This window comes from Sinobaca sp. H24 (assembly GCF_023845525.1).
In genome coordinates, this window is sequence record NZ_JALBWT010000008.1 from 1 (window position 1) to 115,343 (window position 115,343).

A 115,343-nucleotide genomic window follows, 5' to 3' on the forward strand; every position below is an offset into this window, starting at 1 on the left:
GTGCCGGAAAAGCTTCCTATTGCGGAAACAAAGCGCGCTCTGCAGCTATTGGAGCAGGTGAATATGCCGGTGCCGGCGGTGCTGATTAATAAATGCATGCCGGAATCTGCGGGAAACAGTTCTTTTATACAAAAAAGAAGAGCGCAGGAAGCTGCCTACATCGAGCAGATTAAAGAAGCCTTTCCGAACCAGCAGAAGACGTTCCTGCCGCTTTTGGAAGAGGACATTCATTCAATTGAAGATATTAAAACGATGGCGGAGGCCATCGTTCCTGACTAATTAAAAGCGTGCCCGCGGGTGCGCTTTTTTCCCTGACATAATTGTTTAAAAGAAAGAAAAAACGGTAATGAGTGTAGGATAATTCATTTATTCAGGAGGTTCTATAAAAATGGAAACGACTAAAATTGCGAATACTGGCATAGAAGCTTCCCGCATTGGTCTCGGCACGTGGGCTATTGGCGGCAAAATGTGGGGAGGCACGAATGAAGAAGATTCCATTAAAACGATTCACGCTGCTTTAGATAAAGGAATTTCCCTTATTGATACAGCACCTGCCTATGGATTAGGCGAATCGGAAGAACTGGTCGGAAAAGCGGTCGAACAGTATGGCGGCAGAAATAATATTGTGCTTTCTACCAAAGCAGGGCTGAACTGGACGGACGAGGGCGGTATGTACAGAGACGGAACAGAAGCCCGTATTCAAAAAGAAGTAGAAGATTCCCTGCGTCGCCTCCGCAGCGACTACATTGATATTTACCATGTACACTGGCCCGATCCTGAGATAAATATGGAAGAGACAGCTGCTGTAATGAAAAGGCTGTTTGACGAAGGCAAGATAAGAGCAATCGGACTCAGTAACTTTACAACAGAGCAGATTGACGAGTTTCAGAAAACGGCGCCCGTACACGTGCTTCAGCCGCCGTATAATATTTTTGAAAGAGGCATTGAAGAAGATATTCTTCCCTACACCCGGAAACACGACATCACAAACCTTTCATACGGCAGCCTGTGCCGCGGCCTGCTGAGCGGAAAAATGTCGGCAGACCGCACGTTCAAAGGAGATGACCTGCGTAACAATGATCCAAAATTCCAGGAGGACACCCTGCCGAATTATATTGCCGCAGTAAACGAACTTGATCAGTACGTGCAGAATAAATACAATAAGCATGTAATTCACCTCGCAATCCGCTGGGTACTTGATCAGCCCGGATCTGATATTGCCCTGTGGGGTGCCAGAAGGCCGGATCAGCTGGACGCGATAGAAGAAGCGATGGACTGGAAGCTTGATGAAACCGATCATCAGGCAGTAAATGAAATCGTCGGCAAGCATATTAAAGAACCCATCGGTCCGGAGTTTATGGCTCCACCCGCTAAATCAGAATAAGCTGAAGTATAAGCCTGTCTCTTTTTGAGACAGGCTTATTAAATGTTGTCAACAATGCTCCTGTCGAATTAGTGTTTTCCTTTTGTTGTAGACGCAGTGGTAACGCTTTATTATAAAGATACAGCAATGATAATTACTTATCATCAGAAATAGTGCTGTTCATGCAGAAAGTATTTAAATCGTGACAGCATATCTTTTAATAAACAAGGAGGCGTTTACTATGAGTACAGCTCAAGGAGAAGTACAGAGCAAAGGCAGCATGCGTGCGAAGGTGCAGCGGTTCGGCAGTTATTTAAGCGGCATGATTATGCCGAATATCGGGGCATTTATTGCCTGGGGTCTTATTACAGCTCTTTTTATTGCAGACGGCCCGATTCCGGTTGCAAACATCGCAGATAACGTAGTCGGCCCGATGCTGACCTACCTGCTTCCGCTTTTGATTGGTTTTACCGGCGGACGGATGGTTCACGGCGATATGCGCGGCGGGGTCGTCGGCGCCATTGCTACAATGGGGGTTATCGCAGGAGCAGAGATTCCAATGTTCCTCGGTGCCATGATGATGGGGCCGTTAGGCGGCTATGCCATCAAAAAATTTGACCAGGCAGTGGATGGAAAAATCAAGCAGGGCTTTGAAATGCTTGTGAACAACTTTTCCTCCGGTATTATCGGTGCTATTCTTGCCATATTTGGACTATACGCGGTGGGTCCGCTTGTAACAGGCCTTACAGGTGTTCTTGGAAACGGAGTAGACTGGATTATCGGACTTGGCCTGCTTCCACTCGTCAGTATCTTCATTGAGCCGGCGAAAGTATTGTTTTTAAATAATGCAATTAACCACGGTATACTAAGTCCGCTTGCTTTAGAGCAGACGGCTCAGGCAGGACAGTCCGTACTGTTCCTTCTGGAAACCAACCCGGGACCGGGTATGGGAATTCTTTTAGCCTATATGGTCTTTGGTAAAGGCATGGCACGCGGTTCAGCGGCCGGTGCTTCGATTATTCACTTCTTCGGCGGGATTCACGAGATTTACTTCCCGTATGTATTAATGAAGCCGATTCTTATTCTTGCAGCGATCGGCGGCGGCATGGCCGGTATCTTCACCTTCCAGCTGTTTGGCGCAGGTCTTGGAGCTCCACCTTCTCCAGGAAGTGTTATTGCCTACTTTGCCCTTGCCAATCCAAGCAACTATCTTGGTCTGGCAGCCGGTATTCTTGCAGCAACGGCTGTATCTTTTGTGATCGCAGGATCGATTCTCCGCTTCTCCAAGCAGGAAGAAGAAGATCTAAGCGGTGCCGCAGCGAAAATGGAAAGCATGAAAGGCAAGAAGAGTCAGGCCGCTTCCCAGCTTGGCGGCAGCCAGCCGGTTGCATCTTCTGCTAAAAAAGCACAGGTGAACAGCATTATCTTCGCATGTGATGCCGGAATGGGATCAAGCGCAATGGGTGCATCTGTCATGAAGGATAAAGTGAAAAAAGCCGGACTGGATATTCATGTAACCAACTCAGCGATTAACCAGATTCCGGACAGTGCAGATATTATTATTACGCATAAAGATTTAACCGAGCGTGCGAAGGCAAAACGTCCGGATGCAGAGCATATTTCCGTAGACAATTTCCTCGGCAGCCCGAAATATGATGAGTTAGTTGAAGATTTAAAGGGAAGAGAAGATGGAGGAGAGCAGGCGCAGGAAAAGCCGCTTTCTGAATTTGATCCGCAGAACGTACAGAAGATTATCTTTGCCTGCGATGCCGGAATGGGATCAAGCGCAATGGGTGCATCTGTTATGAAAGACAAAGTGAAAAAAGCCGGACTGGATATTCATGTGACCAACTCAGCAATTAACCAGATTCCGGAAGATGCAGATATCATTATTACCCACAAAGATTTAACCGAGCGTGCGAAAGCTAAACGTCCGGATGCAGCACACATTTCCGTAGATAATTTTCTTGGCAGCCCGAAATACGATGAGCTTGTTGAGGGGCTGAAGGAAAATAAAATCAGCTAAGCTTCACGAAAAGGGTGAACGGTATGGACTATATTACAGCCCGTGAACGTGAACTCATGCAGTATCTGCTTTCTCAAAAAGGTATGGTGCCGATTTCGGAAGCGGCACGGGAGCTCAACGTCAGCGCCCGTACCATTCACCGCGATCTCGAAGGCCTTGAAAAAAGAATAGAGCCGTATCATTTAACTCTGCGAAGGCAGACAGGCAGAGGGATTGAAGTCATTGGCGAGGAGAGCAGCAGCAGGAACGAACTGCTGGCTCTCCTTCGCCATTCTGCGTTCTCCGACTATACGCCGGAAGAAAGAAAAACCCTGCTGCTGAGTGCACTTCTGGAAGCAAATGAGCCGGTCAAGCTTACATCTCTGGCGGTTGAGCTCAACGTGACGGCAGCTACAGTCAGCCACGATCTCGATAAAGCAGAGGAGTGGCTGTCTTTTTTCGATTTACAGCTGATTCGCAGAAGAGGATACGGCGTGGAAGTGGTCGGGACCGAGAAATCAAGAAGGCGTGCCATGAGCAGCCTGATGGTGGAAACGTTTGGAGAAAATGAATTCTTTCATTTAATGAGGGAAACGATGAAGCAGAAGCCCTCTCCGGCAGGAAGCGACATATCAAACCGGCTGCTGGGTATGGTGGAAAAAGAGCGCTGGGCGCTCGTTGAAGGCGTACTGCATGATTTTAAAAGTGAACTGCCCTACTCCTTTGCCGACAGTGCATATATCGGCCTGGCCGTGCATTTAACGCTTGCCATGGAGCGGATCATTAAAGGCGAAAATATTGAAATAAACGAATCCTACTTCCAATCACTGCAGGAAACGAAGGAATTTGCTGTGGCCGAACAGCTTATTTCCCGGCTGGAACAGGTTTTTCAGCGGACGATTCCTAAAGCAGAAATTGGATATATTACCATGCATCTCCGCGGGGCCAAGCTTCGAAATGATCAGGAATATACAATGGATCTGGACAGTCTTCCATCAGCGGTTCAGGCGAAATCCCTGATTCAGTTTGTGGAAGAGCGGGTAGGCAAAAACCTGACCGGCGATGAATCGCTTTTCCAGGGGCTTGTAGCTCACTTAGAACCCACGCTTTACCGGATTAAGGAACGCATGAAAATCCATAATCCGCTGCTAAAAGATATTAAAAGTGATTACCCGGAATTGTTTTCTTTAATTAAAGAAGCGGCTTCCGACACCTTTTCCCGTTTTGAGCTTCCGGATGCAGAAATCGGTTTTCTTGTTCTGCATTTCGGATCGGCCATTGAACGGGCAAACACGATGGAGCCCCTGCATGCGCTTGTCGTCTGTTCGAGTGGTATAGGCTCTTCCAAGATGCTCGTTACCCGGCTGCAAAAAGAAATTCCCGAACTGCAGAAGCTGAAAAATATCTCCCTGATGGATTTGGAGAACGAGTCGAAAAGGGAGGGCTATGATGTAATTATTTCTACATTAAGCCTGCCGGACAGCGAGCTGCCGCATATTGTGGTCAATCCGTTTTTAACAGATAAAGATATTAGGAGTGTTCAGGCCTTTATTCGGGAACAGCATAAGGACAGCCTGTTGAAAAAACGCCGGCCGATTTCATCAGGGACGTCTGCAGCAGAAGAGCCCATTGAGAAATTAGTGCAGATGCAGTCGTATACGAACACGATTCTTATGCTTTTAGGCGGACTGGAAGTAGAAGAGATCACAGAACGCGGGGAGCTTTCCCGTCAGTTGGAGGCTGTATGCCGACGCGCCGTTGAAGACGGAGTGATCCAGAACGCAGAAGCGGTGCGCGATAAGCTGCTGGAGCGCTATGCGATGGGAGGAGTTGCGATTCCAAATTCAGGGCTTGCCCTGTTTCATGCCAGAAGCGTCCATGTAACGAGACCTTCTTTTACGATATGGGATCTGCCGGAGCCTAAAGATATACAGGCAATGGACGGGTCTGTAGAATCGACATACCGAATTCTGCTTCTGCTGGCACCTGAATACGGAGAAACCGAAATATACGAAGTACTCAGTGCCGTCAGCGAACAGCTTATCGGAAGCCGGGAATCACTAATACGCTTCCGATCTGCCGATAAAAAGCGGCTGACCCGCCATATGGGTGCCGCGTTTCATGAATGGCTTAAAGAAAAACTACAATAAGACAGGAGACGATTATAATGAGCAGCCAAATACTAAAAGAAGAGAACGTTGTAATAGGAGCAGCATTGAGTTCAAAAGAGGAAGCAATCCGCGCGGTAGGAAACATTCTCGTAGATCAGGGGTACGTCGAAACCGATTATATTGCTTCCATGATGGAAAGAGAAGAATTAACCTCTACGTACATGGGGAACTATATAGCGATACCACACGGTACGGAAGATTCCAAAAGCCAAATTAAATCCTCCGGTTTGTCCATTGTACAGGCGCCGGACGGGGTCGATTACGGTGATGGAAACAAGGTAAAGCTATTGATTGGTATCGCCGGCAAGGGAGACGAGCATTTAGAAATCCTCTCAAAAATTGCGCTTGTCTGTTCGGATGCCGATAATGTGGAGAAGATGCTGCAGGCTACAACGAAACAAGAGCTGCTTGCTCAATTTGAAGAGGTGAAATAAATGCTGGCCCTTCAGATTGGTGCAGGAAATATTGGCAGGGGCTTTATCGGCCAGCTTTTGTCTGAAGCCGGCTTTGAATTATATTTCGCAGACGTAAACGAAGAATTAATCACAAAGCTTCAGGAACGCGGCGAATACACGGTGGAACTGGCGGATGAAACGCATCAAACGAGCCGGATAAGCGGTGTTCACGCCGTAAACAGCATGAAAGAAAAGGAAGAACTGCTTCAGCTGATTGAGCGGGCAGACCTGATTACCACAGCTGTTGGACCGCCGATTCTAAAGCGGATTGCACCTGATCTGGCTGAAGGCCTTAAACGCCGTGCCGCTAAAGGCACACCTTCCAACGTAAATATTATTGCCTGCGAAAATATGGCAGAAGGAACAAGCCATCTGCAGGCTGCGATTTATGAACATCTTTCCAGCGCAGAGCAGGCCGCAATAGAGAAGTTTACCGGTTTTGCAAATGCAGCAGTAGACCGTATTGTTCCCGAACAATCATCGGAAGATGGACTGCATGTTGTAGTAGAGCCCTTTTTTGAATGGGTAGTAGAGGAACCTTCCCTCAAACCGGGAACAGAGAAAATACCTGGTGTGACGTATGTCGAGTCCCTTCCGCCCTACATTGAAAGAAAATTGTTTACAGTTAACGCAGGCCATGCTGCGCTCGCCTATAACGGCGCTGCAGGAGGCTGCGAAACGATCAAGGAATCGTATGACAATGAAGCAGTAAGAAAAGCATACTTCGGCCTTCTTAATGAAACGTCCGAACTGCTAAGCCGTAAACACGGGTTCGATAAAGAAGATCTAAAGGCATACCGTGAAAAAATCAATACACGGTTCCAGAATCCATATTTATCGGATTCCGTGAAGCGTGTCGGACGCGGACCAGTCCGCAAGCTTGGCAGCCAGGAGCGCCTCGTGCATCCTGCTTTAGGGCTGCTTGATTACGGTGTAGAGCCTGTTTACATTGCCGAAACGCTGCGCGCGCTTCTTACTTTCGAGCATCCGGAAGATGAAGAAGCACAGGCACTGCAGGCACGAATTAAAGAGAATGGAAGAGAAGAAGCATTCTGCTATTACAGCGGTCTGGACTCCTCACATCCGCTGACGAGACTTGTATTTGATCAGGCATAAAAAGAAAGGCCTCCCGGACAAAACAGGGAGGCCTTTTGGTATACTAAAACAAAGTCAGCAAAAAGGAGGCAGGTTATCGTGACGGATCCGATCCACTATATCTCACGCTACCTTCCCGTAATTAAAAAAATCCCCAAAGCAGACGTCATGCAGATTGGAGCGCTGTCTGAAGAACAGACAGCCGCGGCAGCAGAAGCTGTCCGCCAGTCGAGGGGCGTCTTTACACTTGTAGAAGCGGACGGAGGAAAAGCAGCGGAAAAGCTGAAGTCCCATCAGCTTCATTGTATAACAAGTCTGGACATGGTGGAGTGGACGCCGTCTTCTCTGGATTGGGTGTTTCTGCTTATTGATACTGCATCGTATAAAAAAGGGGTGCTGCTGGAAACATTCCAGCAGATTGAAAAAGCCGTAAGATCGAAACGATCGATCAGTTTTGTTATGGAAACCGATTCACCGGAAGAATGGCATGAAGAACTGCGCCGGACATTTTTAAGCTGGCGGATCGTTGTGGACAAAAAGCAGGAAGGGCGTCTGTTGTTTACTGCCCAGAAATAGAAGAAAGCCGGCATCCTGAGATTCAGGGGGCCGGCTTTTCTTTATAAATCAAGAAGCTCGCGGATATCGTCTTCTGATAAAGAAGACAGGCTGCTTTCGCCGGTCTGTATGACCTGGTCGAATAGAGCTTTCTTTTTGTCCTGAAGCGAAAGGATTTTCTCTTCAATCGTGCCTTGTGAAATCAGCTTGACGACCTGTACGACCCGCTTTTGGCCGATGCGGTGGGCGCGGTCGGCGGCCTGGCTCTCTACAGCCGGGTTCCACCAGAGGTCAAACAGCACAACTGTGTCGGCTCCTGTCAGATTCAGCCCTGTGCCTCCTGCCTTCAGCGAAATTAAAAAGGAATCAGCAGAGCCTTCATTGAATTGTTCGGTCAGGGCCATCCGCTGGTCGGAAGGTGTTTTGCCATCCAGATAAAAATAGGAGAGTCCTGCTTCATCGAATGCTTTGGAAATAATAGAAAGCATGCTCGTAAACTGGGAAAAGACCAATACCCGGCGCCCGTTTTCCTTGCTTTCTTTCATAAACGACATCAGCTCATCCAATTTTCCGGAGCTTCCCGTGTAGTTTTCCAGAAACATCCCCGGATGGCAGCAGAGCTGACGCAGCCGGGTCAGATTGGCAAGAATATTCATCCGGTTGGAGGACAATCCTTCTTTAAGCTGCTGGCTCGTTTCTGCTTTAATACGCTCCAAATAAGCCATATAGGTCTCGCGCTGCTGCTTATTCAATTCGCAGTAGAGAGAGCTTTCAATTTTATCCGGAAGCTCTTTTAATACTTCTTTTTTCGTCCGTCTCATAATAAAAGCAATCCGCTGTTTGATCTGGTCGGGAGACAGCTGTTTAAACTTGGAGACGTCCGGAAACAAACCCGGCATAATAACAGCAAACATCGACCAGAGCTCTTCCAGCTTGTTTTCAATGGGCGTGCCGCTTAAGGCAAAAATACGGCCGGCGTCCATCCGCCTTACAGCGCGGAACGATTTCGACAGATGGTTTTTAATATTTTGAGCTTCATCGAGAATCAGTCCATAGAATACACGGCCCCGGTACAGCTCTTCATCACGGCGCAGAAGCGGATATGACGTAATCCAGACGTCGGCCTCTTCATAGGTGCTCCATTGTTTTTTGCGCTGCGGCTTCGTGCCGTGGATCACTGCGATCTTAAGATCAGGGGTGAACCGCTGGGCTTCTTTTTCCCAATTATATATTAATGAAGAAGGGGCAACGATTAAAAAAGGCGGTGCTTCAGGATTTTTCTGACGTTCAGAGAGAATATACGTCAGGGTCTGAAGCGTTTTTCCAAGCCCCATATCATCCGCTAAAATACCGCCGAATCCATAGGCCGTCAACGCCTTCATCCATTGAAAGCCCAGCTTCTGGTAGTCGCGTAGATCGGCATTCAGCCCCTCCGGCAGTTCCACTTCAAACGTCTGCGGATCACGGATGTGTCGGATAAGATCCTCCATGGTTGCAGAGGCGTTCCACCCGGCACTTTCCCGCGTTTTATCATCGAGCAGAAGCGTTTTGTAGGAGGGCATACGCATCTTTTTATTTTCCGTGTTTTCTTCCGTTACAGGCGTATCCTGAAGCAGATCCTGCAGGTTTTTCATCCAGCTGCTCGTTAAGGAAACATAGCCGCCCTCGATTGTTTTGTAGTAGCGCTTTTTTTCCTTCAGCGCCTTCATCAGGTGGAATACATCTTCCTCGTTTAAATCCGAGGTTTCAAAGGAAATATCGAGCCATCCCATAGAAGGGTCAAGAGCGGCCTCAACCTGAAGCGTCTCCGGTGGAATAAACGTACTTTCCGCTGCGCGGCTCATAAAAACGTCGGCCTGCTTTTTCAGCTCCGGCAGAATATCTAGAAAAAACAAAGCAATATCTTCTTCCTGGGAAAGAATCAGCCGTTCGCCGTTCCAGTGGAAGCCGGCTTCTTCAATAAACTGAAGGATGTCTTTTTCCTGCTTGGTGTCGCGTACAAGAATCGCTTTGTCTTCCGGAGTCTGCTGTTCTGTTACGGCATGAATAGAGTAAGGGCCGTAGGAGAAAAGCGGATCGGCCGTCAGTCCGTTTTCCTTTTTATCGAGGTAGATTTTGGCCTGAAGCGGCTGTTCTTCGATAGAAGCACGGATGGATTCCGTCATCTCCAGCTTTTCATTCTGCTCCAGTGGTGCCACAATCTGCTTATATACTTGTCCGACCTCTTCTGAAGAAAGCGGAAGCCTTCCCTGCGGCGTGTCCATCAGCATATGAAAAAGCAGAACGATATCGCGGTCCGCTTCCGGGTCAATTTTATACAGGCGGTCATTCCATATATAATAGGAGGTCAGGCTGATCCGCTTTGGCGGATAGGAAACCGCGGAATAGGAAATAAGATAGTCTTCATCGGCCTGCTGCATATCAAACGTGCCGGGAAATTCTTCTTTTACCATAAACGGCACAAGCTGATTGCGTGTTGCCGATTGAACAAACACCTGACGGCAGGGAGTAAGTCGTTCGAGCATCTGCTCTGCGGCTACAGGCGGCACCTGGATAGCCCGGGCAGACGTTTCGGAATAGCCGAAGGATGACGTGCGTCCGTCTTTCTGCCATTTTTGATTGCGTACAATATATTCAAGCATCTTTAATGCCTGCAGATCTTCTTCTTTAAAATAGTGATAGGTCGGATCGAAAGTGAAGTTCTTTGTAATAGGAAGCAGAGAGCGCTGACGGATGGATGCAAATAGGTCCTCCATGTTTTTAACGACATACAGTTTATCTACGCCGATCCGCAGCTGCACCGTGAAATATTTTTCCTGCACAAAGCTGTAGTCGGAGAAAAACTGCAGCACAAACTCGGCGCGCATCGGCTCTCCGATTGACTCTACGGTCGTCAGCCTCCCCGAAAAATGATCCATAAAAAAATGCCGCAGCGATGAAGTGGCTTCTTTTTCACTCACTTGTTTTTTTTGGACGGGCTCGGAAAAGAATGAAGAAACTTCCGGCTTCTGCAGGCTGGCAAGCTCTATCATCACAGCGGCCATATGCTTGCATACGTGCATGCCGTCGCTGTGGGCGGGACACGTGCAGGAGCCATCCTCCCATTCTCCGCTTTCGAGAAAAAAGAGCTCTACTTTATACATTTCCTCTCCCTGCACGCTTGCTTTTATCTTGCTGATTGTGCCATTCTGCTGCTGTTGAATTCCTTTTATATATCCTCGTTCATAATAATCAAGTCCTCTGGCGTATACGGTCGGACCGGCTAAACGCCGAATCTGTTTTTTAGGTATGTAAGGCAATGCCTCATCTCTCCTTTTATTACTGCTTAAACGTTTATTTTATCACATTTTGCTGAAAATCAAATGAAAGGAGAAGAGGAGTACGTTAATATCTGTAGAAATAAACAAAGACAGCGTATCTTATAGTAAGCTGTAAAAAGGGTATAATGAAAGAAAGCAGTGCGAAACTGTGGGAAACGGGGGAGTATACGTATGAATGAACAGCAGAAGACTATCATCAGCCAGGCAAAACAGGAAGCGGCCGCTTTTTTTAAGCATGCCGATCCAGCCCACGATTTCTGGCACACAGAGCGGGTCGCCAAGCAGGCAGTGGAGCTCGGCCGCGAAACAGAAGCCGATCTTTATGTGGTGGAACTGACGGCGTGGCTTCACGACATTGCCGATAAAAAGTTAAACAGCACGGAAGAAGAAGGGCTGGATAATGTGAGAAGCTGGCTCGACAGCCACGGAGTGGAAGAGGATATCTCCGTACACGTGATGGATATAATTGAAACCATGTCCTTTCGTAATGGTACAAATAAAGCAGAAATGAAAACAATCGAAGGGAAGGTCGTGCAGGATGCCGACCGCCTTGATGCGATGGGGGCCATCGGAATAGCCCGGGCTTTTGCCTATTCCGGGACGCACGGGAAGCCTCTTCATGAGCCGGCTTCCGCCGATAGAAGAGACAGAGATACAGCCATTCAGCATTTTTTCGATAAGCTGCTCCGGCTCAAAAGCCTGATGAATACAGATAAGGCCAAGCAGCTGGCTCATCACCGCCAGCGTTTTATGGTCTCTTATCTTGAACAGTTCTACAGTGAATGGGAACAAAAGCTGTAACGGAAAAAGCGAATAACCGGTTGAAAACGTATGTTACAGATGATGATTTTCTGTTTTATTAAGAAGATACACGAAATAACCTCGTATCCCTTTTTTAGGGAATACGAGGTTATTTTCGATGAGTAAAACGTTCATTTTTTTAATGATTGGAAATGCTGCTCGTTTTTTTTGTTGTCATGAATGTACTGCAGAATATCAGACGGCTCTTTAAAAGTGTGATCGGGCTGTGCATCTTCATGTGGTGTGGCGCTCCATGCAGCAAGTCCGAAATCGGTTCCGGCAGCGCGCGCACTTTTTTCATCCTGAAGGGTATCGCCGATATACACAGCTTCTGCGGCTTCTAGATTAGCTTTGTCGAGATAAGCCAGAATCGGATCGCCGGAAGGTTTATGGTTCGTTGTTTCTTCGGCGTATACAATGTCATCTACGTAGGTCTGCAGTTCAAAAGGCGCCGCTTTGTCTTCGAATTCCTGTTTTGTTTTGGAAGTGACAATCCCGACGTGGTAGCCCTGCTGCTTTAAGCCTTCCAGTACTTCTATTACTCCTGGGAAAACATGAATCAGGCCGCGGTTTTCCGAGGCGTAAGCACTCCATTTTTCCTGAATAGCTTCCTGATCCTGAATTCCCAGCTGGATCAGTGCTTTATCAGCCGGCGCATCAAGCGCATGGACGAGGTTACGGTCTTCTATCACTTCGCCGGTTTCTTCCTCAATGGCGCGGCGCAGGGATTTTAAAATCGTTTCTTCTGTATTTAATAACGTTCCATCAATATCAAACAAAAATGCTTTATACATACTATATCGCTCCTTATGAAAAGTAATCCATTGGCTCTATTCCCGTAAACAGTACTGTTTAATCATGAACGAAAACAAAAGAGGTTGCAAAAAGCAGGGATTATGGTAAAATTTCTATGTTCCCAACGGGGCTGCTGTAAAGAGACAGCGGCCAAGGCTTTATCATATAGTGATCGAATTATTCGGCAGATCACAGAAAAATAATACAAACGGAAAGAAGGTTTTTCGAGAAAGTGAATGTTCAAAAACTGAAAAAAGAATGGTTTGGAAATGTAAGAGGGGACGTGATGGCCGGAATGGTGGTGGCGCTTGCTCTTATACCGGAAGCGATTGCCTTTTCCATCATTGCCGGCGTAGATCCCCAGGTGGGACTGTACGCTTCCTTCTGCATCGCAGTTGTTATTGCTTTTGTGGGGGGCCGTCCGGGAATGATCTCGGCTGCCACCGGTGCGATGGCATTGTTAATGGTAACGCTTGTAGCAAACCACGGCCTGGAATACCTGCTTGCAGCTACCGTACTGACGGGAATTCTACAGGTGATTTTCGGATTCAGCGGATTGTCCCGTCTGATGAAGTTTATTCCGCGTTCCGTTATGGTCGGGTTTGTAAATTCCCTGGCTATTCTTATCTTTATAGCGCAGATCGAACATTTTGAAGGAGAATCGTGGATCATGTATGCGCTCGTAGCGCTTACGCTTCTGATCATTTATACGTTTCCGCTTATTTCAAAAGCGATTCCTTCTACGATGATCGCAATTATCGTAGTCAGCGCATTTGCTATTTTCATGGGCTTTAATGTCCGTGACGTAGGAGACATGGGTGCTCTTCCGAGTACGCTCCCGATCTTTTTAATTCCGGATATTCCGTTGAATTTTGAGACGCTCGCGATTATTTTTCCTTATGCCTTATCCCTGACAGTTGTAGGTCTGCTTGAATCTCTGCTGACGGCTAATATTGTCGATGATATGACCGATACGGAAAGTAATAAAAATCAAGAATCCAAAGGGCAGGGCTATGCCAACGTCGTGACCGGCTTTTTTGGAGGAATGGCAGGCTGTGCGATGATTGGTCAATCTGTTATTAACGTGAAGTCCGGCGGAAGCGGACGCCTGTCTGCCTTAGTCGCCGGTGTGTTCTTAATGTTTCTCATTATTATTCTCGGCGGGCTGGTTGTACAGATTCCAATGGCGGCGCTTGCCGGCGTCATGATTATGGTGTCGATCAGTACATTCGACTGGGCTCTATCCGGGCTATGCCGAAGATACCAAAATCAGACACGATCGTAATGGTGCTGACAGTAATTGTCGTTGTGTACACGCATAACCTTGCGATCGGCGTGTTTGCCGGCGTGCTTCTCAGCATGGTATTCTTCGCAGCGAAAATCTCCCGTGTGAAGCTGACGGAAGAAGAAGGCAGCGATAAGACGACGAAAGTCTACCGCGTTCAGGCGCAATTATTCTTTGCTTCGGTATCAGAGTTTACAAAAAGCTTTGACTACGATAAAGATGCCGAAGCAGGAATTAAGCATATAGACATCGATCTTTCCGAATCACATGTCTGGGATGATTCCGCTGTAGAAGCGCTGGATAAAGTAAAAAGCAAATACAAACAAAAAGATATCACGACAGGCTTTATCGGCGTAAATAAAGAAAGCTCCCGCTTAATAGAAAAGCTGGACGGCATGATCTCCGGTCATTAATGAGCTGATTTACTCCAAAGACAGGGAAAAGGAGCTCCTTTTGTTTTTTTATCCCGGGAACAGATGAAAAAGTGGAAGGAATTTCTTTCTTCCTCGTCGTATATATATAGTAAGGGAGAGATGGCGATGTATAAAAAAGTACTTCTTGCAGCTGATGGTTCAGAGAATTCAGTGCGTGCGGCCGAACACGCCATGGCTATGGTGGAACATGAACAGGATTCTCATATGGACATCATTTTCGCAGTAGATGGAGACAAATCAAAATCAGATGTGCTGAAATACGGTGATTCCAACGTTATTAACAGCAAAAGAAAAGCAAAGCTTGCTCCTATTGAAACCAAGCTGAAGGAAAAAAATATTTCCTATGATATTCATATTAAGCACGGCGATCCGGGCCCGGCCATTGTGAAGTTTGCCAACGAAGGCTCTTACCAGTGCGTCATTATTGGAAGCCGCGGTTTAAATCAGGTCCAGACGATGGTACTCGGAAGCGTCAGCCACAAAGTGGCGAAGCGGGTCCAGTGTCCGGTAATGATTGTAAAATAAAGTACAAAAAAAAGAGACAGAGTGGCAGGAAATCAAGCCACTCTGTCTCTTTTTTCGGCTCCAGCATCTTTCAAATAATGTTAAGCTGATCTTGTACCTCAGCCCGTATACATCCATCGTTTCTGCTATAGAGTTGATAACGTATTTTTTTGAAGGAAACAAATGAAAGAAATAGAAGGGGGCGTTTTACTTGTCTGATAAGAGAATGTTTATTAACGGAGAGTGGGTAGAAGCCAAATCAGGAAATACCCGCAGTATTTTAAATCCGTTCAACCAAGAGACCATTGCAACGGCTGCAGAAGGAGACAGGGAAGATTCCCGGGCTGCAATTCAGGCGGCACGCGAAGCCTTCGATAACGGTGAATGGGCCGGTACGCCGGCAGCTATTAGAGGAGATCTAGTACAAAAGATAGCTGACTTTATTAGACGTGATAATGAAGAGATGGCAGAGTTGGAAACACTTGATACCGGAAAAACAATGGTGGAAAGCCGCGCAGATATGGATGATATTGCGGGCGTATTCCAGTATTTTGCAGGGCTTGCCGACAAAAATGGGGGAGAAGTGATCGCCTCGCCTCTTCCGGATTCTGAAAGCCGTGTAGTTAGAGAGCCGGTCGGTGTATGTGGACAAATTACTCCTTGGAACTATCCACTGCTTCAGGCAGCCTGGAAAATTGCCCCGGCGCTGGCAGCAGGAAATACAATTGTAGTAAAGCCAAGTGAAATTACACCGCTTACGACCGTAAAGGTATTTGAGTTAATGGAAGAAGCCGGATTTCCAAAAGGAGTTGCCAATCTTGTATTAGGATCCGGGGCATCGGTTGGAGCTGAGCTTTCCGAAAATGTTGATGTAGACCTGATTTCTTTTACCGGAGGTATCGACACAGGAAAGAAAATCATGCAGGCAGCAAGCGTAAACGTAAAGAAAATTGCGCTTGAGCTTGGCGGAAAAAACCCGAATATTATTTTTGCTGACGCAGACTTTGATACAGCAGTTGATCAGGCGATGAACGCTGTATTTTTCCACGGCGGCCAGGTGTGTTCTGCCGGTTCACGTCTTATTATAGAAGAAAGCATTCACGACGAATTTGTAGAGGAGCTTGTGAAACGCTCTAAAAATATTAAGCTGGGCAATGGTTTTGACGAAAGCACCCAGTCCGGACCGCTTATATCCAATGAGCATCGCGCCAAGGTGGAGAAGTATGTAGAAATAGGGCAGGAAGAAGGAGCAAAGCTTGTTCTCGGTGGTTCCCGTCCTCAGGAGAAAGAACTGCAGAATGGTTCGTTCTATCTGCCGACTATCTTTACAGAGTGTAAGGCGGATATGAGAATTGTGCAGGAGGAAGTATTCGGTCCGGTTCTTACTATTGAGACGTTCCAAACAGAAGAGGAAGCCGTAACGCTCGCTAACGACACCATTTACGGTCTGGCGGGTGCTGTATTTACAAATGATATCGCCAAAGCGGAAAGTGTAGCAGCACAGCTTCGTATGGGTACGGTCTGGATTAACGACTTTCATCCATACTTTGCCCAGGCTCCCTGGGGCGGGTACAAGCAGTCCGGGTTTGGCCGGGAGCTCGGTCATATCGGCTTTGAGGAGTATACAGAAGTGAAACATATTTTCCGTAATAAAAAGCCGGCAGCCCTTAACTGGTTCGCGTAACAAAAATACTCTATGTTCGTGAACAAGAAAAACAGCAAAAGCCGGAATCTGTTTTAAACAGGTTCCGGCTTTTTATTATGCTGAAGCTGTCGTTGATTTGGACAGAATTATTTTCATGATATAGACGACTGCTACCAGAAGGATCACAGCGGTTAACAGCCCAAGCCACATGCTTCCGGATACTCCAAGAACAAGGTAGCCTATAGAAGAGGCTCCGGCTGCAATCAGGGCGTAAGGAAGCTGTGTCACTACGTGATCGATATGATGGCTTCCTGCTCCGGTAGACGAAAGAATTGTCGTATCGGAAATAGGTGAACAGTGATCTCCAAAAATAGAACCGGCCAGCACAGAGGCTAAGAAAGGCAGCATCATTGTAATATCAAGCGTAGCTGCAATTTCTCCGGCAATCGGAAGAAGAAGCGAAAATGTTCCCCAGGATGTCCCGGTCGAGAAAGCCATAAAGCCGGCTACAATAAACAGCAGCAGAGGCAGTAGGAACAGCGGAATGCTGCCGTCAATTAATGCAGCCAGGTATGCTCCGGTCTGCAGCTCATCGATAACAGCTACAATGATCCAGGCAAGAATTAAAATATAAATAGCCGGCATCATTGCTTTAATACCCGCTGCTCCTGCTTTGCCGACCATAGAAGACTTTGGCTTTTTAGTGAGGGTAAGAATAAGAGCCGCGGCTAATCCAATCAGACCGCCGTACACAAGAGATGCGGACACATCTGTTTCAGCAAACACGCTCAGTACGTAACCGTTTCTGCATTTTGAGCACCAGTGATGATCATAAAGACGATCGTTGCGGCTACAAGAATAACGATAGGAAGAACAAGGTCGCGGACGCGGCCGGTTAATTCATCAAGCTGTCCGCCTGTTTCGCCCGGTATGCCAAGCTTGGAGCTGTCAAACAGCACGCCTTCCTCAAGTGCGAGGCGCTCGTGTTTTTTCATTGGTCCGATATCAGTCTTCCAGACAATCATCAGAAGAACGAGCAGAAGGGCCGTAATCGCATAGAAGTTCATTGGAATCATGTACAAAAATGCCTGCAGACCGCTGTATTGATTTACCTGATAGGATTCAAGGATTCCGGCAATAATCGTAATAATATAAGCGCCCCAGCTGGAAAGCGGCACAATAACGCAGACAGGAGCGGCGACAGAATCAACAATATAGGCAAGTTTTGCCCGGGAGATCCCGTGACGGTCGGTTAAAGGACGGCTTACCTGACCTACAGTAAGGCTGTTAAAATAATCATCAATAAATATTAAGATACCGAATAAAAAGGTAACCAGCTGGGCACCGGTTCTTGTTTTGACACGGCGCAGGGCCCATTCTCCAAAAGCTCTGCTGCCCCCGGAAAGACTGATTAAGGCAGCCATGACACCGAGAATAAGCAGAAAGAAAATAATATAAAGCTCCCACGTATTAATGGCGCCATCCGTGTAGAAAAAACCGGCAAAAATAGACCATATGTATGAGAGGGAAGCAAGCAAAGACCAGTCGTTGATGAGCAGGGCACCGATTAAAATACCTAAACCCAGAGAAGGCAGAACCTTCTTTGTAACAATAATCATCGCAAGAGCCAGAAGAGGCGGCAGAAGCGACAGAGCAGATAATTCTTCCATTATTATTCCTCCAGTTCATCATGAAGCATACGTATGACAGCGCAATTCACCAAAGCCTGTATCCTGATTTATAAATGGCCGCAGGCAATAAAAAAACTGCATGGAGACAGACTGTCACCATGCAGCGGACACCTCGGATCCGGTGAAAACAGGTAGCTCTCCGCAGTTGATTCTGCGGCAGTCCTGTATTTATTTAATACAGGCCCAATGCCCGGAAGATGACCTGTCCGGGCATTTCGGCGGAGAACCCTTTTTGTACAGGTTATCGGTGTCACCCTATCTGTACATACTTCTTTTCGTCCGCGCCTCTACCTCATCGAGCGATGAGGCTTTTCTATAAAATTGGATGTTCAGTCATTCTGTGTGTTTTCCATACCGCTTCATTCACATAATTTATTCAAAAATAATTATAACAATGGCTTCATGAGGAAAGCAAACCTTTTATCAGGATAAGCTGCTGCCTGCTGGAGTGTTCAGTACAAACGTTTCAATAGCATGCGCTACGCCGCTTTCATTATGATGCGTTGTTTCAAACGTTGCTGCTTTTTTTACTTCCGGTTCGGCGTTTCCCATCGCAATGCTCGTAGCTGCTTTTTCAAACATAGGCAGGTCGTTAAAGTTATCTCCTATCGCATAGGTTTTATCCATAGAAAGCCCGGCATGCTCGGTTAAATGCATTAGGCCAATTCCTTTTTGGGTGTTTGGATGCATAATTTCCAGGTTATCACGACCGGAAGAGGTAATATGGATACTTTCCTGGTCTTCCCAGCTGTTTCGGCATCCCTGCAGCTTCTCTCCAAGCATAGACAAAATAAGAAATTTATAAACGGTAATCTGGTTTTCTTCAATAAATTCAGGGGCGGGAAGGTCTTTCATTTTGGATTTCCGGCGGTGGCCCTCTGCAACGTTCCAAATGCGTTCATTTACCTCATTGCCGTTATCGAGGGTGGCTGTGAAGGCATCAAGGTCACTGCGGAAATAGTCACTCGACTGCGGGGGAGTATAAATGCCTTTGTTCGTATAGGCATGATAGTAAATCTGCTGCTCATCGAGCCAGTGCATTAAAGCGACAGCATCCTCGCGGATCATGTGTACTTCCCGGATTATTTCCTCTCCCCAGGAAATGATGGCGCCATTTAAGGAAATGATACCATCAGGCTTTACGTTTACTTCTTGTAAAAGACGCTGAACATCAGGCATGCCTCTTCCTGTAGCAATTACGACTTTATCTCCGTTTTCCTGAAGCTTTTCCAGAGCCGTGGCATTTTCCTTTGTTATATAGCCTTCTTCGTGGAGAAGGGTGCCATCCATGTCAATTGCAATTGTTTTCATATAGCTTCTCTCCATTCTTTCTATTTTTCTGTATAAAAGGTCTCTGTTGTCGTGTATGCTTTTTTATTTTATCATATTTACCCGGGCATCGAATGAAAAATGAAACCGCATGGAAAGCGAAAAGAAAAAGCTGCCGGTTGCCGGCAGCTTTAAGATAATTATTGAACACGAGGCGGAGCTGGATCTTTAGGTTCTTCTTCCGGAGGAGCTAGTTTCTCATCCCCGGCTTTGTCGATATCATCGACCGTCAAATTAATTTCTACAATTTCCAAGCCGGTCATTCGTTCAATGTCATGAGCGACATGAGTCTGTACTTCTTCAAAAATAGCTGGAATGCTTTTATCGTATTCTACAATAATATTTACATCAAGAGCAGCCTGGGTTTTTCCTACCTCTGCGCTGACGCCCTTTGTCAGGTTTCCGCTGCCGAGACGATCTGTAATACCTTCCACAACACCGCCGCTCATTCCTACAATGCCGTCTACACGCATCAATGCGACAGCGGCAATTTTCTTCACTACTTCCTCATCAATTAAAATGGAAGTGGAAGAGGGCGGATTGTTCGGTGTGTTTGTTGAAAGGCTGCTCGTGGCTGTTGCTGGAACAGATGACGTAGAAGCCGGAGCGTTGTCTTTTGTGTCAGCAGGAAGATTATCCTTTTTTTCTGAGGGTGAATCACTGGACGTTTGAACCGGTGTGCGTCCTTCCATGTTTCTGGCCGGAGAGCCCGGGCCTCCCATACGCTCAGCTGACTCTTTCTGCTCTTCTGCCGGAGAGGCCTCCGGCTTATTGCTTCTTCTCTGTGATTCGCTTCTTTTTTTATTTTCTCCGTTTGGTCCATTCTGCATAATAAATGCCTCCTAAATAATAGTAGTAACATTCCCACGGCCGCCGGTATTATCTGCGGGCGGTCAAAAACTCCATCGTTTTCCGGGTTGCATCCTGAAAATCCCTGTGTCCGTCGAGCTGTCTTCCAATTAGGTAGCCTGCTGCTAGAAAGATGGCTACAACTAGTGCTTCACCGAATCCCGAAAGATAATTCCGAGAAGCAGTGCCAATACTGTACATACGATTCGTCCTCTGTAGTCGATCCATTGTTTGGAGGATGCTGTATCCGGCTGGTTCATATCTCTTTCTTCATTCATTATTTGTACACCACCTTATAGAATGTATAATTACTGAACTCTGGAAACTTTCGGTCCTTTAGGAACGGACTGGCTTGGTTCAAGATTATCTTTAATAATGACGTCAAACGTTTTAACATCCATTTCAGTGATGCGCTCCAAATCAGCTTTTGCTGCTTCCTGGATTTTTTCGGAAAGCGTCTGGATAGGAGCTTTTCCATTAATAGTAATATGGGCCCTGACGTTCAGGACATTATCGGATTCGATATGCTGAATCTGTACTTCAGAGCTGTCGAGGCCTTCAAAATTATTGATATTCCGGTAAATAATATTTTTAATCGTATCGTTTGATACGTCTATATGACCTTCATCGTTTTTCCAGCGGATATCAGGCATTCTGGATTTTTTCGTATAACGGAAAGCCCCGAGAAAAATAAGAATGCTGAGAATAACCCATAACACTGCTAAAAGCAGGACAATCCAGAAAGACTGAGAACCCGGAGATGCGCCGAGTATGGAATTTTCTATCCAGGGGGCTGTTCCCCAATTAAGCCAGGTTCCTGCAGCTGTATATAAAATAAACAGGCTGCCGGCAGCAAAAAGAAAGAGCGCGGCTCGGAATAATATGGACATGGTTCTACACCTCATTTCCTTAATTGATTAACGTACGGATGAAACAGCTGTGTGTTTACTGCACGCGAGGTGTCGTAGTGCTTGTTTCTTCTTTGTTTTCTTTGCGGTCTCCAAGCTTGCTGTCATCTGCGGTATCAATATCATCTACATACAGGTTTAATTCCACAACTTCCAGGCCGGTCATTTTTTCAATGGCTGTCGTTACGTTATTAGTGACATTCCGGTATACTTCAGGAATGCTTTTGTCGTATTCAATAATGATATTTAGATCAATAGCTGCCTGTTTTTCACCGACTTCTGTGCTGATTCCTTTACGGAGGCTCTTGCGTCCGAGCGCTTCTTTAAGACCTTCCATAGGGCCGCCGCTCATGGAAAGCACACCGTCTGTCTGAATAGCGGCAAGTCCTGTGATTTTTTGTACTACATTATCATCAATTTTAAGTTTACCGGGAATACGCTGGTTTGAATTGGGCTGGCGGGAAGGTGAATTGCTGTTCTGATTTTGCTGCATAATACATTTCTCCTCACATAGTGAAATTTATGTTACTGTACGCGCGCTTCGTCCATCGGCGTGGTGGATATTTGATCTGATATGCTGATATTAATATCACTCACGCGTACTTCTGTCATTTTTTCAATACTTTCTTTTACGGAACGCTGTACATTACGGGATAACGTTTGAAGAGGAGCCTGGCCGTCCACCATAATATCGAGCTTCATATAAACAGATTCATCGGTTGGGGAATGGTAGCCGGTCATTTTAACATCCTTGACGCCGGGTTCAGCCATGGCGTTATGGTAGGCTATTTTTTTGAATGTTTTCATGGATACGCTGATCTTGCCGGTAGGCATGGTCATATCAATACGTTCACCGGAACGTTTCTTTTTGAATTTAACCGCTGCGATCAGGGCAATAATACTGAAAATCAGCCAGACAACGGCTGTAATAATTGCAATAGTTCCTGCAGTGGAAGAGAAATCAGCATTCACTACAAAATCTGTAATCCACTGTCCGGAGCCGAGTCCGAAGATGGCACCGATCGTAAGAACAGCGACAGCTAAATTCGCAATGGCTAGAATAATGAGTAGTAATCGTAGGAAAAATGACAAGGTGTACCCTCCTTTCTCATAGAGCCCTGGTTATTGGACTCTTGCCTGCCGTCCTTGTTCTCCAGCGGCGCGCTTACTGAGCGATACATCTACGCTGGAAACGTCTACCTCTGCGATGCGCTCTACATCCTGTTTTACCGTTTCCTGTATATCCGAGGAAAGGGACTGAACCGGAGTTCTTTCATTTGGTGTTACTTTCAGGTGAAGTGCAACCTGGTTATCCTGTTTCTTTGTACAGGTCACACGGACATCGGTTACACCCTGACGCGTGATTGCGCTCCGGTACGCAATGTTTTCTATAGTATGAAAGGGAATGTCTACTCTCCCGCTGGATAAGGAAGAACTGACAAATTTCTCCTTGGGTTTCTTTTTCGGTTTAAAGGCAGGCAGAAGAAACAATAAGCTTATAAGAGCCCAGACTGCTGCTGCCGCTAATCCAATCCACCATTCCGGCGACATGTATGATGCCTGAGTCCAGTATGTTTCTATTATCTGGACGGCCGGCTGCCACTGAAAGAAGCCGGCGATAAGAACGCCTGCAAGCGCAAGGTTTAATACTACAAATATAAATAAGAAAAATCGTAATGCAACCGTCATGATTGCGCCTCCTTCTGCTGATTATCTTCTTTCAGTAAAATAACGCAGCGTTTTCTGCGTCCATACCTGAATATCCCGGTGTCCATCCAATTGTCTGCCTACAAGATAACCTACAGCAAAAATGATGGCTACAACGACAGCTTCTCCGAAGCCCCAGAACAAAAAGACAATAACAAGAAGCAATGCGATAATAATGCTTACAATTCTTCCTCTATAATCAAGAAGCTGTTTTTTATCTTCATTCATATTTCTTCACCGCCTTTCATTGGTGGAATAGTTACTGCATTCCCCTTTTACCCATTTGTAAAAACATGTATTTCATTTATAGAAATAAATTTTATTGAAATATCTTTTTGATAGATGACTTTTTTATCTTATTTAGATCGAAATTAAACAAAATTTAAAAAGAACACGAAAAAAAATACAAATATTTTCAAAATAAATGTTAAGGATTCCTATTAACCGGGTATATTATCGTAGACTTAACTATAAAGGAGACTGAGATCAATGGCTGAACAAACACAAGCAAATGTAACTGATCAAAACAAAAGGGACCTGACGTATAATGCAGGTGTCATTGAAAAGATTGCCGCATTATCTGTAGTAGAAATTCCAGGGATTTTATCCATGAGTACAGGAGCGGTGGAAGGCCTGACAGAAAGACTGGGCAGAAAAGACCTTACTAAAGGCGTAACGGCTGAAGTAGGAGAAAAGCAGGCTGCGATCGACCTGAATGTAGTTATCAAATACGGCTCCGATATTCCGAAAGTCTACGATGAAGCAAAGAGAAGAATTACTGAAAATATCCGTCACATGACCGGTCTTGAAGTAGTAGAAGTACAGATGCACGTAGATGACATCGACTCAGAAGGCGAAGGCAAGCTGGGCTATGAGAAGCAGGAAGTCCAGGACACTACGAACGAAAAACGTGTAGAATAGAAAAAAACGGACCGGCTGCTTTCAATACGAGAAGCACCGGTCTTTTTTTATGCCTGCTTTTACCTGCAGCCGCTTAGAGCAGAAAAAATCTGTTGCAATATCCCCGCGGATTATATATAATAACCCTCGTACAAAAACGGATGTAATACTCGTATAATCTGGACGATAAGGGTTCAGGGTTTCTACAGGAGAGCCATATTTCTCCGAGCTACGGGTCTTCTATTAAAATAGAAGATCTGTAGCTTTTTTTATGGAAAAAGCTGCAGTGCGTCCGCCTGTAACTTTTTTTGAGGAAATGGTGATATACATGAATCGATTGTTTCAATTTAAAGAAAACCAGACGACATTAAAGCAGGAACTGCTTGCCGGTTTAACATCCTACTTTACGATAGCCTATATTTTGATCATTAATCCGGCGATTCTTGCCGATGCCGGCATTCCGTATGCGTATGCTCTGGCAGCTACAATATTGGCTACAGCGGCAGGCTGTTTTATGATCGGGGGATGGGGAAATGCCCCGATGATTCTTACCCCGGGAATGGGTATTAACGCGTTTTTTACGTATACCATTGTCCAGGGATTCGGCCTTACCTGGCAGCAGGGGCTAGCGGCAGTTATAGCAGCGGGCTGTTGTTTTTCATAGCAACGATTACGCCGCTTGCCGGCATTATGGTGAGGGCTGTTCCTGATTCTTTGAAAATAGGTATTACCGTCGGTGTAGGTATATTTTTGACATTTATCGGCCTGCAGAAAGGCCAGTTGATCACCGCCGATACCGAAACGTTTGTAACGATGGGGACGATTTCCTCTCCTCAGGCGCTGCTGACGATTTTAGGCCTGTTGATTACAATGGGTTTATTCGTCCGGAAAGTAAAAGGAAGTTTTCTGATCGGTATCGTACTGACAACCGGTGTCGCGTTTCTGTTTGGATTGACCAATCCGCCGCAGGCAGATAGTATTCAGTTTACAGGCTACACTCAGATGCTTGGTGCCTCTGATTTCAGCGGAGTATACCAGCTGTCTTTCTGGACAGCCGTATTTTCTTTAATGATTATCCTGATGTTTGAAAGCATGGGGCTGTTAAATGGTATGCTGCCGGACAAAAAGAAATTTCCAAAATCGTATCAGGCTTCCGCAGCATCTGCTTTTACAAGCGGTCTGTTTGGCACTTCCCCGACCATTCCAACGGTGGAAAGTGCTTCCGGTATTGCTGAAGGAGGCAGGACAGGGTTGACGGCTATTACCGTTGGTGTTTTATTTCTGGCGTCTGCCTTTTTTGCACCTATGTTTACGGTCATTCCGGACGGAGCAGTAGCGCCGGTACTCATTATTGTCGGCGGGCTGATGGTTCAGGAAATTCGTCACATTCGCTTCCAGGAAATGTCGGAGTGGCTGCCGGCCTACCTTATTATCGGACTGATTCCATTAACGTATTCTATTGCAGATGGTATTGCATTTGGATTTATTGCCTATCCACTCTTAAAGCTGGCACTGGGGGAACCGCGTTCGGTTTCACCGATAATGTACGTAATATCTTTCATGTTTTTCCTGCATTATGTGCTCATGATGGTCATTTAACTAAAAGAAAAGGGGCTCTTCCATGTTTTTACTACAATTAATGCAGAAACGGGCAGAAGCCTACATGCAGGAACGCATGAAATACGGAGGGTATATGATGAGCGGGGGCCTTGTGGTTGCCGCTCTTGCTGTTATTCTGATTAGTTTTTATTATTACGGTGCCTGGCTGCAAAGGGCAGAGCACGGGCTTGTCTGGCAGCTGACAGCAGCTGCCGTTTGGTCGGTTCTGCTTCTACGCACGAGTCAGCGGCTTTTAGTAAAGCCGGCGGATATGGTGTTTCTGCTTCCGGCTGAAAGCCGGATCGATGAGCTGCTGGGGTGGGGGCGGCGTTTTACATTTCTGCGAAAAGTACCTCTGCTTCTTTTAGGCCTTGTTTATACAGGAACATATTATTATGCCGGACCGCTTGAGGAGGAGCCGTTTATTTTATTTTATGGAATTGCCGCGGGAATAGCGGCGCTCCATATAATAGGTACATACTTTCATTACTATGTCCATACAAGACCGGCCTTGTGCAGAGATAGAGCGGTTCCGGCCTGCTTGACGGCAGCTGCGCTTCTGGGACTATTCTTTCACTGGTTCTGGTTATATGGATTGATGATGGCTCTTTATGCCGTATTTGTTTATGATAGAAGGAAGGCGCTGAAGACGCTGCCATTTCAATGGCAGAAAGTCCAGGAAACAGAGCATAGTCTCAGTCTTCGCTTTTACAGGGCAGCTTCCCAGTTTGCAGAGGTTCCGTTTCTGCCTGAAAGAATAAGATTCTGGAAAAGGGCCGGAGCCGCTGCAAAGGTTGTTTCATGGAAAAAGCCAATGCTTTACATAAGCATTCTTTCTTTCATTAGAAGAGGCAGCTATCTGCAAAGCTGGTTCCTATTTACCGGCATTGGCTCCCTGCTGCTTTTTTATTCTGAAAGCACAGCGGCAAAAATTATAGCAGCGGCGGCTGTCGTATATTTATATGGCCGTCAGCTTTCTGCTTTTCCAAAGCTGTACGAGTATTCGCTTCCTCTCGGTGTATACCCTGTAAAGGAAAAGGTGAGAAAACGAGAGCCGGCAGGAGCTGCTGCGCTCATTATGGCAGCCCATGCAGCTGTTCTTCTCGTATCGGCCGGGACAGGAGGCACGCTGCTCCAGCTTTTCTATACAGCAGGAGCGGTCGCTTTTGTGCTCATCCTTAATAAAAACTGGTTTCTGCCGAAATTATAAATGAAGCGGTATCATTGATCCATTGGACTTATTTTCTGAAAAAAAGCATCCAATCAGGGGTTTCATGCGTATACTAGGCAAGTACAAAAAGCATACCCCCTGCCGGATAGATTTACTTTATGTTGAATGAAAAGGGGGACAGGAAATGTCGACATTAACAGATGCGGAGCTGTATGAGAAAATCCGGGCAGCAGGATAAAGAAGCGCTCGAAATCCTCTACACCCGCTATGAACGCCTATTGTACTCGTTTTCCTATAATATGATAAAAGATAAGCAGGCTGCCGAGGAAGTGATGCAGGATGTATTCTTTAAGCTGTGGAGAGGAAAAGGAGCCGGCACCTACACTGAATCCCGCGGCAAATTTTCGAGCTGGCTGCTGACGATCACCAGAAACGCGTCTATTGATCATCTTCGCAAGAAAAAAATGGAAGTATATGAATGGGAGGAAAGAGACTCTGTCCACGAACAGATGCCTTCTGTAGAAGAAGAAATAGAGAATAAGGAAGAGCGGACAGAGCTTCAGGCAGTTATTCATAAACTGCCGGATGAGCAGCAGCGGATGATCTGCTTGTTTTATTTTCAGGGCATGTCGCAGAGCCAGATTGCTGAAGCCTGCGGAATTCCGCTTGGAACAGTAAAAGGCAGGCTCCGGCTGGCGCTCAAAAAGCTGAAGGATATGGTCGCTGTGGAGAGGGGGATCGAAATTGAATAACAAACATGATGCAATTCTTGATTATTTGAACAATCAGCTCTCGGAAAGAGATAGAGAAGCGTTTGAATATGAGCTGAAACACGATAAAGAATTAAGAGAAGAGCTGCAGGAATGGGAAGAACTAATGGAAGAGCCCGCTTCGTTATTGCAAACGGTCGATCCTCCTGCAGGAATGAAAGAACGCGTGCTTGGCTCGGTGTTTGCAGAAGATAAACAGGAGTCCAGGGCACCGAAAGCCGTGTATACAGGAAGAAAGAAAAATAAGCGCTACGGCCTTATTGGCGGTCTGCTCGCAGCCGGCCTGCTGTTATCGGTAGGAGCCAACGTATTTGTTGCGACCCAGCTTCAGCAGGTGGCTTCGCAGAATGAGCAGCTCGAAGAAGAGCTGACTTCTGTAGAGACAGCCATGGAAGAGCAGCAGGAAAGCGGTACGGCGAGCCCGGTTGTGACAGCAAACCTGGAGCCGGCAGAGGATACTGCAGGGACCGGTATTGCAACGCTTGCGGAATCGGGAAACCAGGCGGAACTGCTCGTGCAGGCGCAGGAGCTTGATGGACTGGAAGGAAATGAAGTCTATCAGGTCTGGCTGATTGAGGGAGAGTCACCGATACCGGCAGGATCTTTCACGACAGATGCAGATGGACGAGGCGGTTCGGTATTTTCCTTAACCGAAAGCGCACAGAACTGGGATGCCATTGCTGTTACGAGAGAACCACAGCCTGACAATGAGCTGCCGGAGGGTGAAGTCGTCCTGCAGGCGGAAATTTAAATACTATTACAATGGCCGCCGGGAGATAATATGCTTCCGGCGGTTTTTTTTGCAGACGAACACGAAGCGCCAAAAGAGAAGGGGCTTTATCTGTGATAATTGGAAATGAAACGTGTAAACTAAAGAAAGCAGAGGGGGAAACAAAAATGAGAAAAACGGCAGTACTCAGCATTTTTCTGGCAGGAACCGGCCTTCTGGCAGCCTGCAGCAGTGGAGAAGAGGGAGAAGCGCAGGCATGGCTTGAAGAAGACTGGGAAGCTATCAACGCAGAATCAGACGGCTCGGACGTACGTATGTTCATGTGGGGAGGCGATGACGGCTTAAACCAATATATGGACGAATACGTGATTCCAACCGTAGAGCAGGAACACAATATTGATTTGGAGCGTGTACCGATTGACACAGAAGAAAGCCTGCAGCGTCTTCTTACCGAAAAAGAAGCAGGAGAACAGGAAGGGACGATGGATATTCTCTGGCTGAACGGTGAAAATTTCCGGGCTGCCAAGGAAAACGAGCTGCTTCTCGGGTCATTTACAGAAAAGCTTCCTCGTTTTAATGAATACATAGATGCAGACTCTCCGGAAACGACGCTTGACTTCGGAACGCCGACTGAGGGAATGGAATCACCGCTCGGGAAGGTGCAGTTTACATTTATTTATGACACAGAAAAGGTAGATCAGCCTCCTGCCACGTGGGAAGAACTCAGGCTGTGGGCAGAAGAAAATCCCGGTGAATTTACGTACCCGGAAGCGACGGATTTTACAGGAAATGCTTTTTTAAGGCAGCTGCTGTATGACCAATATGAAAACGACGCGGCGTTTGCCTCAGAAGCGTTTGATGAAGAGGCACTGGAAGAAAACACAGAGCCGATGTGGGACTATTTAAATGATCTGGAAGGCAGCCTGTGGAGAGAGGGCCAGACGTATCCAGCGAGCGTGGAAGAACTGGATCGTCTTTACAGCCGCGGCGAAGTCAGTATGACGATGGGATATAACGAAGCAAGGGCGGAGAGCCTGATCAGGGACGGCACGTTTCCGGAAACGACCGATACGTTTATGCTCGACAGCGGATCGATCGGGAATACGCATTTTTTAACGATGCCTTTCAATGCGGGTAATCCTGCCGGAGCGATGGTCGTCATGGATTTCCTGCTTTCTCCGGAAGCGCAGATTGAAAAAATGAATCCGGATGGATGGGGCGAAAGCTCTGTTCTTGATCCGGCGCTTCTGACAGAAGAAGACCGGCGTGCTATGGAAGCCGTGAACAGAGGGGCGAGCGTTCCTTCTCAGGAAGAACTTGATAATGCATACCTCCCGGAATTAGATGCCGATTATGTAGGCTGGCTGGAAGAGAAGTGGAACAATGAAGTTGTTCAGCCGTAAAAAAGCCGGGATTCTCTGGCTTTTTCCAGTGCTGCTTCTGCTGGTGGGCACGGTATGGTATGCCCTGCTTCAGGTACTGCTTGGCAGCCTGGAAGGGGAAAATGGACAGTTCAGCCTGTCTGTTTATGAAACGTTAGCTGGAAACAGCGGGTTCTGGTCTTCTGCTTTTTTCAGTTTTTATGTGGCTGGTATTTCCACCATGATCTCCCTCGTACTGGGTATTTTTATTGCGAGAGGACTCTATCATTATCTGGAAGACCGGTACAGCCGTTTTCTTATTTGGATTCCGATGGTTTTCCCTCATTTTGTCGGAGCCTATCTTGTTATTTTAATTTTTTCACAGAGCGGCTGGCTTTCAACCGCAGCAGCTTCGCTTGGCTGGATTGATGCGATTGCCGATTTTCCGATTCTGACAAATGATTCAAGGGGCATTGGGCTGATTTTGACCTATGTATGGAAAGAAATTCCGTTTGTAGTTCTGATGATGCTGCCGGTGTACCAGGAAATGAATAAAGAATTCGGCCATGCGGCGGCAGCCCTTGGAGCAGGTCCTTATCAGCGTTTCAAAGATATAGAATGGCCGTTTCTAAAGCCGGGTGCGCTCGAAACAGGACTGATTATTTTTTGTTTTGTGTTTGGTGCGTTTGAAGTGCCGTATCTCATTGGCGCCTCTTCTCCTGAAATGGGAGCTGTTCTTGCTTACGAATGGTTTTACAGCGGAGACTGGAGCCGGCGTCCGGAAGCGCTGGCTGCAATGACGCTGCTTACCGGGGCCGTTCTGACAGGAGCCGGCTTTATCCTGTGGTATGTGCGGAAGCTGCGCAGCCGTCTGGGGGGCGGGCAATAAGATGAAGCATAAAATAATAATAGGCGTATTTCTGCTTATATTCAGTGTTCTGCCCCTGCTGCTTCTGCTTTTACAGAGTATAGCTCCCGGATGGGGATGGGGGGAGTTATTTCCCTCCGCTGTATCGGCGCAGGCGTGGCGGACAGCTCTTGGTGATCCGGCGTTAAGAGAGGCTGTCGGCGTAACGATCATGGTAATTTTGTTTGTGGCAGCAGGAAATGTCATTCTCGGTGTCCCTGCTGCAAAAATGCTTGCCTATAAACACTTCAGAGGCAAGCTGTGGCTTGATAATCTTTTATTTCTTCCTATTCTTATTCCGATGACGGCCGTTGCTATGGGTATTCATTTCACATTTATCCGCGCAGGGCTGGCCGATACATGGCTGGGCACAGCGCTCGTGTTATTTATTCCCACCCTCCCTTATACGATCCGGGTTCTTCGTGCCGGCTTTGAAAGGCTGGGGCCGGAATCAGAAGAACAGGCAAAATCACTCGGAAGTACTACGCTGCAGGCGCTTATGTTTGTACAGCTTCCGCAGATCATGCCAAGCCTGCGTTCGGCCGTTTTTTTAACGGTAGTTATTACTGCCGGCCAGTATATTCTGCCGGTGATTATTGGCGGAGGCACCGTGCCGATGCTGTCTCTTTTATATTTCCCATATTCCAATTCAGCAAATGAAGCGGTTGTAAGCGCATTGTCTCTTTTATTTGCGCTGCTTCCCCTTGTGGTCATCATGCTGGCGGAAATGGTAATGCGTTTAGTGTTTGCAGCGGCCCATCGAAGATAAAGAAGGTGATAACTTGGCATATTTAGATATTCAATCTTTAACCAAACAATATAAAAACGAAATCGTCCTGAATAAAGTGGATATTAAGCTGGAACGGGGCGAAACGATGAGCATTCTGGGACGGTCCGGGACGGGGAAAACCACCCTGCTGCGGACCATTGCCGGAATTTTAAAAGAAGATGATGGCGACATTTTCATTAATGGGGAAAATGTTAAAGGAAACCCGTCAGAAGACCGGCCGGTCGTCATGATGTTTCAGAAACCGCTTCTTTTTCCGCACATGAATGCAGCTGACAATACGGCGTATGGATTAAAGGTGAAAAAGATTCCGTCTGGAAAGCGCAGACAGGAGGCGGAGAAGTTTCTGGAAAAAGTAGGTCTTGCCGGATTTGGAGACAAATTTCCGGCCGAATGCTCAGGAGGGGAGCAGCAGCGGATATCACTCGCCCGGGCTTTAATTGTAAAACCGAAGCTGTTGTTAATGGATGAACCATTTTCCCATCTTGATTCGGAGCTCCGCCGCTCGATGAGGCTGTGGGTAAGGGAAATGCTGAAAGAAGAAGGGGTAACGGCTCTGTTTGTGACGCATGATCGGGAAGAGGCTGAGCAGATGGGAGATAAAATAGCCGTACTTGGCGAAGGGGAAATTCTTCAGTCCGGACTATCGGAAGAACTATACCGCAGGCCGGCTCATCCGATTGTGGCTTCACTTGCGTCGGAAGGCTTTTTTACGAAAGAAGGAACATTCGTGCCGCTTGCTGCCATGTCCACAAAAGAGATGCTGCAGCCATCCCGGGCGTTTCGGGCTGTAATAAGGGAAGAGAGGCAGGTTTATGGACTGCGTTTCTATAATTACTATTTGAAAGAAGAAGAGGTGGTTATCGCTTTGCAGGACGAGAGCGGTACGGCCGTCCCGGGAAATGAGACTGTTCTTTATGCTCCGGCATCTTCGCTGTTATTTTCTGAACATATCGGGCTTCTGCGGATAGAGGGAGAAAAGAAATGACTTATAAAAAAACGCTTCTGCTTGCAGGTGCGGCCGCCGCTGCAGGCATTCTTATCTGGCTTAATGTACAGGTGTTTCAAATTCGTCCAGGCGACATTGAGCAGGTGATTGATTCCTACGGATGGCTGGCCCCGGTTATTTATATTGTGCTCTATACACTGCGCTCGCTTGTGTTTTTTCCGGCTTCTGTCTTTTCGCTGGCCGGCGGGCTTGCCTTTGGACCGGTGGAAGGCGTGATCTATATTATGATCGGCGCAATGGGAGGATCGATTCTTTCCTTTTATATTGCACGTTTGCTCGGCGGAAAAGTAATTGGCAGCAAATGGAAGGGCAAAGCCGCTGTTTTTCAGACCCAGCTGAACGAAAATGGATTTTTGTATGCGCTCATTATGAGACTGATTCCGGTTCTGAACTTTGATCTGGTCAGCTATATATGCGGCCTGTCGACCATCCGTTTCCGGGCTTATGCAGCGGCGACGCTGATTGGAATTTTCCCGGGAGCGCTTGGCTACAGTCTGCTTGGATCCGGGCTCGTAAGCGGCGATTTTACGCAGATAATTGTAGCATTCAGCGTGTTTCTTGCGATTGCTGCTTTTGTTTATTTATTAAAAAGGGTAAGAGTAGGAAGAGATATTATTAATAAAGCATCCGCAGATGAGGACGATAACTAATGCTTGATACGCACGCGAGAAAATATGTACAGCCGGCTATCGGACACGCAGCGGATTTCTTTCTCCGCAGAGGCTTGTCGGCCAATCAGGTGACGATAATCTCTTTTATTATTGGAGTGGCTGCGGGGCCCCTTGTTTATTTAGGTCTGGGTCCTGCTGCCGTGCTGCTTCTCTGGGTTTCCGGTTTTCTTGATGCCGTGGACGGTTCTATGGCAAGAAAAACGAGGCCCTCTGCCTTTGGTACCGTGATGGACGTAACGTTCGATCGTCTCGTTGAGATCAGCGTGCTGCTCGGTCTCGCTTTTTTATTTCCAGATTTAATGTGGCTGTTTCTGCTGCTGAGCGTGTCGATTATATTCTCCATGACGGTATTCTTAACCGTTGGCAGTGTCTCCGACCAGAAAGGTATTAAATCTTTTTACTATCAGGCCGGGCTCGCGGAACGGACGGAAGGTTTTATTTTATTTACGATTATGATTCTGTTTCCATCTATTCTTCTTTATTCCACGATGCTGTTTCTTTTTGTAGAAGTGTTTACAGGCATCCAGCGTTTAGTTGAAGCAAAAAAAATATTAAAGGAGCCTGCAGAATGAAAACATACGATCTTATTATTATCGGCGGCGGATCGGGCGGCTTAACGGCCGCATCCGGTGCTGCGCAGTTTGGTGCTTCGGTAGCGCTCGTTGAAAAAAAGAATAACCTCGGCGGAGACTGTCTTCATGCCGGATGTGTTCCGTCCAAAGCATTTATTACGGTGGGAAAAGAAATCCATCAGGCAAGAAAAGCCGCTGAACAGCATAATCTACAGCTGACAGGCGACATCTCTCTTGCTCAGGTGAATCGGCGGGTCCATGATGCCATAGACGATATTCAGGAGATGGATGATGTGTCCCGCTTTGAAGAAATGGGCGTGGATGTTTATTTAAAGGAAGCCGTGTTTACAGGTCCGCATACGGTTCAGCTTGGAGACGGTGAAGAGATAGAAGGCAAGCGGATTGTCATTGCTACTGGTTCGAAAGCGGTTATTCCACCGATCGATAACATAGAGGTTCTGCCTTACTTTACTAACGAAACCATTTTTGACGCGGAAGAACTTCCCGGCCATATCGTCTGTGTGGGCGGAGGTCCGGTGGGCGTAGAGCTCGCTCAGGTACTGGCCCGCCTTGGTGCGAAAGTGACTATCGTTGATAATGCGCCCCGTCTGTTTCCAAATGAAGAAGAAGAGATCGGCAGGCGCGTACAGAGAGCGCTGCTTGAAGAACTGAATTTTGTTCCGAATGCCCGGGTGGAAGCGATAGAAGAGGATAAAGCGTCAGGACTTGCTTACGCCGTACTGTCCAATGGAGAAAAAATAAAAGCAGACGCCCTGCTGATTGCGGCCGGCCGCCGCCCAAACACGGGTTCACTTCAGCTCGGCAAAGCTGGTATTGACCCGGCAAAGGATGGAAGCATCCCTGTGAAGCCGACCCTTCAGACAAAAGCACCGCATATTTACGCGGTTGGAGACGTAACGGGAGAATATGCGTTTACGCATGCAGCCGGCCTGGAAGGGCAGATTGTTGTAACAAATGCAGTGTTCGGTCTGCGCCGAAAAGTGTCCTACAGTACGCTTCCGTGGGTCTTTTACACCGAACCGGAGCTGTTCCGGCTTGGACTCACAGAGCAGCAGGCAAGAGAAAAGCACGGAGACAGCATTAACGTGTACAAGGTGAACGGCGGAGACGTCGATCGTTTTATTGCAGAACGCGACAAAACGCCGCTCGTGAAAATTATAACGGATAAGCGCGGAAAAATTCTCGGTGCCCACGCAGCCGGGAAAAATGCTTCCGACTGGATGCATGAAGTAGTAGCAGCGAAAGCTTGGAAAAAACCGCTCCGCTCGTTTTCAAGTATTGTCTATCCATACCCATCACGCGGGGAAATCCTCAAAAAAGCGGCTGATATCTACTGGCGCGAAAAGCTTTTTGACAGCAGCGTCACAAAGCTTCTGAAGAAATACGTGCAGACGTTCCGATAAAAGAAAGGGTGAAAGCGATATGCCAAAGCGGCTGCTTTTAATCGGAGCCGGACATGCTCATTTGACGATGATCCGCGACTGGAATGAAGCAGAGAAAGAAGAGATGGAGTGGGTTCTGATTTCACCGGGTCCGTACCATTATTATTCCGGCATGTTTTCCGGTTTGATGGAAGGCCTGTACAAAAAAGAAGAGGTGCGCGTGGAGCTGGGAGCTTTCTGCCGCCGCCATGGAGGGTCTTTTCTGGAAGGGGCCGCGGTAAAGATTGATTACAATCACAAGCAGGTACAGACAGATCGCGGCGATACGTTGTTTTTTGATGCGGCCTCGATTAACATAGGTGCTGGAACAGCTGGTGCTTCTCGAGGGAAGGGGTCCCATGTTCTTAAACCGGCTCTGGGGGTACCGGAAACGGTGGAGCGGATGCGGCATGCAGACCGGCCGGCAGTAATAGGAAGCGGGTGCGGTGGAGTTGAAATGGCTCTTTCCCTTCAGTCATGGAGGCAGAAGCACCGCCGGGAAGCATATCCGGTCCGTTTATTTTCATCAGGAGGCATCATGCCGGATGAAACGAAACAGATCCAGCATGCTGTGCGGAAGCTTCTTCAAAAGCAGAGGGTACAGGTAATAGAAGAGGGTCGGGCCGGGGAAAAGGAAGGATTGCTGCATACAGGTAATGGGCTGCATTCCTTTGATGAAGCACTCTGGCTGACAGGAAGCGCCGCCCACCCGCTGTTTCAGGCCTCGTCTCTGCCAACCGCAGAGGATGGATCCCTTCGTGTTAATGCCGGTATGCAGGTACCGGGAATGCCGGAGCTTTTTGGCGCAGGGGACAGCGTAACGATGGACGCCTATCCAGCTCTTCCTAAAAACGGTGTCTATGCGATCCGTCAGGCTCCCGTGCTGAAAGAAAATATTACGGCCTTTTTTCAGGGGGGAACATCACCATTGTTTACGCCGCAGAAGAACTATACAGCGATCCTGTCAACAGGCGGAAAAAAGGGCCTTCTCATCAGAGGAAGGCTTCATTTTAAAGGCTCGACAGCATGGCGCCTGAAAAACAGGATTGATAAAAAGTTTATGGCGTCGCTTCATTCTTAAGGATAGAATAAGATACAGATGAATGGCCGATCTGTATAAGGTTCCGCCTGTTTTTTATATCTGCGCCTGCACTTATTTTCAAAATGATTGATCGTTGCTGCAATATAAAAACAACCTCGTATTCCATTTGATGGGAAGACGAGGTTGTTGCTGTTTAACTTACCTTATTTTTTAAATATAACTAAGTGCTGAAACAGATCCCGTAAATTCATAGGACGATACGTTTAGCTTGTTGTGGTCATCTGGTCTTTTTGCCATTTCATGAAGCCGCCCTCTATATTAATCACATCAAAACCTTGGTTTAGGAGAATGCTGGCGGCAATTGAAGAACGTTTTCCTGAAGCACAATGAACAGCGACCGGCTGAGCCTTAGAAAGCTCATCTGTGCGGTTGGGAAGCTGCTGAAGCGATACATGAACCGCTTCAGGCACGTGCGAATGATCCCACTCATCCTGATAGCGTACATCTAGTATTTGGATATGATGATTGCGGCGGCGTTCTTCCACTTCTTTTGGTGTTTCATTTTTATACGTGCGCAGATTTTGAGCTTCTGCCGGGATAGAAGCGGCAAAGAATCCTTTCAGGCGATCCATGCCCATGCTGGTAAGAATTTGACGCAGTTTCTCGTACTGATGCGGTTCGGCAATTAAATAAATATCGGATTCATAATCGGCAAGCCGTCCCATCCATTCAGCAAAGGAGTCTGGATAAGGAAGGTTCAAAGTGCCGGAAATACTTCCAAGAGCGTAAGCTGAGGCACTACGTGTGTCAACAATTATGGTGTGATTCTGCTCTGCCAATTCAGCTACACGATCACTGGTGCCATGCATTTCTACCCCGGCAGGTATTTCAGATAGAGGAGTCACCGCCTGTTTATTGATTTCTTTCATTTTTGCGAAATAAGCTGGAGGTTCGCTTTGTCCATCAAGAAGAAATTCCACAAAAGTCTGTTCGTCGGTCGGCTGGAACGCTGGATTATGCATTCGCTCGTAGCCGACAGTGCTAGTTGGGACAGCGCCAAGTGCTTTTCCGCAGGAGCTGCCGGCGCCGTGACCGGGCCAGATTTGAATATAATCGTCATATGCTTTAAACTGCTGCAGGGAATGAAACATCTGTCTTGCGCCTTTATCTGCTGAATCTTTCACGCCGACGGATTTTTCCAGAAGATCCGGGCGCCCTACATCACCAACAAAGACAAAGTCGCCGGTAAATACGCCCATTGGACGAGTAGCAGCCGCTGTATCGGTAAGTTCATAAGAAACGTGCTCCGGAGTGTGGCCGGGAGTATGCAGAACCCTTAGTTTGATATTTCCAATATAAATGTTCTCGTCGTGGGCTACACCGTGCAGGGGTAGATTCTTATCCCATTCATACCCCCCATTTTCAGCACCTTCGGTAGAATAATAAATGACAGCACCGGTACGGCGGGAAAGTTCTGTTACACCTGAGACAAAGTCTGCATGTATATGGGTTTCTAAAGCCCCGGTAATACGAAATCCCTGCTCTCGTGCGATTTGGAGATATTCTTCGATATTTCTGGATGGATCAATAACGGCGGCCTCTCCTGTCGCCTGACACCCGATCATATAGGAAGCCTGAGCTAAAGATTTATCATAAAAGTATTTTAAATACATAAATTATCTCTCCTTAAAGTTATAATAGTTCTTTTTTTTATTTGCTTTACTAATTGTTACTGAATAATACCTACAGGGGTATAGAAAATAATAAAAAATTTTTTGAAAACAAATTACCCTATGGGGTATACAGATACCATAAAATAAATTATAGAAAGTGTCAACTTTTTTTATTGGAAGTTTTGACTGTTCGTGTCGTTCATTACTATTCGTAATACCTGAAAAAGACTGACTTGGATAGTCAGCCTGCTTTAACAAATTATATTTACGAACAGCTTTAATATCCGAACAAATTAGGCTCGGTTTTGCATTCGACGGGTTCAATATTCTGGATAATTTCAGTCAGTACATAGGATGCAACTGCCGGAGAGGCCGTTACTCCCGGAGAATCAAGGCCGGCCAGGTGAATAAGCCGAGGATGAACTTCGGATGGACGAATATAAAAATCGGGATCGGTGATACTGGATCGGATCCCGGCATAGTAACGTTCTTCAAAATGATAGGGGATCTCCACTGCAAGCATGTTGACCTCATGACGAATCTGATCAATACCTTCTTTTGTAGGCAGAGCGGAACGGAAGTCTTTCTGTTGAGTATCAGTTGGTCCCAGACGAATGGTCCCGTCCGGCTGTGGAATAATTAAAACTCCCTTAGTAAGGTTGGTCGGCGGCGGGTAAATAATATGGTTGATAAATCCCGCAGCCTGTCTGCTGAGCACCAGGTATTCCCCGCGCCTGGAGACCGGTTCAAACGGCATCTTGTCTTCAATCATCCCGGCTATAAATCCGGAAGCGGCACCGGCAGCATTAATAACAAACCGGCTTTGGAAAACGCGGCCTTCTTTTGTTTCTACTTCAAATCCGGAAGAGGACTTTTGCAGGGCGGTTACTTCAGTATTTGTATAAATTTCTGCCCCATTAAGCCGGGCATTGGCTGCAAGTCTTTCCGTCAGCACGGAGGTGTCTGCGCTCATCGCTTCGGGCATAAATAGTCCGCCTTTCACGTCGGGGTGCAGGTTTGGTTCCCGTTCGAGCAGTTTTTCCTGGCTGCAAAGCGTAATGGTATCAATACCTTCTGCCTCACTCTGCTGCTTCAGGCGATGTAGTTTCTCCAATTCTTCTTCCGTCCGCGCTGTGACAATAGCGCCGTTGTGAAATACAGGAACATCAAAATGACGCGCAAGCTGCTGATGAAGGAAGCTTCCTTTTTTACCAAGCACGGACTTCAGCTTTCCTTTATCAGGAGGCATCATTGCAGGGGGATGAACAAGTGCGCTGTTGTGCGTAGACTGAACGCCGGAGAGACTGCGCCCTTTTTCAAGAAGTACGGTCCGTCCTTTGCAGTGGGAAAGCTCACGCGCGAGCGCGGTACCGATAACACCGCCGCCAATAATCAAAAAATCAATCATCTGTTCCACTCCTTTTTTGAAATGCCATTGTAAAGTTTAAAACATAAATTCATGTATATTTCAGCGGCAGGGAGCACGGGCATTTAAAGGCGGTGTGAATCATTAAGGATGTGGACAGCGGTCTGTGCAGAAAAAAACCAGCTTTCTTTCAGATTATTCTATCACATTACAAACGTGAACTCCTCTCATATGCTGTAAGGAAAGCATGAGATGAACCTACTGAAGATATGCAGTCAAATGCCTGATTTACCAGCATTATGGAAATAATTACAAAATTAAAAAAGCTTGACTTACTATCTCATTTAGATGAGAATTGAATGAGAATGATATTTATTATCAATTAAGAAATTAATATTTGGGGGGATTTATTATGAAAAGAAAGCCGCGTTTATTAACTGTTTTACTTCCTGCTGCTTCGCTGTTGGCGCTTGCAGCGTGCGGCAGCGATAACGGAAGCGAAGACAGCGGTTCAGGAGAAAATAATACAGAACAAAACAGTGCGGAGGAAGAAAACGCAGAAAATGACCAGGCGGGGACGGAGGGCGGAGAAGTGAATCTGTACACAAGCCGTCACTATGATACAGACGAAGCCCTTTATGAACAATTCACGGAAGAAACGGGTATTGAAGTCAATGTTGTCTCCGGAGAAGATGATGAACTTATTCAGCGGATGGAACGCGAAGGGGAAGCGACAGAAGGAGACGTATTTATCACAGCAGATGCCGGCCGTCTCTATCGTGCAAAAGAAGCAGATCTTCTTCAGCCAACGGATTCTGAAGTGTTAAATGAGAATATTCCTGAAAATTACCGGGACCCTGATAATGAATGGTTCGGCCTGACTAAACGTGCCCGCATTTTTGTTTATGATCCGGAACGTGTAGATGAATCGGATCTGTCTACTTATGAAGCCCTTACAGACGAAGAATGGGAAGACCGCATTCTTATACGGGCCTCAGAAAATATTTATAACCAATCATTGATGGCTTCCTTTATTGAAATAAAAGGAGAAGAAGAAGCCAGAGAGTGGGCGGAAGGCATTGTAAATAACATGGCCCGCGATCCGCAGGGCGGAGATCGGGATCAGGCACTCGGTGTTGCTTCCGGTGAAGGAGATGTAGCTATTATGAACTCCTACTATTTCGGACAGATGCTGAACTCCTCTGAAGAGGAAGAAGTGAATGCGGCAGAAAACCTGGAAGTATTTTTCCCGAATCAGGAGGAAGAGGGCACACATATTAATATCAGCGGCGCAGGAGTCACACAGCACGGACCTAATTCAGAAGAAGCCGTACAGTTCATAGAGTTTCTCTCAGGGGAAGAAGCACAGGATGATTTTTCTGAAGCAAACTATGAATATCCGGTAAATCCAGACGTAGAGCCTTCTGAGCTGCTTCAGTCGTGGGGTGACTTTGAAGAGCAGGACATTAACCTGACGATTTTAGGCGAAAATAATGCCCAGGCGCAGATGCTTATGAATGAGGCCGGCTGGAAATAATGGCTCAAAATGATACAGGATGTTGAAAGACGTTGTCCTGGCAATTAGAAAAAGATCCGCTTTTTTATATAATCAATAAGATTTCCAGGTACGGTTAGTCACTCTCATTTACTAAAGGACAGATGTATATGCCTTTCTTTAAGCGTCCATCGGCCGCAGCTCTGGGGTGGGGGAGCGGAGCGGCAGGCTTTGTCATTCTGCTTCTACTGCCGCTGGGTTTTCTTTTATACCGGATGATCCAGCCGGCAGGGGACAATTGGGCCCACATTCAAGAGTACCTGCTGCTTGGCTATACCATAGACACGCTGACGCTGGCTGTTATAGTGGGAATTTTGTCCATTGCTCTTGGTACAACGCTGGCATGGCTTGTTTCCGCCTATTCGTTTCCATTCAGAAATACCTTAAAATGGGCACTGCTTATGCCGCTCGCCATTCCTCCGTATATTGGCGGCTACGCGTACCATGGGATGTTAAACTATACGGGATTTGTTCAGCGGACGCTCCGTAACACTTTTGATATAGAGGTGTCGCAGCGATATTTTGACATTATGAATATTCCCGGCGCTGTGTTTATTTTTACTATTTTTTTATACCCGTATGTTTATGCTATTACCCGGGCTTTCTTTGCCCGTCAGGCCACTACACTCATTGAAAATGCCAGGGTGCTTGGAAGCGGCCCGGTCCGTACATTTTTTCGTATCGTACTGCCGGTTTCACGCGCAGCGATTGTAGGCGGAGTGACGCTTGTCATGCTGGAAGTTTTAAATGACTATGGACTTGTGAGCTATTTCGGCGTTCAGACGTTTAGTACTGCTATCTTCCAGACGTGGTATGCACTGGATGATCTCGATTCGGCGATCCGGCTTGCCGGTATTTTAATGGGACTGGTTCTTGTCTTTCTGGTACTGGAGAAAGTTTTTCGGGGAAGGCGTCAGTACAGCTATAGTTCAGCTAAAGTTTCCCCATTAAAGCCCCGGGAACTCGAAGGCTGGAAAAAGTGGAGTACCCTCGGTTTTTGCGGCACGGTTCTTCTGCTTGGTTTTATTCTCCCGATGGTTCAGCTGCTTTACTGGGGAATGCTGACCTATGAAGCCGTTTTTTCCGCCCAGTTTGTTTCCCTTGTACGCAATTCTACGCTCGCCGCGGGCATTAGTTCTCTTCTCGTGGTCGTGTTTGCTGTGATCGTTGCAAATTTCACCCGCATCGTTCCCGGCTGGCTTTCCACCATTACTGCACGGTTTACCGTTCTTGGATATTCTATTCCCGGAGCAGTTATTGCGGTGGGGGTTCTGAGTTTTTTCATTTACATGGAACAGCGATTACAGTTTTTTTATGCCTTCACAGGTATATCCAGCGGACTGGTGCTGAGTACGAGCCTGGTTATGCTGATATTTGCTTACGTGATACGCTTTATGGCTGTGGGATATAATTCGATTGAATCTGGTTTTGAAAAAGTCGGTCGGCGTTACTCAGAAGCTTCACGTACTCTTGGCATGGGATGGCTGCAGACTTTTTTTAAAGTGGATCTTCCGATGATCCGGGCTGCTGTTTTCAGCGGATTCATTCTTGTGTTTGTAGATATATTAAAAGAACTGCCGCTGACGCTTATTCTCCGGCCGTTTAATTTTGAAACGCTGGCAACGACCGCTTATCGATATGCAAGCGACGAGCGGATTCAGGAAACGGCGGTACCATCCCTGGCTATTATTTTAGTAAGTGGCGCGGCAATGTATATTTTTCATATTTTCATTGAAAAGGAGCCGAATTAGATGCATGTACAAATATCCGGTCTCGAATTTTCTTATAGAAAAGCGTCTGGTACAGTCATTCAAAACTTCAACCTTCGTATGAAGGAAGGGGAAATTGTTTCCATTCTCGGAGAAAGCGGAAGTGGGAAAAGTACTGTTCTCCGTCTGATTGCCGGTCTGGAAAATCCTTCAAAAGGAAAAATTCAGGTAGGCAGCGATACGTATGTAGACGGCCGGAACAGCAGGATGCTCCCGGTAGAAAAGCGCGGACTTGGAATGGTGTTTCAGGATTATGCTTTGTTTCCTCATATGACGGTGGGGGCCAATATCCTTTACGGTTTAAAAAAGTGGAAAGGGCCGAAGCGGAAAGCCAGGCTCCAGGAGATGCTGGCACTCGTTAATATGACAGAATACAAAAAACGCTATCCGCATGAGCTGAGCGGCGGACAGCAGCAGCGGGTGGCACTTGCCCGTGCCCTCGCTCCTGAACCGTCGCTGCTCCTTTTGGATGAACCATTCAGTAATTTAGATGCCCACTTAAAACAGCAGATTCGGGATGAGCTGCGGGAGATGATTAAGTATGCAGGAGCAACCACAATCTTTGTAACGCATGACCGGGAGGATGCCAGAGTGCTTTCTGACCGTGTTGTTTTCCTGGATAAAGGAAAAGTCCAGAAGGCTGGGCTTTCGGGTGACCTGCTGCAGGAATCTTTATATGCTTCGGAAAGTGAAAGAGAGCTTACGCTTCTGATGGATTAAAGACGGAGAAAATCACAGTTTTTCTTTAAAAGAGTAAATCCCCTGCAGTGCAGGGGATTTTTTTATTTAAAGATATGGCGGAATCTTGACTGAGGAAGTAATTTTACGATGAAACAGCGTAAAATAGAGAAATAAATAGAAAAAAGGAGAAAAATAAAGATAAAAGCACTATATTACCGTTTTCATGAAGAATGTTTCCGTTTTCCCGAAGGCGGGTCGGTTTTGTCAAACCTTTGGAAAAAGGAGCATAATGAAATCAAATATTAAATGAAAGAAGGCGCATGAATTGAAAAACTTCTTTATGAACGTGCTTGAAACTATGTATCAGACGTCTAAAACACAGGCAGACCAGATGCTCAGCGAATACAATGAAGGCAAAGGCCTGAATGATCACTACTTTTTCAACTAAAAACGTATATATAACCGGCGGCGGGAGAGATCTTCCAGCCGGTTTTTTTCATACAAAAAAGAAGCAGCCGGCTGGCTGCTTCTCTTTGTTTACCAGATGTTTTTTAAATAGGAATTCTCATAAAACGAGAGGTTCGGATACTTATCTTTTGTCATGTTCATTTGAAATTCGTTATCGAAGAGCGCAACGATACGGCCGTCCCGGTCTGTAACGAGCTGTTTCTGCTTCTGCTTGAACAGCTCCATATCTTTTTCCGGGCCGTCAATCCAGCGGGCGATCGAATAAGGCAGGCTTTCCATTTTGATGTCAGCATGATACTCATTTTTCAGGCGGTACTCGAGTACTTCAAACTGAAGTACGCCGATTACGCCGACGATCTGCAGTTCCGGAAAACGCTTATACGTATGAAACAGCTGAATGGCGCCTTCTTCAGATAGCTGCTGGAGACCTTTTTCAAATGATTTGTGCTTCATGGCATCTTTCACCGTAATAGCAGTAAAGTGTTCCGGAGAAAAGTGTGGCATTTCATCAAAAGAAAAGGAGGTTCTCTCTGCGAGCGTATCGCCGATCCGGAACGTGCCGGGATCAAACAAACCGATAATATCACCGGCATATGCTTCTTTTACAATATTCCGGTCCTGGGCAAGAAACTGCGTCGGCTGGGCAAGACGCATTGATTTTTCAAGACGTACATGCCGTACGCTCATTCCCTGCGTGTATTTCCCCGACGTAATCCGAAGAAAGGCGATTCGGTCACGGTGCTTTGGGTTCATATTAGCCTGAATCTTAAAAACAAACCCGGAAAATTCGGCATCCATCGGTGAAATAGGACCGATGTCGCTCTCACGAGGAACGGGAGCAGGAGCAAGCTTTAAAAAATGCTCCAGGTAGTTCTGAACGCCGAAGTTTGAAATGGCACTGCCGAAAAATACGGGAGTGAGTTCTCCTGAGAGTATACGCTCTTCATCGTAAGGATCACCCGCTACGTCAAGCAGCTCCATCTCTTCCTGAAACTGTTCCAAAAGAGAGGGATCGATGAAATCGACAAGAACCGGATCATTTGGGCCTGATACTTCTTTGACTTGAATATTGGATGGATTATCGGGATCAAACAGTTCGATCTTTTTATTAATCCGGTCATAGATTCCCTGGAAATCCCTTCCCATGCCAATCGGCCAGTTCATCGGATAAGAACGGATGCCAAGAAGGTTTTCCATTTCTTCCATCAGTTCAAAGGGATCTCGTCCCTGGCGGTCGAGCTTGTTAATAAATGTGAAAATAGGAATGCTGCGCAGCCGGCAGACTTTAAATAGTTTTTTCGTCTGGGCCTCCACGCCTTTGGCTGCATCAATCAGCATCGTTGCAGAGTCCGCCGCGGTGAGGGTCCGGTAGGTATCCTCACTGAAATCCTCATGGCCCGGCGTATCAAGAATATTAATATGGAAATTACGGTACCGGAACTCCATTACCGAACTGGTAACAGAAATACCCCGTTGTTTTTCAATTTCCATCCAGTCACTTGTTGCATGTTTCGTGTTCTTTTTTCCTTTAACCGTTCCTGCTTCGCGGATGGCTCCGCCAAAATAAAGAAGCTTTTCGGTAAGGGTGGTTTTTCCCGCATCCGGGTGGGAAATGATAGCAAATGTTTTACGTGAAGCTATTTCGTCCTTCCAAGTAGTCATGCATGCAACCCTTTCTTCTATAAAAATCGTACGAGCTTATTTACTGTCCTTTCTCATCATATAGGATGAAATCAGCAGACACAATAAAAATGAAGATACAATTTCAGGAAGAGATCGTGTATAATGACAGGAAGGCGTTCTCATATAAAAAGAATGACCGGCTGTTTCATAACGATTTGCATGAGGAACATCAAAAAATAAACTATTCGATATGAAAATAGATAAAAAAATGTAACGTTTTTCCTGTTTCCTCGTCAAAACAATGTGGGATACTAATTTCAGGAGGTGGATCGTTTGAAAAAAGTTGTTGGATCTTTAGCAGTACTTATGATTTTCCCGGTTGCCGTTTTTGCCCAGTCTTCACAGACATATTCCGTCCAGGAGGGGATACCCTGTTTGGCATAGCGGAAGAGCATGGTGTTTCAGTGGAGGAAGTTCTCTCAGAAAATCCAGGAATTGCAAATGAAAATGTCATTTCTGTAAACCAGAGCATTGCCATCCCTGATACAGACGGAGCAGCAGCTGAGGAATCAACAGATCAGTCAGCGGAAGCGGCCCCATCAGAAACTGCAGCAGAGCCGGCACCTGACAGCGAAGTATCAGAGTCGGAAGCCGAGTTTGAGCAGGAAGTAGTAAGATTGACCAACGTGGAACGGGAAAAGGCAGGCCTCCAGCCGCTGCAGAGCTACGGCGATTTAGCGGAAGTAGCAGATGCGAAGTCTGAAGATCTCCGCGATGCAGGTTATTTTGCCCATGAAAGCCCGAATTACGGAAGCCCGTTTGACATGATGACTTCCTTTGGTATTTCCTACAGCGCGGCAGGCGAGAATATCGCAGCCGGCCAGGACACTCCGGAAGCAGTTGTGAACGCGTGGATGAACTCTGAAGGCCACCGTGAAAATATTATGAATGAAAACTTCACGCATATCGCTATCGGTTATGCAGAAGGCGGCGAGTACGGTACGTACTGGACGCAGATGTTTGTCACAAGATAATAAGTAAACCAGAATCCTCCCAATAACGGGAGGATTTTTTTGTTTTGGGATATTTCGTATTATTTGCAACAAAATCTGCTTCATGAGACTATATGTATGGCAAAAAAACAAAGCGAGGTTGAGACAAATGACAACAATAGAGTTAATGAAAGAACGCCAGTCGATTCGTGCGTTTGATACAGAGGCAGAGATGCCGGAAGAGGATCTGCAGGATATTATTGAGGCAGCGGTCCAGGCTCGATCCTCCTGGAACCTGCAGCACTGGAAGTTTCTTGCGGTAACGTCCGATGAAAAAAAGCAGGAGCTGCTCCCGATTGCATATAACCAGAAGCAGGTTGCAGACAGCTCTGCCACGATTGCCATTCTTGGCGATCTGGAAGCAAATATTCATGCAGATGCCGTTTACACGGATGCAGTAGACGCAGGAAAAATGACAGAAGACATTAAAACACAGCTAGTCGCTAATATCCATTCAGCCTATGAAAGAGAAGGCTTTGCCAAAGACGAAGCCCTGATTAATGCTTCTCTCGCTTCGATGCAGCTGATGCTGGCAGCGAAAGAAAAAGGCTACGATACTGTACCAATGGGCGGTTTTGATAAGGCGGCATTTATAGAAGCATTTAACGTACCGGAGCGCTATGTACCGGTTATGCTCATTTCTGTCGGCAGAAAAACGGGCGAAGCGCGTAAATCGAAACGCTTCCCGGTGGAAGATGTGCTTATTAAAGACTCCTTTTAATACAGGAAACCCCACTCTTAAAAAAAGAGTGGGGTTTTTATTTCGGTCTAGTTCATCAGCGGCAGGACATACAGCAGAATGGCAAGAAAGTGCAGAAACGATGCTGCAAGAACAAAAACATGCCAGATCCCATGATGATAGGGGATACGGCGCCAGACGTAAAAAATGGATCCGGCCGTATAGAGAATGCCTCCTGCTATTAACAGGGCCAGTCCGCCGGACGGAAGATTCTCCGAGAGCGGGCCCCAGGCGAAAATAATAATCCATCCCATGCCAATATAAAATATAGTAGATAAAAACAAAAAGCGTTTTACAAAAAACACCTTAAAAAGGACGCCGAGCACGGCAATGCCCCAGACAATGCCAAACAGCGTCCAGCTCAGTGCGCCGTCAAGTGCATGAAAAAGGAGAGGGGTGTAAGTACCGGCGATAAACAAGTAAATCGCTGCGTGATCGAATATTTCAAACAGGTCTTTGGCTTTGCCTTCCTGGACAAAATGAACCAGGGTGGAAGAGGTATACAAAATCAGCATGGTTGATCCGTAGATGCTTACGCTCACCACATGGGCTGGAGTGCCGGCTTGAATAAGTAAAATAATCAGCGCTGCGATACTGAACAGTACACCGACGGCATGAATAGATGCGTTAACCATTTCTTCTTTGCGGGTAAACGTGTGAACATTGGCCATAGCGGGTAAAAACCCTTTCCTGCATGAATTTTCTTAAGTTTATCATACAGCGGCACCGCTGGAAAAAAGAACATCCCCGTATCTTTATTAGATACGGGGATGTTTAGCTTATTCGCCGGCTTTAATAGGACTGCTTGTGTCCACATGACCGAAAATGCTGGTATTTGTTTCCCCTTCAATAAGAAGCTGGGTGCTGCTGTAGCCGAACTGGCTCATAATAGAAGCAATCTGTTCCATAATGGCAGCATCGCCGCTGGAACCGACGTTGGATTCAGCAAAAGCAGAAGAAAAGGAAACAGTAGCCTGGGAGCCGTCGCTCTCTACATATTGAACCGTAGTATCAGCGTTTACGGGGGAGAACATACCCTCTGATTCCGGACCGGCAATCCATGCTTCGAGTGCCGCGGCAGGAAGATTTTCTTTAGTGTCGGCAGTAACGCTGCGTTCTTCAGTCAGCGTTTCCATAAGCTGGTCATCAGAGAAGTATAACGTAACAGTTTCCGTCACACCATCAGCTTCTTCCATTGTATTTTCCTCCTCAGGAGCGTTGGTTTCTTTTTCTACAGTATTTTCAGAGGACTGATCAGCTTCTTCGCTTTCAGAAACAGAAGCCTCGGTTTCAGGTGCTGTCTCTTCGGCTGCGTTTTCAGTAGAACTGTTATCAGCAGAAGATTCATTTTCTCCGCTCTCATCGTTTTCAGTCGATTGTGCCTCTTCAGCTGAAGCTGCGGTATCGGCTTCCTCCTCGTTCGCTGCGGCAGTTTCCGATTCTTCCTGGGCTTCGCCTTCCTTCTGTGTCTCTGTTTCCTCTGCTGCTGTTTCTTCCGTCACATTCACCTCTTCGGCTGGAGCCTGTTCAGATTCCGCTTCGCTGCTGGTGCCGCAAGCCGAAAGAATTAGTAGAAATAAGGCGGATGGAACTAGTAAGTATGCTGTTTTCTTCATTTTTACATTCCCTTCTTCTATATAAGTATTTAGTCTCATAACATAAGACGGTGTTTTAGAAAAAGAGTTACGTCAAAGATAAAATAAAATAGTTTAAAAAAAGTATTGACGATTAAATTTAATCTGTTATATAATACATTTAACAAAATAAACTGTATTAAAACAGAGGAGGAATTAAAATGAAAAGAAGAGAGCGCCAGAACATGATTCAATTTATTTCTAAAATCCGCGGGACAGACGAGACACAGTTTTTTCAAATGACAGATGAGGACATCGAACATATTTACGACCAGACATATTTCCACCACGAAACAACGGAATAACAAAAAGGCTTATCTCTTCTTGTAAGAGGTAAGCCTTTTTTGTGTGAGATATAAAAAGCAGTCAGAGGAGAAGGAAAAGGTGATTCACCGTCAGGGAAATAAAAGTGGTATAATACAGTCAGATAAGGCAGGTGTGGATGATGAAGAAATGGTCAAATCGAAAAGTTTTGTTTGTTGTTCTGCTTCTTATTTTCTTATATGCAGCTATTTACTGGAGCTATATATTTATCACAACAAGTTAATATAGAAAAAATAGACGACTGAAAACTCTAATGGCTGGTGCTGATAGAGTTTTTATCATACACCGGGAAGCAGTATGCCGGCATAAAGTGATTTGGCAGCAGGTGTTACATAAAAATACATATAATTAAGCAGTATCGCAGTAGCCAGATAAGTGTTCTCATGTCAAAATATATCAATGTAATCAAACTGTAATATGAATACGGCTCTTTTTATGAAAAATGATGTAACACAATGAAACAACTAACGACTTAAGTATGGGAGTGTAAATCATGCAAGATGAATTTGAGCGGTTGTATGAAAGCTATCACCACTCTCTTTATCAATACCTGTTTTATCTGGTTCGAGACCGCGATGCAGCCGAAGAGCTGGTCCAGGAAGTGTACATTAAAGTATTTCATTCCTTTGACTCCTTTGAAGGCAAAAGCAGCGAAAAAACATGGCTTTATTCTATTGCCCGCCATGTTGGAATTGACTGGATTCGAAAGCAGAACCGCAAAAAGAGAAAATGGCTAGGCATGCTCGGCCCGCTTTCAAAAGAAGATATAAGAGACCCAGCTCCGCTGCCGGATGAAATTCTCACGGCAAAAGACGAGGTCCGGGAAATATATCAATACATGGAGAACTGCACGGCCGATCAGCGGCAGGTGCTTATGCTCCGGTATGTAGATTCTCTATCTATAAAAGAAACGGCAGACGTTTTGGGATGGTCGGAAAGTAAAGTGAAGACCACCCAGCACCGGGCAATCAAAAAGCTGCAGGATCTTATGGGCGGAAACGAAGAAGAGACGCAAAGGAGGGTAGAACCTTGAAGCAGCGGCAACACGATCAAAAATCAATAGAAGACAAGCTTCGGCAGATGCCGGAAATCCGGGACAGCAGAAGCAGGCAGGAAATTTACTACAATGTCATGGCAAAGACAAAAGCAAAAAAGCCCCGGAATAAATCGAAAAAATGGATGGTTCCGGGAATTACGACAGTATTTGCTATTTTGCTGTTAGCCCTTATTATTCCTAACATGATCCCGCAGTCCCAGCCGATGTCTTCTGATACAGAGCAGAGCGGGGAGCGGACGGCTTCTGAAACGGAAGAAACACAGGAAGAAGCTTCTGAAGAGGGCGGAGGAGAGGAATCACCGCCTCCTGATGAACCGGCTTCGGAGCCGGATTCACCTGCAGCGGAAGAAAACGGCGAGGATTCTTCCAACGAGGCAGCTGAAGAAGAAGGAACTGCCGAAGTGGAGCAGGAACCGCTGGAAACCCCGCAGGTAGATGAACCTGCCTGAAACATCAGAAGCTGCTGAAAGCGGAGAAGAAACTCCGCCGGCAGAAGAAGAGTGGATCACAAATGATTATCTCCGTGCTTTGTCCGCCAGTGAAATAGCGGAAGACACGGTTCCGGTAACGATTCCGCTGCAGGACGCAGAAAATGGATTTACGATTCCGGTGACGTTTTTAATAGAAGGTTCTATAGAGTCTGCGCCTTCTTTTTTTGAAGCGTTGAACCGTAATTATCCAGGAGATGAAATCGGCCTCTCCGGGTCCCTGGTCCAGAATATTAAATGGAGCAGTACAGATGAAGCCTCTGACTCGTGGCGGGCTGATTTTGAAGAATCCCAGCAGAGCTTAAGCAGCGCCCAGGGCGAAGGTTTTTTAAATAGTCTTGAAGAAAGCCTGCGCTATACAGGCGTTTCAGAAGTCTTATTTACAGAAAATGAGGAACCCGGAGTTGAATTTGGTAATTACGGGCTGCTTGAAAACTATTTGGTGGAAGGCGATAACCGCGGATACTTCGCTTACTCCTCCGGCCGTGATGTTACTCTATTAGTTAGTGCAAAAGGAGCCGGCCAGCCGACCGCAGATGATCAGGGCGAGCTGCTTTCCTTTGAAGAAACGCTGCAGCAGATGGAAACCGATCCCGACAATGAAGCCCTGGAATCACCAATGCCGGAAGGCCTTGATGTAGCCGGAGTGCAGGGGAAGGAACCAATGCTGTCGTAACATTTACCGAATCATCAGAGCTTCCTGAGAGCTGGAACAGTAATATTTTTACGGATGCTGTTCTGTTTGCTGCCTCAGATTTTGGCTATGAAACAGTAACATTCAACAAAGAAGATACAGAAAGCAGTGCCGAATGGCTTCCGGAAGAATCACTTGAAGTGCCGGAAGCACCTAATCTGGTAACGTTTGAATAAAAAAGTCTTTCTGTCCTTTTTCGGACAGAAAGACTTTTTGTTTAAAAGAAAAGTTCTGCAGCTCTTGCCAGCAGCCCGACTACAATTAACACGACAAACGCATACCCGATCCATCTGGGAAGCCTCTGTCCGACAGGGGCACGGAATTTCCTGCGGCCTTTCCAGCGGTTTGGATTAAAAACCGGCTCTTCGGCCGGAGCTTTATAATGCTGGACGCTAAAGAAAGGCACAGCGTTCCGCAAAAAGAAAGGTGCCAGCAGAAAGCCGGAAAAAAGCCCAAAATATGCGCATATACGTTAATATTAGGAGATAGAAACGTCATAACAACGCTGAACAATGTCAGTATAAGAATCAGCTGGGCGCTGGCAGCATCTATTAGATCCTTGCGTTTCCAGATCAAGTACATGTAAATGCCAAATACGCCGAACACGGCCCCCGAGGCTCCGAGGTGGGAATAATACAAGCCGCCTAAAAAGAACGTAGCTACGTTCGCCAGCAGGCCCATCAGCACATACACAATAATGAAGCGGGATCTGCCAATCATTTTTTCGAGCGGCGGGGCAAAAAGCACGAGAGCAAAGGAATTCAGGATCACATGAGTCAGTCCCTGATGGAGAAAAACAGGGGTGATCAGCCGCCACAACTCTCCTGCCGCGATTGCTGCATTAAAGCCGACGCCGAGCTGGAAAATAGTATCGCCAAATGGTATGAGACCGTTAGTCAGACTCGTCAGGTTAATCCAGGCAAACAGGACGATATGTATAATAACGAGAGAAAAGACGATCGGATAATTTTTCCTGAATGAATAAAATGATTCATTACGAATAAACATAAAGCGCCCCTTTTAATTAAATGATGTGTTCTGCCGCCCGTTATAGAAAAGCGTCAGCCCTTTTTTTAATTTTAGCATAAGTTATCTTTTGAAGGCGACCAGCGCTGCTTAAAGAGGAGAGAAACGTTATGATTCACGGAATCGGCATCGATATTATAGAATTAAAAAGAATAGAGCGGCTGCTGGATAAAAATGATAAATTCGCAGATCGGATGTTTACAGGCAGAGAAAAAGAGGCGTTCGGGCGCTTAACAGGCCAGCGTCGAATTGAATATGCAGCCGGACGCTTTGCTGCTAAAGAGGCTTTTGTAAAAGCAGCCGGAACCGGCATTTCTAAAGCTTACGGATTCCAGAACATTGAAGTGCTCAATGAACCGAACGGCAGGCCTGTACTGTATGCGTTTGTAGACGGACTACCTAATGCTAAAGTTCATGTGAGTATTTCCCACAGCAGAGAATGGGCAGCCGCCCAGGTTATTATAGAAGAGTAAGGATGTGGAAAAATGAGGGTTGTCACAGCAGAACAAATGCGCGAAGCTGACAGGCTGGCGATTGAAGAAATCGGTATGAAAGAAGAGCTTTTAATGGAGAATGCCGGCAGGGCAGCGGCGGCAAAAATAATAGAACTGTACCCGGCTCTTCAATATGCAGCGGTGCTTGCAGGAAAAGGGAATAATGGAGGCGACGGGTATACAATAGCGAGAACGCTTGAAAGTGAAGGAATTCGAACGGATGTGTATTTCGTTAGTTCTGATGGCTTAAAGGGGGCAGCTCTCTATCACCAGACCCTTTACGAAAAATCCGGTTTTACACCGCGTCAGTTTGATCCTTCTTCCTTTCGGGCAGATTCGTATGACGTTATCATTGACGCTATGCTCGGAACAGGTATCCAGGGAGAAGTGAAGCCTCCTTTTGACAAAGCAGTGCAGGTTCTTGGAAAAACAGACACACCGGTTGTCGCTGTAGATATTCCCTCCGGTGTTCCATCCGGAGAAGAGGATGTTCCTTCTTCTGCCGTAAAGGCGGATGCTACAATCATTCTGGAGAGTCCCAAACTGAGCGCGTATTTGTTTCCGGCTAAAGAATATTACGGCCAAATGCATACCGTGTCTATCGGCATGCCGAATGCAGTGTGGGACAAGGCAGGAAGTGAAGCCGTGGAGTGGGGAATGACGGAGACTTCGGCCTCCTTTCCTGTACGCAAAGAGAATGCGCATAAAGGCAGGCACGGCCGGGGACTGTTGATCGGCGGCTCCAAAAATATGGCCGGAGCACCTGCGATTGCAGCCCTTGCCGCTTTGGAAAGCGGGGCAGGCCTGTTAACAACAGCCCTCCCGGAATCACTAATGTATACTACGGCGCCGCTTGTGCCGGAGACCACTTTTTTAAGGCTGCCGGAAAAAGAGGGAGAACTGGCTGAGGACAGCGTCAGGGCGGATTTTGGATTTGATCGTTATGATGCCGTGGCTGTCGGGCCGGGGCTGGGACGTTTACAAGAAGCAAAAGAAATAGTCAGGCGGGCGCTCGTGGAAACAGCAGGAATATTAATTCTCGATGCCGATGCCTTATATTGGCTGCCGGAACTGGAGCAGGAGCTTTCGGAAAGAACTGCTCCGCTTGTTTTAACGCCGCACCCGGGCGAGATGGCTCATCTGGCAGGTACAACTCCGGGAGAGGTAAACAAACACCGCTTTTCGCTGGCGGGACAGTATGCCCGGAAAACAGACTGCTATCTCGTTTTAAAAGGAGCAAACACGATATGCACCACTCCCGAAGGATATCAGGCGGTGCACACAAGCGGAAATGCCGGTCTTGCAAAGGGCGGATCGGGCGACACGTTGACCGGCATACTGCTGGGACAGGTGATGCAGGACGGGGATACGGCAGCAATGGTAAATAATGCTGTATTTCTGCACGGCCATGCAGCAGATCTTGCCGTGGATCAGGAAGAAACGAATTATTCGCTGCGCGCTTCCAAACTGGCCTCCTATGTTCCCCGTGCTATAAAAAACGTTCAACTATTTCAGGAAAACAGGAGAAGATAACATGGCTTTTCAAGAGCATTCATATAGAGATACATGGGTGGAAGTGAACTTAGAAAACATTACCCGTAATGTAGAGCAGGTTATACAAAGTACAGGTCAGCAGCTCGATGTGATGGCGGTGGTAAAGGCAGACGGATACGGCCATGGAGCAGTTCAGGCTGCTGCGGCAGCAGTGCAGGGAGGTGCAGTATTTTTAGGGACGGCTCTTCTGGAAGAAGCGATCGAGCTGCGCGAGGCGGGATTTGACCTTCCAATTCTTGTACTTGGGCGCACAAGGCCCGAAGACGCAGAAACGGCGCGGCAGTACAATATCAGCCTTACTGTTTTTCAAAAAGAATGGCTGGATAAGGCAGCGGCCTGTATGGCGCAGGGACAGGCACTTTCCGTGCATTTAAAAACAGATACCGGCATGGGGCGTATCGGACTGCGGAGCGATGAAGAAATAATCGATTTTCTGGAAGCTGTCAGCTCCCAGTCTGCTTTTGACCTGGAAGGAATCTTCACTCATTTTGCGACCGCCGACGAACAGGAAACTTCTTATTTTTATAGTCAGCATGAACGATTTAAAGAAATAGTGGAGCTTACCGGTAAGATTGTGCAGCTGCCGCCGTATATACACTGTGGCAACAGCGCGGCGGGTATGAGGTTTCCAGACCGCTGCTTTACGATGTTCCGGTTTGGCATATCTATGTACGGATTAACGCCCTCTGCGGAAATTAATGAGGAGCTTCCTTTTGACCTGCAGCCGGCCTTTTCTCTCTACAGCAGGCTCGTTCAGGTAAAGAAGATCAGTCCGGGGGAAAGCATCAGCTATGGGGCGACCTATACAGCTGAAAAAGAAGAATATATCGGCACGGTGCCGATAGGCTATGCGGACGGCTGGAACCGTCATCACTCTACCAATGGAGGTTATGTGCTCATTAACGGAGAAAAAGCCCCGATTGTTGGAAGAGTGTGTATGGACCAGATGATGGTCCGGCTTTCCGGTCCGGAGGAAACCGGTGCAAAGGTTACGCTGATTGGAAAAGATAATGGAGCGGAAATTACTGTGCTGGATGCCGCGGAACGGCTCGGAACGATCACCTATGAAATTCCCTGTATGATCAGTAAGCGGGTTCCAAGAAAATATATAAGCAGCAGAAACTAAACTCTCCGACAGTGGTGCCGATATAAAGAGCAATAAAATTACGGCCGAAACAGCTGCTTTTTCTCAGAAACGACCAGGCACGGAAGCGGATTGGAAAAAAACGGTTTTGCAAACCGCTTCTACAAATGCTATTATATGAAGTAGGAAGTGAGCACAGTTGAGGTCTTACGCTGGAGGTGTGTGTGATATGTTTGAAAGGAACACCAAACAGATTAAGGTGAGTCTTCCGGAATATCTGCTCAGTGAACTGGATGGTATTTTGGACCAGGGCAGAGAAAACCGGGATGATTTCATTCATCAAGCCACTGAGCTTTATTTGAGAGAATCTCAGCGGATTAAAGCTCGTGAATCGATGCAAAAAGGTTATGTAGAAATGGCGCAGATTAATCTGCACATTGCTTCAGAATCTTTCGTTGCAGAAGCGGAAGCAGAACATTCTATGGACACACGTTTAGTAAGCGGGGTATAGGCAATTATATTATTATTTCACAATTTGTAAGACCTTAAACTTATCTATTTAATACTTTGAGCATCCAAAGTCGGGAGTGCCGGCTGTACATACATGTATGTACAGCCGGCACTCCCGTTTTGTCCGGGGGCAGCTTCAATTTGTTCTGCAAATCTGCTGCAAGGACTGGTATAATGAAAATTATACTCCAGAAGGCGGCAATATATTTGCGGTTGGTGGAAAGACGTGAAATAATAGTGTTACTTGTGGTAAAAAAGGATGTATATGCAGATAAGACCGTATTATAGAAGACAGTCCTCTTCTATACCCGGTGGCAGAAAGATTAATCATCTTTTGAGTAAAAAGGACAGCTTTCTCTTCCAAATCGGTAAACAAACCACGCGTGTAAGAACAAACAGCTGTTTTTATAATAGAGCAGGCAGACATGGAAATAAATAAAAGCAATTAAAGGCCAAGTGGAGGAATTACTTATGCATGCAGCTGTTTTAGAAATGATTTATAATCAGCGGAATGAAATAAAGGAAAACTGGTCGGAGAAAATGACCCTGGTGCGAAACGATGTATTTAAAGAGAAAGTGCCGAAAACTCTTTTTCAGGATACAAACGAAGAATTTGCTGCCTTGATTTTCAATTCATTCGATGCAGAGCTCGAAGATGGACGTGCTTTTCTGCGCAGCTTTGCTGAGAAGCTGATTCGGATGGGGTGGCCGCTAAGCTACTTCACTAAAGGAATGCAGACCTTCCGCCGGGTAGTGCTGGAAAGCATCAGCTCGGGCAGTGAAATCCCCTCCAAAAAAATGTATGAAACATTTTATGAAATTGAAGAGTGGGTGGACGAAATGGTCAACCAGCTCGTTGATGAATATTCCGGATCCTGGGAAACCACGCTGCACCAGCAGCGCCTCGCTTTAAAAGAACTATCGGCTCCGCTCATTCCGGTGTTTGACAATATCAGCGTTATGCCTCTTATTGGAACGATTGACACAGAAAGAGCCAAGCTGATTATGGAGAACCTGCTTGATGGTATTATTGAACACCGCTCTCAGGTAGTGCTTATTGATATTACCGGGGTGCCTGTTGTGGATACAATGGTAGCTCATCATATTATCCAGGCGTCGGAAGCAGTACGGCTTGTCGGTGCAGAGTGTATTCTTGTAGGAATCAGGCCGGAAATCGCCCAGACGATAGTTAATCTGGGAATTGACCTGGGTAAATTCCCTACAAAGAGCAGTCTCCGCAAAGGTATTGAAACAGGCATGGAGCTTACAAAGCGTCAGATTATTAATGTATAATTCGATTGAAATGTATGAAAGTACAGCAGAGCAGTTATAGAATGGAGGGTCCGACGTGCGAATTCCAATATTGAAGCTTCAGCAGTATCTGCTTATATCCGTTCAAGTGGATTTAGATGACCAGACCGCCCTTCAGTTTCAGGAGGATCTGTTAAATAAGATTCACCAGGAAGGGTCTGCAGGAGTAGTCATCGACTTAACCTCAGTAGAAATGATTGATTCTTTTATTGCAAAAGTTCTCGGAGACGTCGTAGAAATGTCTAATCTTATGGGTGCCAGAGTAGTGATGACTGGAATTCAGCCGGCGGTTGCCATCACTTTAATAGATATGGGTATTATTTTAGATGACGTCCCTACCGCTCTGGACCTTGAACAAGGTTTGGAGAAACTTCAACAGGAACTGGAGGAATGAATATGAGTGTTCAATCCAGCGTTGAAGTGCATACAGAATGGGGGATTGTTTCAGCCAGGCAGGCCGGCCGGAATCTTGCAAAAGAAATCGGCTTTGGAAGCGTGGACCAGGCCCGTGTAACAACAGCCATATCCGAACTGGCAAGAAACATATATCTCTATGCGGAAAAGGGCGAAATTACATAGAAACGATTGAAGTATCACAGCAGTGGAGCCAAAAAAGGAATTAAGATCACCGCAAAAGACCGTGGTCCCGGGATCAAAAATATCCGGAAGTAATGGAAGACGGGTTTACGACTTCGGAGCGGCTTGGAGCCGGACTGCCGGGCGTAAAGAGATTGATGGATGATTTTGATATCGATTCTGTCGTTGGAGAAGGAACGGTTATAACGGCAGTTAAATGGCTCAGGTAAAGGAGGTTTTAACACTTGGCTGATTCATATAGTCTCATGCAGGAACAATACAGAAAAATTCTAGTCACCTATCTGAAAGAAAAGAATGAACAGGGATTATATTATGCCCAGCAGTTCAGCAAAAAGGTGCTGGAAAATCAAATTTCACCGGAAGAGGTAGTGAGTCTCCATATAGAAGCGATTGAAGAACTGTTCCCCTATATGCCGGAGGGAGCGGTTGATTCTTTTGAATTTCTGCTGGAAGTCATGATGGGATACGGTCTTGCCTACCGGGAACACCAGAGCCTGAGGGATAAGCAGCGGGAACTCGAAAATGAAATTAATGTAGCTGCCAGCATGCAGCAGACCTTTCTGCCTAAAGAGATTCCGTTTGTACAGGATCTTGATGTTGGAGTACTTAGCGTCCCTGCTTCGAAAATGAGCGGGGACTATTATCATTTTGTTAAAGATGAAAACGGGTGCGTAGGTCTGGCTATTGCCGATATTATCGGAAAAGGCGTGCCTGCGGCTCTTTGTATGTCCATGATTAAATACGCAATGGACAGCTATCCGGAACAACGGCTGCAGCCGGGCGCGCTGCTTGAGAATTTAAACCGGGTTGTAGAGCAGAACGTAGCGGCTAATATGTTTATTACAATGATGTACGGCTCGTATGATCCCCGCGTCCATCATTTTTATTATTCAGGCGCCGGGCATGAACCCGGATTTTATTATAACTATGCAGAAGACAGCTTTGACGAACTATCAGCAAAAGGTGTTGTGCTCGGAATCCGCAGAGACAGCAGCTTTTTGGAATACCACAAAAAAGTAGAGCCCGGCGATTTTATTGTGCTTTTATCTGATGGCGTAACCGAGTGCCGGACTGATGACGGGTTTATTGAGCGTGAGGAGATCACCAATCTGATCCGCCAGTACAAGCACCTTCCGGCTCAACAGCTCGTGGAAAATGTGTTTTATCAGCTGGAGAAACTTCAGGGATTTCAGCTCCGTGATGACTTTACGCTGATCATTATCCGAAGAGAGGTTTAATAAAAAATAAAAGCGGGAAGTAATGAATGGATACGACTAGTTACTAAAACATTTATTTCACTATAGATAGATATAAGGTGCAAAAAGGAAACAGGAGGAAATATATTATGAATTTAGATATTAAAACGGAACACTCTAAAGAAGAAGCTATTCTTTATATAGAGGGTGAAGTAGACGCTTATACCGCTCCGCAGCTTAAAGAAGCGATAGAACCGCTGACAGAAAAAGACGGTCAGCTCGTTACGGTTGACCTTACGGATGTAAGCTATATCGACAGCACCGGACTTGGTATTTTCGTCGGCGCTTTAAAATCATCGGAAGCCAACAACAGCAAGCTTCGTCTTGTTGGATTAAACCAAAGGGTAATGAGACTTTTTTCCATTACAGGCCTGGATGAAGTTATAGACATCGAAGAGGGGAAAAAGGAGGGAACGCAATAATGACCGATCATGCAGATCATTTCGAAATGAAGATACCTGCCAAAGCGGAATACGTAGGCGTTGTTCGTCTTACTGTTTCCGGCATTGCAAGCAGAGCCGGCTATTCCTATGACGATATCGAAGACATGAAGATTGCAGTAGCGGAAGCCTGTACGAACGTTGTGAATCATGCCTATAAGAAAACAGGCTACATGCTTCTTTCCTGTGTTATCCGTGAAGACCGCATCCAAATCATTGTGGCAGACCGAGGTGAAAGTACAGAGGTCAGCAGCCTCCTCGAAAACATCGGACCGATTGACAGTTCCAAGCCCGTTTCGGAATTAAAGGAAGGCGGCCTGGGGCTGTTCCTTATCGATACGCTAATGGATAAAGTAGAGATCAGTAATGAATCAGGTGTTGCTATCGTCATGACCAAGTTCCTTCATAGAGATGGGGTGGAGCAGCATGTCGACGGAATCCCGACCTCAGCAGACAAACAAGAGCAGGGGCAGAAACAATAAAGATAATACCCACGTGTATGAGTGGATTGAAGAATTTCAAAATAACCGCAATGAAGAAGTACAGACGAAGCTTGTTCTTCATTATGAATCGCTCGTACAGTCGCTCGCCAGAAAGTTTTCCCGCGGACAGGATCATGATGATGACCTTTATCAGGTTGGCATGATTGGCCTGCTTGCAGCACTCCGCAGGTTCGACCATTCTTTTGAGCGCAGCTTTGAATCGTTTGCAGTTCCAACCATTGTCGGTGAAATCAAGCGTTTTATCCGGGACAAAACATGGAGCGTTCATGTACCGCGCCGTATAAAAGAGCTTGGCCCAAGAATCAAAAAAGCGGTGGAAGAGCTTACGAGCGATCTACAGCGTTCCCCGCAGGTGGACGAGATTGCCGCATACCTGGAAGTGACCGTAGAAGAAGTGCTTGAAACCATGGAAATGGGAAAAAGTTATCAGGCGCTGTCGGTGGACCGCTCGATCGAAGCCGATCAGGAAGGCAGTGCCGTTACGCTTCTTGATTTAGTTGGAGCAACCGATGAAGGCTATGAAAAGACAGATCAGCAGCTTCTGCTTCAAAAAGCATTTACCGTTCTGACAGAGCGCGAAAAAGAAATTTTGAAATGTACGTATTTCGAAAACTTAAGTCAGAAAGAAACAGGAGAAAAACTTGGAATCTCCCAGATGCACGTATCCCGGCTGCAGAGAAGAGCTCTTCAAAAACTGAGAGATTCCATTCGGACAGAGCCCTCGGAGTGTCTGTGATGATTGAGAGCAGAACATACAACAAAGTGAAAACCGTAGTATACCAGAAAGAAAAAGAAGGAAATCACCTATGCGGGGATTCCTTTATGGCGGTAGAAACAGAAGACTATTTTCTCTGCGCGGTAGCGGACGGGTTGGGAAGCGGGGAATTTGCTTTCAAATCTTCCAATATTGCAATGGAAATTCTGCGGAACCATCATGAGTGGACCGTTCCGGATCTGATGGACGAATGCAATCGCCATTTGTGCGGAGAACGCGGTACGGTTATCACTATTCTTAAGGTATTATTTGACGAAAAAAAAGTAGTATACGGCAATATTGGAAATATCGGCTCATTTATTGCGGCAGACGACGAGAAGACGCATCGCCCGCTTCCGGCTCCCGGCTTCTTATCCGGCCGCAAATTTCATTACCGTCTTGAACACTACTATTATAAAAAGAATCTGCACTTTATTCTACATTCCGATGGCATATCCATAAATCAGGAAGAGTATAACTGGATGATAGATCTTCAGTCTACAGACGTATCCGTACGTTATTTAGCAGAGAAGAATCAAAAAAACAAGGATGACCGTACTGTATTGATAGGGTCGTTATATGAATCTTGAGTCCTTCCTGCCAAACAGAAAGGCTCTTTTTTTTATCCGGACATAAGACCGATTTTGGATAGAAGGGCCTTCGTGTTATAGTAATGGGGCTTAAGAGATCATACATATTGAACAAAAAGGAGTTTCTTATCCATGACAGAACAGGATCAGCTCGTAACAAAACTTTCCACCTCCCTGTCTATGCAGGAAAAATGGGTGCGTAATATCATTGAACTGCTTGAAGAGGGAAATACGGTACCTTTTATTTCGAGATACCGCAAAGAACAGACGGGCAGCGCAGACGAAGTACAGATCAAAAACGTACAGGACGGCTGGGATTATACAAGGCAGATGCAGCAGAGAAAAGAAGAGGTTTCACGTTTGATTGAAGAACAGGATAAACTAACACCGGAGCTGAGGAATTCGATAGAATCGGCAGAGAAGCTTCAGGAATTAGAGGATATTTACCGGCCTTACCGCCAGAAAAGAAAAACGAGAGCTACATCGGCAGCGGCAAGAGGCCTTGAACCGCTTGCTTCCTACTTGTTTGCCCTGCCGAAAGAAGGAAGCCCGGAAGAAGAAGCCAAAGCCTATGTTTCTGAGGAAATGGATGTAGAAAATGTGGAAGCGGCTCTGCAGGGTGCGCGCGATATTATAGCGGAATGGGTATCGGATAATCCATCGATCCGCAAAGAGCTGCGGGAGCAGACGTTCCGCCACGGCCTGCTTTCCTCCAAACAGAAAAAAGGAGCCGTGGATGAAGCCGGTACGTATGAAATGTACTACGAGTACCAGGAAGCTGTTCGTAAAGTGCCATCCCACCGTATTTTAGCCATGAACCGCGGCGAAAAAGATAAAGTGGTAAAGGTATCTGTGTCCATTGAAGAGGAACGTGCGCTTCAGATGATAGAAAAGAAAATCGTAAAACGATACGGTTCGCCGGCGCTTGAACATGTAAAAACTGCCTATGAAGATGCGTACAAGCGCCTGATTGCACCATCCATTGAGCGCGAAATCCGCAGTGAGCTTACGGCTAAAGGTGAAGAGCAGGCCATTCATATTTTTTCCGAAAACCTAAAGCAGCTTCTGCTGCAGCCGCCGATGAAAGGCAAAGTTGTTCTGGGGCTGGATCCGGCCTACCGGACAGGCTGCAAGATTGCGGTCGTAGATGAAAATGGGAAGCTGCTGCACGTAGGAGTCATCTATCCGGTGCCGCCGGTTAATAAAGTAGATGAGTCGAGAAAAATCCTAAAAGAGCTTCTCGATAAATACAGCGTGGAAGTGATTGCCATTGGTAATGGTACGGCGTCCAGGGAAACAGAAGAATTTGTGGCAGAGGCTATAACAGAGTGGAATCATTCCGCCGCCTATCTAATTGTAAATGAAGCAGGAGCAAGTATTTATTCTGCTTCCGAGGTGGGCAGGGAAGAATTCGGCGAACTCTCCGTAGAACAGCGGAGTGGTGTGTCCATTGCGAGAAGGCTTCAGGATCCGCTTGCGGAGCTGGTTAAAATTGACCCGAAATCCGTCGGGGTGGGACAGTACCAGCACGATGTCACCCAGGCAAAGCTGAATGATTCTCTGGCGTTCGTAGTGGAAACAACGGTGAATAAAGTCGGCGTTAACGTAAACACGGCATCCCCAAGTCTTTTAAAATATGTATCGGGCCTTTCTAAAGCAGTAGCAGGCAATATTATTAAATACAGAGAAGAGAACGGCAGCTTCACAAGCCGTGCGCAGCTCAAGAAAGTACCAAGGCTGGGCAGCAAGGCATATGAACAGGCAGCTGGATTTATGCGTATTATAGATGGCAAAGAGCCGCTGGACAAGACCGCTATCCATCCGGAGAGCTACAAGACGGCTAAAGCTCTGCTCGCTTCTATAGAAGCATCAGCGGCGGACGCAGGCAGTCCTGAGCTTATAGAGAAGCTCTCCCAGCTTTCCGTTAAAGAGTCGGCTGAAGCACTAGGTGCCGGAGAGCCGACGATCCGGGATATTATTGAAGATTTAAAACGGCCCCTCCGCGATCCGCGGGAAGATCTGCCGAAACCTATTTTGAAAAAAGGAATTATGAAAATGGAAGACCTGGAAGAGGGAATGGAGCTCCAGGGGACGGTACGTAATGTTGTCGATTTCGGCGCGTTTGTAGATATCGGTGTGAAACAGGACGGACTGGTCCATATATCAAAAATGGCGAAGCGTTTCATCAAGCATCCGATGGAAGCTGTATCGGTCGGAGATATTATTCCGGTCTGGATAGACAGCGTTGACTCCAAAAAAGGAAGAATTGCCTTGACGATGATAGAGCCAAACAAATAAACTGGAAAGAGTACCTGGGTGCAGGTGCTCTTTTTCTGTAGAAAGGCGGGAGCGGATGAACAATCATGATCTGCAGAAACTTGCAGAGGACATTTCCATTTCTTTTTTTGGAAAACCGTTTCTTCATCAATGTACATTTAACCGCAGGCTCCGGACCACCGGCGGCCGCTATATGCTGAACAGCCATCATATCGAAATGAATCCGAAGCATTACCAGATACACGGCATAAAAGAATTAATTTCGATTATAAAACATGAACTCTGTCACTATCACCTTCATATAGAAGGAAAAGGATATCAGCACCGGGATGCGGATTTTAAAAAGCTTCTTGCGGAAACAGGGGGAGCCAGGCACTGCAGACCGGTGGATGAAAAAGAGAAGAGATATAAGCATAAATACCGGTGCAGCAGGTGCGGAAGCTTCTTTCACAGAGTGCGGCGCATCGATACTGCAAAGTACGTCTGTGGAGGCTGCAAAGGAAAATTAAAAAAAGTTTCCTGAATCGCTTGACCTTATTTTACATGCTGTGGTACATTATAAAAGTCGCTTGAGAGCAACCAGAAAAAACGCTGGTAACTGCCTCTGTAAAGCCATTTAAAATAAATAAAAATTCTATTGACATCATATGCGCTATCATGTAAACTACTCAATGTCGCATCAAAAATAATGCACATTCCACAGTAGCTCAGTGGTAGAGCTATCGGCTGTTAACCGATCGGTCGCAGGTTCGAATCCTGCCTGTGGAGCCAATGGAGAAGTACCCAAGTGGCTATAAGGGGCTCCCCTGCTAAGGGAGTAGGTTGTGTAAACGGCGCGAGGGTTCGAATCCCTCCTTCTCCGCCATGATTCGGCCCGTTGGTCAAGTGGTTAAGACACCGCCCTTTCACGGCGGTATCACGGGTTCGAATCCCGTACGGGTCACCAATATGGAGGATTAGCTCAGCTGGGAGAGCACCTGCCTTACAAGCAGGGGGTCGGCAGTTCGATCCTGTCATCCTCCACCATTCACTTTTAACAACATTAAATGGTCCGGTAGTTCAGTTGGTTAGAATGCCTGCCTGTCACGCAGGAGGTCGCGGGTTCGAGTCCCGTCCGGACCGCCATTTAAATTATGTTCCTTTGAAAAATATCAACTAATGTATTATAATGGCTAACTAGGAAGTAACTTTCCTTAATATTGGGCTATGGCCAAGCGGTAAGGCATCGGACTTTGACTCCGTGATGCGCTGGTTCGAATCCAGCTAGCCCAGCCACTTATTTGCGGGTGTGGCGGAATTGGCAGACGCGCTAGACTTAGGATCTAGTGTCTTTATGACGTGGGGGTTCAAGTCCCTTCACCCGCACCATTTTATTTCTTATACTTAAAACAATGTTTGCGCGGTCGTGGCGGAATGGCAGACGCGCTAGGTTGAGGGCCTAGTGGGAGTTAAATCCCGTGGAGGTTCAAGTCCTCTCGACCGCACCATATAAATCAACTATTATCGGGCGCCCGTAGCTCAACTGGATAGAGTATCTGACTACGAATCAGAAGGTTAGAGGTTCGAGTCCTCTCGGGCGCACCATTTCTTTTAATTAATTTCATACGAATGATTATATACGCTTAAATGATAAGTCTTGATTAAAGTTAAAGCATAGAGTAATAACAATATGCTTTTATTTTTTTCGAAAACGGGAAGTAGCTCAGCTTGGTAGAGCACTTGGTTTGGGACCAAGGGGTCGCAGGTTCGAATCCTGTCTTCCCGACCATTTATGCGGGCGTAGTTTAGTGGTAAAACCTCAGCCTTCCAAGCTGATGATGTGGGTTCGATTCCCATCGCCCGCTCCATTATTTAATCTGATAATTTCATATTACAGGAACTGCTCTTTTTTTATGCCTGCAGTTAATGTAGAAACCCATTCAGAATAAAAATGGGCCTGTAGCTCAGCTGGTTAGAGCGCACGCCTGATAAGCGTGAGGTCGGTGGTTCGAGTCCACTCAGGCCCACCATATAATACTTGACAAACTGTACTGTTATTTGGTACATTAGAGTTCTTCCCCACACATCATTTGGTGGAAGAGTGTCCTTTGAAAATGGAATGAAAACAACGCGCGAACAACAAGTCGCGGCAGGCAAGGCCTGCTGCGCAAGTAAGACCAGCAAGAACTAAGCATCAACTTTCATGGAGAGTTTGATCTTGGCTCAGGACGAACGCTGGCGGCGTGCCTAATACATGCAAGTCGAGCGCATGCACCCGGCGGACCTCTTCGGAGGGAAACCGGGGAATTGAGCGGCGGACGGGTGAGTAACACGTGGGCAACCTGCCCTCTAGACGGGGATAACTCCGGGAAACCGGAGCTAATACCCGATAATCAAGCAGATCACCTGATCTGCTTGTAAAAGCATGGCCTTCGGCCATGCACTGGAGGATGGGCCCGCGGCGTATTAGCTAGTTGGAGAGGTAAGGGCTCCCCAAGGCGACGATACGTAGCCGACCTGAGAGGGTGATCGGCCACACTGGGACTGAGACACGGCCCAGACTCCTACGGGAGGCAGCAGTAGGGAATCATCCGCAATGGACGAAAGTCTGACGGTGCAACGCCGCGTGAGTGATGAAGGTTTTCGGATCGTAAAGCTCTGTTGTGAGGGAAGAACAAGGGCGGTTCTAACAGGGCCGCCCCCTGACGGTACCTCACCAGAAAGCCCCGGCTAACTACGTGCCAGCAGCCGCGGTAATACGTAGGGGGCAAGCGTTGTCCGGAATTATTGGGCGTAAAGCGCGCGCAGGCGGTTCCTTAAGTCTGATGTGAAAGCCCACGGCTCAACCGTGGAGGGTCATTGGAAACTGGGGAACTGGAATGCAGAAGAGGAGAGTGGAATTCCACGTGTAGCGGTGAAATGCGTAGATATGTGGAGGAACACCAGTGGCGAAGGCGGCTCTCTGGTCTGTTATTGACGCTGAGGCGCGAAAGCGTGGGGAGCAAACAGGATTAGATACCCTGGTAGTCCACGCCGTAAACGATGAGTGCTAGGTGTTAGGGGTTTCGATGCCCTTAGTGCCGAAGCTAACGCATTAAGCACTCCGCCTGGGGAGTACGGCCGCAAGGCTGAAACTCAAAAGAATTGACGGGGGCCCGCACAAGCGGTGGAGCATGTGGTTTAATTCGACGCAACGCGAAGAACCTTACCAGGTCTTGACATCTTTTGCTACTTCTGGAGACAGAAGGTTCCCCTTCGGGGGACAAAATGACAGGTGGTGCATGGTTGTCGTCAGCTCGTGTCGTGAGATGTTGGGTTAAGTCCCGCAACGAGCGCAACCCTTAATCTTAGTTGCCAGCATTTAGTTGGGCACTCTAAGGTGACTGCCGGTGACAAACCGGAGGAAGGTGGGGACGACGTCAAATCATCATGCCCCTTATGACCTGGGCTACACACGTGCTACAATGGATGGTACAGAGGGATGCGAAACCGCGAGGTGGAGCCAATCTCGCAAAGCCATTCTCAGTTCGGATTGCAGGCTGCAACTCGCCTGCATGAAGCCGGAATCGCTAGTAATCGTGGATCAGCATGCCACGGTGAATACGTTCCCGGGCCTTGTACACACCGCCCGTCACACCACGAGAGTTTGCAACACCCGAAGTCGGTGAGGTAACCCTTTGGGAGCCAGCCGCCGAAGGTGGGGCAGATGATTGGGGTGAAGTCGTAACAAGGTATCCCTACCGGAAGGTGGGGATGGATCACCTCCTTTCTACGGAGCATTGATTCGTGGATCGACCCCGGGCCACCGGTCCGGGGTGCGCGCAGTTGTTTTCATTCCATTTTGAGAGGATACCCTCTCGCAAGACGATCCCTGGTTCTTTGAAAACTGGATAGCGACAACGAAACAAAAAAGACCAAGCAAGCCCTGCGTAAGCAGGCGCCAGCTGTTTTTTTACGGAAAAACGGTTAAGTAAGAAAGGGCGCACGGTGGATGCCTTGGCACTAGGAGCCGATGAAGGACGCGACGAACGGCGATACGCCCCGCGGAGCTGTAAGTGAGCTGTGAGGCGGGGATGTCCGAATGGGGGAACCCACTATCGTTAATCCGATAGTATTTCTACCTGAACACATAGGGTAGATAAAGGCAGACCTGGGGAACTGAAACATCTTAGTACCCAGAGGAAGAGAAAGCAAATGCGATTTCCTGAGTAGCGGCGAGCGAAACGGAATCAGCCCAAACCAGGATGCTTGCATCCTGGGGTTGTAGGACACTCCATCGGAGTTATCAAGATCAGCGATAGGCGAAGCGGCCTGGAAAGGCCCGCAGGATACGGTAACAGCCCGGTAGCCGAAATCGCTGATCCTCCGGAGTGGATCCTGAGTACGGCGGGACACGAGAAATCCCGTCGGAATCCGGGAGGACCATCTCCCAAGGCTAAATACTCCCTAGTGACCGATAGTGAACCAGTACCGTGAGGGAAAGGTGAAAAGCACCCCGGAAGGGGAGTGAAACAGATCCTGAAACCGTGTGCCTACAAGTAGTCGAAGCCCGTTTATGGGTGACGGCGTGCCTTTTGTAGAATGAACCGGCGAGTTACGATCGTATGCCAGGTTAAGCCGAAGAGGCGGAGCCGCAGCGAAAGCGAGTCTTCAACGGCGTATTAGTATGCGGTCGTAGACCCGAAACCGGGTGATCTACCCATGTCCAGGGTGAAGGTAGGGTAACACCTACTGGAGGCCCGAACCCACGCAAGTTGAAAATTGCGGGGATGAGGTGTGGGTAGCGGTGAAATGCCAATCGAACTCGGAGATAGCTGGTTCTCCCCGAAATAGCTTTAGGGCTAGCCTCGGATTAGAGTCCTGGAGGTAGAGCACTGATTGGACGAGGGGCCCTTTCCGGGTTACCGAATTCAGTCAAACTCCGAATGCCAGAGACTTGTTGTCCGGGAGTCAGACTGCGAGTGCTAAGATCCGTAGTCGAGAGGGAAACAGCCCAGACCACCAGCTAAGGTCCCTAAATCCGCATTAAGTGGAAAAGGATGTGGAGTTGCTTAGACAACTAGGATGTTGGCTTAGAAGCAGCCACCATTGAAAGAGTGCGTAATAGCTCACTAGTCGAGTGACTCTGCGCCGAAAATGTACCGGGGCTAAATGCGGTACCGAAGCTGTGGAGGATCCCCCTTGGGGGATCGTGGTAGGGGAGCGTTCCAGGGGCCGTAAAGCCAGACCGTGAGGACTGGTGGAGCGCCTGGAAGTGAGAATGCCGGTATGAGTAACGAAAAGAAGGGTGAGAATCCCTTCCGTCGAAAACCCAAGGTTTCCTGAGGAAGGTTCGTCCGCTCAGGGTTAGTCGGGTCCTAAGCCGAGGCCGAAAGGCGTAGGCGATGGAAAACAGGTTTAAATTCCTGTACCACCTCCTTTCCATTTGAGCAATGGGGGGACGCAGGAAGGTAGGGCAAGCGTGCTGCTGGATATGCACGTCCAAGCCGTTAGGCCGAAGAGCAGGCAAATCCGCTCTTCATCAAGGCTGAGCGGCGATGGCGAGGGAAATTAAGTACCGAAGTTCCCGATCCTACACTGCCAAGAAAAGCCTCTAGCGAGGAAAAAGGTGCCCGTACCGCAAACCGACACAGGTGGGTGGGATGAGAATTCTAAGACGCGCGGGAGAACTCTCGTTAAGGAACTCGGCAAAATGACCCCGTAACTTCGGGAGAAGGGGTGCTCTTTCGGGTGAATAGCCCAGGAGAGCCGCAGTGAAAAGGCCCAAGCGACTGTTTATCAAAAACACAGGTCTCTGCGAAGCCGCAAGGCGAAGTATAGGGGCTGACACCTGCCCGGTGCTGGAAGGTTAAGAGGAGAGGTTATCCCCTTCGGGGAGAAGCTTTGAATTGAAGCCCCAGTAAACGGCGGCCGTAACTATAACGGTCCTAAGGTAGCGAAATTCCTTGTCGGGTAAGTTCCGACCCGCACGAAAGGTGCAACGACTTGGGCACTGTCTCAACGAGAGACCCGGTGAAATTATATTACCTGTGAAGATGCAGGTTACCCGCGACAGGACGGAAAGACCCCATGGAGCTTTACTGTAGCTTGATATTGGATGGTTGTACTGCTTGTACAGGATAGGTAGGAGCCTTGGAAACCGGACCGCTAGGTTCGGTGGAGGCGTCGGTGGGATACTACCCTGGCTGTACGACTATTCTAACCTCGGTCCGTGATCCGGATCAGGGACAGTGTCAGGTGGGCAGTTTGACTGGGGCGGTCGCCTCCTAAACAGTAACGGAGGCGCCCAAAGGTTCCCTCAGAATGGTTGGAAATCATTCGCAGAGTGCAAAGGCAAAAGGGAGCTTGACTGCGAGACCTACAAGTCGAGCAGAGACGAAAGTCGGGCTTAGTGATCCGGCGGTCCCGTATGGAAGGGCCGTCGCTCAACGGATAAAAGCTACCCTGGGGATAACAGGCTTATCTCCCCCAAGAGTCCACATCGACGGGGAGGTTTGGCACCTCGATGTCGGCTCATCGCATCCTGGGGCTGAAGTAGGTCCCAAGGGTTGGGCTGTTCGCCCATTAAAGCGGTACGCGAGCTGGGTTCAGAACGTCGTGAGACAGTTCGGTCCCTATCCGTCGCGGGCGTTGGAAATTTGAGAGGAGCTGTCCTTAGTACGAGAGGACCGGGATGGACACACCGCTGGTGTACCAGTTGTTCCGCCAGGAGCATCGCTGGGTAGCTACGTGTGGACGGGATAAGTGCTGAAAGCATCTAAGCATGAAGCCCCCCTCGAGATGAGATTTCCCATCACGCAAGTGAGTAAGATCCCTTGGAGATGACAAGGTAGATAGGTCTGAGGTGGACGTGCGGCGACGCATGCAGCTGACAGATACTAATCGATCGAGGACTTATCCAAACACTTTTTCCATTCGGATGTCGCTATCCAGTTTTGAAGGAACCACCGGTTCCCGATGTTGTCCGGTGACAACGGCCAAGAGGTCCCACCCGTTCCCATGCCGAACACGGAAGTTAAGCTCTTGTGCGCCGATGATAATTGGGGGGCGACCCCCTGTGAAAGTAGGACGTTGCCGGGCTACTGCAAGCATCTTTCCCCATTTCAATAATGTGGGAAGATGCTTTTTTTGTTATACTTTAGAAACCTTTCATTTTATTACATCAGCCGGCTGGATGATGCCGGTTTACATTTTACATAAAGGAGCCTGGTTCTATGACATTGTCCCCTGTGTATTCTCCTATTGGTGATCAAGGTGTACGTATTCTTCTCGATACTTCCATATCAGAGAAAACGCACGTATTGATCCAGTCTTTTATTAAGCAGCTGAAAGAGAATCCGCCTGTCGGGGTTATCGAAGCCGTGCCTTCCTATGGCGCGGTTACTGTCTATTACGATTCCACTCTGACTACATACGATCAGCTTCTGCCTGATCTGGATGGCTATGTAAAAAAAGCGGAAACGGGTACCTTTAAACAGGCCCATCTTTATTATATACCGGTCTGTTATGAAGAACCCTACGCTCCGGATATGGAAAAAGTGATTCAGCATACCGGTCTGAACCGTAAGCGGCTTATTGCCATGCATACCAAACCGGATTACCGCATTTTCATGATGGGGTTCACGCCGGGTTTTCCGTATCTTGGAGGAATGGATGAACGTCTGGCCGTGCCAAGACTCGAGACGCCGCGTTCGCTTGTGAAAGCAGGTTCTGTCGGTATTGCCAATAAGCAGACGGGCATTTATTCTATTACGAGTCCGGGCGGATGGAATATCATAGGCCGGTCGCCGATTTCTTTATTTGATAAAGAAGCCGACTCTCCTATTCTGCTGCAGGCCGGAGATTTTCTGAATTTTTATGAAATATCGGCCGCCGAATATAGAACGATCAAAGAGCAGGTCAAACAAAAAAACTATACGATCCGTGTCAAAACAAAGCGTGTCTAACGTAAAGAGAGGGGGAGAGAAAAAACCATGCCGGACATATTATGCAGAGTAGAAAAACCAGGCCTTCTCACAACCATCCAGGATCTTGGGCGCTATGGCCACCAGGACCGCGGTGTAGCTCCAGCCGGAGCGATGGATGTATATTCCTTAATGATCGGCAACCTTCTTGTTGGAAATGAAGAGGATACTCCAGGTTTGGAAATTACGATTATGGGACCCAAGCTCGTGTTTGAAGCAAAGGCTGTGATTGCCTTAACAGGAGCTGATCTGCACGCGGCTTGTAATGGAAGTCCGGTTCCGCAATGGAAAAGTTTCACCGTATATAAAGGTGATGTCCTGTCATTTAAAGGACATAATAATGGATCACGTGCCTACTTAACGGTGGAGGGCGGACTTGACGGGGAACGATTCCTTGGCAGTTATTCTACGTATTTAAAAGCAAAAATCGGCGGTATCGAAGGCCGCTCTCTTTTTAAAAATGATGTACTGTATTATCATACGGATCGTGCTAAAGGCCGGAATGGAAAAGGTATTTCCCGTAAACGGCAGCCCGTATATCTCGATGAACAGGTACTCCGTGTGATTGAAGGACCCGATACCGATGCCTTTACTCCCGAATCTATTGAATTATTTTACCGGCAGGGCTATACCGTCACAAAAGACGCGGACCGGATGGGCTGCCGCTTAGAGGGTGAAAAGCTCTCCCATATCGAGTCAGCTGATATTTTATCCGAAGCTTCTTCCTTTGGAACGATACAGGTTCCCGCCGGGGGACAGCCGATTATATTGATGGCGGACCGGCAGACTACCGGAGGCTATACAAGAATTGCCACGGTCATATCGGCAGATCTACCGAAAGCAGCCCAGCTTTATCCGGGCCAGAGGGTCCGTTTTAAAAAAGTATCCCTCGAAAACGCGAATCAAGTAAAGCAAAAGAAAACCTCTTTTATTAAAAGCATTAAATTGGCATCGAACAATCAATGACAAGCGAAAGGCTGATAAATTATTATGGCAAACTACTTTAATACAAAAGCGGTTCACTTCCAAAAAAATGATGGCGAAAAAAACGTAAGTAAAGCAAAACCGATCTATCAGACGTCTGCGTTCACATTTCAGGATCTCGACGATATGGAGGAGTATTTTTCCGGGGAAAAAGAACACCTTTATACGCGCTACAGCAACCCCAACTCCGATGATCTCGGCCATGGTACCGCTGAGCTCGAAGAAGCACCGGCCGGCCTGGCCACGTCTTCCGGGATGTCTGCTATTCTGGCGGGAGTCCTCGCTTCGGTAAAACCAGGAGAGCATATGATCGTGCCGCTTGATCTGTATGGAGGGACGTATCAGCTCTTTCAGACCGAGCTTCAGGAATGGGGAATTGAAGTCAGCATCATCGATTTCCGCGATCTGCAGAATGTGAAGCAGGCGATTCAGCCTAATACGGTGCTGCTTTATGCCGAGTCGGTAACCAATCCGCTTCTGCGCATGGAAGATATTGCAGGTCTGGTAGCAATGGCTGCTGAGAGAGACGGAATGCGCGTCATGATTGATAATACGTTTCCGACGCCTTATCTGCTGAAGCCCTATACGCTTGGTGCGGATCTTGTTGTACACAGCGCGACCAAGTATATCGGCGGCCACAGTGACGTGAGCGCCGGAGTATTAACAGGCAGCGAAGAACTGATCGGAAAAGCAAAAAAGCGGATGATCTCTATGGGATCGAACTTAAGCCCGTTTGAAAGCTGGCTTGCATGCCGAGGCCTGAAAACGCTCGGCCTGCGGATGCAGAGCCAGTCCGATAACGCTGCACGCCTGGCCGAATGGTTCCAGGAGAGCGGAAGCGCCGAGCAGGTATTTTATCCAGAAGGTTTGTCTGAGCATGGCAATGGCGCGATGGTGAGCGTCAATCTTTCCGACGCATATGACATCAAGACCTTTTTTGCTTCGCTGCAATGGATTAAAATCATGCCATCGCTTGCCGGTGTGGAAACCACGGTTTCCTATCCGGTCAACACGTCGCACCGCACCGTTCCGGAAGATATCCGTTCGGCTCTGGGTATCAGCGTACAGACGGTACGGATTTCTGTCGGCATTGAAGACAGCCGTGATATTATTTCGGTCTTTTCACAGGCACTTGAAGCTGCAAAAAAATAATAAAAAAGAAGCTGTCCGTCTGCGACAGCTTCTTTTTTATGGTATGCGAAGGTCATCCGGATTTGATACCGGCTCCGCAGAGCGGAAATACCACTTTTTCTTCCGGTGATTTCTTATATTGAAGGTATCCGGCGTAATTCACAGCGGAGGTGATTTCGACATAAAAGCCTTTCTTACTGAGAGCTTCTCTTGCACGTGGGATGTCCTCTTCTTCCACAGCTATAAAAGTTCCATTCGTGTCTGCGACGGCCTCTAAAATTTGTTCGGCGCGTGCCGGCGCGGCGACCGCAATTCCTTCAGCGGCCGTTCCTTGATTGGTTACAGGAGCTGCGGTTTTTTCCCGGCACCGGCCGGCGGAAACAAGCGGCGCGCAGTTGGCGGCCTGAACGGCTGCAATCTTTGGTATTTTTTCAATAAACCCGTTGTCCCGCAGTTCTTTAAATCCGTAATAGGCACCGAGCAGAAGCGTGCCGTTTCCAACTGGAACGATCAATGTATCGGGAGCCCCGCCGAGTTCTTCATAAATTTCATAGGCGTACGTTTTCGTTCCCTCGAAGAAATAAGGGTTGTATACATGACTGGCGTAAAAAACATTCTCTGTCTCTACTGCCTTCTGGGCAGCCGAAGCAATCTCCTCTCTTGTTCCGTGAATCTGCTTAACGGCGGCCCCGTGCGCTTGTATCTGAGCAGTTTTCTTTGGTGACGTCTGGTCGCTCACATACACATCGCAGTCGATAGAGCAGCGCGCAGCGTAAGCGGCGACTGCTGTTCCGGCATTGCCGCTGCTGTCCGCAATGACTTTCGTTACGCCTAATTCTTTTGCCTTTGTCATCAGAACGGCTGCACCGCGGTCTTTAAAAGACAAAGTAGGCATCATGTAGTCTACTTTCACATACGTATCAGGGTCAGAGGTGTCGAGCGCAATTAAAGGAGTGCGGCCTTCTCCCATCGTTACGCTTTCCCATGTTCGGGAGTCCTCGGCAAACGGCATGGTCTGCTTATAGCGCCATAAGGAGTGCGGGCACTTGTCCCAGGCCTTTGTATCAATAGTTGGGGAGCTTTTATGCAGATCCAGCATGCCGCCGCATGTACATTTCCATAGCAGAGACGTTACCGCATGTGTTTTTTTGCAGCTGTAGCAGATATATTCCTCCATGTTCCGGTTCCTCCTTAGTTGGACTGGCTTTTAATTTCGTCTAAATAACTGTAAATCGTTACTTTGGATACGTTTAATAAAGCTGCAGCTTTATCAATAGAACCCTTCATGGAAAAAATGCCTTTGTCCTCCATGAACTGAATCAAATCAATTTTTTCCTGACGCTTCATCCCGGGATACACTTTATTTTTTACAATCTGCTGGATAAGTCCGTCCACAATTTCTTCTACGTTGTCCATTTCGGCAGGGGAGGGTTCTTTATCTGGTGGTATTTCTACAGCCGCAGGAAGAAAAGTGCTGGTCCACTGCTGCAGCTGCTCGAGCGCCTGCACATCAAAGTTGATACAAAAGGCTCCGATTACTTTCTGGTCCGGGTTACGTATCAGAGTGGTAGACGAGCGGATGGCACGTTGATCCTCCGTGTAAAACGTATATCCCGCCAGGTAATCCTCGTGAAAGTCGTTGGAGCGCAGCACGGTTTTTACAAGATGGTCAAATGACTGGCCTGTTTCACGGCCGGTTACATGATTATTTACCGTGAAAATAACAGAAGCCTGCGGGTTGGTTAAATCGTGAAGCACCACCTCGCAGTCCGTCCCAAACATCGCGGCGGTCGATTTGGCTAAAGGAATATACCCTTTCAGGTGCTGCTCGTTTTCATTCGTCATTCTGCTGTCTCCTTCGGCTGAATTATATAAATTTTTATATATTATTTTTAAAAGGGTAAGTCGTTAAACTGCTGATATAAGTGTTTTTTTTTGAATAATCGTTTGACTTTTGAATAATTTTTATATAATATGATTTATATTGAAATTATATAGAATTTTTTATATGAATTCAAGCAGCGAAAGCAAAGCTTTTCGTTGATCTATGTAAGGAGGAGAAAAAAGCATGTATATCCGTGATATTGACACGCCGGCGCTGTTGATTGATAAAAACATTATGATGAGGAATCTCCAGTCCATGCAGGCTTACGCTGATAAAAATAATGTAACCCTGCGCCCGCACACAAAAACGCATAAGATGCCCGCGGTAGCCTGTCTTCAGGAAGAGGCAGGGGCAGTAGGTATAGCAGCAGCTAAGGTAGGAGAGGCTGAAGTAATGGCCGAGCGGGGATTAAAGAATATATTTATAGCCAATGAAATTGTAGGTGTAACGAAATTAAATCGTATTAGAACATTAGCAGAAACGATACACATTTCATTTGGCATCGATAATACGTACCAGGTGACTGAAATTGAAAAAGTATTTGAAGGGGCTGCCAAAAAAGCTCAGGTGCTGATCGAAATTGAAGTAGGGGAGAAGCGTTCGGGGATAACGACGAAACCCCAGTTTATCGAACTGCTTCGTGCACTCAAGAAATGCAGCAACGTCGAATTTAAAGGATTATTTTCCCACGACGGGCATTCGTATAAAGCGGAGACTAAAGAAGAGTGCAGAAAGATCTACATGGACAGCGTGAAAAGCACGCTGGACTATGCAGCATGGGCGGAGGAAATGAATATGAAAGCTGAGACGGTCAGCATAGGATCGACGCCTCCGTTTATGTTTGATTTCGAGGTTCCTGCAGGCGTGACGGAAATCAGGCCGGGAACCTATATTTTTATGGACGTTTCGCAAGGCAACGTTATTGGCAGCTACGACCGCTGCGCTGCTTCTGTTCTCACGACCGTGATCAGCAAACCGACAGAGGAGCGGGTGATTACCGACGTAGGGGCAAAAGGACTGACGGCTCAGAGCAGAAATGCGGGGTTAACAAAAACAGAGGGGTACGGAACCCTGAAAGCATTTGACGGTATTCACGTGGACGGCGTGTTTGATGAGCATGCTATTATTAATAACGCTTCGTTTCGTGCCAACATAAATATAGGGGAGAAAATAGAAATTATTCCTAATCATATTTGTCCGGTATGTAATTTATACGAAAAAGCTTACGTGATTTCCAACAACAAAGTAGAGGAAGAACTGCTCGTAGAAGGCAGAGGGAAACTGCAGTAAGAACCTAAAAAGAGCTGCCCAATTGGGACAGCTCTTTTAGGTGCAGCCTTATGATGATTTGTTAATATAGTTAAGCATGTTCTGAAAGATACTGATATTGTCTGTTAACAAAAGCACGGGCAGGAATACAAATGTCAGAAGCAGCATCACATTAGCCAGCAGAAAGGCAGATAGCGTACGGCCGGCACTCATCAGAATCCCTCCTTTATCACATCCTAAGCAAAAAAAAGCAGCGGGCTTTTTTATTATTAATAATAGTATTTATAATATTGTAACATTTCTGACAATAAATAAATAGAAAAAAGTTTAAAAATAGGGTTGCGAAGTGAATAATCACGTGGTATATTATTATACGTGGCGTTGAGAGACACACCACATCAAAACAAATAAGTACGGTGGCGACAGCGAAAAGGCCCCACCCGTTCCCATGCCGAACACGGAAGTTAAGCTTTTCAGCGCCAATGATAATTGGGGGGCGACCCCCTGTGAAAGTAGGACGTTGCCGTGCTGTTTGATTTTTAACCCATATCGCGGGATAGAGCAGTCTGGTAGCTCGTCGGGCTCATAACCCGGAGGTCGGAGGTTCAAATCCTCCTCCCGCAACCAATTATTTTTAAACTCAAGCCGATAGGGCTTTTTTTTATGCAAAAAATGAAGAATATCCTCGTTTTCTTGCGCTTTTTATAGAATAAGGTAAACTGAAAGCATAACGAATAGACCGAGAAAATAGATGGGTGATAGCATGCCAAAAGACGAATTTGAATGGATTCAACAGCATACGCCTGCCCATTCCCACCAAAAACGACTTGAAGAAGGAATAGGAGACGACGCTGCGGTCTACAAGGCGTCTTCTTTTTTTGATGAAGTAGTCTGTGTGGATACGATGATTGAAGGCATTCATTTTACAAAGAGACAATGGCGCCTTATGATATCGGCTATAAAGCACTTGCGGCCAATATCAGCGATCTGGCGGCGATGGGAGCGGAGCCTTCCTTTTATATTGTATCCATTGCGATTCCTCCGCACTGGGAGGATGATGAGCTCTCCGGCCTTTATGAGGGTATGGCGGAGCTGGGCGACCGGTTTGAAATGGATCTGATCGGAGGCGACACGGTTTCTTTCGCCCACGAACTGATGTATCCATAACCGTAATCGGCCGCGTGGAAACAGGACGCAGGCTGCTTCGCCGAAACGCCGAGCCGGGCGATGTTATTTTCCTCACAGGATCTGTCGGCCGTTCCGCTTCCGGCTTGAAGCTTCTGCTGGACAAAGGCAGGCATGCATCTTTTTCCTCCATAGAACAGACACTGCTCTCCTACCACCAGCGTCCCGAACCGCAGGTGAAAACCGGACGGCTTGCGGCTTCGTTAAGTGCACGAATTGCGCTGAATGATATCAGCGACGGCCTGGCCAGTGAAAGCTTTGAAATAGCTGAAGCAAGCGGCGTTCAAATGCACCTCGAGCAGGAGCTGGTACCCGTTCCGGGCGAATTTGCCGGATTTGATCCGGCGGAGTACTGGGAGTGGATGCTCTACGGCGGAGAAGACTTCGAGCTGCTCGGTACGATCGAAGCCGGGAGCTGGGAAGAGTTCCAAAGGCTCTCGGAAGCCGCGGGAATCAATGTAACGAATATCGGCCGCGTCGAGGCGGGAACGGCCGGCGTGTGGCTTCATCATCACGGAGATGCAGAAGCACTCGAGAAAAAAGGCTATAATCACTTCAGCGGAAAAGAAGGGCAGGGATAACGATGGCAGCCTTTCACATAACAACAGTATCTTCCGAAGATACGATGAAACAGGCGCAGGAGATCGGCCGTCTGGCCCGGGCAGGAGACGTGATCACGCTTTCCGGTGATTTAGGCACCGGAAAAACCCACTTTGCCAAAGGACTGGCACATGGTCTCGGCGTGACGGGAAACGTAAACAGCCCGACCTATACGATTATGAAAGAATACAAAGGCCGCTTTCCTTTTTATCATATGGACGTGTACCGGCTGGAAGAAGAAAGCGAAGAGCTGGGACTGGAAGAGTATATTGAAGGAGACGGCGTCACGCTGATTGAATGGCCGGAACGGATTGAAAGCTGGCTGGATGCGCCGGACCGTCTGCAGATTAAAATTGAGTACGCCGGGGATGACAAACGTATTATACATTTTTCAGCGGACAGCGGAAGCTGGCTGAATTGGATAGAGGAGCGTAAGGCAGAATGAATATATTGTCTTTTACGACAACCACATCAACGATGAGTGCGGCCGTTTCGGTTAACGGAAGAACAGTTGGAGAATACACTACCTTTTTAAAGCAGACCCATTCCCAGCGGCTGATGCCCGCTATCGATTCCCTTTTAAAGGAAACCGGAGTCAAGGCCGGGGATCTGGATGCAATTGCCGCGGCAAAAGGGCCCGGTTCCTATACCGGAGTACGCATTGCGGTCACTACAGCAAAAACGCTGGCCTGGTCGCTGCAGATTCCGGTCTACGGAATTTCCAGCCTGCATCTGCTCGCAGAACAGGCGAAGCTTTTCAGCGGCTGGATTGTACCGTTCATTGATGCAAGACGGGATCATGTCTACACCGGCATTTATTATGCTGAAAACGGCGTATGCCAGCGCATGGAAGCAGACGGGGTCCTGGATGTGCCGGCCTGGATAGAGAAACTGCAGACACTTGAGGGCCCTGTTCTTTTAATAGGAGAAGAAGCAGACAAACATAAAGAACGGATTACGGGGGCTTGTCCGGAGGTCCAATTTGCTTCAGCGGAGCAGTCGGTACCGCGGGCATCCTCCCTGGCCGCAATTGCGGAGCAGCATGAAGATCTGGCGGTGCATGCCCATGAGCTTGTCCCGGAATATGCGCAGCTGGCGGAAGCGGAGAAAAAATGGCTGGAGGCAGGGGCGGCAGCCGGCCATGATAAACAAACAGACAACGGTCCGCCTCATGACGGCAGAAGACGTGGACGGCGTGTACAAAGTCGAAGTGGATGCTTTTTCTGTGCCTTGGACGAAAGAAGCGTTTGAAAATGAAGTTGCTGCTCAATCAGTTTGCCTATTACCTGGTGGCTGAATACGAAGGAAAGATTGTTGGATACTGCGGTGTCTGGATTATTATGGACGAAGCCCATATTACCAACATAGCGGTTCATCAGTCCAAAAGAGGCCTTGGCATAGGTGACGCGCTTCTCCGGCACGTACTGGAGCTTTCTTTGACCTACGGCGCCCTTACGATGACGCTTGAGGTCCGGACAAGCAACCACCTTGCCCAGAACCTGTACAGAAAATATGGATTTGAAGCGGGCGGCATCCGCAAAAACTACTACACCGACAACCAGGAGGATGCGCTGGTGATGTGGGTGAACCTGAAGGAGCGGTACTGGCAATGATAAAAGAAGATGTGATCATCCTGGCTATTGAAACGAGCTGCGATGAAACAGCAGCCTCGGTCGTAAAAAACGGCAGCGAAATTATTTCCAGCGTCGTCGCCTCGCAGATGGACAGCCATAAGCGGTTTGGCGGCGTCGTTCCCGAAATTGCTTCCCGCCACCATACGGAAATTATTACGCAGGTAATGGAGCAGGCGATGCTGGAGGCAGAGCTTCCTTTTTCTAAATTGACGGCGATTGCCGTAACGGAAGGCCCGGGACTTGTCGGAGCCCTTCTCGTTGGCATCAGTGCGGCCAAAGCCGCAGCATTCGCCCACGGCCTGCCGTTAATCCCGGTTCACCATATTGCCGGTCATATTCAGGCGGCGGAGCTGGTCAAGCCAATACTCTATCCGGCGATGGCACTCGTTGTCTCTGGAGGCCATACGGAGCTTGTCTATATGAAAGAGCCCGGCCACATGGAAGTGATCGGGGAAACACGGGATGATGCCGCAGGCGAAGCCTACGACAAAGTGGCGCGCACATTAGGCCTTCCCTATCCGGGCGGCCCGCATCTGGAGCGCCTTGCTGCCACAGGAGAACCGACGGTGAAGCTGCCGATTGCATGGCTGGAGCCGGACTCGTATGATTTCAGCTTCAGCGGGCTGAAGTCCTCGGTTATTAACACCAAGCATAATGCAGAGCAGCGCGGCGAGCCGTTTAAAGCCGAAGATGTTGCGGCAAGCTTTCAGCACAGCGTGGTGGAAGTGCTCGTGGAAAAAACAAAACGGGCGGCGCTTGCCTATGACGTGAAGCAGGTGATTGCAGCCGGCGGAGTAGCTGCAAATAGAGGCCTGCGTGCGGCATTGAAAGATGCTTTTACAGGTACAGGTATCGACTGGACGATTCCGCCGATTGAGCTCTGTACTGATAATGCTGCGATGATCGGAGCAGCTGCCTATATTGAATGGAACAAACAGAACCTTGCCGACTGGGATCTGAACGGAAAACCCGGCCTCGCTTTAACATAAGCGGGCCGGGCTTTTTTTGTTAGGAAGACATTTTTGATTTTCTGCGGTTTCGCATAGCCTGCCAGAGAGGCACGACAAAAGCGAGAAGCGCAACGCCTAGAAGGCTGACCGCGATCGGGCGTGTGAAAAAGATGGATAAATCGTTGTTTGCGATGGTCATAGACTGACGGAAGGAATTTTCCATCATGCCGCCGAGAATAAAGGCGAGAATCAGCGGAGCGGCCGGGAAAGAGAACAGTCTCATGAAATACCCGAGCACACCGAACGCAAGCAGCATGTAAAGATCAAATGTGTTAAAGCTGATCGAGTACACGCCGATCATGCTGAACATAATCACAAGCGAAATTAAAAGCGGTCTTGGAATGGCAAGCACCTTCGCAATATAGGGAATAAGCGGAAGGTTCAGGACGAGCAGAAAGATGTTTCCGACATACATACTAATGATAACGCCCCAGAACAATTCCGGCCGGTCGGTGATCAAAAGCGGGCCGGGCTGCACGTCGAGAACAAGCAGCGCACCAAGAAGCACAGCGGTCGTTCCGGAACCGGGAATACCGAGGCTGAGCAGCGGCACGAATGCACCGCTTGTGGCCGCGTTGTTTGCTGTTTCCGGAGCGGCGATACCTTTAACCGCACCTTTGCCCCATTCCTCCGGATTTTTAGCGATTTTCTTTTCCGTAATATAACCGATAAAAGAAGCGATTGTGGCGCCGGCGCCGGGAAGCACGCCGAGAATAAAGCCAAGAAAAGACTGCCGCGTCATCGGGCCGGCCATTTCTTTGTAATCGCTTTTGGACAATTTGAGGCTGCCGATATTTTCATTGCCTTTTATTTTATCCTTGCGGTTAATAATCAGGTTGCAGATTTCTGCCAGGGCGAACAGGCCGAGCGCAACAACGAGAAAGTCGATGCCTTCGAGCAGGTTCGGGTTGTTGAACGTAAAGCGGGCGGTTCCTGTCTGGCTGTCAATGCCGATCGTCACGGCCATAATGCCGACAACAGCAGCGATCAGTGCTTTTACTGTAGAGCCGTCCGAAAGGCTGGAAATAGCGGTAAGGCCGAGAATCATTAAGGCAAAGTACTCGGGCGGGCCAAATACGATCGCCACGCTGGAAAGAAGCGGAGCGAATAGCATTAATAAAACAACACTGACGGTTCCGCCGGTAAAAGAAGCAATGGCGGCAATGGCCAGGGCTTTACCGGCCTGGCCTTTCTGGGCCATGGGGTAGCCGTCAAAGGAAGTAGCTACCGTACCGGCAATGCCGGGTGCATTCAGCAGAATAGAAGAAGTCGATCCGCCGAAGACGGCTCCGTAATAAACGCCTGCCATCAGCACGAGCGCAATGGTTGGATCCATGCTGTACGTCAATGGAATCATGATGGCGATGGCACTGATAGGGCCGAGACCCGGCATCATGCCGATAAAGGTTCCGGCCATAACGCCGAGAAGAACAAACAAAATACCCTCTATACTAAGAGCGAGCTGGAGCCCGCTTAATATACCGTCGAAATTACCCATGCTGCATGCTCCTTTCTAAATAGGCAGAATCCCGGAAGGAAGGGAAATACCCAATAGTTGTGTAAAGATAAGATAAAGCGAAACGGGAAACAAAACGGCCACAATCGCGTTGGTGACGTGCTTTTTGTATCCGAGAAACAGACTGCATATAAATATAAACAACATAGAAACGAGAATAAATCCGAGTATTTCCAGAAAAAAGATATAAACGAGAATGAGTAAAAACGTGCCGATCAGCATAAATGCATCACTTTTTGGAATGTTGCGCTTTTCTGCTCCGGTGTTTCATGTCCGGCATGAAAAACAAAATCAGGCTGAGGACAATCAGCAGAACACCAAGTGTTTTAGGAAGCGTATCGGAATCAATAATCGAATTCATGAAGCTCGGAAGCTGAAATGCTAAGTATAAATAAAAAACGGCAATGGCAATGAGAACCAGGCTGACTTTCCGGTGCGGTGCTTTTAACATGAAGTGCTCTCCTTTCGTATAGAAAAGAAAAGGTGCCGGCTCTCTCAGCAGGACACCTTTTCTGCCTGTGCTTTATTTATTCCTGATTGTAAAGGCCTACATCATCAAGCAGTTCCTGCATGGATGCACTCTCTTCTTCGAGAAATTCACTGTATTCTTCATTGTTCATGTACGCTTCTTCCCAGCCGTATTTCTCGCGGGTATCTGCCCAGAACTCGGAGTCATTAAGTTCCTGGAATTTTTCTTCGTAATACGCTACCTGGGCTTCTGTCATATCAGGCGGTCCGAAGAATCCTCTCCAGTTGACGAACGTTTCATCGATTCCCTGCTCGACAGCGGTTGGAAAGTCTTCAATAACGTCTCCGCTCATCCGCTCTTCAGCTGTAATACCAAGCACGCGGATTTCGCCGGCGCGTACCTGTTCGATCGTTTCTGTCACGCCGGTGGAATATACGTCAGCGTTTCCGTTTAACAGGTTGGTCATGGTGCTGCCGTCCTGAGCCGATACGTACTTGACGGATTTAGGATCAACGCCTGCAGCGGCGGCAATTTTGACAAACTGCATATGGTCCATGCTGCCCGGGGAGGACTCGCCGATTACGGTAATGCCTTCCGGATCGTCTTTCATGTCTTCAAATAGTTCATTCAGGTCTTCCCACTCGGCATCATCGCGCACAGCGAACGCGCCGTAGTCGGAAATCATGTTCGCTAGCGGCGTGAAGTCTTCGTAGCCGACATCGGACTGGCCGTTAAGTGGAATTAGAAGCAGGGGAGGAGACGCAACGAACAGATGATGCGGATTCCCGCTTTTTCCTTGTATGTAGGACCAGCCGACCGAACCGCCGCCGCCTTCTTTGTTTACGACACCCATGCCCTCGTCCAGAATTCCTTCTGTTTCAAAGCCTTCTGCGGCCATCCGTGCGGTAGTGTCCCAGCCGCCTCCTGCACCTGACGGAGCGACCATTTCAATAGACTGTTCCGGCTCCCAGTCGCCGCCTTCACCGGATGATTCTTCGCTGCCGGATCCACAGGCGGATAACGTAACCGCGGAGATAAGTCCAAAAGCTGCTAATTTCATATGTTTCAAAATAATGACCCCCTTTGATTGAATAATCCAAGCATAAAGAAAACGATTACAAATGTAACCGTTTACAAAATAAGTTCTATTAAAAACAAAAGCAGGGGTTTTGTTCATTTTGTGCACAAAAAAAGAGCTACCGGCTGAAATACCGGCGCTCCGGGCGGCCGACAATGCCGTAAATCGGCTTTGCCTCGCCTTTATCAACAGAGATTAAAAATTCGAGATACCGTCTGGCGGTCGTACGGGAAGCACCGAGGTGCCGCCCCATTTCTTCAGCGGTGGTTCCTTCCGGCATATCCTGAAGTCGCTCCTGCACGGTGCGGAGCGTCAGCGCGTCAATACCTTTTGGCAGCGGCTCTTCTCCATATATGTAAGCCGGAGAAGGGGAATCTGCCTGCACCGGTACCGTGCCGCTGTACCATTCATCAATGTCTTCCTGCGACATGTCGGGAACCGTGGACACGTTTTGATGAAACGCTTCGTATTTCTGCAGCGTTTCTTTGAGGCGGTCGAGGGAACCGGGTTTAATAATATAGTCAAACACGCCGTAGCGGAACGCTTTTTTAATATGTTCAGCGTTGGTGGACGCGGAAACGATAATCACGTCTACGTCCGGATACTCCCCGCGGATCGTGTGAAGCAGATCCACTCCCATGCTGTCCGGCATATATACGTCAAGCAGCAGAAGCTTAATAGGATGCGCGCGGAGCAGTTCAAGCAGCTCAGCGGCGCTGGCAGCCTTAGCCGTGCATTTAAAGCCTTCGAGCCCGTCAATGATTTCCTGATGGATCTGGGCGATGCGGAAATCATCTTCGGCAATCGCGGTTCTGATCATGAGATATCCTCCTTTTTCTCGAGATGCGGATGTTTCGGAATATAAACGGAAAAAATGGTACCTTCTTCATCAAACGTGTACTCGAGCATACCGTGAAGTTCGTGGACCGTGTGCTGAATCACCGACAGTCCGTACCCGCGTTTGCCGGTCCCGGATTTTGTTGAGACGCCTTTTTGCAGAAGCGTTTCAAACGAATCAGCAAGTCCGGGCCCGTTATCGCTGATTTCAAATACAATATCATCGGCAATATCGGTAACGAAAAAGCGGACTTCCGGCTTGGCGCTGTGCTGTCCGGCGGCTTCGAGGGCATTGTCGATCAGATTGCCGAGCACGGACACCATCTGCACTTTGCCGATAGAAGAGGGGAGCACGTCGAGCTGGCTGTCGGCCTCGACCCGGAAGGTGACCTTCATCTCGGAGGCGCGGCTGCTTTTTCCGGATAAAATAGCCTGGATGGTTGGATCGAGAATCTGCCCGAATACGACAGAGGCCTGCTGCTTCTGCAGGTTGGTTTCCTCATCAATCATCTGCAGCGCTTCCCGGTTTCTGCCAAGATGCAGATAGCCGGAGAGGGCGTAGAGCTTGTTCATGAATTCGTGGTTCTGGGAGCGCAGGTCGTCCGAATAGCGCTGGATATCCGAGAGCGTATTGGCCATCTGCATCATTTCCGTTTTGTCGCGGAAGCTTGAGACAACGCCTGCGATCTCGCCTTTTTTGAAAATAGGCTCCCGGTTTACGATCAGGGTGGTATCTTCAAGCTGAAGCTCCTGATTATATTCCGGTTCCCGGCTTTCGAGCACCCGGTCCATACTCGAAGAGGGGAGAACCTCTTTTATATGCCGGCCTTCCACACTGCCCTGTACACCGAGCATAGCGGCCGCCGACTGGTTTATCAGCGTGATGCGCCCTTCGGTGTCAATGGCAATAACGCCTTCGCGGATAGCTTTTAGAATGCCGTTACGCTCCGAGTACATGTTGGCAATTTGATAGGGCTCGAGTCCGTACATGTCCTTTTTAATACTTCTGGAAAGCAGTATGCTGCCGATGACTCCACAGGCTACAGCGAGCAGGGCAATACCGGCTAGAACGGCCACGCGCCGGAAGACTGCCGCCTGAAGGTCTTCAATCAGGAAACCGACCGATACAATGCCGACAATATCGCCGTTTTGATCCCGTACCGGCGTTTTTCCGCGGAGGGAGGGACCGCGGGTTCCGGTCGCTTTTGATATGTACGCTTCTCCCTCGAGGAGCGCCCGGTCATTATCGCCGCCGACCATGCTTTCCCCGATCTGCCAGGGATCCGGATGGGCGTAGCGGATTCCATCGGTATTGCCGATCACTACGAATTCCGCACCGGACTGCCTGCGGATGCGTTCAGCATAGGGCTGAAGCACCTCGGAAGGCTCTTCTGCAGAAAAAGCATCCCGCACAACGGGGGATGCCGCTACATATGTGGCTGTACTGAGTGCTTTATCGCCGAGCGTGCTTTCAATATCATTCATCTCCATAAAGGCATAACTGCCGGACAAAAGAATTGTCACAAACGCAATAATGCCGGAGACGAGGAAAATGATTTTCGTCCGAATCGTTATTTTCACAGCAATTTCCCCTTATGAATCGCTTACATTTTCTTAAGAATACGGGGAAATGGGGATAACGTCAAGCGGCCCGGGAAAAAGAAGGAGCTCCTGTTGATAAGTCTTCTTTAAATATTCAGAAAAACAGAAGGAAGTACTGGTATATAACGATTTAACCTGTTGATTGCAAATCTGTTGATAACTCGGTAAAAATGTGGATAACCACATCAGTACCGGATAGAAAGCAGAGGGGGCTGTGCACAACTCTGTGGATAGTGTGTATAAGTGTGGATTTCGAAAAAAGAACCGCTTGACAGGAAAATAAATCCTGCAGGCGGTATGCTTATTATCTCTTATTTTACTGTACGTTATTCTTCCTCCTGCAGCATTTCCCATTCCTCCATCTGCTGGTCGAGGGCTGTTTTCAGCTCCTGCGAAGAAGCCTGAATCGAGGCTGCCTTTTCGTGGTCGCTGTAGACATCGGGATCAAGGAGCTGCTGCTCGTGTTCTTCAATTCTGGATTCGAGCTCTTCAATAGAAGCTTCGATCGTTTCAATCTGCCGCAGACGCCTGCGTTCGTTTTTCTTGGCATCTTTGTCCTTCTGAAAGCTTGTTTTAACAGCCGGCGCACCGGCTGAAGCAGGGGTCGTTTCGGCCGCTTCCTCCAGGCGGATGGCTTCGCGTTCCTTTTCGTCCTCTACGCGGGCAATAAAGTAATCGTAATCGCCGATATAGTCGCGGAGGCCGCCCGGGGACAGCTCCACAATCCGTGTCGCCATCCGGTTAAGAAAGTAACGGTCGTGGGAAACAAAGACGAGCGTGCCCGGATAGTCGATCAGCGCACTCTCGAGGACTTCCTTGCTGTCGAGGTCAAGGTGGTTGGTCGGCTCATCAAATAACAGAACGTTAGGTTTCTGCATCATCAGCTTGGCAAGAGCAAGACGTGCTTTTTCGCCGCCGCTCAGGTCGTACACCTTTTTCAGCACATCTTCCTGGGTAAAAAGGAAGTTTCCGAGAACCGTACGGATATCTTTTTCCATCGTCTGTGGATAATCGTCCCAAAGCTCATGCAGGACATCCTTGTTTGTGTTCAGGTCGGCCTGTTCCTGGTCATAGTAGCCGATCTTCACTTTGCTTCCGAGCCGGATCGTGCCGTCCTGCAGGGGGAGATCTCCTTTCAGGGCTTTAAGAAGGGTGGATTTGCCGACACCGTTCTGGCCGATCAGCGCTACGCTTTCACCTTTTTTTACGTTCAGGCTCAGATTGTTAATAATGGGTTCCGCTCCCGGATAGCCGATCTGTACGTTCTCAATCATGAGCACATCATTGCCGCTTTCTTTATCAATGGAAAACGAAAACGAGGCTGATTTCCGGTCGCCGTCGGGCTTTCCGGCGCGGTCCATTTTTTCCAGCTTTTTGCGGCGGCTCTGCGCCCGTTTAGTCGTGGAGGCGCGGGCAATATTGCGCTGCACGAAGTCCTCGAGCTCGGCAATTTCCTTCTGCTGCTTTTCAAAGGTTTTGAGCTCCTGTTCGTAGCGGAAAGCTTTTTCTTCTATATAGTAGCTGTAGTTGCCCTGGTACAGTGAAGCCCGGTTCCAGGCGATTTCATACACCTTCTGGACAATCTTATCGAGAAAATAGCGGTCGTGGGAAACGATCAGCACCGCACCGTCGTAGCCGGATAGATACTGCTCCAGCCAGCGGAGGGTGTCGATATCGAGGTGGTTGGTCGGCTCATCGAGAATCAGCAGCTCCGGCTTGGAAAGCAGCAGCTTGGCCAGGGCGAGGCGGGTTTTCTGCCCGCCGCTCAGCACATTTACTGAAGTCTCATAGTCAAATGCTCCGAACCGGAGTCCGGAAAGAATGCCGCGGATGTCAGCTTCAAACTGGTAGCCGCCGCGTTCTTTAAAGGTATGCTGCATCGAATCATATTCGCTCAGCACCTTTTCATAGGCCGCCGGCTGTTCCAGAAGGGTAGGATCCGACATTTTTTCTTCCAGTCCGCGGAGATCCTTTTCCATTTTGCGGAGTTCGGTGAAGACCGTCAGCATTTCCTCCCAGATGGAGCGGTCGGTGTCGAGGCCGCTGTGCTGATCGAGGTAGCCGATCGCGACGTCTTTTGGAATCACTACCTGGCCGGAGTCGCTCGCAAGCTCTCCGGTAATAATTTTCAAAAGCGTGGATTTGCCGGCGCCGTTGCGCCCGACAAGCGCGACACGCTCTTTGGCTTTTACGTCCATTTTTATATTATGCAGAATTGTGTCTGCGCCAAATGACTTTGTTATATCTATACACTGCAGTGCAATCATCAAGAACCATCCTTTTATACAAGTCTCACCTTTTAGTTTAGCTTATTTGGCGGGAAAAGGCGATTGTTCAGGATACAGAAAGACGGCTGGTTTCCTTGATATTCTTATGACAATACGTGCTTATATGGTGTACAAAAAAAAAGAAAGCGTAAACAGAAATCCTTCTGTTCGTCTTTCTCCCAGATAACAGGTATGCTGTGTATACCGGGAGATCCCGATACAAACGATGCCTGGTACCGATTGATACAGGCAGCGACCTTTGGAGGCTTTCTAATGAATACAGACCAGCAAAAAATACCACAGGCTACAGCGAAGCGTCTGCCGCTGTACTACCGATTTCTTGAAAACCTGCATGCCTCCGGAAAAACCAGGGTGTCTTCCACGGAATTAAGCGAAGCGGTGAAGGTGGATTCGGCGACGATCCGCCGGGACTTTTCCTACTTCGGTGCACTCGGCAAGAAAGGGTACGGCTATAACGTGTCCTACCTGCTGTCCTTTTTCCGGAAAACGCTGGATCAGGACGAGCGGACAAACGTCTGCCTCGTTGGAGTCGGTAACCTCGGCACCGCGCTTCTGCGCTATAATTTTTCCAGAAGCGATAACACACGCATCGTTTCCGCCTTTGACGTAAATGAGAACGTTGTTGGTAAGGAAGTAGGCGGAGTGGAGATTTTCCATCTCGACCAGCTTACCGAAAAGGCACCTGAAGATGAACAGCCAAGCGTGGCGATCCTGACGGTTCCCGCTGAATTTGCCCAGTCCACCGCCGAAAAGATTGTGGACGCCGGGATTAAGGGAATCTTGAATTTCACGCCGGCCCGCCTGTCCCTGCCGCCTTACATAAGGGTGCACCATATCGATTTATCGATTGAACTGCAGACACTCGTCTACTTTTTACGGAATTATCCGCTCGATTCGTAAGCACGTATCCGAATTATTTTAAAAAGGGAGGCTGTAACATGCCAATAGGTCCAGGAAGTCTTGCACTGATTGCCATAGTAGCACTGCTCATATTCGGCCCAAAGAAGCTGCCGGAGCTTGGAAAGGCAGCGGGCAACACCTTGAGAGAATTTAAGTACGCAACCAAGGGGCTGGCAGATGATGACGATGAAGAGAAGCCAAAGAAATCCGAACAAAAAACCGGCGAAACCAAGTAATCAGCAGAAGCCGCCGCTTATAGAAGAAGAGATGACGCTGTATGACCACCTCGGGGAGCTGAGAAGGAGAATTATCCTGGTCGGCAGCGTTTTTCTTGCGGCCATGATTATCGGCCTGATTATTGCACCGCGCGTGATTGAGTATCTGCAGAACATACCTGCAGCGGAAGATTTTCCGATGAACGTCTTCAGCCTTACCGATCCGGTGATGCTGTATATGAACTTCGCCTTTGTGATCGGCCTGATACTCGTGTTTCCGCTCCTGCTCCATCAGCTCTGGGCGTTTGTATCGCCGGGCCTGCTGGAAAATGAGCGCAAAGCAACCCTTTCCTACATCCCGATTGCCACGTTCCTGTTTTTCGGGGGACTGGCTTTCGCTTACTTTATTCTGTTTCCAAACGTGCTCCGGTTTTTGAGCTCGCTGACCGAGCGGCTCGGACTGACGGAACAGTACGGAGTGAACGACTACTTTTCCTTTCTGTTCCAGCTTACGCTGCCGTTTGGGCTGCTGTTTCAGCTCCCGGTCGTAGTGATGTTTCTGACGCGCCTTGGGATGATTACGCCCGCCTGGCTGCGCAAGGTGCGCAAGTATGCGTACTTCGTGCTGCTTGTCGTGGCAGGCTTTATTACGCCGCCGGAGATCGTGTCGCACCTGATGGTGACCGTGCCGCTCCTGCTGCTGTATGAAGTAAGCATTATTATTTCCAGGTCCACGTACAAGAAAGTACTGAAGGCCGAGCAACAGCGTATGGAAGAATGGGCACTTGAAGAACAGAAACGCCGGCAGGAAGAAATTGATAAACAGAATAATGGGTAATATAAAAGCTGTCCCCTGGGGGCGGCTTTTTTTTAAGTTTATTCATAAAAAGATTATTTATATATATTTATGATAAATAAATCCTGATATTTTATTCAAAATTTCATATTAATTACGATATATAGCGTAACTATGTTACGGAGATGAGGCAGAGTCATGCAGAAGATTAAGGTAGTCACTGTGATTGGCACGAGGCCGGAGGCAATAAAGATGGCACCTCTTTTAAAAGAGCTGGATCAGCGTACGTCGGTGGCGTCGTCTTTGATTGTAACGGGGCAGCATAAGGAAATGCTGGATCAGGTGCTGGAGACGTTTGCGCTGGAGGCAGATCATAACCTGAACATTATGCAGCCGAGCCAGACGCTGACGACGATTACGGTAAAGGTGCTGGAAGGCTTGGATCCGCTGTTTCATGAGATAAAGCCGGATCTGGTGCTCGTGCACGGCGACACGACTACCACATTTGCCGCCTCCATAGCGGCGTTTTACCAGCAGATTCCGGTCGGTCATGTGGAAGCCGGGCTTCGCACAGGTGATAAGTTCTCTCCTTATCCGGAAGAAATGAACCGGAAGCTTGCCGCCGCGGCAGCGGATTGGCATTTTGCCCCAACGGCCGCCGCCGAGAACAATCTGCTTCGGGAGAACATACCGCCGGAGTCTATTTTCGTTACCGGCAATACGGCTATCGATGCGCTCGCGCTGTCTGTACGGCCCGACTACACCCATCCGATTCTCGATGCGATAGACGGAGAGCGGTTTATTATTTTAACGACGCACCGCCGTGAAAACGCAGGAGAGGGGATGAAGGGCATTTTTACAGCTATTCAGCGACTGCTCGAGGCATTTACGAATCTGCACGTAGTCTATCCTGTTCATAAAAATCCGCAGATCCGCGCGCTTGTGGATAACATGTTTACAGAGAATCCAAGGCTTCATCTAACCGAACCGCTCGAAACCGTCGATTTTCATAATATTGCTTCAAGAGCTGCGCTGATTTTAACGGATTCCGGGGGCATTCAGGAGGAGGCTCCTTCCTTCGGTGTCCCGGTGCTCGTGCTGAGAGAAAATACCGAGCGGCCGGAAGGGGTCGAAGCTGGCGTACTTAAGCTCGTCGGCACATCCCCTGATGTTATTGTCCGTGAGGCATCGCGGCTGCTCGAGGACGAAGCGGCCTACACGGATATGGCGGATCGGCCGAATCCTTACGGAGACGGTCGGGCATCGGTTCGTATTGTGGACATTATTGAACATTTATTTGCCCTGAAGGAGGCGTAAGATGAAGCCGACGGTATCCATGACTATCCTGTTTACGATTATGACTTTGTGTCTTCTGCTCATGTTTAAGGTGGGGGGCGCGCTGCTGCAGGCTATTTCGATGATGCTTGTTCTCGCGGCGGTAGCAGGAATGGCGCTGCTCCCAACAAGGTATATTTTTCCGGCGGCGCTGTCGCTGATTCTTTTATATGGCTTTTATTTAACAGGCTGGAGCGTGTTTTTCGCGAATGCGCCTGCCCAGCTTACGCTCATCAGCCACCATATTCTGTTCAGCCTTTTTACGGTGAGCGTCTGGCTGTTCTTTGCTTCGTTCAAAACGCTGCTAGCCGAACATGCGGCCCTTGAAAAGCAGGTGGACGAGCTGAAAAAATATGAGCCTTCTTCGATGCTGCTGTCGATCTCCGAGTTTGAAAGCCGGGTGGAATTAATGCTTACCGGCATGAAAAGGCGCGGAGAATCAGGCTATCTGCTTCACATTGTGCTGAAGCCGCAGGTTTATGCGACAGCGGCCCTGCAGAAAAGCATGAGCGGGGTTATTTTGGAGTCGATCCGAGCCCAGTACGATATGGCAACGATCAACCAGGACGGAAGCTTTTCTGTTTTCCTGCAGAATACGGATGAAACCGGCGTGGGGATTGTCAAAAACCGCCTGGACGAAAACCGGCAGAAAATCATGGCAGCGGAGGAGCCGCCCTATGACGTATATTCCTCTTATATGGAAGAATATGATTTCCACACGTCCGCAGCGCAGCTGTACCGGGTGAGAAAGGAAGCCTGAACGATGGATATATTTTTTATTACGGCAATGACGTTTTTCTGGGTATTATTAATTTATTATTCATGGCTGGCAGTAGGCGGTATTATTCACCGCAGAAGAATTTACCCGTTTGAAAAGCTCGATAACTACCCGTCGGTGTCCATTCTGATTCCGGCCCATAACGAAGGAATCGTGATGCAGTATACGCTGCAGGCGATGCAGGCGCTCGAGTATCCGGGCAGGCTGCAGGTGATTCTGCTTGATGACAATTCCAGTGATGATACGGAAGCGATCGGCCGGGAGTACAGCCGGCTTTTTTCCCGTATTCACTATGTTCAGGTGCCGCCGGGCGAGCCGAAAGGGAAATCAAGAGTACTGAATCACGGTCTGTCGTTTATTGATACCGAATATTTTCTCGTGTATGACGCAGACAACCAGCCCGAGCCGGATGCGGTGCAGAAGTTGGTGGAAGCCGCCGTGCAGACGAAAAATGCGGTTGGGGCCGTTGGCTATGTGAAGACAGTCAACGCCCGGAAAAATCTGCTGACGCGGATGATTGCGCTCGAATTTGAGGTGTTTCAGCTGCTGATGCAGAGCGGACGCTGGCACTGGTGGAAAATGGGATCGCTTGCCGGGACGAATATGCTGCTGAAAGTAAGCGCCCTCGAAGAGCTCGGCGGCTATGATGAATATGCGCTTGCCGAAGATGCGGAGCTGACGATCCGGGTGGCCTCGAAAGGCTGGCGCCTTCCCGTCGTGCCCGAAGCGAGAACGTGGGAACAGGAGCCGGAGCATCTGAGGATTTTTATCCGGCAGCGCACGCGCTGGCTGATCGGAAACATTTACTTATTGGAAAAATCATTAAAGGACGCATCGTTCTGGAACCGGACGACGCTGATTCATTCGATTCAGCATATTGCAACGTATTTCTTTTTTGTGGTCGTGCTGTTTGTCTCCAATGTGCTGCTGATTCTCAGCCTGTTTGATGTGGTGTCAGTGTCGCTGGCAGTTCCGCTGTTAATGGTCTGGTTTATGAGCTATATTGTATATACGAGCCAGATTCTCAGTGCACAGGTGCTGGAAAAGGATGCCGGCAGCTTTCAGGTGGCAGTAGGGGGCATTATGTATTTTACGTACGCCCAGCTGTTTCTTGTACTGCTGGCGAAAAGCTTTTTCTCCTACTTTGCGAGCCGAATACGAAAGCGCACGATACTCTGGGACAAAACAGAACGCTTTAAAGGAGAGAATTCGTGAAAAAATGGATAATTGCCGTACTTTTGATCGTCGGCATCGGCCTGGCAGCCGCCTGGCTGCTGCTGCCGGATGGGGAGGAGGATGAAACCGTGACGGTCGTAGAAGACAGATATCGGGGAGACAATGGACTGATCGCCAATTACCCGGACGGGGAAGGAGAGACGGAATACCTGTCTGAATCGATCGGCCTGTATTTGGACTACCTGCTCGTCATCGAAGACGAAGATGCCTTTGCGGCAGAAGTGGAGCGCCTGTCCGAGTTCACCGAAGAGCTTGAAGAGGGAACGCTTCTTAAATGGAAGGTGGAGGAGGGTATTTCCGTCAACGCGCTGATTGACGATGTCCGCATTGCCTATGCGCTGCAGCGGGGTGCCGAACTGTTCGGTGAAGAGTCATATCAGGAGCTCTCGGAGTCGATTCAGCAGGCGGTCTATCATTATCAGTATGACGCGGGCGAATGGCATGATTTTTACGACTGGCCGTCCGATTCCCTCTCCCAGGAAGTGCACTTCAGCTACTTTTCCGCTGCCGCCTGGGAAAGCTTCGGGTGGGACGGAGCTTCGCTTGAAGGTGTTACACGTGCTGCCATGGATGACAGCCTCTACTACTACGAACGCTATAACGTCGCGGAACAGGAGAAGGAATTTTATACCGAAGGCGAAGTGAACCTGATTGACCAGGTGCTGATCATGCAGCAGATGGAAGCGGTCACCGGGGAGGTGCAGCCGTTGGAAAACTGGCTGTATGACATTTATGAAACGAACGGACGCCTGACGGGGCGCTATGACCGGACGACGATGGAAGAGTCGGTCGCTTATGAAGCGCCGGCCGTATACGCATTGATTATGCTGCACTTTCTCGACAAAGGAGACACGGAAAAAGCGGCGGACTGGAAAGAACCGCTCGAGAACGTTCATGAGCCCGAACAGGTATCCACAGAAGCCCATTTTTTTGATTATATCCTCGCAGAAACGGCGTTAAAGCGGCTGGAGAAAGAAACGCAGGCTGTCGAAGAGTAAAAAAAAGAAGCACCCGCGCGGGGTGCTTCTTTTTATTGATCCTTTTTATCATTATTGTCTTTCTTGTCCGGGTTGTCTGATGCTTTCATGCGTTTATGAAGCACCCAGAAGCGGTGCCCGAGCATGAGGTCGAACGTGGCGATGGCAGCAAGTGCCACGCTCATCACGCTCCACATTCCGTATTCCCCGGCAAACTGGAGGCCAAGGAAAATACAGAAGCCGGCTATTCCAAAGTAAATCATCGACATCGTCAGCGGAGACATCATAGAAACAAGCCTCCAATAATCAGCGCGGCCTGTTCCGCTTCACGGATAATTTCTTCCAGCTGGTCCGCGAAGATTACCTGCGTCATGACGACAAAAGCGTTCATGGCCACATGGGCAATAATCGGCACGATAATCCGTCCGGTTTTTACATAAAGGAAGGAAAACGTAAAGCCGACGGCGGTATAAATTAAGAGATGCGTGAAATCAAGATGGACGGCAGCGAAGATCACGGAACTGATCAGCGCGGCAAAAATGAAGTTCATGCGGCGGTAAAGCGCGCCGAACAGCACCTTGCGGAAAACGAGCTCTTCAAGAATCGGGCCGACCACAGCCACGACGAGAGCGAAAACCGGCACCATCTGAACCATCTCGACAATTTCCTGTGTGTTTTCCGAGCCCGGCTCAATGTTGAAGAGGGCCGTTTCAATAATGACCGCCACATACTGGGCGACGAAGGCGAGCAGAATACCAAGAAAGCTCCACAGCACCGCGTCCCCGACGGTGGTTCTTTTTAATTTAGGATGGGGCCTGGCTTTACGCTCCGGTATTAACAGCAGAAGCATGACTACCAGGGCGGCGATAAAGCTGAATATACTCCATACAGCAACACTCTGTGTGGTATCCATTCCGGTTGCAAGCAGCAGCGGAATGCCGATAATACCGGAGAGCTGCATAGCAATATATGTCACCAGTATCGCCCAATATCGCTTATTCAATAACGTCCACTCCTTAACATAAGTAAGATCTTTCAGCGGCTTTTACGCCGTACCAACCGTCATTGTACCACAGCAGGCGGCAGATCCCTTACGATAATGCATGTGAAACAATTGTGAAGCGGCAGAGAAAATAAGATTAAAAATCAGAGAGGACGGGAACAAGAAGAAAGGGTCCGGTGCGAAAAAGCAGAAACTTTTTTTCGGGAAGGGCTTGCAAAACAAAAGCAGAATGATTAATATAATAAGTGGATTAGCACTCAGTACATCCGAGTGCTAAAAATGAAAAACAGTAAAGGCCAGCGCCCGTTTTTTCAAGGGACGCCATGACTTTACGCTAACTCTGAAGGAGGGTTCTACCTTGTTAAAGCCACTAGGTGACCGTATTATCATTGAGCAAGTTGAATCAGAAGAAACTACTAAAGGCGGTATCGTCCTGCCGGGATCTGCCCAGGAAAAGCCGCAGGAAGGCAAAGTAGTAGCGGTTGGATCCGGTGCAGTAAAAGACAACGGAGAAAGACGCCCGCTTGAAGTAAACGAAGGCGATAAAGTGATTTATTCCAAATATTCCGGAACAGAAGTAAAGTTTGACGGTACGGAGTACTTAATCATCCGTGAAAGCGACATTCTTGCAGTCGTAAACTAATCATTCTTTTAATGAACGTATAAAAGCAGCACCCAACGAAACAAATACGCACTCAGGAGGGTACAATTAATGGCTAAAGATATTAAGTTCCGCGAAGACGCCCGCCGCTCAATGCTGCGCGGTGTTGACGAACTAGCTAACGCAGTAAAAGTAACGCTTGGACCGAAAGGACGCAACGTCGTTCTTGAGAAAAAATTCGGTTCCCCGCTTATCACCAATGATGGTGTAACGATCGCAAAAGAAATCGAATTAGAAGATAACTTCGAGAACATGGGCGCGCAGCTCGTATCCGAAGTAGCAAGCAAACAAACGACATTGCCGGTGACGGTACGACAACAGCAACCGTTCTTGCCCAGGCTATGATCCAGGAAGGTCTGAAGAACGTAACATCCGGCGCGAATCCAATGGGTATCCGCAAAGGTATCGAAAAAGCGACGAAGCTTGCTGTAGATGAACTGCAGAAAATTTCCAAGCCAATCGAAGGCCGTGAGTCCATCGCACAGGTAGCAGCTATTTCTTCTGCATCTGACGAAGTCGGCGAAATTATCGCTGAAGCAATGGAGCGCGTTGGAAACGACGGCGTTATCACAGTAGAAGAGTCCCGCGGACTTGATACCGAGCTTGAAGTCGTAGAAGGTATGCAGTTTGACCGCGGTTATGCGTCTCCTTACATGGTGACGGATTCCGATAAGATGACGGCTGAGCTTGATAACCCGTACATTCTTATTACCGATAAGAAGATCTCCAACATTCAGGAAGTTCTTCCGGTACTCGAGCAGGTGGTTCAGCAGAGCCGTCCAATCCTGATTATTGCAGAAGACGTAGAAGGCGAAGCACTTGCTACACTAGTAGTAAACAAGCTCCGCGGCACGTTCAACGCAGTAGCCGTTAAAGCACCTGGATTCGGTGATCGCCGTAAAGCCATGCTTGAAGATATCGCTACGCTTACAGGCGGTACGGTTATTACAGAAGATACAGGCCTTGACCTGAAGACAGCTACAGTCGATATGCTTGGTAATGCCAACAAGATTACCATTGATAAAGACAACACAACGATCGTGGAAGGAAATGGCCAGCCGGATCAAATTTCGAACCGTGTGAACCAGATTAAATCCCAGATCGAAGAAACAACATCTGAATTCGATAAAGAAAAACTTCAGGAGCGCCTTGCGAAGCTTTCCGGCGGTGTCGCTGTCGTGAAAGTCGGAGCCGCATCCGAAACAGAAATGAAAGAGCGCAAGCTCCGCATCGAAGACGCCTTGAACTCTACGCGTGCAGCAGTAGAAGAAGGTATCGTATCCGGTGGTGGTACCGCGCTTATGAACGTATACAAGACGGTTTGCCGCTATCGAAGCGGAAGGCGACGAAGCAACAGGCGTATCTATCGTGGTTCGTGCACTAGAAGAGCCGCTTCGCCAGATCGCGCTTAAACGCAGGCCTTGAAGGCTCCGTTATCGTAGAAAAAATGAAGCACGAAGAAATTGGCATCGGCTTTAACGCCGCAACCAACGAATGGGTAAACATGGTAGAGGCCGGCATCGTCGACCCTACAAAAGTAACCCGTTCTGCACTACAGCACGCATCTTCCGTTTCTGCGATGTTCCTCACAACGGAGGCCGTAATCGCAGAAAAGCCGGAGTCCAGCAGTGACTACGGCGGCGGCATGCCCGACATGAGCGGTGGCATGGGCGGAATGGGCGGCATGATGTAATATAAGCTTTCACTTTTTGATTAAAATGTGAAAAAGCTAATTCATCATTATCCGATTTGCATATAGAAATTTAATAGCAAAAGCTAAAAGGTGCTTCTCATCATTGAGAAGCACCTTTTTTTCAATTAAATAGTTAGTTTGTTAAATCAAATTCTAAGTTTTGTTCGTAAGACTGTTTAATTAAATCCATAACATGGTTTAAGTTAATATCAGGGGTGATTTTTATCTCCAACTCACCATTTCCTCGATGACCTATATTTGATACATCTTTAGTAGATGTTGAGGATCGTGTAGGCTATTTGCCTTTACATTCAACCACAATTTTAAATGGATTTTCTTTGGCTCTATATCTACAAAGTTATGATCTTCTATTTTATAAGCAATATAGTACTTCTTGTATTTCTCGTTAATAGAATTATCAAATTAAGGATTTTTAACTTCAATTCTTCAAAATTTCAAAGGTTTCAGGACTGAAAGCATCTTTATATGTGTTTAACGTATAGCTTTGCTCTTCGACATTTTTTTCTTTTAACTGATAATCAGCGAGTTCTTCTTCACTTAAATCAGGATATGCCATATCTCTACTGCTCGATCTGCAGAACCATTGCTCTTTGTTTTATGGCTGTTTCATTCCATTTTTCAATAGCTGCTACACTTTGGTTCAACCATAACGGACTATCTTTGAACCCACCGTGCAGACTAGATTTTTCTTTAAAAGATCGGTCACTCAACTCTGAGTTATATCCAGTTAAAGTTATGTTACCAAGCGTATGAAGATAGGTATTGTGAATCTTTTTCCATTCTTCTCCTAACTCTGATTGCCAGGCCGAAGGAACATTCTTATTCTGCGGCATAATATGTTCAATTGTATAATTTTCTACACTAATTGGTTCTTTTCTATTATAATTTTCTAATTTTCCGAGTAGTGTATTACGGTTCCTAAAGTTGTACACATCTTTTACAACTAGTTCTTGTTTAAATTCTTCGTTAGATGGAAATCTTCTATAGCTCGTTCTTAACAATAACGCTGCTTTTGTGCTCTTTATATATGCATCTAGATCTACTTCTTTAATCAAAGATGCAAAGGTTTTGTTAAGAGAGTTTGTAGGAATCGCGCAGATTGCTCTCCTAAACACATAGCTGCTAACTAGTTTAAGAATTTCCAAGAAATCTTCACGGGTAATAAGATTATTTGTGAAATCATCATACACTTTAAGAAGGAATGGATAAGAAACATCGACTTTAAGTGTGCGAATATCTTTGAATCCTACATCCAATAAGGGATCATCTACACTTAAGGTCAGATTAATGTAGTAATTTCCGTATTTAAATACCTCTGTGATAATTTCCTCTATTGTGCTCTCTTCATTTTGCCAAACATAATTTTTGAATGCTTCATATACAAAATCAATCTTTGGAATATTACCTGTCTTGAGAGTTAAATAGTCTCGAATAAAGCGGTCAAAATAGCGCGTATCTTCCAAATGTCCAAACCTCTTCTCAAGTTTAGACCAATAGTTATTATATAATCTTTTTTGCTTCTCTTCTTCTAATCCCATTAAAAAGTAATTACGGATTAAATCAGCTTGAGATAAATCAAGGCCCGTAGAGTTTAAACTTTCAAATATTAGCTGCGGGTTATCTTTGTCTCTATCCAGAGAAATATCGACCATAATTAACTTACTAATTCCTTGGTAAATTTCATCAAGGGTTAGCTTACTTTTTTTCATTATTTCTTTATAGTACGAATGATTTTCTACAATTCTATTTGAATACTCATCATTTAATTCTCGATTATCTAATAAATCCATATAGGTAGCGCGATCTTTTTGGGTGAGTAGAAGCTTGTAATGTTCTTCATCTTCTTCATCTTGATTTAATAAATAATAGTTTCTCGCTTTCTTTGCTGTAATTAAAGATGCTTCTTTTTCATCTTCCTGTATTAACTCAGAGAAGGCAGCAAGTATAAGGCTTAAGGTAGTTAATCGTTGCTGTCCATCAATAACTAAAAGCTTTGGGACTGATGTTACATGGTACAGACCCTTCTCTACGTAAACCACAGAACCTATAAAATGACCAGACATATTATCGTCCATGGCGGCTCTCTCAATATCTTCCAAAGTTGTTTACATTCTTTCTTAGTCCAACTATATGTACGTTGATAGATTGGGATAACAAATTGTTTTGGTCCTTTAAGAAATTGTAATAAGTTAGTTTCAGTTGCTTTCATTAGAACCACCTCCATATATTCATTGGTTAATTGTATCAAAATGTTTTAATAAGCACTTATCTTAACGTTAAATAATAATGAATTAGAACGGTACTTATTTAATCAAGGAGCAAAACAGCTTATTGAAAAATTCTAATGAAACAGTGTAGGCAGGATTTAGTAATGAAGATAGCAAGCAAAGGTAAAGATTTCTAATTTCTGACTATAGGAGAATGTAAAAATGTAAAACAAGGAGTTTACGATTCTGATGATAAGACTGGAATATAGCGTTATTAATTTTTATTAATAGTAAGCAAGATTACAATATACAATTTTTGTGATATTTACCTCCTTCACTCCCAGTTAAAATGATAAACTAAAGAAGGGGGTATTTAGTATGGAAATGAAGTACATATCTATGTTACTTGGTAGCTTTTTATTAGTTGCAGCTGGGTGTAATAGTGAAAAAGCAGTTGATAGCGAGGAAACTCATATTGAGGCGACAGAAGTAGAAGCCAGCTCGCCTGAAGAAGCAGTTCAACCAGTAGAAACAGCACAGGAAAAGCCAACATATGAAGATCAAATAAGCGAAGAAACAGAGCCTATAGAGGATATTAAAGTGCATTTTATAGATGCCGGTCAAGCAGATGCTACGTTATTTGAATACAGTGAAGGTGACGAAGACTATGCTGTCCTTTTTGATGCGGGGGATTGGAACCAAGACGATGTAGTCCATTATTTGAACACGGAAGGAATTGAAAACATAGATGTCATGATGCTTAGTCATCCACACGCTGATCATATTGGCCAAGCTGACAGGATTATCGAAGACTTCTCAGTAGAGGAAGTATTTATGTCCGGCGAAATTCAAACGTCTCAAACCTTTGAACGTGTCATCGATGCTATTGATTATTATGATGTAGGGTACGAGGAATCGAGAGCGGGAGACATATATGATGTAGGACCGCTGCAGATAGAAATGATTAATCCGGAAAACCTGGATAGCGACGAGAATAATAACTCCCTAGCCGCTCGTTTTCAATACGGAGATGATTTTTCTGTCATGCTTACAGGGGATGTAGAAGAAGCGACAGAAGCACAAATTGTAAGGCCGCGAATATACATTGGAAACGGATATTTTACAACTGGGTCATCATGGATCAGACACGTCCAGTTCCTCCATTTTTATCGATGAAGTCGATCCTGCAGTAGCCATTTATTCAGCCGGAGAAAATAACCAGTACGGCCATCCCCATGATTCGGTGCTTGAAGCATTAGAAGGGCGGGGTACGGAGGTATACGGTACTAGTGTAGACGGGACGATTGTCGTGACGAGTGATGGAGAGTCGTATGATATTGAGACCATGAAAGAGGAAGAACGTACTTCTGAAGATATTATGTCATCTGATAATGAGTCTGAACATTCAAGCAATAATCCTGATGAAAATGTAGAAGAGGAAGCCCAGGGAGAGTGTATCGATATTAACGCTGCCTCGAGTGAGCAGCTGCAGAGTATTAATCAAATAGGAGTAGAACGTGCAGAACAAATAGAAGAACTACGACCTTTTAGTTCTATAGATGATATGGAACGTATTAATGGAATAGGTCCCGCTCGGGTGGATGAGATAAAAGCAGAAGGACTCGCGTGTATAGGAGGATAAGTGATGGAAGTAAAAGGGGTGCTAGATCGTATTGAAGACGATAAGTACGCTGTAATACTGGCTGAAGAGATTGGAAGGGAATATATAGTGGATAAAAATAAGATCTCTCATGATACCCGGCCAGGTGATTGGGTAGTAATGACTGAAAAGAATGGAAAAATTGTTAAATGTGTTAAAGATAAAAATGAATCTATAAATAATTCAACTCGAGTAGAAAATAAAATGAAAAGAATAAGATTTAAAAGTAGTGACAATAAATTTAAAAAGAACTAACAAAAGGATTAAAGATTAGCTTATTAAATATTAAAAAAGCTAATTGAAATATAAAAGCAGTTAAAAGGAATTAAAAGAGCAATTAGAACGAGCTAAAATCAGATAGAGCTGGGATTAAATTTCATAGGTGATCGAAGAGATATTATTATTTACTTGATTAGCTAAAGTTAGTTTTAGAAGAGGTTCTTATTAAAAGGTTGAGTTAATGGTAGAAAGTCTAAGGCTACAAATGAGAGAAATTTTTATATATTTGGTAGTACAAATAACTTCACTATTTATTTCTATACGAGGGGTTGAACTATTTGGCAAATACTAGTGAAAATAAGACTTATTTTTTGAAAGATACTGCACTGATAAGTAAAGAAAATGATGAATTTCACCATGAAGATTACGCGAAGAATTTGAAAAAAATCATTATAGAGCACGATCCACCTTATAATATCGCTTTAATTGGAAAATGGGGAGTCGGTAAATCTTCAATTATTAATTTTTTAAAAGAAGAATTAAAAGGAAGATCTGAAGTCAGGATTCACGAAATTAATGCATGGAAGTATGAAAATGATTCTTTAAAAAAGGCTTTTCTTAAAAACTTATACAAAGAGTTTAATCCTAATGTCGACTCGTCGGTCTCAACAACCTGGGGCGAAAATTTGAGGAAGGTATCTGGAAGTATTAATCATGAGACAGCTACCTTGTCTCCTAGAAATGCTCTTAAGAATATTTTTCCTTTATTACTAACACTTTTAGTGCTTTGGGTTATTACATCTATTGTGGTGCTTTTTGTTTTGTATGCGATTGATGGTATTAATGCTATATTTACTGCTAATACATTTCTAGATAATGTGCAAAATACATTTTCTAACTTTCAAAATAATATTTGGGTGCCAATTATTATAAGTCCTTTGCTATTATTGCTTCGATTTTTTGTTAAGGATGCACTTCAAAGAAAATATGCGGATGTTCATTTAATTAAACCAATTGAAACAGCAGACGAATATGAGGAATTATTCAAGAAGGAAATTGCAACATATAAGAAAAAGAATCCGAAGTTTAAGAAATTAATAGTGGTTGTGGACGATTTGGATAGACTTACTACAAAGAAAGTGGTTGCAGCTTTAGATGCTATTAAAGCCTTTGTTGAGATAAATGAATGTGTATTTATAGTTACGTGTGATAATAACATTTTAATAAATGCTTTAGAGAAAGAAAAATTAAATAAATCATTGGATGTGGATGGAGAACTATTTCTTGATAAGTTATTTCATTTTAGAATATCGTTACCTCCCATTATAGAAAGAGATATGAGCGATTTTGCTATTAAAATTACTAACCAGAAAGCACCGGACCTTGTTGAGATATGTAATGGTTTATTTCGAGAACTTACAGACATCTTAATCCATACTGATGTTAGTACGCCTAGACAAGTGAAAAAAATCATGAACACTTTTGCTAATAATTTACTTATAGCTCGTGCTAGGGAGGCGGATGGTCGGAAACTAGAAGATAAGTTGCTTACTAATGATCAAGGATTACAATATCTAGCGAAAATTTCTGTTATTCAATCAGACTATAATGAAGTTTACGTAGAACTAGTTAAAGACTACAATTATTTAGAGGATTTTCTTTATTTTTATCAATATGGTGAAAGAGAAAAAGAAAAAACTAAGTCTTCTGTGAAAAAATTTTTCAATAATAAGAACGGCGATTATCAAATTAAGCAAGATTTTGAAGGACTAGTGAACTTTCTTACAAGAAACGAACATATTAATGTAGATAATATTGCCCCTTTTATCTATTTGGGGCAAGATGTAATTGGTCTTAAAGCTGGAGATGAAAAACAACGTATGATTCTTCAGAGCTTAACCAACGGAAATGAAAAACCAGTCTTAGATATTTTAAAAGAAACAAGTGAGAATATATATCTAACCCAAGCAATAATTGAAGTTATTAAACAAGCAGCATCTAAAGATATATCGTTAGTAATTAAAGCAGCAGTTCCTATTGTTAGTATTATTGATGAAGAAAAGAATAATTTTGCAAATATTATTTCCTCTAGGTTAAATACTATTGATTTATCTCAAATTAGATTTTGGCAATTGTCGTTGTCAGATATGTTAAATATCTACTTTTTAGCAGATAATAAAATGGGCATTGAAAAAGCCATTGTAAAAATGTTGGAAGAGTTATTCACAAAAAATACAAAATGGAAAAATGAACTAGGAAAAGAGCTTACGAATAAAGAGTTTACAATGAGAATAACAGAGTCTCTGAAAATACTTTTTGATTTAGAAGAAAAATTGCCGAAATCAGTAAGGCAAGAAATGAAAAACTTTTTAAACGATTCCGATGAAGAATATAACTACTATAGTTTTGAAAATATTCATGAACTATACCTTAAGTATCCACAGCATTTTGAAAATTATTTTGGTTTTCCATTTTATAGTCAATTAATAAGTGATATGGAGATTGCAGATGATGCAGTACTTTCATTAGAAATGAAAACTTTTTACGAGATAGCTCCAAAAATTAGAATCTTAGATTCTGAATCATTTATTAACTCGATTTCTACTGTTATTAAAGCAGGGGGATCGGAATACTTGATAAGTACTTTAAAATTAGTGGAGGCGGTCGTAGAAGAAATTGAAGAAGACATAGGATCTTCTATAATCGAATCAGTAACTGTCTTGAAGGTGAATGAAAAGCAGGTAAATGAAATTTCCTCTATACTGCAAAAAATTCCATTTAATTTAAATTCGATTAAAGGATTAGCAAATCAATTTGACGATTTTATTATTAATCTGTTTTCAAATGAAGAAATATATATAGAAGAAGAATTATTAAATTTAATAGATTACGGCATGAAACAAAGTGAAAGTAACTTTGGTATTTATGAAACACCTATGAACATATATTCAATAATATTTTAGAAACTTCTTCTTTTGATGTACTTATTTCTAGGTTCAATGAAAAGTTTACTAATGAACAAAGAAAACGTCTTTTTGAGAAACTCAAAACTTTCGTGAAGTTAAATTCTTATGATGCGGTTATTTTAGAGCGAGTGTATATTCTGTATTCGATTCTTATAAAAGAAAAAGAAAACGCAGCCTATATCCAAGAAACAATGAAAATAGGAATTCAAGAGTTCAGAAATAACAAATGGAATCAAAACACAAATTGGGCAAATGATTTCATTAATCTTTTCTCTATTACTTCTTTTGTATTAGATGAAACTGATATTAAAAACTTTTTAACTGTGATAGAAGGAGGGGTAACTCAAGCGGGCCAAACAGATTTGGCTATAAAGGCTTTAAAAAACATAGGAACTCATTTGCCCAAAGATAAGATAGTAGCTTTAAGATCTTATAGTGTGAAGAATGCTACAACAGACTCTTCAAAAATGGATGCGTTCGAGTTCTTGAAATCTACTAGAGAACATGCGACACAGAAAAATAAGAATTTAAATGAGTATGTAACTTTCTTAGTGGAAAATTTCTCGATAAAAATAGAAAACTTTCTAGAAGAATTGTTCTCTTTTTTCTCTTTTATATCAGAGAACTCAATGGTTCAGTTATTGATTAATACTAGTAGATTAGAATTAGATGTTTTGAATTCCAAGTTATCTACAATACAAAATGTTGTAAATAAATTCTTTATGAAACTCGATAAAAAGCAAAAAGTACAGGTTTTGTTTGAGGGTATAAGAGAAGAAATAGATATAGAAGTGATTATTAGTGTCTTACTTGAGTCATTAGATAATCCTAGTAGAACCAATTTATTAAACAATGCATTAAGTTCTGAAGATTTTAGAGAAAAAAGTTTTAGAATGATTTTGTTGAAGTTGTGTGCTCCCTCTCAAAACAATATAAGTAATATGAAATTCACAAATTTATTAATAGATATGTTTAAAGAAAACGATGATGATTACATTATTGAGACTTCCGAAATACTACTTCATAAATTTAAAAATTACCGTTTTAACAAAGAGAAAAAGCGTATAGCAGAGCAAATATTCACTACATTTCGTAACACAAATCTATTAGCAAAAACAAAGTTATTAGAGGTTAGTAAAGAATTTTTATTACGAGATACTTTTATAGAAAAACTCAAGGAAGGTTTCTTCACGGAAGAAGAAGAAAAATTAATCAGAGATACTTTCAATTTACGAACAAAAAAGAGAGCGGTATTGGGAAGGGATTAAAGTCGTACATTTCGTTTAAAAAAGAGAAAACTGTTATATTAACTAAAGTAAAAAACAATTGATTTATAGGTGATTTGCAGATGACTTGTTAAAAAAATTACTAAAGATGAGTTGGTATTATAAAAATAAATTAATTAGTAAATAACTCAAGTTTCAAATCAGCATGCTTCTAAAAGAAGTAAATGCTCACATTTTACTCACACAATTAAATGAAAAAGTATAAAAAAGAGTTCACTAGGGTAAACTAGTGAACTGCTCTAAGCACTGATATATCAGTTAAAATGAACTACAATACAAAAACCATGCATTTCTTTCTTTTATCAAGAAGTATGGGCGGCATGATGTAGTAAAAGCCAGAGCTCTATTACAAGGTTCAGCTTTTAGAACAACATGATGAACAGCCCATTCCAACTAAATAGCATGATAAGAGTGTCCCATCTGTTCAGTGAACAGGTGGGATGCTTTTTTGCGTTTTTAGCACCTTATGCTATTTCTGCGTATAGAAAAGCTGGCAAAAAACATTGACAGAGGTATAGGTATGCGGTTACTATAAAGTTGATTGATCGATCAAAATAAAAAATGACCAATCAATAATTTTAAGGTGGATGAAGAAATGACAGATAAACAATATTTAATAGCAGAAGCCCGAAGGAACAAATTATTAAAGCATCTATAGAGGTTTTACAAGATATTGGATATTCCAGCACCAGTCTTTCCAAAATAGCGAAGAAAGCAAGTATAAGTACAGGGCTTATCTCTTACCATTTCTCCGGTAAAGAAGATCTGATGAGAAATACGTTAATGTATTTGGTGCAGCAGGAGCGGTCTTTTATTAAGGAAAAAGTAGAACAGACACAAACGTACATGGGAAAATTAATGGTTTTTATAGAAGCAGGCTTAGCCTATCAGGGCACGAACCGTGCCAATAATATCGCTTTACTTGAAATTGTGTTTAACGGCCGCACCCCGGACAATATTCCCTATTATCTGGTAGAGGTGGATGAGGAAGACGAATTAAATGTGCTGTTAAAAGATATCCTCTCCAAAGGGCAGGAATCCAAAGAATTTAGCGATTTTGACCCTAACGTGATTGCGGTAGTTATCCGGGGGGCTATATCAGGATCCATGTCATTACCACAATACGAAAATAAGCTGGATCTTGAAGAGTACAGTGAAAAGCTCGTGAAGAGCATCATAAAAATGGTTCAATAATTCTTTTTGAATCGTTAAAGACACGGGGAGACAGGAAACTTTAGAAAGAAGGAAACGTTGATGCTGAAAAAAGAAACGTACTCTGTACCGGAACACCTTCCGTACCACCGTGTACTAGTAACCAGTAAAAGGCATATATGGCGTGGCTTATTAGCTTTTCTTCTTCTTATTGGCGGCATGTTTTTTCTTTGTTATCACCTTCTCCTTTATCGGAGGTGAAATCGACACCCGTATCTTCGGACGCGTGAGTCCGGCAAAAGGGGGCACAGACTACACCCCTGTATACATGGCAGCTAACTTTCTTGCGATTGCCATGCTTATTCCATGGAGTATGTGTATACAGCGCTGGCTGTATGGAATGAAGGGGGCCGACCTGCATTCTGTTCTTTCCACCTTCCGGCCGGAAGTATTTGGTCGTGCGGTGCTGTTTACTCTTCCTCCTATGACGGTATGTATCGTTATCTTAAACTTGTATGCTCCTTACACGACTACCGAATGGAACGTCAGTGATCTGCTTATTATTTTTATTTTAAGTATATTAATCGTGCCTCTTCAGAGTGCTGGAGAGGAATACGGATTCCGGGGACTTGTTTTCCGGATAGCCGCCGGCTGGTTTCAAAATCCCCGAATGTCTCTTATTAGCGGTATTGCTGTTTCCAGCCTGTTATTCGCTGCCATTCATCTGTCGCCTGACCCATGGTTCAACCTGCATTACATCCTGCTTGGTGTTACGTTTGCATTGATTACGTGGAGGACAGGAGGCCTGGAATATGCAATTGTGATTCACGCACTGAATAACTCGCTCACCTATGTCTTAGCCACTGTACTGCGTACCGATCTGCTGGCGGATGTTGATCGGTCAGCCGGTATGGAGGAAGCGGTATCGTACTTCTCCCATCCATTGTGATTATTTTTATTACGATAATTATATGCTTCAAAACCCGTCATACCAGACCTGCGCTGACTCCGTGCAGCGTTCATGAAAACCCTGGGGAGCAAGCTTTTTTAACGGATTAAAAATTCTCACTATAGAAAGGTAGGTGTACCTGCCCATGTTTCGGTTTAAACGACGTAATAGACGTCTGAAAAAGGTCAAAAAAGGGATGGTCATCCGCTAAAAAAATATAAACTGTGGCATATGTTTACTCGTTCCTTATTTCATATAGAAATAAAAACCAATGAAAAGGAAGGCTGAACTACGCTGTCAATTGCAGTTATTTCGTAGAAGAACCTAGAGCTGATTTATACCGGGAAGGCAGACATATCGCCTACTCAAAACTTCCAGCTGTTTTTCCGGTAGAAAACGGATTTATTGAAGCAGCATCCGGTTCTTATGGAATTAAACGAATGCATTATGTTACAGAGGAAGAATCGAGTATCCCTTGTATCCTGATAAACGGTCGCTCAGAGGGTTACGTCTGAGTTTGGACAATCAATTTCCCCTGACAAGCAGACTCATTGGGCTATATCGATACTAATGTTATTAACTACATTTGTTTTAGGATTACCACAATTAATAGAACCTATTTCTCAAGTTCCGTGGATAGCTGAAAATATAGGCGTTTTTGTATCACCATTTGAGTATTCCGCTATGGAGAATTTCTGGATTGTAGTCTTAGGAGTAATAGCTGGAGTGGAAAGATCCCTGCTGCTGCGTAATAAATGGCTGCTAGCTGTAATGTAACAAGCTGTTGCAATCACACTGAAATGTTTTGTTTGGCGGAAGTGGGGTAACCCAATTATATACTAAAATTTAGGAGGTTTTTTCCAAATGAGAAAGAAATGGTTCATGACAATTCCTGCTGTAGCCCTTCTGATGTCACCTGTAGCCGGCCAATCAACAGAGGCTGCGGACAGTCCGGCTCCTGTAAATGAAACGTCCACTTCTCATCCCGTAGCTGACGTAGCGCCGGAGCATCAACCTACTCTATCGCAGGGAAGCAGCGGTATTGAAGTAGAATTTGTGCAGGAGAAACTTATTTATTATGGTTTTGATACAGACGTAGATGGAGTGTTCGGTCCGGAAACAGCAGAGCAGGTTCGTCAATTTCAATCTGAAAAAGGTCTCAGCATAGATGGTGTGGTGGGAATAAACACATGGGTGCAGTTACTTGCAAATGAACGGTTTCAGGTAGGAGACGCGAAAGCTGCTTTGACAGCAGAACTCGACAATGATGACCTGGTTTTCAGCAGCAATGGCGAGATTCATCAGAATGATCAAGGAGAATTCTTCTATACCTTTAAAGCCTCCAGCAAATCCCTTATAGAAGACGGGGGAAGCGGTACCGTTGGTTTCTATAACGTATATGGAGACGGTACGATCGAAGAGGACGTTCCTCAGTGACAGCATTGCTTTCCAGTACAGGGAAGATGTGTTCAATTAATAAGAACGCCTCTTGTGTTCATTGAACATAAGGGGCGTTTTTTGACTGGCTCCTGCTCAGTCAGCTGCTGTTATAATAAAACTATATTTTCAGTATAGATTGGGGATAGATGAACCATGGAATTAACCATAAGCAGATTTGCACAAATCGCGGATACGACGGTACGGACGTTAAGGCACTATCGGCTAGCTATCAGTGCCGACCGAAAAAAATGAGAAAGGGCAAAATGTCTATACGACTACAGAGTTTAAAATATTTCATAATATCAGGTTACTGCAAAGTCTGGGGCTCTCCTTAAAGGAAATTAAAGATCGGTTTGAGGAACCGGGGTATTCTTTTGAAAAAATGATTGATGTACAGGAAAAAGTATTAATAAGAAAGAGAGACAATATTGAGGCATCACTGGAAATGATTGAACGGATTAAATCTGTAAAAGACAGCGAACGAAAGGAAGAGCTGGATGCGGAGATCCTGATGCTGCTTATGAATTCCATGCTTTTTGAAGACGTGCAGCGGGATATATTCAAGGAGTATTATCCGAAGGAGGTTGTCGATAATATCTTCCCGACGGATAAAGCCAAACAAAAAGAGCTAGACAGGCTTTCGTTACAGTTACTGACGATTATTAATCAGGCAGTTATCCATGATTATTCCCCGGACAGCGATTTCGTGCAGAAGCAGTTAGAGGAGTTAATGGGGAACAGCTATTTAAAAGAGTGGATGACGGAGGATGAAAAAGCGAACGAAGAGTTATACGAGCGAATGCAGCCGTATACGTCCTTGCTGCCGGAGCGCATGGTCCGGTTTCTTACCGAAGCATTTGAGGTGTTGTTAAATAAATAGCTCTGTTAAAGTTGAATATTAAAAGATTTTAATAAACTATCTACGATTTCTGCACTGCCATCCTGGAACATAAATAAAGAGAAAGCAATCATACAGTTCCTGCTAATACCAGAGGCAGTTTTTTTCCCTTATTCATGGAACGTTTGAGAAAAACCATGCCAATTAAAAAGATACCTGCAAACAATATAAGGAAATACCAGAATCCCATAGTGTCGCCCTCTTTTCTAATAACGTATTAAGCGTTTAATAAAATATACCATAAATGTAAATAATATTTCCGAAGAAAAAAGTTTAAAGACCTTTTCTTATAAACATTTTTTTTATGCCGTTTTTTTACATATAGCAAGTACTAAATAAATTTTCCATAAACCCTTGCGGAGGACGTTACGTCACAGTCTACTATTGAATTCACTAAGAGAAATTGGGTGAATGATAGTGGCACAGCCATCTGTATTTCGAAACAGAACATTTATTTTTATATTGATTGCCGGATTTCTGGCGGTGATGGGCTATACGATGTTTTTATGACACCACCTGGTATGTTATATCGGAACTGGGATCTGTGGAGTCATTGGCATTGTTCTTATAGCCATCACTGTACCACGATTGTGATGATGGTTTTTGGCGGCGTCTTGCGGATAGATTCAAAAAACGACCATTATGTTTAGTACGAGCCTGGCGCAGGGGATCTTTTTGTTCATCATTTTTCTGCTGAACAGCAGATACTATGTCGATGTGGTACCTGGTCCTGTTTGGGATGCTTTTTGGAACATTGACGCGTTCTCAGGGACCGGCCAGTGCGTCTCTGATACCGAAGATTGTACAGAGTCTCAGATTCAGCAGGCGAACGCGTTTTACCAGGGAGCAGCCAGATTGGGATTATCGCAGGTCCCATTTTAGCAGGGGCTGTCATGGAAGCTTCCAGTGTAACAACAGGTTATTTTGCTGCTGTTATTGTGGTCCTTTTATCTGCTTTCTTTATGTTTCCTCCGTTTTTAAAAGAGGGGATGTAGAAAATACGGTGAAACAGACCCCATTAAAGATGCAGGAAGGGTTTTCCTATATTAAATCCAGCAGCTTTTTAATGACAGGCATTCTAGTCCTGATTACGCTGAACTTCTTTGCTTTCGGTGCCATACAGATCGGCATTCCCATTCTTGTTGACTTACATGGAGGCTCCCCGATCAATTTAAGTTATATAGAAGTGTCATTGGGTGTGGAATGCTGCTGAGTTCAGTCATCATTGGAGCAGTGAAAATAACCCGAAGAGGCATTGTCTCTATTATCGGACTTCTTGCCATACTGATGGTGGCTGTTACCTTCAGCCAGGTATCAAACCTTTATGTATTAGCGGGACTTGCCTTCTTTATAGGGTTTTTCATGACTTTCGTTTACATCCGTTCTTTTCCTCCGTTCATGAAAAAATTGATGGGAGAATTATGGGGCGTGTGATGAGCGTCATCTTTCTGGCGATGAATGGATTTGATCCTATTGCGTATGCAGGCGTTACGCTGTTTGTTTCGAATGGATTTGCTATTCAAAATATCATATTGGCCTTTGCGGTTACAGGCCTGGTGATTGCGCTGATTATTTTGTGGAAAGGAAAATCTTACCGCCAGGATTATTCAGACGTCCAGAAAGCGGAAATGAAACCGGAATACTAGGACGTCGGTAAGACAAGATGATAAAGCCGCCCGTTCCGGAAAAAAGGCTGACGTGTTTTTTTTAGAGCTTATACGGGAATAGATAATGAGGGTTCTATTTAAGAAGGCAGATAGATCCTGGAACTAAATAAATGGTTAGTCAGCATCAAGGAGGTTTACACATGGAGATTAAAGAAGGACACGATTATGTACTGCCTTTTGAATCTAAAGGAGTAGTAGAACTGTTTCGGGTGATTGAGACAAAGGTACGAAAAGATGATGACGGATTGTGGTACAGCAACGTAGAAGGATTCACCATGCAGAACGGTGAACCAAAAGACAATAAGCCGGCTATGTATCAAATTAACGAAAAAGAGCTCTTGGAGAATGGAAGAGAAGCTACCGAACAGGAAAGAAGCTTGTTGATGGACAGCGCTCCTTAAATAAAGTGAATATAAAAGAAAGCTTCCTTCGGGTTTACTGAGCCCAGGAAGCTTTTTTGTTTGAGAGACTCTCTTTTATTGGCAGGCTTCTTAACGAGCTAATATGCTGTTTATGCATTAGTATGATAGAAAGCGTTACATGAGGAGGAGCAGCAATGGATCAAATTTTACGAGTGAGAGAAGAGGACAGTTAACAGAAGAAGCCAAAGTGAATATATTTAAACAAAAGAGTAACAAACAAAAAGATGGGTCGATAATTTATTCGATGTGATTGATGAGGTGATCAAAGAGGCGGAAGAAGCCAGTGGATGGGAAATTAGTAAACATACAGAAAATCACCAGATCACCTATACCTGCAAGAATCATAAAATAGTGATTGCCCAAAAAGTTCCCTACTCTAAAATTACGAGCTGGAGTATAATATAAGATTTACAGATCTTCTGATAGAACACCTCCCTGCCCAATCCATCTTTTTGCCGCACAATCCTAAGCCTGTCTGGAAAACGGGAAGCTTGTATATTGTTGATTTCAAAAAAGAACACGCAGAAACTTTTGTTAAACGACTTTTACAATCCGCAGCTGCTAAATAGGAAGCAATAAAGGCTATCTCCAGGTTTAATGAAACCGGAGAAGCTTTTTTTATTTGCTGCACACATTAATTTTTGTACAGAAAATCGTTATAAATTATTTAAATAATTGACAATTGTTTGAAAACTATCTATGATGCATATATAAACATTATAACGTTATGATGTTTACAAAAATAAATCTGTAATCAGTGTGAGTTGTTATTAATCTTGAAGGAGGGGAATTATGGAATCACTAGCAAAGAAATTAGTGATGCTGCTAGGCGGGGAAGACAATATTCAAACGATTACTCACTGTGCCACAAGATTACGAACGGAATTGAAGGATAAAGATGTAGTAGACAGCAGTAAGATTAAAGAGACAAAAGGAGTCATGGGGGTAGTCGATACCGATTCCACTTTTCAAATCATTATCGGAACCAATGTAGGCGAAGTGTACGATGAAATTATTAATCTGACAGAACTAAAGGATAGAGAAAAAGTAAACATAACCAATGAGGAAGATATCAAAGAAGAGAAAAAAGAGAAGCATTCCTTTAAGAGGTGGTTCAATCAGTTTCTGGAGATAGTAGTAAGTATCTTTACGCCGCTGCTTCCTTTATTTGCCGGAGCGGGATTATTAAGAGGATTCACCATTTTAGCCGTAGAAATGGGCATTTTAAATGAAGACAGTACAACCAATTTAATGCTGACCCTGGCGGCTACCTCGGTCTTTCACTTTCTGCCGCTGCTGGTTGCCATAACCGCTGCCAGAAGGTTTCAAACCAGCCCCTATATAGCTTTGGCTGTCATGGGAGCATTGATTATGCCTGATTTTCTGGCATTGGTGGAAGGCTCTTCGGAGTCGATTGGTTTTATGGGACTGCCTGTGCCAATCTTTGATTACAGCGGACAGATTATCCCGGCTATTCTAACCGTCTGGGTGCAGTCGAAGCTGGAACACTTTATGAAAAATAAACTGCCGCACAGCTTACATATGGTAGTCATTCCTACCATCTTACTGCTGCTGCTTGTGCCGATCGTAGCGGTCGTTTTCGGACCGATTGGCAACTATTTAAGTATCCTGTCGGCGAACAGTATTGATTTTGTCATATCGTCGAACAGCGTTATTTCAGGAGCTGTCATCGGAGGCATTTGGAACATCCTTATTATGTTCGGTGTTCACTGGGCTCCAAATACAACAGTGGTTATACCGAACATCGCTTCAACCGGGCAGTCGAGTATTATAGCGTACGCTGCCAACGCGAACTTTGCTATGGCGGGAGCGGCTTTCGCCGTATTCCTGCGAAGCAAAAACAAAGCGTTGAAATCTTTTTCCATCACGTCTATCGTGGCGGTATTTTTATCAGGGATCGTAGAACCGGCGATTTACGGGATTGGTGTAAAGTTGAAAACACCGTTAATTGCCGGGTGCGTTGGTGCGGCGATAGGCGGGGCGTTTATGGGTGTATTTAACGTCGTGGGCTATGCTTT

General features: G+C 46.2%; 109 protein-coding genes, 13 tRNA genes, 4 rRNA genes, 6 pseudogenes and 2 riboswitches (1 of these 134 running past the window's edge). Of the genes and pseudogenes, 100 read left to right on the forward strand and 32 right to left on the reverse strand.

Annotated elements, in window-relative coordinates:
• The 7 genes from MMY81_RS12255 to MMY81_RS12285 form a co-directional block, all read left to right on the forward strand.
• On the forward strand, window positions 1-279 hold a 279-nt coding region (locus MMY81_RS12255; protein ID WP_274622840.1), incomplete at its 5' end, for an ArsA family ATPase.
• Window positions 280-388: 109 nt separating this feature from the next.
• Complete coding sequence (locus MMY81_RS12260; protein ID WP_252313136.1) at window positions 389-1,384, forward strand: aldo/keto reductase; 996 nt, start codon at window positions 389-391, stop codon at window positions 1,382-1,384.
• Between the two features lie 220 nt (window positions 1,385-1,604).
• On the forward strand, window positions 1,605-3,389 hold the full coding sequence (locus tag MMY81_RS12265; protein WP_252313137.1) for a PTS mannitol transporter subunit IIBC: 1,785 nt from the start codon (window positions 1,605-1,607) through the stop codon (window positions 3,387-3,389).
• 23 nt (window positions 3,390-3,412) lie between these two features.
• Window positions 3,413-5,518 (forward strand): BglG family transcription antiterminator, encoded by a 2,106-nt coding sequence (locus MMY81_RS12270; RefSeq protein WP_252313138.1) that lies wholly within the window; start codon window positions 3,413-3,415, stop codon window positions 5,516-5,518.
• 17 nt (window positions 5,519-5,535) lie between these two features.
• Window positions 5,536-5,973, forward strand: a complete 438-nt coding sequence (locus MMY81_RS12275; RefSeq protein ID WP_252313139.1) for a PTS mannitol transporter subunit IIA — start codon at window positions 5,536-5,538, stop codon at window positions 5,971-5,973.
• Window positions 5,974-7,110 (forward strand): mannitol-1-phosphate 5-dehydrogenase, encoded by a 1,137-nt coding sequence (locus MMY81_RS12280; protein WP_252313140.1) that lies wholly within the window; start codon window positions 5,974-5,976, stop codon window positions 7,108-7,110.
• 78 nt (window positions 7,111-7,188) lie between these two features.
• The gene (locus tag MMY81_RS12285) at window positions 7,189-7,665 is read left to right on the forward strand and encodes a hypothetical protein (protein ID WP_252313141.1); all 477 of its coding nucleotides are present in this window, start codon (window positions 7,189-7,191) and stop codon (window positions 7,663-7,665) included.
• Window positions 7,666-7,706: 41 nt separating this feature from the next.
• Here MMY81_RS12285 and MMY81_RS12290 read toward each other — a convergent pair whose 3' ends face one another.
• Complete coding sequence (locus MMY81_RS12290; protein WP_252313142.1) at window positions 7,707-10,943, reverse strand: DEAD/DEAH box helicase; 3,237 nt, start codon at window positions 10,941-10,943, stop codon at window positions 7,707-7,709.
• Between the two features lie 192 nt (window positions 10,944-11,135).
• Here MMY81_RS12290 and MMY81_RS12295 point away from each other — a divergent pair, with 192 nt between their 5' ends.
• The gene (locus tag MMY81_RS12295; protein ID WP_252313143.1) at window positions 11,136-11,765 is read left to right on the forward strand and encodes an HD domain-containing protein; all 630 of its coding nucleotides are present in this window, start codon (window positions 11,136-11,138) and stop codon (window positions 11,763-11,765) included.
• Window positions 11,766-11,896: 131 nt separating this feature from the next.
• Here MMY81_RS12295 and MMY81_RS12300 read toward each other — a convergent pair whose 3' ends face one another.
• A complete protein-coding gene (locus tag MMY81_RS12300) occupies window positions 11,897-12,559 on the reverse strand; it encodes an HAD family hydrolase (protein WP_252313144.1) in 663 nt (220 codons plus the stop codon).
• 233 nt (window positions 12,560-12,792) lie between these two features.
• Here MMY81_RS12300 and MMY81_RS12305 point away from each other — a divergent pair.
• The 3 genes and pseudogenes from MMY81_RS12305 to betB all read left to right on the forward strand — a co-directional run bounded on the left by MMY81_RS12305 (window position 12,793) and on the right by betB (window position 16,467).
• Window positions 12,793-14,258: pseudogene (locus MMY81_RS12305) on the forward strand (SulP family inorganic anion transporter).
• Window positions 14,259-14,384: 126 nt separating this feature from the next.
• Window positions 14,385-14,804, forward strand: coding sequence for a universal stress protein (locus tag MMY81_RS12310; protein WP_252313145.1), 420 nt, complete (start codon window positions 14,385-14,387; stop codon window positions 14,802-14,804).
• Between the two features lie 205 nt (window positions 14,805-15,009).
• On the forward strand, window positions 15,010-16,467 hold the full coding sequence (gene betB, locus MMY81_RS12315; protein WP_252313276.1) for a betaine-aldehyde dehydrogenase: 1,458 nt from the start codon (window positions 15,010-15,012) through the stop codon (window positions 16,465-16,467).
• Between the two features lie 75 nt (window positions 16,468-16,542).
• Here betB and MMY81_RS34025 read toward each other — a convergent pair whose 3' ends face one another.
• From MMY81_RS34025 to MMY81_RS12355, 10 genes are all read right to left on the reverse strand, one after another.
• Window positions 16,543-17,214, reverse strand: a complete 672-nt coding sequence (locus tag MMY81_RS34025; RefSeq protein WP_308215315.1) for a Na+/H+ antiporter NhaC family protein — start codon at window positions 17,212-17,214, stop codon at window positions 16,543-16,545.
• A gap of 2 nt (window positions 17,215-17,216) precedes the next feature.
• Entirely contained in the window at window positions 17,217-18,098 is an 882-nt protein-coding gene (locus MMY81_RS34030; RefSeq protein WP_308215316.1) for a Na+/H+ antiporter NhaC family protein, read from the reverse strand.
• A 145-nt stretch (window positions 18,099-18,243) separates the two neighbouring features.
• A riboswitch (Lysine riboswitch) is annotated at window positions 18,244-18,417 on the reverse strand.
• A 125-nt stretch (window positions 18,418-18,542) separates the two neighbouring features.
• Window positions 18,543-19,430, reverse strand: coding sequence for an HAD family hydrolase (locus MMY81_RS12325; RefSeq protein WP_252313146.1), 888 nt, complete (start codon window positions 19,428-19,430; stop codon window positions 18,543-18,545).
• Between the two features lie 158 nt (window positions 19,431-19,588).
• Entirely contained in the window at window positions 19,589-20,278 is a 690-nt protein-coding gene (locus MMY81_RS12330) for an Asp23/Gls24 family envelope stress response protein (RefSeq protein ID WP_252313147.1), read from the reverse strand.
• 162 nt (window positions 20,279-20,440) lie between these two features.
• Window positions 20,441-20,575, reverse strand: a complete 135-nt coding sequence (locus MMY81_RS33360) for a hypothetical protein (RefSeq protein ID WP_256497892.1) — start codon at window positions 20,573-20,575, stop codon at window positions 20,441-20,443.
• A 30-nt stretch (window positions 20,576-20,605) separates the two neighbouring features.
• Window positions 20,606-21,187: an alkaline shock response membrane anchor protein AmaP gene (gene amaP, locus MMY81_RS12335; protein WP_252313148.1), complete on the reverse strand. Its 582-nt coding sequence runs from the start codon at window positions 21,185-21,187 to the stop codon at window positions 20,606-20,608.
• 55 nt (window positions 21,188-21,242) lie between these two features.
• On the reverse strand, window positions 21,243-21,698 hold the full coding sequence (locus tag MMY81_RS12340; protein ID WP_252313149.1) for an Asp23/Gls24 family envelope stress response protein: 456 nt from the start codon (window positions 21,696-21,698) through the stop codon (window positions 21,243-21,245).
• Window positions 21,699-21,730: 32 nt separating this feature from the next.
• Window positions 21,731-22,297 (reverse strand): alkaline shock response membrane anchor protein AmaP, encoded by a 567-nt coding sequence (amaP, locus tag MMY81_RS12345; RefSeq protein ID WP_252313150.1) that lies wholly within the window; start codon window positions 22,295-22,297, stop codon window positions 21,731-21,733.
• Window positions 22,298-22,327: 30 nt separating this feature from the next.
• The gene (gene amaP / locus MMY81_RS12350) at window positions 22,328-22,894 is read right to left on the reverse strand and encodes an alkaline shock response membrane anchor protein AmaP (protein WP_252313151.1); all 567 of its coding nucleotides are present in this window, start codon (window positions 22,892-22,894) and stop codon (window positions 22,328-22,330) included.
• Window positions 22,895-22,915: 21 nt separating this feature from the next.
• The gene (locus tag MMY81_RS12355) at window positions 22,916-23,140 is read right to left on the reverse strand and encodes a DUF2273 domain-containing protein (protein WP_120192722.1); all 225 of its coding nucleotides are present in this window, start codon (window positions 23,138-23,140) and stop codon (window positions 22,916-22,918) included.
• Window positions 23,141-23,401: 261 nt separating this feature from the next.
• On the opposite strand from MMY81_RS12355, the gene MMY81_RS12360 reads away from it, so the two are divergent.
• The 13 genes and pseudogenes from MMY81_RS12360 (at window position 23,402) to MMY81_RS12420 (ending at window position 35,912) form a co-directional block, all read left to right on the forward strand.
• A complete protein-coding gene (locus MMY81_RS12360; RefSeq protein ID WP_252313152.1) occupies window positions 23,402-23,833 on the forward strand; it encodes an Asp23/Gls24 family envelope stress response protein in 432 nt (143 codons plus the stop codon).
• A 129-nt stretch (window positions 23,834-23,962) separates the two neighbouring features.
• A riboswitch (purine riboswitch) is annotated at window positions 23,963-24,064 on the forward strand.
• A 64-nt stretch (window positions 24,065-24,128) separates the two neighbouring features.
• Window positions 24,129-25,411: pseudogene (locus MMY81_RS12365) on the forward strand (NCS2 family permease).
• Between the two features lie 22 nt (window positions 25,412-25,433).
• Entirely contained in the window at window positions 25,434-26,621 is a 1,188-nt protein-coding gene (locus MMY81_RS12370) for an ABC transporter permease (RefSeq protein ID WP_252313153.1), read from the forward strand.
• A 173-nt stretch (window positions 26,622-26,794) separates the two neighbouring features.
• Window positions 26,795-27,334, forward strand: coding sequence for an RNA polymerase sigma factor (locus MMY81_RS12375; protein WP_308215317.1), 540 nt, complete (start codon window positions 26,795-26,797; stop codon window positions 27,332-27,334).
• Entirely contained in the window at window positions 27,327-28,103 is a 777-nt protein-coding gene (locus tag MMY81_RS12380; RefSeq protein WP_252313154.1) for an anti-sigma factor, read from the forward strand. Before MMY81_RS12375 ends, MMY81_RS12380 begins: the two co-directional genes overlap by 8 nt.
• Window positions 28,104-28,195: 92 nt before the next feature.
• On the forward strand, window positions 28,196-29,485 hold the full coding sequence (locus MMY81_RS12385; RefSeq protein ID WP_252313155.1) for an ABC transporter substrate-binding protein: 1,290 nt from the start codon (window positions 28,196-28,198) through the stop codon (window positions 29,483-29,485).
• Window positions 29,466-30,332 (forward strand): ABC transporter permease, encoded by an 867-nt coding sequence (locus tag MMY81_RS12390; protein ID WP_252313156.1) that lies wholly within the window; start codon window positions 29,466-29,468, stop codon window positions 30,330-30,332. The genes MMY81_RS12385 and MMY81_RS12390 overlap by 20 nt, the downstream gene beginning before the upstream one ends.
• A gap of 1 nt (window position 30,333) precedes the next feature.
• Window positions 30,334-31,119 (forward strand): ABC transporter permease, encoded by a 786-nt coding sequence (locus MMY81_RS12395; protein ID WP_252313157.1) that lies wholly within the window; start codon window positions 30,334-30,336, stop codon window positions 31,117-31,119.
• Window positions 31,120-31,132: 13 nt separating this feature from the next.
• Complete coding sequence (locus MMY81_RS12400; protein ID WP_252313158.1) at window positions 31,133-32,125, forward strand: ABC transporter ATP-binding protein; 993 nt, start codon at window positions 31,133-31,135, stop codon at window positions 32,123-32,125.
• On the forward strand, window positions 32,122-32,796 hold the full coding sequence (locus MMY81_RS12405) for a TVP38/TMEM64 family protein (RefSeq protein ID WP_252313159.1): 675 nt from the start codon (window positions 32,122-32,124) through the stop codon (window positions 32,794-32,796). Before MMY81_RS12400 ends, MMY81_RS12405 begins: the two co-directional genes overlap by 4 nt.
• Entirely contained in the window at window positions 32,796-33,389 is a 594-nt protein-coding gene (locus tag MMY81_RS12410; RefSeq protein WP_252313160.1) for a CDP-alcohol phosphatidyltransferase family protein, read from the forward strand. The genes MMY81_RS12405 and MMY81_RS12410 overlap by 1 nt, the downstream gene beginning before the upstream one ends.
• Complete coding sequence (locus MMY81_RS12415) at window positions 33,386-34,813, forward strand: dihydrolipoyl dehydrogenase family protein (protein ID WP_252313161.1); 1,428 nt, start codon at window positions 33,386-33,388, stop codon at window positions 34,811-34,813. The genes MMY81_RS12410 and MMY81_RS12415 overlap by 4 nt, the downstream gene beginning before the upstream one ends.
• A 19-nt stretch (window positions 34,814-34,832) precedes the next feature.
• Window positions 34,833-35,912, forward strand: coding sequence for an FAD-dependent oxidoreductase (locus MMY81_RS12420; protein WP_252313162.1), 1,080 nt, complete (start codon window positions 34,833-34,835; stop codon window positions 35,910-35,912).
• Window positions 35,913-36,136: 224 nt separating this feature from the next.
• Here MMY81_RS12420 and MMY81_RS12425 read toward each other — a convergent pair whose 3' ends face one another.
• Complete coding sequence (locus MMY81_RS12425; RefSeq protein WP_252313163.1) at window positions 36,137-37,546, reverse strand: MBL fold metallo-hydrolase; 1,410 nt, start codon at window positions 37,544-37,546, stop codon at window positions 36,137-36,139.
• 277 nt (window positions 37,547-37,823) lie between these two features.
• Window positions 37,824-38,954 (reverse strand): NAD(P)/FAD-dependent oxidoreductase, encoded by a 1,131-nt coding sequence (locus MMY81_RS12430; RefSeq protein ID WP_252313164.1) that lies wholly within the window; start codon window positions 38,952-38,954, stop codon window positions 37,824-37,826.
• 370 nt (window positions 38,955-39,324) lie between these two features.
• Between MMY81_RS12430 and MMY81_RS12435 the strand changes: the two genes are divergently transcribed.
• From MMY81_RS12435 to MMY81_RS33365, 4 genes are all read left to right on the forward strand, one after another.
• Window positions 39,325-40,449 (forward strand): Fe(3+) ABC transporter substrate-binding protein, encoded by a 1,125-nt coding sequence (locus MMY81_RS12435; RefSeq protein WP_252313165.1) that lies wholly within the window; start codon window positions 39,325-39,327, stop codon window positions 40,447-40,449.
• 128 nt (window positions 40,450-40,577) lie between these two features.
• A complete protein-coding gene (locus MMY81_RS12440; RefSeq protein WP_252313166.1) occupies window positions 40,578-42,218 on the forward strand; it encodes an ABC transporter permease in 1,641 nt (546 codons plus the stop codon).
• Window positions 42,219-42,956, forward strand: coding sequence for an ABC transporter ATP-binding protein (locus tag MMY81_RS12445; protein WP_252313167.1), 738 nt, complete (start codon window positions 42,219-42,221; stop codon window positions 42,954-42,956).
• 286 nt (window positions 42,957-43,242) lie between these two features.
• Complete coding sequence (locus MMY81_RS33365) at window positions 43,243-43,365, forward strand: hypothetical protein (RefSeq protein WP_256497893.1); 123 nt, start codon at window positions 43,243-43,245, stop codon at window positions 43,363-43,365.
• Window positions 43,366-43,454: 89 nt separating this feature from the next.
• Here MMY81_RS33365 and MMY81_RS12450 read toward each other — a convergent pair whose 3' ends face one another.
• On the reverse strand, window positions 43,455-45,047 hold the full coding sequence (locus MMY81_RS12450; RefSeq protein WP_252313168.1) for a peptide chain release factor 3: 1,593 nt from the start codon (window positions 45,045-45,047) through the stop codon (window positions 43,455-43,457).
• 425 nt (window positions 45,048-45,472) lie between these two features.
• Between MMY81_RS12450 and MMY81_RS12455 the strand changes: the two genes are divergently transcribed.
• Together MMY81_RS12455 and MMY81_RS12460 are read left to right on the forward strand one after the other, a co-directional pair.
• Complete coding sequence (locus MMY81_RS12455; protein ID WP_252313169.1) at window positions 45,473-46,042, forward strand: CAP domain-containing protein; 570 nt, start codon at window positions 45,473-45,475, stop codon at window positions 46,040-46,042.
• A 127-nt stretch (window positions 46,043-46,169) separates the two neighbouring features.
• Window positions 46,170-46,781, forward strand: coding sequence for a nitroreductase family protein (locus MMY81_RS12460; protein ID WP_252313170.1), 612 nt, complete (start codon window positions 46,170-46,172; stop codon window positions 46,779-46,781).
• Between the two features lie 47 nt (window positions 46,782-46,828).
• Here MMY81_RS12460 and trhA read toward each other — a convergent pair whose 3' ends face one another.
• Both trhA and MMY81_RS12470 read right to left on the reverse strand, forming a co-directional pair.
• A complete protein-coding gene (gene trhA / locus MMY81_RS12465) occupies window positions 46,829-47,470 on the reverse strand; it encodes a PAQR family membrane homeostasis protein TrhA (protein WP_252313171.1) in 642 nt (213 codons plus the stop codon).
• A 108-nt stretch (window positions 47,471-47,578) separates the two neighbouring features.
• Window positions 47,579-48,415 carry a GerMN domain-containing protein gene (locus MMY81_RS12470; RefSeq protein ID WP_252313172.1) on the reverse strand — a complete coding sequence of 279 codons (837 nt, stop codon included), beginning with the start codon at window positions 48,413-48,415 and terminating at the stop codon, window positions 47,579-47,581.
• 179 nt (window positions 48,416-48,594) lie between these two features.
• Here MMY81_RS12470 and MMY81_RS12475 point away from each other — a divergent pair, with 179 nt between their 5' ends.
• The 4 genes from MMY81_RS12475 (at window position 48,595) to MMY81_RS12490 (ending at window position 50,978) form a co-directional block, all read left to right on the forward strand.
• Window positions 48,595-48,738 carry a BH0509 family protein gene (locus MMY81_RS12475; protein WP_120192699.1) on the forward strand — a complete coding sequence of 48 codons (144 nt, stop codon included), beginning with the start codon at window positions 48,595-48,597 and terminating at the stop codon, window positions 48,736-48,738.
• A gap of 512 nt (window positions 48,739-49,250) precedes the next feature.
• Window positions 49,251-49,790 (forward strand): RNA polymerase sigma factor SigX, encoded by a 540-nt coding sequence (locus tag MMY81_RS12480; RefSeq protein ID WP_120192698.1) that lies wholly within the window; start codon window positions 49,251-49,253, stop codon window positions 49,788-49,790.
• A complete protein-coding gene (locus tag MMY81_RS12485; RefSeq protein WP_252313173.1) occupies window positions 49,787-50,263 on the forward strand; it encodes a hypothetical protein in 477 nt (158 codons plus the stop codon). Before MMY81_RS12480 ends, MMY81_RS12485 begins: the two co-directional genes overlap by 4 nt.
• The gene (locus MMY81_RS12490) at window positions 50,250-50,978 is read left to right on the forward strand and encodes a hypothetical protein (RefSeq protein ID WP_252313174.1); all 729 of its coding nucleotides are present in this window, start codon (window positions 50,250-50,252) and stop codon (window positions 50,976-50,978) included. Before MMY81_RS12485 ends, MMY81_RS12490 begins: the two co-directional genes overlap by 14 nt.
• 279 nt (window positions 50,979-51,257) lie before the next feature.
• Here MMY81_RS12490 and MMY81_RS12495 read toward each other — a convergent pair whose 3' ends face one another.
• Window positions 51,258-52,004, reverse strand: a complete 747-nt coding sequence (locus tag MMY81_RS12495) for a rhomboid family intramembrane serine protease (RefSeq protein ID WP_252313175.1) — start codon at window positions 52,002-52,004, stop codon at window positions 51,258-51,260.
• Window positions 52,005-52,132: 128 nt separating this feature from the next.
• Here MMY81_RS12495 and acpS point away from each other — a divergent pair, with 128 nt between their 5' ends.
• The 32 genes and pseudogenes from acpS (at window position 52,133) to MMY81_RS12655 (ending at window position 73,471) form a co-directional block, all read left to right on the forward strand.
• Window positions 52,133-52,495, forward strand: a complete 363-nt coding sequence (gene acpS, locus MMY81_RS12500; protein ID WP_252313176.1) for a holo-ACP synthase — start codon at window positions 52,133-52,135, stop codon at window positions 52,493-52,495.
• A gap of 12 nt (window positions 52,496-52,507) precedes the next feature.
• Complete coding sequence (locus MMY81_RS12505; protein ID WP_252313177.1) at window positions 52,508-54,049, forward strand: NAD(P)H-hydrate dehydratase; 1,542 nt, start codon at window positions 52,508-52,510, stop codon at window positions 54,047-54,049.
• Between the two features lies 1 nt (window position 54,050).
• On the forward strand, window positions 54,051-55,196 hold the full coding sequence (gene alr, locus MMY81_RS12510; RefSeq protein ID WP_252313178.1) for an alanine racemase: 1,146 nt from the start codon (window positions 54,051-54,053) through the stop codon (window positions 55,194-55,196).
• A 187-nt stretch (window positions 55,197-55,383) separates the two neighbouring features.
• Window positions 55,384-55,665, forward strand: a complete 282-nt coding sequence (locus MMY81_RS12515) for an antitoxin (protein ID WP_120192692.1) — start codon at window positions 55,384-55,386, stop codon at window positions 55,663-55,665.
• Between the two features lie 470 nt (window positions 55,666-56,135).
• Complete coding sequence (locus MMY81_RS12520) at window positions 56,136-56,957, forward strand: STAS domain-containing protein (protein WP_120192690.1); 822 nt, start codon at window positions 56,136-56,138, stop codon at window positions 56,955-56,957.
• A gap of 55 nt (window positions 56,958-57,012) precedes the next feature.
• The gene (locus MMY81_RS12525; protein ID WP_120192689.1) at window positions 57,013-57,369 is read left to right on the forward strand and encodes an STAS domain-containing protein; all 357 of its coding nucleotides are present in this window, start codon (window positions 57,013-57,015) and stop codon (window positions 57,367-57,369) included.
• A 2-nt stretch (window positions 57,370-57,371) separates the two neighbouring features.
• A pseudogene (locus tag MMY81_RS12530) lies at window positions 57,372-57,781 on the forward strand (anti-sigma regulatory factor).
• 15 nt (window positions 57,782-57,796) lie between these two features.
• A complete protein-coding gene (locus MMY81_RS12535; protein WP_274622841.1) occupies window positions 57,797-58,810 on the forward strand; it encodes a PP2C family protein-serine/threonine phosphatase in 1,014 nt (337 codons plus the stop codon).
• Window positions 58,811-58,917: 107 nt separating this feature from the next.
• The gene (locus MMY81_RS12540) at window positions 58,918-59,250 is read left to right on the forward strand and encodes an STAS domain-containing protein (RefSeq protein ID WP_252313179.1); all 333 of its coding nucleotides are present in this window, start codon (window positions 58,918-58,920) and stop codon (window positions 59,248-59,250) included.
• Entirely contained in the window at window positions 59,250-59,750 is a 501-nt protein-coding gene (gene rsbW, locus MMY81_RS12545; RefSeq protein WP_120192683.1) for an anti-sigma B factor RsbW, read from the forward strand. Before MMY81_RS12540 ends, rsbW begins: the two co-directional genes overlap by 1 nt.
• Entirely contained in the window at window positions 59,695-60,507 is an 813-nt protein-coding gene (gene sigB, locus MMY81_RS12550; RefSeq protein ID WP_120192681.1) for an RNA polymerase sigma factor SigB, read from the forward strand. Before rsbW ends, sigB begins: the two co-directional genes overlap by 56 nt.
• Window positions 60,507-61,115 carry a PP2C family serine/threonine-protein phosphatase gene (locus MMY81_RS12555; RefSeq protein ID WP_252313180.1) on the forward strand — a complete coding sequence of 203 codons (609 nt, stop codon included), beginning with the start codon at window positions 60,507-60,509 and terminating at the stop codon, window positions 61,113-61,115. The genes sigB and MMY81_RS12555 overlap by 1 nt, the downstream gene beginning before the upstream one ends.
• Before the next feature lie 132 nt (window positions 61,116-61,247).
• Complete coding sequence (locus MMY81_RS12560; protein ID WP_252313181.1) at window positions 61,248-63,413, forward strand: Tex family protein; 2,166 nt, start codon at window positions 61,248-61,250, stop codon at window positions 63,411-63,413.
• Between the two features lie 55 nt (window positions 63,414-63,468).
• Window positions 63,469-63,915, forward strand: a complete 447-nt coding sequence (locus MMY81_RS12565) for a SprT family protein (RefSeq protein WP_252313182.1) — start codon at window positions 63,469-63,471, stop codon at window positions 63,913-63,915.
• A 173-nt stretch (window positions 63,916-64,088) separates the two neighbouring features.
• Window positions 64,089-64,163: transfer RNA gene (locus MMY81_RS12570), tRNA-Asn, on the forward strand.
• A 2-nt stretch (window positions 64,164-64,165) separates the two neighbouring features.
• Window positions 64,166-64,257, forward strand: a tRNA-Ser gene (locus MMY81_RS12575).
• A 6-nt stretch (window positions 64,258-64,263) separates the two neighbouring features.
• Window positions 64,264-64,338: transfer RNA gene (locus tag MMY81_RS12580), tRNA-Glu, on the forward strand.
• A 4-nt stretch (window positions 64,339-64,342) separates the two neighbouring features.
• Window positions 64,343-64,418 (forward strand) — tRNA-Val (locus tag MMY81_RS12585).
• A 22-nt stretch (window positions 64,419-64,440) separates the two neighbouring features.
• A tRNA-Asp gene (locus tag MMY81_RS12590) sits at window positions 64,441-64,517 on the forward strand.
• Between the two features lie 75 nt (window positions 64,518-64,592).
• Window positions 64,593-64,667: transfer RNA gene (locus MMY81_RS12595), tRNA-Gln, on the forward strand.
• Window positions 64,668-64,674: 7 nt separating this feature from the next.
• Window positions 64,675-64,760, forward strand: a tRNA-Leu gene (locus MMY81_RS12600).
• Between the two features lie 31 nt (window positions 64,761-64,791).
• Window positions 64,792-64,879, forward strand: a tRNA-Leu gene (locus tag MMY81_RS12605).
• A gap of 20 nt (window positions 64,880-64,899) precedes the next feature.
• A tRNA-Arg gene (locus MMY81_RS12610) sits at window positions 64,900-64,976 on the forward strand.
• Window positions 64,977-65,083: 107 nt separating this feature from the next.
• Window positions 65,084-65,160, forward strand: a tRNA-Pro gene (locus MMY81_RS12615).
• Window positions 65,161-65,165: 5 nt separating this feature from the next.
• Window positions 65,166-65,239: transfer RNA gene (locus tag MMY81_RS12620), tRNA-Gly, on the forward strand.
• An 85-nt stretch (window positions 65,240-65,324) separates the two neighbouring features.
• Window positions 65,325-65,401, forward strand: a tRNA-Ile gene (locus MMY81_RS12625).
• A 170-nt stretch (window positions 65,402-65,571) separates the two neighbouring features.
• Window positions 65,572-67,140: ribosomal RNA gene (locus MMY81_RS12630) — 16S ribosomal RNA — on the forward strand.
• A 195-nt stretch (window positions 67,141-67,335) separates the two neighbouring features.
• A 23S ribosomal RNA gene (locus MMY81_RS12635) occupies window positions 67,336-70,273 on the forward strand.
• Window positions 70,274-70,334: 61 nt separating this feature from the next.
• Window positions 70,335-70,451, forward strand: a 5S ribosomal RNA gene (rrf, locus tag MMY81_RS12640).
• The 16S, 23S and 5S rRNA genes sit together here with 12 tRNA genes alongside, the layout of an rRNA operon.
• Before the next feature lie 134 nt (window positions 70,452-70,585).
• The gene (pxpB, locus tag MMY81_RS12645; RefSeq protein WP_120193966.1) at window positions 70,586-71,317 is read left to right on the forward strand and encodes a 5-oxoprolinase subunit PxpB; all 732 of its coding nucleotides are present in this window, start codon (window positions 70,586-70,588) and stop codon (window positions 71,315-71,317) included.
• Window positions 71,318-71,344: 27 nt separating this feature from the next.
• Window positions 71,345-72,301, forward strand: a complete 957-nt coding sequence (locus tag MMY81_RS12650; RefSeq protein WP_252313183.1) for a 5-oxoprolinase subunit C family protein — start codon at window positions 71,345-71,347, stop codon at window positions 72,299-72,301.
• A gap of 24 nt (window positions 72,302-72,325) precedes the next feature.
• Window positions 72,326-73,471, forward strand: a complete 1,146-nt coding sequence (locus tag MMY81_RS12655; protein WP_252313184.1) for a trans-sulfuration enzyme family protein — start codon at window positions 72,326-72,328, stop codon at window positions 73,469-73,471.
• A 52-nt stretch (window positions 73,472-73,523) separates the two neighbouring features.
• Here the strand turns inward: MMY81_RS12655 and MMY81_RS12660 are convergent, their stop codons facing one another.
• Complete coding sequence (locus tag MMY81_RS12660) at window positions 73,524-74,627, reverse strand: threonine synthase (protein WP_252313185.1); 1,104 nt, start codon at window positions 74,625-74,627, stop codon at window positions 73,524-73,526.
• A gap of 14 nt (window positions 74,628-74,641) precedes the next feature.
• Window positions 74,642-75,295 carry a helix-turn-helix transcriptional regulator gene (locus MMY81_RS12665; RefSeq protein WP_120193962.1) on the reverse strand — a complete coding sequence of 218 codons (654 nt, stop codon included), beginning with the start codon at window positions 75,293-75,295 and terminating at the stop codon, window positions 74,642-74,644.
• A 223-nt stretch (window positions 75,296-75,518) separates the two neighbouring features.
• On the opposite strand from MMY81_RS12665, the gene MMY81_RS12670 reads away from it, so the two are divergent.
• A complete protein-coding gene (locus tag MMY81_RS12670) occupies window positions 75,519-76,625 on the forward strand; it encodes a D-TA family PLP-dependent enzyme (protein ID WP_252313186.1) in 1,107 nt (368 codons plus the stop codon).
• Window positions 76,626-76,673: 48 nt separating this feature from the next.
• Here the strand turns inward: MMY81_RS12670 and MMY81_RS12675 are convergent, their stop codons facing one another.
• Window positions 76,674-76,817 (reverse strand): hypothetical protein, encoded by a 144-nt coding sequence (locus MMY81_RS12675; protein ID WP_170146938.1) that lies wholly within the window; start codon window positions 76,815-76,817, stop codon window positions 76,674-76,676.
• A 199-nt stretch (window positions 76,818-77,016) separates the two neighbouring features.
• On the opposite strand from MMY81_RS12675, the gene rrf (MMY81_RS12680) reads away from it, so the two are divergent.
• The 8 genes and pseudogenes from rrf (MMY81_RS12680) to tsaD all read left to right on the forward strand — a co-directional run bounded on the left by rrf (MMY81_RS12680) (window position 77,017) and on the right by tsaD (window position 81,012).
• A 5S ribosomal RNA gene (rrf, locus tag MMY81_RS12680) occupies window positions 77,017-77,133 on the forward strand.
• 21 nt (window positions 77,134-77,154) lie between these two features.
• Window positions 77,155-77,231: transfer RNA gene (locus MMY81_RS12685), tRNA-Met, on the forward strand.
• A 309-nt stretch (window positions 77,232-77,540) separates the two neighbouring features.
• A complete protein-coding gene (locus MMY81_RS12690) occupies window positions 77,541-77,771 on the forward strand; it encodes an AIR synthase related protein (protein WP_252313187.1) in 231 nt (76 codons plus the stop codon).
• A gap of 14 nt (window positions 77,772-77,785) precedes the next feature.
• Entirely contained in the window at window positions 77,786-78,370 is a 585-nt protein-coding gene (locus MMY81_RS12695) for a thiamine-phosphate kinase (RefSeq protein ID WP_252313188.1), read from the forward strand.
• Between the two features lie 2 nt (window positions 78,371-78,372).
• Window positions 78,373-78,834, forward strand: coding sequence for a tRNA (adenosine(37)-N6)-threonylcarbamoyltransferase complex ATPase subunit type 1 TsaE (tsaE, locus tag MMY81_RS12700; RefSeq protein WP_252313189.1), 462 nt, complete (start codon window positions 78,373-78,375; stop codon window positions 78,832-78,834).
• Entirely contained in the window at window positions 78,831-79,640 is an 810-nt protein-coding gene (tsaB, locus tag MMY81_RS12705; RefSeq protein WP_252313190.1) for a tRNA (adenosine(37)-N6)-threonylcarbamoyltransferase complex dimerization subunit type 1 TsaB, read from the forward strand. Before tsaE ends, tsaB begins: the two co-directional genes overlap by 4 nt.
• Window positions 79,531-80,002: pseudogene (gene rimI, locus MMY81_RS12710) on the forward strand (ribosomal protein S18-alanine N-acetyltransferase). Before tsaB ends, rimI begins: the two are co-directional and overlap by 110 nt.
• A complete protein-coding gene (gene tsaD, locus MMY81_RS12715; RefSeq protein WP_253075941.1) occupies window positions 79,999-81,012 on the forward strand; it encodes a tRNA (adenosine(37)-N6)-threonylcarbamoyltransferase complex transferase subunit TsaD in 1,014 nt (337 codons plus the stop codon). Before rimI ends, tsaD begins: the two are co-directional and overlap by 4 nt.
• Window positions 81,013-81,031: 19 nt before the next feature.
• Here tsaD and MMY81_RS12720 read toward each other — a convergent pair whose 3' ends face one another.
• The 7 genes from MMY81_RS12720 to MMY81_RS12750 all read right to left on the reverse strand — a co-directional run bounded on the left by MMY81_RS12720 (window position 81,032) and on the right by MMY81_RS12750 (window position 88,802).
• On the reverse strand, window positions 81,032-82,531 hold the full coding sequence (locus MMY81_RS12720) for a tripartite tricarboxylate transporter permease (RefSeq protein ID WP_252313191.1): 1,500 nt from the start codon (window positions 82,529-82,531) through the stop codon (window positions 81,032-81,034).
• A 15-nt stretch (window positions 82,532-82,546) separates the two neighbouring features.
• Complete coding sequence (locus MMY81_RS12725; protein WP_252313192.1) at window positions 82,547-82,771, reverse strand: tripartite tricarboxylate transporter TctB family protein; 225 nt, start codon at window positions 82,769-82,771, stop codon at window positions 82,547-82,549.
• Window positions 82,772-82,778: 7 nt separating this feature from the next.
• On the reverse strand, window positions 82,779-83,000 hold the full coding sequence (locus MMY81_RS12730; protein WP_252313193.1) for a hypothetical protein: 222 nt from the start codon (window positions 82,998-83,000) through the stop codon (window positions 82,779-82,781).
• A 76-nt stretch (window positions 83,001-83,076) separates the two neighbouring features.
• Window positions 83,077-84,078: a tripartite tricarboxylate transporter substrate binding protein gene (locus MMY81_RS12735; RefSeq protein ID WP_252313278.1), complete on the reverse strand. Its 1,002-nt coding sequence runs from the start codon at window positions 84,076-84,078 to the stop codon at window positions 83,077-83,079.
• Window positions 84,079-84,214: 136 nt separating this feature from the next.
• Window positions 84,215-84,916, reverse strand: coding sequence for a response regulator (locus MMY81_RS12740; protein ID WP_252313194.1), 702 nt, complete (start codon window positions 84,914-84,916; stop codon window positions 84,215-84,217).
• Window positions 84,913-86,514, reverse strand: coding sequence for an ATP-binding protein (locus MMY81_RS12745; protein ID WP_252313195.1), 1,602 nt, complete (start codon window positions 86,512-86,514; stop codon window positions 84,913-84,915). The genes MMY81_RS12740 and MMY81_RS12745 overlap by 4 nt, the downstream gene beginning before the upstream one ends.
• Before the next feature lie 347 nt (window positions 86,515-86,861).
• On the reverse strand, window positions 86,862-88,802 hold the full coding sequence (locus MMY81_RS12750; protein WP_252313196.1) for an ABC-F family ATP-binding cassette domain-containing protein: 1,941 nt from the start codon (window positions 88,800-88,802) through the stop codon (window positions 86,862-86,864).
• Between the two features lie 273 nt (window positions 88,803-89,075).
• Between MMY81_RS12750 and MMY81_RS12755 the strand changes: the two genes are divergently transcribed.
• From MMY81_RS12755 to MMY81_RS12785, 7 genes are all read left to right on the forward strand, one after another.
• Entirely contained in the window at window positions 89,076-89,723 is a 648-nt protein-coding gene (locus tag MMY81_RS12755; RefSeq protein ID WP_120193952.1) for a redox-sensing transcriptional repressor Rex, read from the forward strand.
• A gap of 38 nt (window positions 89,724-89,761) precedes the next feature.
• Window positions 89,762-89,959 carry a twin-arginine translocase TatA/TatE family subunit gene (locus MMY81_RS12760; RefSeq protein ID WP_120193951.1) on the forward strand — a complete coding sequence of 66 codons (198 nt, stop codon included), beginning with the start codon at window positions 89,762-89,764 and terminating at the stop codon, window positions 89,957-89,959.
• Between the two features lie 31 nt (window positions 89,960-89,990).
• Entirely contained in the window at window positions 89,991-90,776 is a 786-nt protein-coding gene (gene tatC / locus MMY81_RS12765; RefSeq protein WP_252313279.1) for a twin-arginine translocase subunit TatC, read from the forward strand.
• Window positions 90,777-90,932: 156 nt separating this feature from the next.
• Window positions 90,933-92,051 (forward strand): non-hydrolyzing UDP-N-acetylglucosamine 2-epimerase, encoded by a 1,119-nt coding sequence (gene wecB / locus MMY81_RS12770; RefSeq protein ID WP_252313197.1) that lies wholly within the window; start codon window positions 90,933-90,935, stop codon window positions 92,049-92,051.
• 1 nt (window position 92,052) lies between these two features.
• On the forward strand, window positions 92,053-92,829 hold the full coding sequence (locus MMY81_RS12775; protein WP_252313198.1) for a hypothetical protein: 777 nt from the start codon (window positions 92,053-92,055) through the stop codon (window positions 92,827-92,829).
• 3 nt (window positions 92,830-92,832) lie between these two features.
• Window positions 92,833-94,062 carry a glycosyltransferase family 2 protein gene (locus MMY81_RS12780; RefSeq protein ID WP_252313199.1) on the forward strand — a complete coding sequence of 410 codons (1,230 nt, stop codon included), beginning with the start codon at window positions 92,833-92,835 and terminating at the stop codon, window positions 94,060-94,062.
• A complete protein-coding gene (locus MMY81_RS12785) occupies window positions 94,059-95,081 on the forward strand; it encodes a hypothetical protein (protein WP_252313200.1) in 1,023 nt (340 codons plus the stop codon). Before MMY81_RS12780 ends, MMY81_RS12785 begins: the two co-directional genes overlap by 4 nt.
• Before the next feature lie 32 nt (window positions 95,082-95,113).
• Here MMY81_RS12785 and MMY81_RS12790 read toward each other — a convergent pair whose 3' ends face one another.
• Both MMY81_RS12790 and MMY81_RS12795 read right to left on the reverse strand, forming a co-directional pair.
• Window positions 95,114-95,347, reverse strand: a complete 234-nt coding sequence (locus MMY81_RS12790) for a hypothetical protein (RefSeq protein WP_252313201.1) — start codon at window positions 95,345-95,347, stop codon at window positions 95,114-95,116.
• A complete protein-coding gene (locus MMY81_RS12795) occupies window positions 95,344-96,063 on the reverse strand; it encodes a CPBP family intramembrane glutamic endopeptidase (protein WP_252313202.1) in 720 nt (239 codons plus the stop codon). The genes MMY81_RS12790 and MMY81_RS12795 overlap by 4 nt, the downstream gene beginning before the upstream one ends.
• Window positions 96,064-96,421: 358 nt before the next feature.
• Here MMY81_RS12795 and groES point away from each other — a divergent pair, with 358 nt between their 5' ends.
• The gene (groES, locus tag MMY81_RS12800; protein WP_120193943.1) at window positions 96,422-96,706 is read left to right on the forward strand and encodes a co-chaperone GroES; all 285 of its coding nucleotides are present in this window, start codon (window positions 96,422-96,424) and stop codon (window positions 96,704-96,706) included.
• Window positions 96,707-96,775: 69 nt separating this feature from the next.
• Window positions 96,776-98,417, forward strand: a pseudogene (groL, locus tag MMY81_RS12805) (chaperonin GroEL).
• Window positions 98,418-98,856: 439 nt separating this feature from the next.
• Here the strand turns inward: groL and MMY81_RS12815 are convergent.
• Window positions 98,857-98,994 carry a hypothetical protein gene (locus tag MMY81_RS12815; protein WP_252313204.1) on the reverse strand — a complete coding sequence of 46 codons (138 nt, stop codon included), beginning with the start codon at window positions 98,992-98,994 and terminating at the stop codon, window positions 98,857-98,859.
• A 4-nt stretch (window positions 98,995-98,998) separates the two neighbouring features.
• On the reverse strand, window positions 98,999-100,537 hold the full coding sequence (locus MMY81_RS12820) for a DUF262 domain-containing protein (RefSeq protein WP_252313205.1): 1,539 nt from the start codon (window positions 100,535-100,537) through the stop codon (window positions 98,999-99,001).
• A 486-nt stretch (window positions 100,538-101,023) separates the two neighbouring features.
• On the opposite strand from MMY81_RS12820, the gene MMY81_RS12825 reads away from it, so the two are divergent.
• The 16 genes and pseudogenes from MMY81_RS12825 to MMY81_RS12895 form a co-directional block, all read left to right on the forward strand.
• Window positions 101,024-101,821: an MBL fold metallo-hydrolase gene (locus tag MMY81_RS12825; RefSeq protein ID WP_252313206.1), complete on the forward strand. Its 798-nt coding sequence runs from the start codon at window positions 101,024-101,026 to the stop codon at window positions 101,819-101,821.
• Window positions 101,751-102,287 (forward strand): helix-hairpin-helix domain-containing protein, encoded by a 537-nt coding sequence (locus MMY81_RS12830; protein ID WP_252313207.1) that lies wholly within the window; start codon window positions 101,751-101,753, stop codon window positions 102,285-102,287. Before MMY81_RS12825 ends, MMY81_RS12830 begins: the two co-directional genes overlap by 71 nt.
• 3 nt (window positions 102,288-102,290) lie before the next feature.
• On the forward strand, window positions 102,291-102,560 hold the full coding sequence (locus tag MMY81_RS12835) for a DUF3006 family protein (protein WP_252313208.1): 270 nt from the start codon (window positions 102,291-102,293) through the stop codon (window positions 102,558-102,560).
• 302 nt (window positions 102,561-102,862) lie between these two features.
• Complete coding sequence (locus MMY81_RS12840) at window positions 102,863-105,487, forward strand: KAP family P-loop NTPase fold protein (protein ID WP_252313209.1); 2,625 nt, start codon at window positions 102,863-102,865, stop codon at window positions 105,485-105,487.
• A 92-nt stretch (window positions 105,488-105,579) separates the two neighbouring features.
• Window positions 105,580-106,758: a hypothetical protein gene (locus MMY81_RS12845; RefSeq protein ID WP_252313210.1), complete on the forward strand. Its 1,179-nt coding sequence runs from the start codon at window positions 105,580-105,582 to the stop codon at window positions 106,756-106,758.
• A gap of 786 nt (window positions 106,759-107,544) precedes the next feature.
• A complete protein-coding gene (locus MMY81_RS12850; protein WP_252313211.1) occupies window positions 107,545-107,970 on the forward strand; it encodes a TetR/AcrR family transcriptional regulator in 426 nt (141 codons plus the stop codon).
• A 244-nt stretch (window positions 107,971-108,214) separates the two neighbouring features.
• Window positions 108,215-108,877 carry a CPBP family intramembrane glutamic endopeptidase gene (locus MMY81_RS12855; protein ID WP_252313212.1) on the forward strand — a complete coding sequence of 221 codons (663 nt, stop codon included), beginning with the start codon at window positions 108,215-108,217 and terminating at the stop codon, window positions 108,875-108,877.
• 864 nt (window positions 108,878-109,741) lie between these two features.
• On the forward strand, window positions 109,742-110,314 hold the full coding sequence (locus MMY81_RS12860) for a peptidoglycan-binding domain-containing protein (protein WP_252313213.1): 573 nt from the start codon (window positions 109,742-109,744) through the stop codon (window positions 110,312-110,314).
• A 235-nt stretch (window positions 110,315-110,549) separates the two neighbouring features.
• Window positions 110,550-110,660 (forward strand): annotated as a pseudogene (locus MMY81_RS35200) (MerR family transcriptional regulator); the annotation flags it as partial.
• 39 nt (window positions 110,661-110,699) lie between these two features.
• Complete coding sequence (locus tag MMY81_RS12865) at window positions 110,700-111,197, forward strand: hypothetical protein (RefSeq protein WP_252313214.1); 498 nt, start codon at window positions 110,700-110,702, stop codon at window positions 111,195-111,197.
• Between the two features lie 693 nt (window positions 111,198-111,890).
• Window positions 111,891-112,097: a hypothetical protein gene (locus tag MMY81_RS12870; RefSeq protein ID WP_252313215.1), complete on the forward strand. Its 207-nt coding sequence runs from the start codon at window positions 111,891-111,893 to the stop codon at window positions 112,095-112,097.
• A 121-nt stretch (window positions 112,098-112,218) separates the two neighbouring features.
• Window positions 112,219-112,428, forward strand: coding sequence for a hypothetical protein (locus MMY81_RS12875; protein ID WP_252313216.1), 210 nt, complete (start codon window positions 112,219-112,221; stop codon window positions 112,426-112,428).
• Entirely contained in the window at window positions 112,419-112,649 is a 231-nt protein-coding gene (locus MMY81_RS12880) for a hypothetical protein (protein ID WP_252313217.1), read from the forward strand. The genes MMY81_RS12875 and MMY81_RS12880 overlap by 10 nt, the downstream gene beginning before the upstream one ends.
• Window positions 112,649-112,861 carry a hypothetical protein gene (locus MMY81_RS12885; protein ID WP_252313218.1) on the forward strand — a complete coding sequence of 71 codons (213 nt, stop codon included), beginning with the start codon at window positions 112,649-112,651 and terminating at the stop codon, window positions 112,859-112,861. Before MMY81_RS12880 ends, MMY81_RS12885 begins: the two co-directional genes overlap by 1 nt.
• Window positions 112,862-113,022: 161 nt before the next feature.
• Window positions 113,023-113,283, forward strand: coding sequence for a hypothetical protein (locus MMY81_RS12890; RefSeq protein WP_252313219.1), 261 nt, complete (start codon window positions 113,023-113,025; stop codon window positions 113,281-113,283).
• A gap of 813 nt (window positions 113,284-114,096) precedes the next feature.
• Window positions 114,097-115,343, forward strand: partial view of a PTS transporter subunit EIIC gene (locus MMY81_RS12895; RefSeq protein WP_252313220.1) — the 5' portion only. 145 nt of this gene lie beyond the right edge of the window; 1,247 of the gene's 1,392 nt are visible here — the first part of the coding sequence; the start codon lies at window positions 114,097-114,099; its stop codon lies beyond the right edge, outside the window.

Excerpts from the sequence above, each read along its gene's own strand:
- MMY81_RS12755 (WP_120193952.1), top strand. The coding sequence starts at position 89,076 with ATGAATACAGACCAGCAAAAAATACCACAGGCTACAGCGAAGCGTCTG.
- MMY81_RS12440 (WP_252313166.1), top strand. The coding sequence starts at position 40,578 with ATGCCTTTCTTTAAGCGTCCATCGGCCGCAGCTCTGGGGTGGGGGAGC.
- MMY81_RS12260 (WP_252313136.1), top strand. The coding sequence starts at position 389 with ATGGAAACGACTAAAATTGCGAATACTGGCATAGAAGCTTCCCGCATT.
- alr (WP_252313178.1), top strand. The coding sequence starts at position 54,051 with ATGGCTTTTCAAGAGCATTCATATAGAGATACATGGGTGGAAGTGAAC.
- MMY81_RS12885 (WP_252313218.1), top strand. The coding sequence starts at position 112,649 with ATGAGCGTCATCTTTCTGGCGATGAATGGATTTGATCCTATTGCGTAT.
- amaP (WP_252313151.1), bottom strand. The coding sequence starts at position 22,894 with ATGACGGTTGCATTACGATTTTTCTTATTTATATTTGTAGTATTAAAC.
- MMY81_RS12310 (WP_252313145.1), top strand. The coding sequence starts at position 14,385 with ATGTATAAAAAAGTACTTCTTGCAGCTGATGGTTCAGAGAATTCAGTG.
- MMY81_RS12520 (WP_120192690.1), top strand. The coding sequence starts at position 56,136 with ATGCATGCAGCTGTTTTAGAAATGATTTATAATCAGCGGAATGAAATA.
- wecB (WP_252313197.1), top strand. The coding sequence starts at position 90,933 with ATGCAGAAGATTAAGGTAGTCACTGTGATTGGCACGAGGCCGGAGGCA.
- MMY81_RS12330 (WP_252313147.1), bottom strand. The coding sequence starts at position 20,278 with ATGCAGAATGGACCAAACGGAGAAAATAAAAAAAGAAGCGAATCACAG.
- MMY81_RS12375 (WP_308215317.1), top strand. The coding sequence starts at position 26,795 with ATGAGAAAATCCGGGCAGCAGGATAAAGAAGCGCTCGAAATCCTCTAC.
- MMY81_RS12760 (WP_120193951.1), top strand. The coding sequence starts at position 89,762 with ATGCCAATAGGTCCAGGAAGTCTTGCACTGATTGCCATAGTAGCACTG.
- tsaD (WP_253075941.1), top strand. The coding sequence starts at position 79,999 with ATGATAAAAGAAGATGTGATCATCCTGGCTATTGAAACGAGCTGCGAT.
- MMY81_RS12850 (WP_252313211.1), top strand. The coding sequence starts at position 107,545 with ATGAGAAATACGTTAATGTATTTGGTGCAGCAGGAGCGGTCTTTTATT.
- MMY81_RS12650 (WP_252313183.1), top strand. The coding sequence starts at position 71,345 with ATGCCGGACATATTATGCAGAGTAGAAAAACCAGGCCTTCTCACAACC.
- amaP (WP_252313148.1), bottom strand. The coding sequence starts at position 21,187 with ATGTCCATATTATTCCGAGCCGCGCTCTTTCTTTTTGCTGCCGGCAGC.
- pxpB (WP_120193966.1), top strand. The coding sequence starts at position 70,586 with ATGACATTGTCCCCTGTGTATTCTCCTATTGGTGATCAAGGTGTACGT.
- MMY81_RS12540 (WP_252313179.1), top strand. The coding sequence starts at position 58,918 with ATGAATTTAGATATTAAAACGGAACACTCTAAAGAAGAAGCTATTCTT.
- MMY81_RS12430 (WP_252313164.1), bottom strand. The coding sequence starts at position 38,954 with ATGATTGATTTTTTGATTATTGGCGGCGGTGTTATCGGTACCGCGCTC.
- MMY81_RS12815 (WP_252313204.1), bottom strand. The coding sequence starts at position 98,994 with ATGGCATATCCTGATTTAAGTGAAGAAGAACTCGCTGATTATCAGTTA.
- MMY81_RS12265 (WP_252313137.1), top strand. The coding sequence starts at position 1,605 with ATGAGTACAGCTCAAGGAGAAGTACAGAGCAAAGGCAGCATGCGTGCG.
- MMY81_RS12470 (WP_252313172.1), bottom strand. The coding sequence starts at position 48,415 with ATGAAGAAAACAGCATACTTACTAGTTCCATCCGCCTTATTTCTACTA.
- MMY81_RS12775 (WP_252313198.1), top strand. The coding sequence starts at position 92,053 with ATGAAGCCGACGGTATCCATGACTATCCTGTTTACGATTATGACTTTG.
- MMY81_RS12675 (WP_170146938.1), bottom strand. The coding sequence starts at position 76,817 with ATGAGTGCCGGCCGTACGCTATCTGCCTTTCTGCTGGCTAATGTGATG.
- MMY81_RS12725 (WP_252313192.1), bottom strand. The coding sequence starts at position 82,771 with ATGCTGATCGGCACGTTTTTACTCATTCTCGTTTATATCTTTTTTCTG.
- MMY81_RS12865 (WP_252313214.1), top strand. The coding sequence starts at position 110,700 with ATGATTGATGTACAGGAAAAAGTATTAATAAGAAAGAGAGACAATATT.
- MMY81_RS12445 (WP_252313167.1), top strand. The coding sequence starts at position 42,219 with ATGCATGTACAAATATCCGGTCTCGAATTTTCTTATAGAAAAGCGTCT.
- MMY81_RS12495 (WP_252313175.1), bottom strand. The coding sequence starts at position 52,004 with ATGTTTATTCGTAATGAATCATTTTATTCATTCAGGAAAAATTATCCG.
- MMY81_RS12555 (WP_252313180.1), top strand. The coding sequence starts at position 60,507 with ATGATTGAGAGCAGAACATACAACAAAGTGAAAACCGTAGTATACCAG.
- MMY81_RS12565 (WP_252313182.1), top strand. The coding sequence starts at position 63,469 with ATGAACAATCATGATCTGCAGAAACTTGCAGAGGACATTTCCATTTCT.
- MMY81_RS12825 (WP_252313206.1), top strand. The coding sequence starts at position 101,024 with ATGGAAATGAAGTACATATCTATGTTACTTGGTAGCTTTTTATTAGTT.
- MMY81_RS12325 (WP_252313146.1), bottom strand. The coding sequence starts at position 19,430 with ATGAAAACAATTGCAATTGACATGGATGGCACCCTTCTCCACGAAGAA.
- MMY81_RS12300 (WP_252313144.1), bottom strand. The coding sequence starts at position 12,559 with ATGTATAAAGCATTTTTGTTTGATATTGATGGAACGTTATTAAATACA.
- MMY81_RS12355 (WP_120192722.1), bottom strand. The coding sequence starts at position 23,140 with ATGAATGAAGATAAAAAACAGCTTCTTGATTATAGAGGAAGAATTGTA.
- MMY81_RS12730 (WP_252313193.1), bottom strand. The coding sequence starts at position 83,000 with ATGTTAAAAGCACCGCACCGGAAAGTCAGCCTGGTTCTCATTGCCATT.
- MMY81_RS12490 (WP_252313174.1), top strand. The coding sequence starts at position 50,250 with ATGAACCTGCCTGAAACATCAGAAGCTGCTGAAAGCGGAGAAGAAACT.
- MMY81_RS12720 (WP_252313191.1), bottom strand. The coding sequence starts at position 82,531 with ATGGGTAATTTCGACGGTATATTAAGCGGGCTCCAGCTCGCTCTTAGT.
- MMY81_RS12790 (WP_252313201.1), bottom strand. The coding sequence starts at position 95,347 with ATGATGTCTCCGCTGACGATGTCGATGATTTACTTTGGAATAGCCGGC.
- MMY81_RS12370 (WP_252313153.1), top strand. The coding sequence starts at position 25,434 with ATGTTTTTACTACAATTAATGCAGAAACGGGCAGAAGCCTACATGCAG.
- trhA (WP_252313171.1), bottom strand. The coding sequence starts at position 47,470 with ATGGCCAATGTTCACACGTTTACCCGCAAAGAAGAAATGGTTAACGCA.
- MMY81_RS12735 (WP_252313278.1), bottom strand. The coding sequence starts at position 84,078 with ATGAAATTAGCAGCTTTTGGACTTATCTCCGCGGTTACGTTATCCGCC.
- MMY81_RS12410 (WP_252313160.1), top strand. The coding sequence starts at position 32,796 with ATGCTTGATACGCACGCGAGAAAATATGTACAGCCGGCTATCGGACAC.
- MMY81_RS12475 (WP_120192699.1), top strand. The coding sequence starts at position 48,595 with ATGAAAAGAAGAGAGCGCCAGAACATGATTCAATTTATTTCTAAAATC.
- MMY81_RS34030 (WP_308215316.1), bottom strand. The coding sequence starts at position 18,098 with ATGGAAGAATTATCTGCTCTGTCGCTTCTGCCGCCTCTTCTGGCTCTT.
- tsaB (WP_252313190.1), top strand. The coding sequence starts at position 78,831 with ATGAATATATTGTCTTTTACGACAACCACATCAACGATGAGTGCGGCC.
- MMY81_RS12690 (WP_252313187.1), top strand. The coding sequence starts at position 77,541 with ATGGCGCCTTATGATATCGGCTATAAAGCACTTGCGGCCAATATCAGC.
- MMY81_RS12340 (WP_252313149.1), bottom strand. The coding sequence starts at position 21,698 with ATGCAGCAAAATCAGAACAGCAATTCACCTTCCCGCCAGCCCAATTCA.
- MMY81_RS33360 (WP_256497892.1), bottom strand. The coding sequence starts at position 20,575 with ATGAATGAAGAAAGAGATATGAACCAGCCGGATACAGCATCCTCCAAA.
- MMY81_RS12460 (WP_252313170.1), top strand. The coding sequence starts at position 46,170 with ATGACAACAATAGAGTTAATGAAAGAACGCCAGTCGATTCGTGCGTTT.
- MMY81_RS12750 (WP_252313196.1), bottom strand. The coding sequence starts at position 88,802 with ATGATTGCACTGCAGTGTATAGATATAACAAAGTCATTTGGCGCAGAC.
- MMY81_RS12415 (WP_252313161.1), top strand. The coding sequence starts at position 33,386 with ATGAAAACATACGATCTTATTATTATCGGCGGCGGATCGGGCGGCTTA.
- MMY81_RS12505 (WP_252313177.1), top strand. The coding sequence starts at position 52,508 with ATGAGGGTTGTCACAGCAGAACAAATGCGCGAAGCTGACAGGCTGGCG.
- MMY81_RS12360 (WP_252313152.1), top strand. The coding sequence starts at position 23,402 with ATGGCTGAACAAACACAAGCAAATGTAACTGATCAAAACAAAAGGGAC.
- MMY81_RS12860 (WP_252313213.1), top strand. The coding sequence starts at position 109,742 with ATGAGAAAGAAATGGTTCATGACAATTCCTGCTGTAGCCCTTCTGATG.
- MMY81_RS12280 (WP_252313140.1), top strand. The coding sequence starts at position 5,974 with ATGCTGGCCCTTCAGATTGGTGCAGGAAATATTGGCAGGGGCTTTATC.
- MMY81_RS12660 (WP_252313185.1), bottom strand. The coding sequence starts at position 74,627 with ATGGAGGAATATATCTGCTACAGCTGCAAAAAAACACATGCGGTAACG.
- MMY81_RS12420 (WP_252313162.1), top strand. The coding sequence starts at position 34,833 with ATGCCAAAGCGGCTGCTTTTAATCGGAGCCGGACATGCTCATTTGACG.
- MMY81_RS12295 (WP_252313143.1), top strand. The coding sequence starts at position 11,136 with ATGAATGAACAGCAGAAGACTATCATCAGCCAGGCAAAACAGGAAGCG.
- MMY81_RS12390 (WP_252313156.1), top strand. The coding sequence starts at position 29,466 with ATGAAGTTGTTCAGCCGTAAAAAAGCCGGGATTCTCTGGCTTTTTCCA.
- MMY81_RS12515 (WP_120192692.1), top strand. The coding sequence starts at position 55,384 with ATGTTTGAAAGGAACACCAAACAGATTAAGGTGAGTCTTCCGGAATAT.
- sigB (WP_120192681.1), top strand. The coding sequence starts at position 59,695 with ATGTCGACGGAATCCCGACCTCAGCAGACAAACAAGAGCAGGGGCAGA.
- MMY81_RS12560 (WP_252313181.1), top strand. The coding sequence starts at position 61,248 with ATGACAGAACAGGATCAGCTCGTAACAAAACTTTCCACCTCCCTGTCT.
- MMY81_RS12655 (WP_252313184.1), top strand. The coding sequence starts at position 72,326 with ATGGCAAACTACTTTAATACAAAAGCGGTTCACTTCCAAAAAAATGAT.
- rsbW (WP_120192683.1), top strand. The coding sequence starts at position 59,250 with ATGACCGATCATGCAGATCATTTCGAAATGAAGATACCTGCCAAAGCG.
- MMY81_RS12270 (WP_252313138.1), top strand. The coding sequence starts at position 3,413 with ATGGACTATATTACAGCCCGTGAACGTGAACTCATGCAGTATCTGCTT.
- MMY81_RS12480 (WP_120192698.1), top strand. The coding sequence starts at position 49,251 with ATGCAAGATGAATTTGAGCGGTTGTATGAAAGCTATCACCACTCTCTT.
- MMY81_RS12740 (WP_252313194.1), bottom strand. The coding sequence starts at position 84,916 with ATGATCAGAACCGCGATTGCCGAAGATGATTTCCGCATCGCCCAGATC.
- MMY81_RS12275 (WP_252313139.1), top strand. The coding sequence starts at position 5,536 with ATGAGCAGCCAAATACTAAAAGAAGAGAACGTTGTAATAGGAGCAGCA.
- MMY81_RS12835 (WP_252313208.1), top strand. The coding sequence starts at position 102,291 with ATGGAAGTAAAAGGGGTGCTAGATCGTATTGAAGACGATAAGTACGCT.
- MMY81_RS12435 (WP_252313165.1), top strand. The coding sequence starts at position 39,325 with ATGAAAAGAAAGCCGCGTTTATTAACTGTTTTACTTCCTGCTGCTTCG.
- acpS (WP_252313176.1), top strand. The coding sequence starts at position 52,133 with ATGATTCACGGAATCGGCATCGATATTATAGAATTAAAAAGAATAGAG.
- MMY81_RS12670 (WP_252313186.1), top strand. The coding sequence starts at position 75,519 with ATGTATATCCGTGATATTGACACGCCGGCGCTGTTGATTGATAAAAAC.
- MMY81_RS12780 (WP_252313199.1), top strand. The coding sequence starts at position 92,833 with ATGGATATATTTTTTATTACGGCAATGACGTTTTTCTGGGTATTATTA.
- MMY81_RS12425 (WP_252313163.1), bottom strand. The coding sequence starts at position 37,546 with ATGTATTTAAAATACTTTTATGATAAATCTTTAGCTCAGGCTTCCTAT.
- MMY81_RS12450 (WP_252313168.1), bottom strand. The coding sequence starts at position 45,047 with ATGACTACTTGGAAGGACGAAATAGCTTCACGTAAAACATTTGCTATC.
- MMY81_RS12405 (WP_252313159.1), top strand. The coding sequence starts at position 32,122 with ATGACTTATAAAAAAACGCTTCTGCTTGCAGGTGCGGCCGCCGCTGCA.
- MMY81_RS12395 (WP_252313157.1), top strand. The coding sequence starts at position 30,334 with ATGAAGCATAAAATAATAATAGGCGTATTTCTGCTTATATTCAGTGTT.
- betB (WP_252313276.1), top strand. The coding sequence starts at position 15,010 with ATGTTTATTAACGGAGAGTGGGTAGAAGCCAAATCAGGAAATACCCGC.
- MMY81_RS12880 (WP_252313217.1), top strand. The coding sequence starts at position 112,419 with ATGCTGCTGAGTTCAGTCATCATTGGAGCAGTGAAAATAACCCGAAGA.
- MMY81_RS12665 (WP_120193962.1), bottom strand. The coding sequence starts at position 75,295 with ATGACGAATGAAAACGAGCAGCACCTGAAAGGGTATATTCCTTTAGCC.
- tsaE (WP_252313189.1), top strand. The coding sequence starts at position 78,373 with ATGGCAGCCTTTCACATAACAACAGTATCTTCCGAAGATACGATGAAA.
- MMY81_RS12890 (WP_252313219.1), top strand. The coding sequence starts at position 113,023 with ATGGAGATTAAAGAAGGACACGATTATGTACTGCCTTTTGAATCTAAA.
- tatC (WP_252313279.1), top strand. The coding sequence starts at position 89,991 with ATGACGCTGTATGACCACCTCGGGGAGCTGAGAAGGAGAATTATCCTG.